Origin of the sequence: Rhodococcus sp. AB351 (genome assembly GCF_049538275.1) — a bacterium.
In the GTDB taxonomy this organism is placed as follows: domain Bacteria; phylum Actinomycetota; class Actinomycetes; order Mycobacteriales; family Mycobacteriaceae; genus Rhodococcus.
In genome coordinates, this window is record NZ_JBMVFW010000013.1 from 1 (window position 1) to 89,125 (window position 89,125).

86 protein-coding genes are annotated in these 89,125 nt (G+C 67.7%); 40 read left to right on the plus strand and 46 right to left on the minus strand.

Features of this window, described 5'->3' with window-relative positions; genetic code table 11:
• Positions 1-415 (minus strand): cupin domain-containing protein (locus ACPCXD_RS19345; RefSeq protein ID WP_423660829.1); only part of this gene is annotated, 415 nt, incomplete at its 3' end.
• 967 nt (positions 416-1,382) lie between these two features.
• Complete coding sequence (locus ACPCXD_RS19350) at positions 1,383-2,276, minus strand: NADP-dependent oxidoreductase (protein ID WP_129976806.1); 894 nt, start codon at positions 2,274-2,276, stop codon at positions 1,383-1,385.
• Positions 2,277-2,465: 189 nt separating this feature from the next.
• Here ACPCXD_RS19350 and ACPCXD_RS19355 point away from each other — a divergent pair, with 189 nt between their 5' ends.
• The 3 genes from ACPCXD_RS19355 (at position 2,466) to ACPCXD_RS19365 (ending at position 4,073) form a co-directional block, all read left to right on the plus strand.
• On the plus strand, positions 2,466-2,879 hold the full coding sequence (locus tag ACPCXD_RS19355) for a winged helix-turn-helix transcriptional regulator (RefSeq protein WP_423660831.1): 414 nt from the start codon (positions 2,466-2,468) through the stop codon (positions 2,877-2,879).
• Between the two features lie 503 nt (positions 2,880-3,382).
• Positions 3,383-3,649: an ATP dependent DNA ligase gene (locus ACPCXD_RS19360; RefSeq protein ID WP_438287556.1), complete on the plus strand. Its 267-nt coding sequence runs from the start codon at positions 3,383-3,385 to the stop codon at positions 3,647-3,649.
• Positions 3,650-3,671: 22 nt separating this feature from the next.
• A complete protein-coding gene (locus ACPCXD_RS19365) occupies positions 3,672-4,073 on the plus strand; it encodes a TIGR03668 family PPOX class F420-dependent oxidoreductase (protein WP_064065421.1) in 402 nt (133 codons plus the stop codon).
• Between the two features lie 4 nt (positions 4,074-4,077).
• Here ACPCXD_RS19365 and ACPCXD_RS19370 read toward each other — a convergent pair whose 3' ends face one another.
• Positions 4,078-4,923, minus strand: coding sequence for an alpha/beta fold hydrolase (locus tag ACPCXD_RS19370; RefSeq protein WP_016934985.1), 846 nt, complete (start codon positions 4,921-4,923; stop codon positions 4,078-4,080).
• A 148-nt stretch (positions 4,924-5,071) separates the two neighbouring features.
• Here ACPCXD_RS19370 and ACPCXD_RS19375 point away from each other — a divergent pair, with 148 nt between their 5' ends.
• Positions 5,072-5,467 (plus strand): hypothetical protein, encoded by a 396-nt coding sequence (locus tag ACPCXD_RS19375; protein ID WP_242496717.1) that lies wholly within the window; start codon positions 5,072-5,074, stop codon positions 5,465-5,467.
• Positions 5,468-5,703: 236 nt separating this feature from the next.
• Here the strand turns inward: ACPCXD_RS19375 and ACPCXD_RS19380 are convergent, their stop codons facing one another.
• Positions 5,704-6,582, minus strand: coding sequence for a LysR family transcriptional regulator (locus ACPCXD_RS19380; protein ID WP_129976804.1), 879 nt, complete (start codon positions 6,580-6,582; stop codon positions 5,704-5,706).
• Between the two features lie 183 nt (positions 6,583-6,765).
• Here ACPCXD_RS19380 and ACPCXD_RS19385 point away from each other — a divergent pair, with 183 nt between their 5' ends.
• From ACPCXD_RS19385 to ACPCXD_RS19460, 16 genes are all read left to right on the plus strand, one after another.
• The gene (locus ACPCXD_RS19385; protein ID WP_423660909.1) at positions 6,766-8,085 is read left to right on the plus strand and encodes an MFS transporter; all 1,320 of its coding nucleotides are present in this window, start codon (positions 6,766-6,768) and stop codon (positions 8,083-8,085) included.
• 16 nt (positions 8,086-8,101) lie between these two features.
• Complete coding sequence (locus ACPCXD_RS19390) at positions 8,102-9,832, plus strand: acyl-CoA dehydrogenase family protein (protein ID WP_129976803.1); 1,731 nt, start codon at positions 8,102-8,104, stop codon at positions 9,830-9,832.
• Complete coding sequence (locus ACPCXD_RS19395; RefSeq protein ID WP_423660835.1) at positions 9,829-11,004, plus strand: CaiB/BaiF CoA transferase family protein; 1,176 nt, start codon at positions 9,829-9,831, stop codon at positions 11,002-11,004. The genes ACPCXD_RS19390 and ACPCXD_RS19395 overlap by 4 nt, the downstream gene beginning before the upstream one ends.
• Before the next feature lie 252 nt (positions 11,005-11,256).
• The gene (locus ACPCXD_RS19400) at positions 11,257-11,559 is read left to right on the plus strand and encodes an urease subunit gamma (RefSeq protein ID WP_016933273.1); all 303 of its coding nucleotides are present in this window, start codon (positions 11,257-11,259) and stop codon (positions 11,557-11,559) included.
• A 12-nt stretch (positions 11,560-11,571) separates the two neighbouring features.
• Positions 11,572-11,901, plus strand: a complete 330-nt coding sequence (ureB, locus tag ACPCXD_RS19405; protein WP_016933274.1) for an urease subunit beta — start codon at positions 11,572-11,574, stop codon at positions 11,899-11,901.
• Positions 11,902-11,905: 4 nt separating this feature from the next.
• Positions 11,906-13,606, plus strand: coding sequence for an urease subunit alpha (locus tag ACPCXD_RS19410; protein WP_423660838.1), 1,701 nt, complete (start codon positions 11,906-11,908; stop codon positions 13,604-13,606).
• Entirely contained in the window at positions 13,606-14,301 is a 696-nt protein-coding gene (locus ACPCXD_RS19415) for an urease accessory protein UreF (RefSeq protein WP_423660840.1), read from the plus strand. The genes ACPCXD_RS19410 and ACPCXD_RS19415 overlap by 1 nt, the downstream gene beginning before the upstream one ends.
• The gene (gene ureG / locus ACPCXD_RS19420; protein ID WP_016692259.1) at positions 14,294-15,046 is read left to right on the plus strand and encodes an urease accessory protein UreG; all 753 of its coding nucleotides are present in this window, start codon (positions 14,294-14,296) and stop codon (positions 15,044-15,046) included. Before ACPCXD_RS19415 ends, ureG begins: the two co-directional genes overlap by 8 nt.
• 2 nt (positions 15,047-15,048) lie before the next feature.
• Complete coding sequence (locus ACPCXD_RS19425) at positions 15,049-15,789, plus strand: urease accessory protein UreD (protein WP_423660842.1); 741 nt, start codon at positions 15,049-15,051, stop codon at positions 15,787-15,789.
• Positions 15,776-16,711, plus strand: coding sequence for an energy-coupling factor ABC transporter permease (locus tag ACPCXD_RS19430; protein ID WP_016692261.1), 936 nt, complete (start codon positions 15,776-15,778; stop codon positions 16,709-16,711). Before ACPCXD_RS19425 ends, ACPCXD_RS19430 begins: the two co-directional genes overlap by 14 nt.
• Positions 16,712-16,931: 220 nt before the next feature.
• Positions 16,932-17,687 carry a hypothetical protein gene (locus ACPCXD_RS19435; protein ID WP_016692262.1) on the plus strand — a complete coding sequence of 252 codons (756 nt, stop codon included), beginning with the start codon at positions 16,932-16,934 and terminating at the stop codon, positions 17,685-17,687.
• Positions 17,688-17,727: 40 nt separating this feature from the next.
• A complete protein-coding gene (grpE, locus tag ACPCXD_RS19440; protein WP_016692263.1) occupies positions 17,728-18,045 on the plus strand; it encodes a nucleotide exchange factor GrpE in 318 nt (105 codons plus the stop codon).
• A gap of 103 nt (positions 18,046-18,148) precedes the next feature.
• Complete coding sequence (locus ACPCXD_RS19445; protein WP_423660845.1) at positions 18,149-19,975, plus strand: Hsp70 family protein; 1,827 nt, start codon at positions 18,149-18,151, stop codon at positions 19,973-19,975.
• A 44-nt stretch (positions 19,976-20,019) separates the two neighbouring features.
• Positions 20,020-21,312: a DUF7373 family lipoprotein gene (locus tag ACPCXD_RS19450; protein WP_016692265.1), complete on the plus strand. Its 1,293-nt coding sequence runs from the start codon at positions 20,020-20,022 to the stop codon at positions 21,310-21,312.
• 104 nt (positions 21,313-21,416) lie between these two features.
• Positions 21,417-21,962, plus strand: coding sequence for an RNA polymerase sigma factor (locus ACPCXD_RS19455; protein ID WP_016692266.1), 546 nt, complete (start codon positions 21,417-21,419; stop codon positions 21,960-21,962).
• A gap of 89 nt (positions 21,963-22,051) precedes the next feature.
• Positions 22,052-22,414, plus strand: coding sequence for a hypothetical protein (locus ACPCXD_RS19460; protein WP_016692267.1), 363 nt, complete (start codon positions 22,052-22,054; stop codon positions 22,412-22,414).
• 13 nt (positions 22,415-22,427) lie between these two features.
• Here the strand turns inward: ACPCXD_RS19460 and ACPCXD_RS19465 are convergent, their stop codons facing one another.
• Together ACPCXD_RS19465 and ACPCXD_RS19470 are read right to left on the minus strand one after the other, a co-directional pair.
• Positions 22,428-23,870, minus strand: coding sequence for a GTPase (locus ACPCXD_RS19465; protein WP_016692268.1), 1,443 nt, complete (start codon positions 23,868-23,870; stop codon positions 22,428-22,430).
• Positions 23,867-25,639, minus strand: coding sequence for a dynamin family protein (locus tag ACPCXD_RS19470; protein ID WP_423660848.1), 1,773 nt, complete (start codon positions 25,637-25,639; stop codon positions 23,867-23,869). Before ACPCXD_RS19470 ends, ACPCXD_RS19465 begins: the two co-directional genes overlap by 4 nt.
• Positions 25,640-25,776: 137 nt before the next feature.
• On the opposite strand from ACPCXD_RS19470, the gene ACPCXD_RS19475 reads away from it, so the two are divergent.
• Together ACPCXD_RS19475 and ACPCXD_RS19480 are read left to right on the plus strand one after the other, a co-directional pair.
• Positions 25,777-26,481 (plus strand): DUF899 domain-containing protein, encoded by a 705-nt coding sequence (locus ACPCXD_RS19475; RefSeq protein ID WP_016692270.1) that lies wholly within the window; start codon positions 25,777-25,779, stop codon positions 26,479-26,481.
• A 12-nt stretch (positions 26,482-26,493) separates the two neighbouring features.
• Positions 26,494-27,342 carry an alpha/beta fold hydrolase gene (locus ACPCXD_RS19480; RefSeq protein WP_145692183.1) on the plus strand — a complete coding sequence of 283 codons (849 nt, stop codon included), beginning with the start codon at positions 26,494-26,496 and terminating at the stop codon, positions 27,340-27,342.
• Between the two features lie 15 nt (positions 27,343-27,357).
• Here ACPCXD_RS19480 and ACPCXD_RS19485 read toward each other — a convergent pair whose 3' ends face one another.
• The 4 genes from ACPCXD_RS19485 to ACPCXD_RS19500 all read right to left on the minus strand — a co-directional run bounded on the left by ACPCXD_RS19485 (position 27,358) and on the right by ACPCXD_RS19500 (position 31,321).
• Positions 27,358-27,909, minus strand: coding sequence for a dihydrofolate reductase family protein (locus tag ACPCXD_RS19485; protein ID WP_016692272.1), 552 nt, complete (start codon positions 27,907-27,909; stop codon positions 27,358-27,360).
• Between the two features lie 58 nt (positions 27,910-27,967).
• Positions 27,968-28,777 carry a glycoside hydrolase family 19 protein gene (locus ACPCXD_RS19490; RefSeq protein WP_229568135.1) on the minus strand — a complete coding sequence of 270 codons (810 nt, stop codon included), beginning with the start codon at positions 28,775-28,777 and terminating at the stop codon, positions 27,968-27,970.
• A 728-nt stretch (positions 28,778-29,505) separates the two neighbouring features.
• Positions 29,506-30,555 carry a ribosome small subunit-dependent GTPase A gene (rsgA, locus tag ACPCXD_RS19495; protein WP_253250099.1) on the minus strand — a complete coding sequence of 350 codons (1,050 nt, stop codon included), beginning with the start codon at positions 30,553-30,555 and terminating at the stop codon, positions 29,506-29,508.
• A gap of 100 nt (positions 30,556-30,655) precedes the next feature.
• The gene (locus ACPCXD_RS19500; RefSeq protein ID WP_088898592.1) at positions 30,656-31,321 is read right to left on the minus strand and encodes a class I SAM-dependent methyltransferase; all 666 of its coding nucleotides are present in this window, start codon (positions 31,319-31,321) and stop codon (positions 30,656-30,658) included.
• A gap of 129 nt (positions 31,322-31,450) precedes the next feature.
• On the opposite strand from ACPCXD_RS19500, the gene ACPCXD_RS19505 reads away from it, so the two are divergent.
• Positions 31,451-32,758 (plus strand): alpha-hydroxy-acid oxidizing protein, encoded by a 1,308-nt coding sequence (locus tag ACPCXD_RS19505; RefSeq protein WP_423660852.1) that lies wholly within the window; start codon positions 31,451-31,453, stop codon positions 32,756-32,758.
• 7 nt (positions 32,759-32,765) lie between these two features.
• Here ACPCXD_RS19505 and ACPCXD_RS19510 read toward each other — a convergent pair whose 3' ends face one another.
• The 8 genes from ACPCXD_RS19510 to ACPCXD_RS19545 form a co-directional block, all read right to left on the minus strand.
• Positions 32,766-33,629, minus strand: a complete 864-nt coding sequence (locus ACPCXD_RS19510; protein ID WP_423660854.1) for an oxygenase MpaB family protein — start codon at positions 33,627-33,629, stop codon at positions 32,766-32,768.
• A 112-nt stretch (positions 33,630-33,741) separates the two neighbouring features.
• Entirely contained in the window at positions 33,742-35,157 is a 1,416-nt protein-coding gene (locus ACPCXD_RS19515; RefSeq protein WP_423660855.1) for a phytoene desaturase family protein, read from the minus strand.
• Entirely contained in the window at positions 35,154-36,971 is a 1,818-nt protein-coding gene (locus tag ACPCXD_RS19520; protein ID WP_423660857.1) for a DUF3556 domain-containing protein, read from the minus strand. The genes ACPCXD_RS19515 and ACPCXD_RS19520 overlap by 4 nt, the downstream gene beginning before the upstream one ends.
• Positions 36,972-37,043: 72 nt before the next feature.
• Entirely contained in the window at positions 37,044-38,507 is a 1,464-nt protein-coding gene (locus ACPCXD_RS19525) for a class I adenylate-forming enzyme family protein (protein WP_423660859.1), read from the minus strand.
• Positions 38,508-38,638: 131 nt separating this feature from the next.
• A complete protein-coding gene (locus ACPCXD_RS19530) occupies positions 38,639-39,952 on the minus strand; it encodes a PucR family transcriptional regulator (RefSeq protein WP_423660861.1) in 1,314 nt (437 codons plus the stop codon).
• Positions 39,953-40,001: 49 nt separating this feature from the next.
• Positions 40,002-41,261: a hypothetical protein gene (locus tag ACPCXD_RS19535; protein ID WP_423660863.1), complete on the minus strand. Its 1,260-nt coding sequence runs from the start codon at positions 41,259-41,261 to the stop codon at positions 40,002-40,004.
• A 92-nt stretch (positions 41,262-41,353) separates the two neighbouring features.
• On the minus strand, positions 41,354-42,190 hold the full coding sequence (locus ACPCXD_RS19540; RefSeq protein WP_016696333.1) for a hypothetical protein: 837 nt from the start codon (positions 42,188-42,190) through the stop codon (positions 41,354-41,356).
• A complete protein-coding gene (locus ACPCXD_RS19545; RefSeq protein ID WP_016696334.1) occupies positions 42,187-43,026 on the minus strand; it encodes a MerR family transcriptional regulator in 840 nt (279 codons plus the stop codon). The genes ACPCXD_RS19540 and ACPCXD_RS19545 overlap by 4 nt, the downstream gene beginning before the upstream one ends.
• Positions 43,027-43,166: 140 nt before the next feature.
• Here ACPCXD_RS19545 and ACPCXD_RS19550 point away from each other — a divergent pair, with 140 nt between their 5' ends.
• Positions 43,167-44,147 (plus strand): pirin family protein, encoded by a 981-nt coding sequence (locus ACPCXD_RS19550; RefSeq protein WP_016696335.1) that lies wholly within the window; start codon positions 43,167-43,169, stop codon positions 44,145-44,147.
• A 55-nt stretch (positions 44,148-44,202) separates the two neighbouring features.
• Here the strand turns inward: ACPCXD_RS19550 and ACPCXD_RS19555 are convergent, their stop codons facing one another.
• The 4 genes from ACPCXD_RS19555 to ACPCXD_RS19570 form a co-directional block, all read right to left on the minus strand.
• A complete protein-coding gene (locus tag ACPCXD_RS19555; protein WP_016696336.1) occupies positions 44,203-44,961 on the minus strand; it encodes a 2-phosphosulfolactate phosphatase in 759 nt (252 codons plus the stop codon).
• A 40-nt stretch (positions 44,962-45,001) separates the two neighbouring features.
• A complete protein-coding gene (locus ACPCXD_RS19560) occupies positions 45,002-45,616 on the minus strand; it encodes a maltokinase N-terminal cap-like domain-containing protein (RefSeq protein WP_088898599.1) in 615 nt (204 codons plus the stop codon).
• Positions 45,617-45,719: 103 nt separating this feature from the next.
• Positions 45,720-46,124, minus strand: a complete 405-nt coding sequence (locus ACPCXD_RS19565; RefSeq protein WP_016696338.1) for a DUF1304 domain-containing protein — start codon at positions 46,122-46,124, stop codon at positions 45,720-45,722.
• Entirely contained in the window at positions 46,121-46,579 is a 459-nt protein-coding gene (locus tag ACPCXD_RS19570; protein WP_026061929.1) for a cupin domain-containing protein, read from the minus strand. Before ACPCXD_RS19570 ends, ACPCXD_RS19565 begins: the two co-directional genes overlap by 4 nt.
• Positions 46,580-46,667: 88 nt before the next feature.
• Between ACPCXD_RS19570 and ACPCXD_RS19575 the strand changes: the two genes are divergently transcribed.
• Positions 46,668-47,732 carry a helix-turn-helix transcriptional regulator gene (locus tag ACPCXD_RS19575; RefSeq protein WP_016696340.1) on the plus strand — a complete coding sequence of 355 codons (1,065 nt, stop codon included), beginning with the start codon at positions 46,668-46,670 and terminating at the stop codon, positions 47,730-47,732.
• Here ACPCXD_RS19575 and ACPCXD_RS19580 read toward each other — a convergent pair.
• From ACPCXD_RS19580 to ACPCXD_RS19645, 14 genes are all read right to left on the minus strand, one after another.
• Positions 47,729-48,772, minus strand: coding sequence for an ABC transporter ATP-binding protein (locus ACPCXD_RS19580; protein ID WP_423660868.1), 1,044 nt, complete (start codon positions 48,770-48,772; stop codon positions 47,729-47,731). The two genes, ACPCXD_RS19575 and ACPCXD_RS19580, sit on opposite strands and share 4 nt — an antisense overlap.
• A gap of 65 nt (positions 48,773-48,837) precedes the next feature.
• On the minus strand, positions 48,838-49,557 hold the full coding sequence (locus ACPCXD_RS19585; protein WP_016696342.1) for an oxygenase MpaB family protein: 720 nt from the start codon (positions 49,555-49,557) through the stop codon (positions 48,838-48,840).
• A 7-nt stretch (positions 49,558-49,564) separates the two neighbouring features.
• Positions 49,565-50,470: an oxygenase MpaB family protein gene (locus tag ACPCXD_RS19590; protein WP_016696343.1), complete on the minus strand. Its 906-nt coding sequence runs from the start codon at positions 50,468-50,470 to the stop codon at positions 49,565-49,567.
• A gap of 23 nt (positions 50,471-50,493) precedes the next feature.
• On the minus strand, positions 50,494-51,048 hold the full coding sequence (locus ACPCXD_RS19595) for an Rv1363c family protein (protein WP_016696344.1): 555 nt from the start codon (positions 51,046-51,048) through the stop codon (positions 50,494-50,496).
• The gene (locus ACPCXD_RS19600; protein WP_423660870.1) at positions 51,035-52,252 is read right to left on the minus strand and encodes an MlaD family protein; all 1,218 of its coding nucleotides are present in this window, start codon (positions 52,250-52,252) and stop codon (positions 51,035-51,037) included. Before ACPCXD_RS19600 ends, ACPCXD_RS19595 begins: the two co-directional genes overlap by 14 nt.
• Positions 52,249-53,307 (minus strand): MlaD family protein, encoded by a 1,059-nt coding sequence (locus tag ACPCXD_RS19605; protein WP_423660872.1) that lies wholly within the window; start codon positions 53,305-53,307, stop codon positions 52,249-52,251. Before ACPCXD_RS19605 ends, ACPCXD_RS19600 begins: the two co-directional genes overlap by 4 nt.
• Before the next feature lie 32 nt (positions 53,308-53,339).
• Complete coding sequence (locus tag ACPCXD_RS19610; RefSeq protein WP_423660874.1) at positions 53,340-54,506, minus strand: MCE family protein; 1,167 nt, start codon at positions 54,504-54,506, stop codon at positions 53,340-53,342.
• Positions 54,497-55,549: an MCE family protein gene (locus tag ACPCXD_RS19615; RefSeq protein ID WP_423660876.1), complete on the minus strand. Its 1,053-nt coding sequence runs from the start codon at positions 55,547-55,549 to the stop codon at positions 54,497-54,499. The genes ACPCXD_RS19610 and ACPCXD_RS19615 overlap by 10 nt, the downstream gene beginning before the upstream one ends.
• Entirely contained in the window at positions 55,546-55,770 is a 225-nt protein-coding gene (locus tag ACPCXD_RS19620; RefSeq protein ID WP_145691663.1) for a hypothetical protein, read from the minus strand. The genes ACPCXD_RS19615 and ACPCXD_RS19620 overlap by 4 nt, the downstream gene beginning before the upstream one ends.
• Positions 55,767-56,840, minus strand: coding sequence for an MlaD family protein (locus ACPCXD_RS19625; protein ID WP_423660878.1), 1,074 nt, complete (start codon positions 56,838-56,840; stop codon positions 55,767-55,769). The genes ACPCXD_RS19620 and ACPCXD_RS19625 overlap by 4 nt, the downstream gene beginning before the upstream one ends.
• Complete coding sequence (locus tag ACPCXD_RS19630; protein ID WP_026061931.1) at positions 56,837-58,111, minus strand: MlaD family protein; 1,275 nt, start codon at positions 58,109-58,111, stop codon at positions 56,837-56,839. Before ACPCXD_RS19630 ends, ACPCXD_RS19625 begins: the two co-directional genes overlap by 4 nt.
• Positions 58,112-58,114: 3 nt before the next feature.
• Positions 58,115-58,969 (minus strand): MlaE family ABC transporter permease, encoded by an 855-nt coding sequence (locus tag ACPCXD_RS19635; RefSeq protein WP_016696352.1) that lies wholly within the window; start codon positions 58,967-58,969, stop codon positions 58,115-58,117.
• A complete protein-coding gene (locus tag ACPCXD_RS19640; RefSeq protein ID WP_016696353.1) occupies positions 58,966-59,778 on the minus strand; it encodes an MlaE family ABC transporter permease in 813 nt (270 codons plus the stop codon). Before ACPCXD_RS19640 ends, ACPCXD_RS19635 begins: the two co-directional genes overlap by 4 nt.
• Before the next feature lie 169 nt (positions 59,779-59,947).
• Complete coding sequence (locus ACPCXD_RS19645; RefSeq protein WP_016696354.1) at positions 59,948-60,172, minus strand: hypothetical protein; 225 nt, start codon at positions 60,170-60,172, stop codon at positions 59,948-59,950.
• 324 nt (positions 60,173-60,496) lie between these two features.
• On the opposite strand from ACPCXD_RS19645, the gene ACPCXD_RS19650 reads away from it, so the two are divergent.
• From ACPCXD_RS19650 to ACPCXD_RS19660, 3 genes are all read left to right on the plus strand, one after another.
• On the plus strand, positions 60,497-61,780 hold the full coding sequence (locus ACPCXD_RS19650; protein ID WP_172414979.1) for a TetR/AcrR family transcriptional regulator: 1,284 nt from the start codon (positions 60,497-60,499) through the stop codon (positions 61,778-61,780).
• A gap of 213 nt (positions 61,781-61,993) precedes the next feature.
• Positions 61,994-62,983 (plus strand): NAD(P)H-dependent flavin oxidoreductase, encoded by a 990-nt coding sequence (locus tag ACPCXD_RS19655; RefSeq protein ID WP_423660881.1) that lies wholly within the window; start codon positions 61,994-61,996, stop codon positions 62,981-62,983.
• 19 nt (positions 62,984-63,002) lie between these two features.
• Positions 63,003-63,587: a PadR family transcriptional regulator gene (locus tag ACPCXD_RS19660; RefSeq protein ID WP_423660883.1), complete on the plus strand. Its 585-nt coding sequence runs from the start codon at positions 63,003-63,005 to the stop codon at positions 63,585-63,587.
• A 124-nt stretch (positions 63,588-63,711) separates the two neighbouring features.
• Here the strand turns inward: ACPCXD_RS19660 and ACPCXD_RS19665 are convergent, their stop codons facing one another.
• On the minus strand, positions 63,712-65,970 hold the full coding sequence (locus tag ACPCXD_RS19665; RefSeq protein ID WP_423660885.1) for an NADP-dependent isocitrate dehydrogenase: 2,259 nt from the start codon (positions 65,968-65,970) through the stop codon (positions 63,712-63,714).
• A 562-nt stretch (positions 65,971-66,532) separates the two neighbouring features.
• Entirely contained in the window at positions 66,533-66,982 is a 450-nt protein-coding gene (locus tag ACPCXD_RS19670) for a cupin domain-containing protein (RefSeq protein WP_026061701.1), read from the minus strand.
• A 148-nt stretch (positions 66,983-67,130) separates the two neighbouring features.
• Here ACPCXD_RS19670 and ACPCXD_RS19675 point away from each other — a divergent pair, with 148 nt between their 5' ends.
• Positions 67,131-67,931, plus strand: coding sequence for a HugZ family pyridoxamine 5'-phosphate oxidase (locus ACPCXD_RS19675; RefSeq protein ID WP_016694803.1), 801 nt, complete (start codon positions 67,131-67,133; stop codon positions 67,929-67,931).
• Positions 67,932-67,937: 6 nt separating this feature from the next.
• On the opposite strand, the gene ACPCXD_RS19680 is transcribed toward ACPCXD_RS19675, so the two are convergent.
• A complete protein-coding gene (locus tag ACPCXD_RS19680) occupies positions 67,938-68,843 on the minus strand; it encodes a macrolide 2'-phosphotransferase (protein WP_423660887.1) in 906 nt (301 codons plus the stop codon).
• 152 nt (positions 68,844-68,995) lie between these two features.
• On the opposite strand from ACPCXD_RS19680, the gene ACPCXD_RS19685 reads away from it, so the two are divergent.
• A complete protein-coding gene (locus tag ACPCXD_RS19685) occupies positions 68,996-69,766 on the plus strand; it encodes an 8-oxoguanine DNA glycosylase OGG fold protein (protein WP_423660889.1) in 771 nt (256 codons plus the stop codon).
• 64 nt (positions 69,767-69,830) lie between these two features.
• On the plus strand, positions 69,831-71,237 hold the full coding sequence (locus tag ACPCXD_RS19690) for a cytochrome P450 (protein WP_423660891.1): 1,407 nt from the start codon (positions 69,831-69,833) through the stop codon (positions 71,235-71,237).
• Here ACPCXD_RS19690 and ACPCXD_RS19695 read toward each other — a convergent pair.
• Complete coding sequence (locus ACPCXD_RS19695; protein ID WP_095092022.1) at positions 71,211-71,564, minus strand: DUF6191 domain-containing protein; 354 nt, start codon at positions 71,562-71,564, stop codon at positions 71,211-71,213. The two genes, ACPCXD_RS19690 and ACPCXD_RS19695, sit on opposite strands and share 27 nt — an antisense overlap.
• A 180-nt stretch (positions 71,565-71,744) precedes the next feature.
• Here ACPCXD_RS19695 and gvpJ point away from each other — a divergent pair, with 180 nt between their 5' ends.
• Genes gvpJ through ACPCXD_RS19710 form a run of 3 tightly spaced genes read left to right on the plus strand, consistent with a single transcriptional unit; the run spans position 71,745 to position 73,043 of the window.
• Positions 71,745-72,161 carry a gas vesicle protein GvpJ gene (gene gvpJ, locus ACPCXD_RS19700; RefSeq protein WP_088898610.1) on the plus strand — a complete coding sequence of 139 codons (417 nt, stop codon included), beginning with the start codon at positions 71,745-71,747 and terminating at the stop codon, positions 72,159-72,161.
• 22 nt (positions 72,162-72,183) lie between these two features.
• The gene (locus tag ACPCXD_RS19705; protein ID WP_172414980.1) at positions 72,184-72,807 is read left to right on the plus strand and encodes a maleylpyruvate isomerase N-terminal domain-containing protein; all 624 of its coding nucleotides are present in this window, start codon (positions 72,184-72,186) and stop codon (positions 72,805-72,807) included.
• A 32-nt stretch (positions 72,808-72,839) separates the two neighbouring features.
• The gene (locus ACPCXD_RS19710; protein WP_016694796.1) at positions 72,840-73,043 is read left to right on the plus strand and encodes a zinc-ribbon domain-containing protein; all 204 of its coding nucleotides are present in this window, start codon (positions 72,840-72,842) and stop codon (positions 73,041-73,043) included.
• A 6-nt stretch (positions 73,044-73,049) separates the two neighbouring features.
• Here ACPCXD_RS19710 and ACPCXD_RS19715 read toward each other — a convergent pair whose 3' ends face one another.
• Positions 73,050-73,856: a crotonase/enoyl-CoA hydratase family protein gene (locus ACPCXD_RS19715; RefSeq protein WP_088898611.1), complete on the minus strand. Its 807-nt coding sequence runs from the start codon at positions 73,854-73,856 to the stop codon at positions 73,050-73,052.
• Positions 73,857-74,072: 216 nt separating this feature from the next.
• On the opposite strand from ACPCXD_RS19715, the gene ACPCXD_RS19720 reads away from it, so the two are divergent.
• Positions 74,073-75,542, plus strand: coding sequence for a DUF7159 family protein (locus ACPCXD_RS19720; RefSeq protein ID WP_423660895.1), 1,470 nt, complete (start codon positions 74,073-74,075; stop codon positions 75,540-75,542).
• A gap of 4 nt (positions 75,543-75,546) precedes the next feature.
• Here ACPCXD_RS19720 and ACPCXD_RS19725 read toward each other — a convergent pair whose 3' ends face one another.
• Entirely contained in the window at positions 75,547-76,158 is a 612-nt protein-coding gene (locus tag ACPCXD_RS19725; protein ID WP_261379886.1) for a hypothetical protein, read from the minus strand.
• A 166-nt stretch (positions 76,159-76,324) separates the two neighbouring features.
• Here ACPCXD_RS19725 and ACPCXD_RS19730 point away from each other — a divergent pair, with 166 nt between their 5' ends.
• Positions 76,325-78,985 (plus strand): helix-turn-helix transcriptional regulator, encoded by a 2,661-nt coding sequence (locus ACPCXD_RS19730; RefSeq protein ID WP_423660897.1) that lies wholly within the window; start codon positions 76,325-76,327, stop codon positions 78,983-78,985.
• Between the two features lie 13 nt (positions 78,986-78,998).
• Here the strand turns inward: ACPCXD_RS19730 and ACPCXD_RS19735 are convergent, their stop codons facing one another.
• Positions 78,999-79,547: a DinB family protein gene (locus tag ACPCXD_RS19735; protein WP_172414981.1), complete on the minus strand. Its 549-nt coding sequence runs from the start codon at positions 79,545-79,547 to the stop codon at positions 78,999-79,001.
• A gap of 100 nt (positions 79,548-79,647) precedes the next feature.
• Here ACPCXD_RS19735 and ACPCXD_RS19740 point away from each other — a divergent pair, with 100 nt between their 5' ends.
• Together ACPCXD_RS19740 and ACPCXD_RS19745 are read left to right on the plus strand one after the other, a co-directional pair.
• On the plus strand, positions 79,648-80,610 hold the full coding sequence (locus ACPCXD_RS19740; RefSeq protein ID WP_088898615.1) for a helix-turn-helix transcriptional regulator: 963 nt from the start codon (positions 79,648-79,650) through the stop codon (positions 80,608-80,610).
• An 81-nt stretch (positions 80,611-80,691) separates the two neighbouring features.
• Positions 80,692-81,768 (plus strand): alkene reductase, encoded by a 1,077-nt coding sequence (locus tag ACPCXD_RS19745; RefSeq protein ID WP_423660900.1) that lies wholly within the window; start codon positions 80,692-80,694, stop codon positions 81,766-81,768.
• A 9-nt stretch (positions 81,769-81,777) separates the two neighbouring features.
• On the opposite strand, the gene mqo is transcribed toward ACPCXD_RS19745, so the two are convergent.
• Positions 81,778-83,283, minus strand: coding sequence for a malate dehydrogenase (quinone) (gene mqo / locus ACPCXD_RS19750; RefSeq protein WP_423660902.1), 1,506 nt, complete (start codon positions 83,281-83,283; stop codon positions 81,778-81,780).
• Between the two features lie 99 nt (positions 83,284-83,382).
• Here mqo and ACPCXD_RS19755 point away from each other — a divergent pair, with 99 nt between their 5' ends.
• The gene (locus ACPCXD_RS19755) at positions 83,383-84,288 is read left to right on the plus strand and encodes a LysR substrate-binding domain-containing protein (RefSeq protein WP_423660904.1); all 906 of its coding nucleotides are present in this window, start codon (positions 83,383-83,385) and stop codon (positions 84,286-84,288) included.
• Positions 84,289-84,621: 333 nt separating this feature from the next.
• Positions 84,622-86,100, plus strand: coding sequence for an aldehyde dehydrogenase family protein (locus tag ACPCXD_RS19760; protein ID WP_088898618.1), 1,479 nt, complete (start codon positions 84,622-84,624; stop codon positions 86,098-86,100).
• 170 nt (positions 86,101-86,270) lie between these two features.
• Here the strand turns inward: ACPCXD_RS19760 and ACPCXD_RS19765 are convergent, their stop codons facing one another.
• Positions 86,271-87,716, minus strand: coding sequence for an NAD-dependent succinate-semialdehyde dehydrogenase (locus ACPCXD_RS19765; protein WP_423660906.1), 1,446 nt, complete (start codon positions 87,714-87,716; stop codon positions 86,271-86,273).
• On the minus strand, positions 87,713-89,098 hold the full coding sequence (gene gabT, locus ACPCXD_RS19770) for a 4-aminobutyrate--2-oxoglutarate transaminase (protein ID WP_088898620.1): 1,386 nt from the start codon (positions 89,096-89,098) through the stop codon (positions 87,713-87,715). Before gabT ends, ACPCXD_RS19765 begins: the two co-directional genes overlap by 4 nt.
• Positions 89,099-89,125 lie beyond the last annotated feature (27 nt).

Sequence of the window (89,125 nt, forward strand, 5' to 3'; positions counted from 1 at the left end):
CGGCACCATACTCGAGCAATGAGGTATTGACGACCTTGCCGGGCCGTTGATGCAAGTCGGGATGCACTGCGTAGAAGTTGGCATCCAGGGTGTTGACCAGTGGAATGTCGAGCCCGTCCTGCCAAATGACGGGGGTGCGCTCTGAGTCGTTACCGTGTTCGTGCCAAGTACCGCTGGGTGTGATGGCGAAGTCTCGTGGCCCCACCTTGAGTCGGTCACCGTCCACGATTGTCCAGGCGCCCTCGCCTTCGATGACGAAGCGCAGCGCAGCGGCTGCGTGACGGTGCGCCGTCATCGACTCGCCCGGGTTCATGATCTGGAGTCCGGTGTAGAGGAGCCCGACAGCAGCACTGAGTTCTTTACGCCCGTCATTGACGAGCATCACCACCCGACGCCCCGCATCGTCACCGGACACCAGCGACGCGGACTCCAACACAGCCGGACGCAGGTCTCGGTATCTCCACAGCATCGGCACCGACCTCGGGTGCGGGTACCACGGCTCAATGTCGTTCGCCACCGTCCACAACGCCCCCCGCACCCATTGCCTCGAGTTGGCTGTAGAACTTTCTCAACTCGTCGGTGTCCTGCACACGGGACCGTCCGATGATGTCTTCCCTCATAGCAACTGCTCCTCTCGGCTTTTGCGACCCCTGGTCGCCGAAACTTCAGCGACCACTACCGCACCCTACCCATTATTTGATCAAATGTGGAGACGAAACCTTGAGTGGCTTGCGCGGCTGCCTCGTGGACATCGGTCCATAACATGTTTACAACCTGCATGTTTCACAGTTGCAGGCCATAGATCCAACTTCGATGAAAGTCGATTTGATCAAATTGTTCCGACGTAGCGGCCATGGCTGACCGGTCCGCGATGCACTGGCCAGCGCCTCCCGGCGTGCAGCTACCAGCCGAACCCGACATCGTCGCGCTCGCACCAAGCACTCGTCGTCGGGTCGCCCACCCTTGCGCTCCTCCGCGAGTGAGACTTCGACGCACCGGCGACACCGGCATGGTCGACGCTGCCGGCATCCGCCTATCCCAATAGTTCACACAACCCACCGCTGTCGAGATGCAGCGAATATTGGCGGGACACACCATCGCGCTTTGGCCAGAAGCTGGGTGTGTCGGAGATGCCCGTCAATAGCGGTGCAGCCCCGAAAGACGCTTCTCCCCTACCTGTCTCGGCGAGACGAGCAGTTGCGACAAATCGATCGACCAGCTGTACGTCAACCTGTTCGCAGGCGTCGACTGTGGAATGCAGGAAAAACCGAAATCCGCGCACTGGCGATTCTGAGGCTCGGCGGCGACGGTAATCGGACCGTCGCGGTCGAGTTTCCGCGATGGCCATCGACAGGAACAGGCCCGTTCGGCGCGAGTGATCGTCAGGGGATCAGGACGATCCGTCCGCGCAGGCCACCTTCGGCCAGCTTTACGTGGGCCGCTGCTGCCCGCTCAAGCGGGTAGGTCCCTGAGACGCGGGCCACGAGCACCCCTCGGTCCGCAAGTCGGGAGAGTTCGGCGAGCTGGACACCGTCGGCCCGCACGTCCAGAACTTCGACTCGGACACCGCGCTCCGCCTCGGGTTCCCGCCCCGGCCACAGACCGAGGTAGGAGCCGCCGTCGCGGACCGTGACGATCGCCCCATGCCCCAAACCAGCAGCGTCGAGCACCCCGTCGAAACCGGCCGCTTCCAGGGTCGCCCCGCGGGTAAGGACACGGTCGGCTCCACGGGAAAGCAGGAACGGCTCGTCGCCGGCGGAGGCGAACGCGGTGACCTTCAGTCCGTGCCGGTGTGCCAGCTCCACCGCGTGCCCACCAACCGCGCCGGCCGCGCCCGTGACGAGCAGGTGCTGCCCGGCCCGCAACGCCATCATGTCCAGCGCCTGCGCGGCGGACAGCGAGTTGAGGGGCAGCACCGCGGCATGCACGTCGTCCAGAGAGGTCGGGGCGGGGGCGACGGCTTCCGCGTCGAGCACGACGTAGTCGGCGTGGGTGCCCAGCGGCTCGCGGTGCCCCGCGGCCAGGCCGATGACGCGGTCCCCGACCTTCCGGTCGACCCCCGTACCGAGGGCCTCGATCGTGCCGGCGACATCCCAGCCCAGACCGATCCGTTCCCCTCCGCCGAACACCCCCGCGCGCATGGCAGCGTCCACAGGATTCAGCGCAGCCGCACCGACCTTGATTCGCACCTGGCCGGGGCCGGGTGCAGGCATCGAAACCTCGGTGATTTCGACCGCCTCGGGTCCACCGAAGCGGGAAACGGTTGCGGCGCGCATGAACATGGTCTTCCTTCCCTGTTCCCGCGGCGACGATATCCACCGTGCGGGCTCTGTCAGACGTCGGGCCGCGGGTACCACGGACCTGACCTGGCTTCTTACCAATGGTGTGTGACCCCATGATGGGGCAGTATCGAAGTCGATACAAAAGGCACACGCGTGTGCGGAACCGGAAGGATCACGTTCGTCATGGAACCCGAACCGAGCACCGGGCGGACCGCGGCCCTCCCCGGGCCGTGCTCCCGCTGGCCGGCGGAGCAAGGGGAGACCATCCGGCAGATCATCGATCGAGCGGGCAACAAGTGGGCGGTGCTCGTTGTCGGTTCGCTGCACGCTGGGCCCCTTCGATACACCGACTTGCTGCGCTCGATTCCCGGTGTCTCCCAGCGCATGCTCACGTACACCCTGCGCCAGTTGCGGCGTGACGGGCTCGTCACCAGAACCGCCTATCCGGAGGTGCCTCCGAGGGTGGAGTACGCGCTGACCGATCTGGGTGAGACCCTGCTCATCGCGATCACGACCCTGATCGACTGGGCTGGCACCCATCATGACGAGATCCAGGAGAACCGTGCCCGATTCGATGAGACAGAGGCCGCCGTCTGACTCTGGGCAGGCTGTTCTTCTCGAGCAACAATGAACCGTCGATTCCGTTGTCGAGTTACTCGCAGGCGTCACACTCTATGCGAAGGCCGCTAAGCAGCTACTGCTGCGCGACACCAGTAAGCACGCTGCTTGCCGCGCCCATATGCCAACCACCCAACCCACCCCTTCAATAGGAAGCCTTCACTGCTTTCGAATGCGAATCAGCGGGGAGATACGAAGTGGACCAACGCAATGGGAGTCAAGCGATCTCGGCCGTGGCCGACATCTGTGCCCTTCGTGGTCGGCTTTCATCCGCACCACCTGACTGAATCGGTTCGCATTCAACGCACCGCGGATCCTGCTGCCCCGGTATGCACTCCCGGCATCTGCGGCTGCAAATCCCACCTCATGCGTAGCTTTTCGACAAGTTCTCATATTTCGGCCTACCAGTACCCGGATCCGGCAAGGTTGCCGGCGGCATCGGTTCGCTACTCCTCGGAGCGCACGACGACGAGGAACGGTTGGTGTTCATCGGCCGGGTCGGGACGGGATTCACCACCGCGACCCGCCGCGAGCTGCGATCGCAGTTGCGTCCGCTGGAGCGGCCCACCACCCCACTGGCGGTCGCTCCGCCGGCACGGGAGACCCACGGCGCCCACTGGGTGGAGCCCATCCTCGTCGGAGAGGTCGAGTACCGGGAGTACGCGGGCGGAAGCCTCCGGCATCCGAGCTGGCGAGGACTACGCACCGACAAGACGGTGCCGGAGGTCGATCTCCCGGGCCGACACTGACCGTCCGGTTACCGTGAGGCGCATGGACGTCCGTCGCAGTGTCGCCGATGCCCGAGTGGCCCGCCTCGCCACCGCCGACGGGTCCGGCGAGCCACACCTCGTCCCCATCGTGTTCGCCCTCGACGGCGACGTGATCCACACCTGTGTCGACGACAAGCCGAAATCCACCCGGCGCCTGCGTCGACTCGCCGACATCGCCGAGAACCCACGGGTGTGCGTGCTCGTCGACCACTACAGCGACGACTGGTCGCAGCTGTGGTGGGTCCGCATCGACGGCATCGCCACGGTCCACGACGCCGACACTGCCGAGGGAACTGCGGGCATCGACGCGCTCGTCCGCAAATACCCGCAGTACCAGGCGAAACGACCACCGGGACCGGCCATCACCATCGACAGGCTGCGCTGGCGATCCTGGTCGGCGTGAGCAACTACCGGTCCAACGTGAGCATCGCCTCGGCGATCTCGTCGACCACCGCAACAGGGACCGCGGTGCCGGCATCGTCCAGGACGAGCAACCGCGCTCTCGGGATCTCGCGTGCGATGGCTTCTCCGTTGCCGACGGGGAAGAACGGATCCCGGCGGCCGTGCACGACGAGGGTCGGGACGTCGATCTGGCGCAAGCGTTCCCGCCAGCGGGGCGTGCAATCGAGTCTGGCGAAGACCATTCCGAGCTGATTCGCGGACTGGACCGACGGCTCGTCGTTCGGTGTGCGGTCCCAGATGCGCTCGGCAACCACGCACGCGGCGTCGGGATCGTCCCCGAGGACCGCGGCGCGAGCGGCCGCGAATTCCGCCACGGCCGTGCGATCGGCCCAGTCGGGCATCGGGAGCGCGAACATGCGCTTCATCGTCGCCGCGCCGTGATCGGGAAGGTCGGGATCGCACGGGCCCGGTGCGACCGGACGCGTCCCGACCAGAGTCAGTGCCCGGAACGCGGCTGGATGGTCGAGCGCAGCGACCTGGGCCACCATCCCGCCGACACCGATGCCCGCGAGATGCGCCGGCCTGCCATCGAGCGCGTCGACGAGGGCTGCCGCATCGTCGGCGAGGTCGCGCAGGGTGTAGCCGGGCGCGTCCGGGTCCTTCGTCGTCGACTCCCCGCAATCCCGCAGGTCGTACCGCACGACACGACGCCCACCCGCGGCGAGCCGTGTGCACAGTTCGTCGGGCCATGAGAGCATCGTCGTGCCGCCGACGAGCAGGACGAGTGGTGCGTCATCGTCGCCGAAGAACTCGACGCCGAGGTCGACCCCGTTGGCGCTGATGGTGGTCATGGCTCACTCGAGCTTCCGGTGTGCAAGGTCGAGTCCTCGTAACGGGTGCCGTCGAGCCGTGGTCGATGTCCCATGTTCTCGTCTCCTTCTCGATCGGGTTCGGTCTTCTCCGAATCTGCGTGAACGAAGTCCGCGACAGTGGCCACGAGTGGTGGCGTTGAAAGGACAGACCGGAGCAACTCCCCGATCTCATCGGTCCGGCCGTCCAGATCCCCTTGCCGACGAGGACCTGGTCGAGACGCAGTGGGTCGCACTGCGCCTCGCCGAACGCTCCGACGGTTCGCCAGCGCTTCCCGCACTGCTCCACGACACCACCTACGTACCGGACACTGCGGAGGTCGTCGATTCCCTGATCGCTCGGAGCCTGATCCGCGACGACCGGCTCAGCGAATCCGGACGAGAAACCGTGGCAAGGATCGAACATCGCATCGAGGAGCTGACGTCCGGTATCTGGGAGGCCGTCCATCCGGCCGACCGTGTCGCCGCCGAACGTGCGCTGAACACTGTGCTCGACCGTGCCCGAGCGGTCCTTGTGAGTCGGTAGTTGTCAGCGCATCAGTCCTGTCGATTGCCGCGAGCGAGGCACCTTCTCGACGAGTTTGCAGGACGGCCCGTCGACGTCGAGAGCCACGATCGAGATCGTCCTGGGTGTGCTGTTGTCGGTCGTCGGTGTCCGGCAATGGTTCACCTCCTCCGTTCGAGCGTCGGACCCTTCGAGGGTGTCTTCCACCTTGACACGCCCGACTTACCCGGAGGGCACATACCGGGGTGCGACAGCGGTCAGTTCACGTGTGCGCGCAGCACATCCACCACCCGGCGGACCGCCGGCGCCGGGTTGTCACGACGCCACGCGAGCGCGATCGGCAGCACCGGACTGTTCCGCAGCGGGACGTACCGAACGCCCGTCACAGTGATGTCGGTGGTCGACGCGACGACGACCGCAACCCCCACCCCGGCACCCACGAGGGCCAGCAGGCTGTAGGGGTCCGGTGCCTCCCGGGCGATCACGGGGGTGAATCCGGCGGAGTGGCACACCGTGAAGGTCATCTCCCGCACGCTCGACCCGTGGGCGGCGGGATAGACGACGAACCGCTCGCCGGTCAGATCGGCGGCGTCGAGTTCCTCCCGGGTCGCCAATCGATGATCCGCCGGCAGCGCAACCATGAGCGATTCCTGCCGCACCGTCTCGGTGGCGACGTCCCGGGGCACCGGGAGGCCGACGATCCCCATGTCGAGCAGTCCCTGCGAGACGAGATCGAGCACTTCCCCCGTATAGGTCTGCGGACGCAGATCCAGCTCGATCCCGGGACAACGCTCCTCGAGGCGCCGGGCCAGCTGTGAGATCACCGTGTAACCGCTTGCGCCGCCGAATCCGACGCTCACCACGCCGGTGACACCCGAGGCCGTCGACCGCACGACCGTCCGGGCGATCTCGATCTGGGCGGCGATGACGCGCGCGGGACCGAGCAGCGATTCACCGGCGGCGGTGAGCTGCACCGAACGGGTGGTGCGGGCGAACAGCTCGGCGCCGAGGTCGCGTTCGAGGGCGCGGATCGTCTGGCTGAGCGGCGACTGGGCGATGTGCAGTCGCTCCGCCGCGCGTCCGAAGTGCAACTCCTCGGCCACCGCCAGGAAGGCCTGCAGCTGCCGAAGTTCCATGCCGACCTCGACTTTATAAGTTGATCTACACAATCGTGCTCGATTAGGTCTTGGACTTTACACGGTTGCGCCGGTGATAGTGATCCACGACTCATTCATCCGCGGATCGACTCCGCTCGACGCCCTCGGAAGTGCAGCGTGAATACTCCTCCAGAGCACACCGCGACCCCGCCGCCACGCCCGATGCACGACACCCGGGCCGCACGCCGCGCCGGTGTGACCGCCTTCGTCGGCACCACCATCGAATGGTTCGACTTCTACATCTACGGCACGGCCTCGGCTCTCGTCCTCGGGGCACTGTTCTTCCCCGACGCCTCGCCCGCGGTCGGCACACTCGCCGCCTTCGCGACCTTCGCCGTCGGTTTCATCGCCCGGCCTCTCGGCGGGATCGTCTTCGGCCACTTCGGCGACCGCTTCGGACGGAAGAACGCGGTCATCATCACCCTCGCGCTCATGGGCGCCGGCACCGTCGGCGTGGGCCTGCTGCCCACCTACGACCAGATCGGAATCTGGGCGCCTATCCTCCTCGTCGCCCTGCGAGTGCTGCAAGGCATCGCGATGGGCGGCGAATGGGGCGGAGCAGTCCTCATCGCCACCGAGTTCGCCCCACCCGGCAAGAAGGTTCTCTACGGTGCCTTCGCCCAGCAGGGTTCGCCGGTGGGCAATCTCCTTGCCACTCTTTCCTTCCTCGGACTCACCGCGATGTCCGATGCCACCTTCGAAGACTGGGGCTGGCGCATTCCGTTCCTCGCATCCGCCGCGCTGGTGATCGTCGCCCTCTACATCCGCGTACGGATCCAGGAAACGCCGGAGATGCGCGTGGCCGCCGCTGCACAGGAACGCACGAAACTACCGTTGGTCGAAGTCCTGCGTTCACACCCGGCGGCGCTGCTCCTCGGTGTCGGTGCCGTGGTGGCGGGCGTGGCGATCACCTACGTCAAGACGACCTTCGCCCTCGCCTGGGCCACCACCGACCTCGGGTTCACCCGATCGGACTTCCTGCTCGTGATCACCCTCGCACTGGTCGCGCAGGTGCTCGTCCAACCCTTCGGTGCGGTTCTCGCCACCAGGATCGACGCGCGACGCGCCGTGCTGTGGATGCTCGGACCCGAGCTCATCGTCCTGCCGCTGATGTTCGTGCTGATCCGCACGGGCTCGCTCACCTGGGCGATCATCGGCATGGTGCTCGCCACCGCGCCGCACGCGATGTACTACTCGGCGCTGGCCGGCATCCTCGCGCAGGTCTTCCCCACCCACGTGCGCTACACCGGCATCTCGTTGTCGTATCAGATCTCGACGGCGATCTTCGCCGGCACCGCCCCGATGGCGAGCCAGTTCCTCCTCAACCGCGCCGGCTCGATCTGGCCGGTCGTCGGACTCGGGATCGGATACGTGCTGATCTCCCTGATCTGCATGACCGCGCTGCTCAAACGCTCACCGACCAGCACCGAGCCCGACGAACCACGCCCCGCCCCCGCCCGGACGACGGCCGACGCCTCCTGACACCGAACGGACGAAAATGAACTACGCCCACACCGACCCGGCTCTGGATGCGGTACTCGACCGCTGGATCTCCGACGCCCACCGGCCGCTCACCGACCGTCTCCTCGCGCGCCTGGGTGCCGATGCCGCCGACCGTCTCGACGCGCTCGCGGCCACGGCGAACGCCCATCCGCCGGTGCTGCACCGGTACGACCCCGACGGCGAGCGCATCGACCGCATCGAGTACCACCCCGCCTATCTCGAACTGTGCCGCGCCGCCTACAGCGAATACGGTCTCTCGGCACTGTCGCACCGCCCGATCCACGGTTGGACGGACACGCCCCCGCATCTCGTCAAGTACCTCGCGTCATATCTGTTCGTGCAGGCCGAGTTCGGCCTCGCCTGCCCGGTGTCGATGACCGATGCCGCCGCGCGCACCCTGCGGATGTTCGGCGACCCCGAGGTGTTCGGCCCGTGGATCGACGGCCTGACCTCCACCGATCCGGCCACCGCTCTGACGGGGGCGATGTTCATGACCGAGACCCAGGCGGGCACCGATATCGCGAAAACCGAGACCCGCGCCGAATTCGACGGCAACGCATGGCGCTTGACCGGACGCAAGTGGTTCGCCTCCAACCCGGACGCCGATGTCGTGATCACCCTCGCCCGGTTCCCCGGCGGCGACGAGAACTCGACCCGCGGCGTCGGAATGTTCATGCTGCCCGAGCGGCTTCCCGACGGGAGCCGGAACTCGTACACGATCGACCGTCTCAAGGACAAGCTCGGCACGCGATCGATGCCCAGCGGCGAGGTCACCCTGCACGGGGCGTACGCGCTGCAGGTCGGCGACCTCGACCGTGGATTCCGGCAGATGACGGAAATGCTGAACACCTCCCGCCTGTCGAACGCGATGCGCTCGAGCGCCCTGATCCGGCGCGCCGTGCGCGACGCCGTCGCTCACACGAGGGATCGGGTGGTCTTCGGGAAGTCCCTGTTCGACCAGCCGCTCATGCGCGCCACCCTGCTGCCGCTGCTGCTCGACGCCGAGGCCGCTCTCGCGCTCGTCGCCTACAGCGGTGCGACCCTCGATCGCGCCGACCACGGTGACGCGCAGGCCCGCAGTGTCGTCCGGATCCTCACGCCCGTCGCCAAGCACTACATCTGCAAGCGCGCCCGCACCGTCACCGGTGAGGCGATGGAGATCCGGGGTGGCAGCGGCTACATCGAGGACCGGGTGTTCGCCCGCCTCGTGCGCGACTCACACCTCGGATCGATCTGGGAGGGTTCGAGCAATGTCATCGCGCTCGACGTGCTGCGGTCGATGCGCAAGAACGGCGCGCACCGGGTCCTGGCCGACGCGCAGCGCACACTGCTCCACGCGGCGCATCCGGAGTGCGCCCCGGTCGTCGCAGCACTGCGGGAACGCTGGGATGCGCTCGAGGCGCGCGGCGAAGACCTGCTCGCCGGCGACGACACGCACGCGCAAACCCGCTGCGCGACCTACACCGACGATCTCGCACGGACGGTGATGGCGACCCTGCTCGTGGACCTGGCGTCGCACCGCATCGCGCGCGGTCTCGGCCACCGGTCGTTGCTCGTCGCCCATGCCTACCTCGACGGCCTGGCCGGTGAACCGAATGCCGTCGCTCTCGACCACCTCGCCGTGATCGCCGACGGCACGGACGTCGACCCGTCCGTCGCGGCCGCCGCGGCGCCGAGCACCGCCGCCGATGCGGCACCGACTGCACTGACAGGAGCCCGCTCATGAGCACGCATCCCACCGGCCCGGCCCCGCTCGCCGGCATCAAGGTCCTCGACCTGTCGAAAATCCTCGCCGGACCGTACGCGACCATGTCGTTCTCCGACCTCGGCGCCGATGTCACCAAGGTCGAGCACCCCCAGGGCGGCGACCCCACCCGGGTGTGGGGGCCACCCTTCGTCGGCGACGACGCCACCTACTACCTCGCGGTCAACCGCGGCAAGAAGTCGGTGACGATCGACCTCAAGTCGGAGGAGGGACAGCGGATCGTGCACCGGATGCTCGCCGACGCCGACGTCGTGGTCGAGAACTTCAAACCCGGCAGCGGCCTGCAGAAGATCTTCGACTACCGCGCTCTGTCCGAACAGCACCCGCACCTGATCGTCCTGCACATCTCGGCCTTCGGTGACGAGGGACCGCTGGCCGACCAGCCCGGCTACGACATGGTCGCTCAGGCCGCCGGCGGTCTGATGTCGCTGACCGGTGAACCCGGTGGCGCGCCGATGAAGGCCGGATACGCGATGGGCGATCTCGGTGCAGCACTGTTCGGGGTGATCGGGGTACTCGCCGCGCTGGTCGAACGCACTCGCACCGGTCGCGGCCAGTACGTCACCACGTCGCTGTTCGAATGCCAGCTGGCGATGCACGTCAACTGGGCCACGAACTATTTCGCCACGCGGGAGCGACCGCACGCTCTGGGCTCGGCGCACCCCAATCTCGCTCCCTACCAGACATATCCGGCGAGCGACGGATACTTCGTCGTCGCGGTGGGGAACGACGGGCTGTGGGAGAAGCTGTGCGTGGCGCTGGGCCGACCCGAGCTCGTGACCGATGCACGGTTCCTCCACAACCGTGATCGCATCGAGCATCGCGACGAACTCGACGAGGTCCTCACCGAGGCATTCGCCATCGGGACGGTCGAATATTGGTGCCGGGTCCTCGAGGAACATGGCGTGCCGGTATCCCCCATCCGGCATCTCGACGAGATCTACAGCGATCCGCACACCGCCGCGATCGGCATGGTCGGCACCGTCGACCATGCGTCCGGGCCTCTCGAACAGATCGCGTTCCCGGTCAATTTCGGGGGGGCACGACCGCCGCTGCGGTCGGCACCGCCGCTGCACGGAGAACACACCGACGAGATCCTCGCGGGATATCAGGAGGTCTCCGTTCCGTCCTAGCGACGAACGCCTCGAATATCGCTGACCTACGGCCGTTTCCGATCGATCGGGAACGGCCGTAGGTCTGTCCGGCCATGGACGGCGGTGGCGGCATCCCACTGCGGTGTTGCCGGGGTCACGCAGTGCGGCAGCACTTCTGAGGTCGATACGTCCGGATTTCTCCGCGATACGCGGGGGTAACGTCCGCGAAACAAGAGCCGCGCATGATCGGCATCGAGTGCACGACCGCCGACTCGCACGAAAGAACGACATATGCAGCTGACTCCCGCCGATACCGAGAAACTCCTTCTGGCCGTCGCCGGCATGGTGGCGCGCGACCGGCGGGACCGCGGCGTCCGACTGAACTACCCCGAAGCCGTTGCCCTGTTGTCCACCTGGGTGATCGAACGGGCACGCGAAGGCGCCGACGTCGCCGACCTCATGGTGAAGGGCCGCGAGGTCCTCGCCCGCGAAGAGGTCATGGACGGCGTCACCGAAATGCTGACCGACGTGCAGGTCGAGGCCACTTTCCCGGACGGACGCAAGCTCGTCACGATCCACCACCCGATTTCCTGAAAGGAGCCCGACATGGCATCCGGACCGACTTCGGGACCCGGAGCGATTCGCGTCGCCGAGGGCTCCCTCACCCTCAACGCGGACCGCTCCGACGACGAGCGCATCACCCTCGTCTTCCTCAACACCGGTGATCGTCCCATCCAGATCGGCTCACACCTCCACCTGCCGGACGCGAACGCGGCCCTCGAATTCGACCGTGAACGCGCGCAGGGCTTCCGCCTGGACATCCCGTCGGGGACGTCGCAGCGATTCGAACCCGGCAGCAGCCGCGAACTGGACGCCGTCGCCCTGCGCGGGCGACGCGTCGTACCCGGTATCCAGGTGCGGAAGCAGGAGGACTGAGAACGTGGAGATCACACGCGCCGAGTACGCGGCACTGTACGGACCGACGGTCGGCGACCGGGTACGCCTGGGCGACACCGACCTGTGGATCCAGATCGAGGAGGACCGCACCTTCGGCGGCGAGGAAGCCGTCTTCGGTGGCGGCAAGTCCATCCGCGAATCGATGGCCCAGGGCGTGACGACGCGGGCCGAAGGTGCTCCCGACACCGTCATCACGAACGTGATCGTGCTGGACTGGTGGGGCATCGTGCGCGCCGACGTCGGTATCCGCGACGGTCGCATCGTCGCCCTCGGCCGCGCCGGCAACCCGGACATCGCCGACGGCGTGCACCCGAAGTTGCAGATCGGCCCGTCCACCGACGTCATCTCCGGTGAAGGCCGCATCCTCACTGCCGGCGCGTTCGACTCGCACGTGCACCTGCTGTCGCCGTCGCAGATCGTCGAGGCACTCGCCACCGGCATCACCACGATCGCCGGCGGCGGAACCGGTCCGTCCGAAGGGTCGAAGGCCACCACCGTCACGCCGGGCCCGTGGCATCTGATGCAGATGCACCGCGCGCTCGACTCGCTGCCGGTGAATGTGCTGCTGCTCGGCAAGGGCAACACCGTCTCCACCGAAGGGCTGCGCGAACAGGCCCTCGCCGGTGCCGCCGGGTACAAGGTGCACGAGGACTGGGGCTCCACACCGGCCGCGATCGATGCGGCGTTACGCGCGGCCGACGAGCACGGACTGCAGGTCGCGCTGCATTCGGACTCACTGAACGAGGCGGGCTTCGTGGAGAGCACCTTGGCCGCGATCGGCGGCCGCTCGATCCACGCCTTCCACGTCGAAGGCGCCGGAGGTGGGCACGCCCCGGACATCCTGAGCATCGCCGGGTTGCCGCACATCATTCCCGGCTCGACGAACCCGACTCTGCCGCACACGGTGAACACCGTCGAGGAGCACCTCGACATGCTGATGGTCTGTCATCACCTCAACCCGGCCGTCCCGGAGGACCTCGCGTTCGCCGAATCCCGGATCCGGGCCACCACCATCGCGGCCGAGGACATCCTGCACGACATGGGTGCCCTGTCGATCACCTCGTCCGACGCCCAGGCGATGGGACGGATCGGTGAGGTGATCACCCGCACCTGGCAGGTCGCGCACGTGATGAGGAACCGCCGCGGGGCGCTCCACGGCGGCATGCCCGCCGACAACGAACGGGCCCGTCGCTACGTCGCGAAGTACACGATCAACCCCGCGATCGCGCACGGCATCGACCACGAACTCGGTTCTGTCGAGGATGGCAAGCTCGCCGACCTCGTGCTGTGGGACCCGAAGTTCTTCGGCATCCGGCCGTCGCTGGTCATCAAGGGCGGATCGATCGCCTGGGCCGCGCTCGGCGACCCCAACGCGTCGATCCCGACCCCGCAGCCGGTGCTTCAGCGTCCGGCGTTCGGCGATGCGCTGGCCCCCCACACGTCGGTGTCGTTCGTCTCCCCCACCGCCCTCGACGACGGCCTGGAGGAACGACTCGGGTTGCGCCGCAGGTTGTTGCCGCTGCGGCCGACCCGGCACATCGGCAAGGCCGACATGAAGCAGAACGACGCGTTGCCGCGCATCGAGATCCGCCCCGACACCTTCGACATCGACATCGACGGCGAGCGGGTCGTTCCGGCGCCGGCCACCGAACTGCCGCTCACGCAGCTGTATTCGATGTTCTGATGTTGCCCGACACTCTGTCCCCCACCACGGTGCTGCTCCTTCTCGCGGACGGGCGCGCGCCGGTCGGCGGGAACGTCAACTCGGGTGGGCTCGAACCCGCGCTCCAGGGTGGGATGTCACCGACCGAGGTGCGCCGCTTCCTCGTCGCACGGTTGCGCACCTCGGCGGCAGTCGAGGCCGGCGTCGCCGTGGTCACCCGACACGCGGTCGACTCCGATGCCGGAGCCGCACTGTCGCTCCGGATCGACGAGATCGAGGACCACTGGGCGTCGCGCACTCCGGGCCCGGCCCAGCGCGACGCGTCCCGGTTGCTGGCCCGCGGTTATCTGCGACTGGCCCGGAACCTGTGGCCCTCCACCGTTCTCGACGACCTCGACGCCCGGACCCCGCGACCGTCGCGGGGACTGGTGGTCGGGGCCATCGCGGCGCTCGCGCGCATCCCGGCGATCGACACCGCGCGACTGGTGCTGTACGAGGAGGCGCAGGCGATCGTCGCGGCCTTCCTCAAACTGCACCCCTCCGACCCGGCCATCGGTTCGCGATGGGCGCTCGAGGCCTGCGCTCATCTCGAACCGCTCATCGCCGAGCTGTCCGCCCTCACCGATCCGGCGGACATCCCGGCCACCGGTGGTCCCCAGACCGAACTGTGGGCCGAAGCCCACGCATCCGCTCCGGAAAGGCTGTTCCGTGCCTGAACACACCACCACCCGTTCGCTCCGTCTCGGCGTCGCCGGTCCCGTCGGCACGGGCAAGAGCTCGCTGATCGCGACCATATGCCGCACCCTCGCGTCCGAGCTGCAGCTCGGCGTGATCACCAACGACATCTACACCGACGAGGACGCCCGCTTCCTCCGCTCGGCCGGCGTGCTCGATCCCGAGCGCATCCGCGCGGTGGAGACCGGTGCGTGCCCGCACACCGCGATCCGCGACGACGTGACCATGAACCTGCTCGCCGTCGAAGATCTCGAACGCGACTTCGCGCCGCTCGACGTCGTCCTGGTGGAGAGCGGCGGTGACAACCTCACCGCGACCTTCTCCCCCGCGCTCGTCGACGCGCAGATCTTCGTGCTCGATGTCGCCGGTGGTGGCGACGTCGCCCGCAAGGGCGGTCCGGGCATCAGCCGCGCCGACCTGCTCGTGGTGAACAAGACCGATCTGTCCCCCTATGTGGGTGTCGACGTGCCGCAGATGGTCGCCGACGCCGAGAAGGCCCGCGAGGGCGGACCGGTGCTGGCGCTGTCCCGGACCGACGCCGCATCCGTGCAGGCGCTCGGTGACTGGGTGCGCGAGATGCTGGCGGCCCACCGCGCCGGGTCGCACACCCCTGTCGATCCCGGTCCGATGGCTCCGCACTTCCACGCCGACGAGGACGACGAGCACGATCACGGCCATGGGCACGGTCACGGTCACGATCACGCCGTCGCACACACGCACGACTGATCATGTCCCGCACCACGATCCGTATCGACCGCGCACCGGGCCGGGCACGCCTGGCCCTGCGGGCGGGCATGCTCGTCCCCCGCACGGTCGAGGTCGGTCCGGACCACGCGCGTGTCGCCCTCGTCGCCGCCGGCGCGCTGTTGCTCGGTGGTGACTCGGTGACCGTCGACGTCCACGTCGACGCCGGGTGCACGCTCGAACTGCAGGACATCGGTGGCACCGTCGCCTACGACGCCGACAAACGGCTGTCCCGGTGGGACGTGCGGATCACCGTCGCCGAGGGCGGCACTCTCGTCTGGGACACCTACCCGTTCGTGATCGCCACCGGCGCCCGCGTGCACCGCGACACCCGGATCGAACTCGCCTCCGACGCCGCCGCGAGCATGCGGGAGACCCTCGTCCTCGGACGCCACGGAGAAACCGGGGGCGCGATCCGCAGCCGTACCTCGGTCACTCTCGATCGTCGTCCCCTCTTCGTCGAGGAGTTGTACGCGCACGGCGCGTTCCCCGAGCCCGGGATCCTCGGTTCCGCCCGGGTGCACGACGTCATCGCGACCTACGGGCGACGTACCGAGGGCGACGGCGTCGTCCAACTCGAAGGGCCCGGGAGCCTGCTGCGGTTCCTCGGTGCCGCTACCCACTCCTCGCCGCTCGAGTCGACCTGGCGCTCCTGGCGCTCCTGGCGCTCCGCACACGTTCACCCGTCCACCCTCGAAGGGAGTCTCACCCATGCACGTCCCTGACCATTTCCTCCCCATGAGCGCCACCGCGCCCGCCGCGGCGATCGCCACCGGTGCGGTCGTCCTCGCCGCCACCGCCGGGCGGCCGCGCATCACGAGCCGGGACACCCTTCTCGCCGGAACGACCGCAGCGATGATCTTCGGCGCTCAGATGGTCAACTACCCCATTGCCGGCGGCATCAGCGGCCATCTCATCGGCGGCGCTCTCGCGACCGCGCTTCTCGGGCCCCGGCTTGCGCTTCTCGCGATGACCGCCGTCGTCGGTGTGCAGGCATTGCTGTTCGGGGACGGCGGGATCAACGCCCTCGGGGTGAACGTGCTGCTGATGGCGGTGCTGCCCGTCCTCGTCGCCGCCGGTGTCCGTACCGGCGCCGAGCGACTCGGCCTCGGGAAGCTGACGCGGACCACCGCCGCCGTCGGCGCCGGTCTGTCCGTGCCGGTGAGTGCCGCAGTTCTCGGCGTCGCGTACTCGGCGACCGCCGGAACCGGCGCCGCAGCAGCGTTCATCGGCGACCTGACCGCGGTCCACCTGGCCATCGGTCTCGGTGAAGCCCTCATCACCGCTGCCGTGCTGAGCGCCGTGATGGCGTTCGCGCCCGGCGTCGCCGCGTGGGACGCACGGCCTTCCGTCACTCCTGTTGCCGTCCGACGTGGTCTCGCCGCGATCGGCGGTCTGGGCGTGGTCAGCGCCTGTGCGCTGGCTCTCGGCGCGTCCGGTAGTCCGGACGGTCTCGAGCACATCGTCGGTGCCTATTCGCTGCCGGTCGGTGACGCCGCCTTCGCCGGTCTTCCCGGCCTCGCCGACTACGGCACGCTCAGTGGCACCGAATTCCTCGCGGCACTGGCCGGGCTCGCCGCCACCGCGGTGATCGGCGCCGCCCTCGCCGCGATGGGTCGTCACACGCCGGTCCGTCAGAGCGCGTAACGGTCCTCTCGAAGCCCCTTCGAGCGGTGCGGTCGCTGATGCGGCCGCACCGTTCGGCGTTTCGCGACCGATACGATCACCGACCGTTGCAGCTCCGTGACCTGGCGTTTTCACCGCCGATCAGGAATCTCGGAAATTTTTTCGATTCGGCGGGAACCTTTCCGCCTCCCGGTCTCTCTTACCTGTGTCAGTCACCGAGACACCGAAAGAGGCACCGACCATGGCTACCAACTCCTTCCCCGGCAGCAGCTCCTCGAACGCCGACCGCGCCGCATCGCAGTCCACCGCCAGCGACCGTGCGGACTCGTCGTACGGCTCGCAGTCCTCCTACGACGGCAACTCGTCCTACGGCTCCTCGTCGTCCGACCAGTCGGGATCGACGAGCTACGAGTCCTACGAGCGTTACGAGCGGTACGACAGCTCCGGCTCCTCGAGCTCGGACTCGTCCTACGGCTCGGCGAGCAATTCGGGTGCGTCGAGCTCCGCCGGATCGGCCTCCTCGGCTTCCGATCGCGCCGCCGCGGAGAACGCCGAGTCCACCTCGAGCGTGACCTCCGGTTCCGCCTCCACCGAGCCGGTCGTGCTCGACGAGTACACCCTCGGTGACGGCACCCGCGTCGCCGACGTCGACGTGGACGGCGACGGACAAGTCGACCTGTCGCTGGTGGACTACGACGGCGACGGCAGGACCGACGCGCAGATCAGCGACTCCGACGGCGACGGCAACGCCGACCTGATCGAGTTCGACCGCGACGGTGACGGTTACATCGACGCCGTCGCCGGTGACCTCGACGGTGACGGCCGCCTCGATCTGGCCGTCTTCGACGAGGACGGCGACGGCGAGGTCGATGTGGTGGTGGACCTGCACTCCGGTGCGGTGGACTACGACGGCGACGGCATCGCCGACGACTACGTCGACGTCTCGGCCTTCGACAACGGTTCGGAGTCGACCGACGCCGGTTCCGATCTGGTCTGAGACCCACTCCGACCGATCCGAGACGAAGGGCAAGCAGGTGATGTCACCGCAGATCCGTGAGCGGATCGACGAACTGATCGCGGCGGCGGATGTCGCGGCGGACGGGCCCGAGCGCGCCGCCGCGACCGCACGACTCGCCGATCTGGGAGTCGAACGTCTGGCCGTCGAGCCCGGGACACGGTTCGATCCGAGCCGTCACCGTGCAGTGGCGGTGACGCCGGCAGCGGCACCGGCGGAGGAGAACCTGGTCGCCGCGATGATCCGGCCCGGCTGGTGTCACGAGGGGCAGATCCTGCGCTATGTCGAGGTGCGGGTGCAGGTTCCGCCGGCGCAGTGCCCGGCTCCGGGGGCGTCGTGACACCCGCCACCGGGCGACGACCGTTCGCCGCTATAGAGTCCGCGGCGGTCATCGCACCGTCCATGCAGGTTTTGTGGGTTCGCATTCGAGAGGCACGATCGAGATGAGCTGGGTTCTGGCGGTCGATTTCGGCACGTCCAACACGTCGGCGGCACACCGGATCGGCCCGGACCGGGTCGAATCACTGCCGCTGACCCACACCTCCAACCTCATGCCGTCCTCGGTGTACGTCGACCACACCGGGGCGATCACCACCGGCGACGTCGCCATCAACCAGGCCGGCGTGGATCCGGCCGGCTTCGTCGCCTACCCCAAGACCCACGTGGCCGTCGGGTCGGTGATGGTCCGCGGCCAGGACGTTCCCGTCGCCCACACCATCGCCTCGGTCCTGCGCACCGTCTACAACCAGGCGCTACCCCGGCACAACAACCATCCGCCGGCGGAGGTCGTGCTCACCCACCCCGAGGCCTGGTCCCAGCGCGAACTCGACGTGCTGCGCCACGCCGCATCCCTGGCCGGACTCGGCGGCAGCGTCTCGCTGATCTCCGAACCCCGCGCCGCGGCGTTCTACTACTCGCGCCAGCACGACGCGAAGATCGTCAAGGGCTCGACGATCGCGGTGTTCGACTTCGGCGGCGGCACCCTCGACATCGCCGTGCTCACCGCGACGAGCGAGTGGACCTTCGAGGTCATCCGAGCCGGCGGCGACAACACCCTCGGCGGCAAGAACCTCGATGCCACCGTCGCCCGGTGGGTCGACGACCGCCTGCGTGACGACGATCCGGATCTGGCGGCGTGGTTGCGCACCCCGGACGGCCTCGATGCCCGCCGCACCCTCGACGATCAGATCCGCCGCGCCAAGGAACTGCTCTCCGAACATCCCTCCGCAACGATCCGGGTCACCGGCAACAGCGCGGATCTGACCTTCACCATCACCCGCGACGAGTTCGAGCAGCTCATCGAACCGCAGATCACCCGTGGCGTGCAGCTCGCCGCCCAGGTGCTGCGCGATGCCGGGGTGGACCGGTCGGGTCTGCAGGCGCTGTATCTGACCGGCGGCTCCTCCCGGATTCCGTACGTGCATCGGCGGCTGTCCGAACTCGGTTCCATCGCCACGCTCGACGACCCAAAGACCGTCGTGGCCAAGGGCGCGGCCGGGTTCGTCGCCGGCGGGCGCACCACCGAACCCGCCGCGGACCTCGACACCGAGGTGCTGCGACCGGACACTCCCCGCCCCGCAGCACCCCGACCCGGCGTTCCCCGTCCGGGTACCCCTGCGGTGCAACCGAACCCGGCACCGACGCGCGACGTGGAGCGGTCACGGCCGTCTCGGCCCCTGCTCATCGCCGGGGGCGCCGCGCTGGCGGTGCTCGTCGCCGCCGGGGTGGTCTTCGGCCTGACCCGTGGGGACGCGGACGACGGAGCGTCGGCCGGCGACGCTGCCGCCCCCGCTGTGGCCGAGGACAGGTCGGACACCGGCGCACCGCCTCCGGCGACGTCGGATTCGGTCTATCGCAGTGAGAGCACCGACGAGGTGGTCGAACTGCTGCCGACCAAGTTGCTCACCGGGTCGAGTTCGTGCGAGAAGTCCGGCTTCTCCTCGGAAGGTGCCATGCAGGTGCGGTGCCAGATCAGCCCCAACTCCAACCTCGGGAAGGCGCTGGGCATGGAACCCACCGACTACGAATCCGTGTCGGCGTACCGGGACGATCAGTACGCACGCTCGAACTTCATCCGGCTCCGTGACGCCAAGAACGACAACACCAGGATCGTCTCGGCGGACGGCACGCGTATCGCCGACTACGACCACCCACCGGGCGGCAACTCGTACTTCACCGTCATCGACAAGTCCACCGGACTCGTCGCGCAGTTCTCGACGACGACGGAGCGCGGCGAAGCACTGCTCGCCGAACTCGGTTGGAACGCCTGACCTGCCTTACCTCCCATACCTTCCTCTTCAGGAGTCCTCTTCTCATGCACATCCCTCGAACCGGCCGGCTCGCCCTGGCCCTGGCGGCCGTCACCGTCGTCACCGTGGCCGGCTGCTCCTCCGACAGCGACGCCACCGTCGTCGACGAGACCACCACGGCCGAACAGACCTCTGCCGGTGTGGATCTCGATTCGCTCGATACCGGTGACTACAACACCCAGCCGCGCGATTTCGTTGCGCTGGGCATGGCGGCCGAGGATTTCGGTCCGGCGGTGGAAGGCCAGCGACTCGCCGAGTTCGTCGTCCACCCGCACACCGTCGACCCGGCTCTCTCCGTCGGCGGATCGACCAACGGCGTGTTCCTCGGCGGCACGGGCAACATCTTCTCCGGCAGCGAGAACGAGATCCTGAAGGAATTCTCGATCATCAACGCCTTCACCAGCTTCCGGAGCACCGACGACGACAGCCGCGAGTTCGGTGTCAGCGTCTGGCGATTCCCCACCCCCGAGGACGCCGCCGGCGCCGCGCAGGCCCTGTACGAGTACAAGCTCGGGCCCGCGGACGGTCCGTTCGCCACCGGTCCGGAGACCCCGACGACGCTCCCGGAACTGCCCGAGACACTGGCCACCACCTACTCCTGGCCGGAACTGGCCACCACTTCCCTGAGCACGCTCACCACACGCGGCATGTTCGTCGTCTACACCTACAGCGGCGACGACAGCGGTGGGACCGAGTGGATCACCGATACCGCGACGCGCGGTGTGCAACAGCAGATCGAGCTGCTCGACCGGTTCCCGGCCACCCCCACCGACGAGATCGCCTCGCTGCCCATCGATCTGGACAAGGTGATGGCCCGGGCCGTGGGATTCGTCGACAGCGAGTACTCACGTAACTCCGACATGGCGGTCTACGGACCGGACGGCTGGTTGCACTACGACTCCGCTCCGGCCGACACCGAGGTGGTGTTCGAGCAGACCGGCACCGATCGTGTCGCGAAGGTCAACAGCGTCGTCTATCGCACCGCGGGCCCGGACGAGGCCGAGGTCCTGAAGGACGCGTTCGCTGCACACACGGCCGAGACGTATCCGGACCTGGTCGAGGACCCCTCGCTGACGCAAGGTCTTCCGAACACCACCTGCTGGTCGGGCGACGTCGCCGACGGCCGAGCCGCCGCGTGCCTGATGACCTACGGCCGCTACGTGGCCGAACTGTCCGGCTTCCGCTCGATCGGCAACGAGAATCCCGACTCCGACACGCTGCGCACCGTGCCGCAGCGCGTGGCCACTCAGTACGTCAAGTTCGTCCGCGCCGAGGAGATGGGCCTCGGCGAGAACTGACCTCCTCGCGGTCCGGTGACCGTCGGTGCACGACACCGATGGCGGTCACCGGACCGCTGCGCGACGCGGCCGGGTAGGTTACTCCGCGTACAGATGGGGGTGCCATGCACGAGACGGAGTTGATCGAACGGTGCCGGTCCGGCGACCGGGCCGCGTTCGCCGCACTGGTGGAACCGTCGCGCACCCAGGTGTGGGCGGTATGTGTGCAGATCACCGGCAACCGCCACGACGCCGAGGACGCCCTGCAGGACGCCCTGATCGCCGCCTGGCAGAACCTCGACAAGTTCCGGGGCACCTCCCGCTTCGGTTCCTGGCTCTACCGCATCGCGAGCAACGCCGCGCTGGCGATCGTGCGCAAGCGCCGCGAGATCCCCGACGACGAGATCGACCTCGGTCGGGCCTCCACGGTGCCGGGACCGGCCGATCGCGTCGTCGACACCGACGCGGTGCGTCACGCCCTCGCTCGACTCCCGGAACAGTTCCGCGTCGCGGTCGTGCTCCGCGAATACGCCCAGATGAGTTACGCCGAGATCGCCGAGCATCAGAACGTGCCGGTCGCGACGGTCAAGACCCGCATCAACCGGGGACGAGCACAACTCGTCGAACTGCTCGATCCCGCCCGCCTCGATCCCGCCGGTCTCGATCCCTGACCGGTAGATTGGGACGTGGCAGGAACATTCCGGGGCCCACACGACTCCAACCTGACGACGACGGACAACGGGGGAAGAAGGAAGAGCCCATGACAAGCGATGAGACCGATCCGCTGCCCTCACTGGGGGAGCTGCTCGGTATCGATGTGCTCGCCGACCTACCGGAACTGCCCGATCAGGTCTGGGAACGCGCGCTCGACATCGCCACCGACCCCGGCACTGCCGCGGTCGATACCTCGTTGGTCCCGGACGACGACGAGATCGTTCCGGAGACGGTCACCGTCGACTCTGTCGACCTCGATCCTGCCCTCGACCCCGATGCCGACCTCGACAGCGCAGGTGGAATCGACCCCGGCCTTGTCGACGACGACAACGACGAGGCTTCATCCGACGACGAGGCAGCCTCGTTCGGCTTCACCGACAACGTCGACGAACCCGATCTCGGCGCGTAACCCGCCGACCGGGTCAGTGTCCGCGGACGATCACCGTATAGGCGTGCGTCAGCGCTGTCAGCGCCGTGTCCTCCGCCGCAGACCGCGTCGACACGCTCTGGGCCTGCACCGCGACAAGCTTCTGTTGCGCCATCGCTCGGATCTGCTCGGGTGACGCCGTCGGCTCCAGCCCCAACGCCTCGGCGATCGTGCCGCCGCGCAGCACCTGGACCAGTTCGTCGACCGCCGGCGCGCTCGGGTCGGCCTGCAGCAGAGATCGCAACGCCCGCAACAACTCCACCGGCACCAGCGCCGGGTCCGTGCGCAGCGCCGAGACGATCTGCCGGATGGCGTCGCGCGCCGGATGCGAATAGACGAGGGCGTCGAGTTCGGCGAGGATCCGGCCGGCGCGGTGCAGCACCGCGAAGCGACGCAACGACTGTTCGAGCACCGCTCGCAGCGGATGGACGCCGGACACCCCGGACAACCACAGGTTGACCTGGTGCGCCCCACCCGTTGCCTGCGCGCGGGCGTGCACGAGCCCGTACTCCCCGATCAGCTCCAGCAGTCGCCACACCTGATCGCGTGGCACCGGCAGCGCGGCGGGATCGGCGTCGAGCAGATCGAACAGCTCCAACGGGGCCAGTGGGCCGAGCGCCGCGAGCGCGCGGGCGTCGGCGTCGGTGAACGCACCGGTGTGGGAGGTCTGCGCGAGCAACCCGGCGACCGGCACCACCGTGCCGACCTGTCCCGCCAACCGCCGCGCGAGCACGTTCGCGTGTTCGGCGGCGTGTCCGAGCGGATCGCGGTTGCCGAGCACCCCGCGGCCGAAACCGTCTGCGCGCGACAGCACTCCGAGTGTGTTCAGCGGAGTGAAGCCGAGGCGCTGCAGGAATTCGACCTCGTCGGTGCGCGGCATCGAGTCGAACAGGAACACCGCCGCGTCGGCGTCGACGGACGCCGAGCGGGTCTGCTCGAATCCGTCGATCAGGGCGCGCTCAGTGGCGGCGGCGTTGGTGACGGTCAGTGTCGCCAGACCGGGGGTGTCGACGAGGGTGATCGTGCTCAGCGCATGGGAGGGCAGGTAGCGGTGCACGTACGCGACCTGCTCCGGCGGGACGCCGAGGTCGACGGTGGTGCCGAGTGCCAGCGGCACGGGTCGACGGGTGCCATCGGTGGACACCACGTCGGCGCGGGAGGGCGCACCGTTCTCGTAGACGGTGACGACATTGGTGGCCTCGAGCGCCGCGGTCTCGGCGACCGGCGCCCCGATCAACGCGTTGACCAGGGTGGATTTGCCGGCCTTGAGCCGCCCGACGACGACGATGCGCGGGGGTGACCACAGGATCGCGCCGATACGGTTGGCGTGGGCGACGAGATCACCGCCGAGCGCGGCGAGTTGGTGCAGGGCCGCGTCGATGCGCTGGTGCACCGGATCGGGTGCCCCGGTCTGCGGTGGGATGTGCGGGGCGCTCATGCGGCACCTCCCCTCAGAGCCGTATCGATCGGGGTGATGCGGGCGCGGGTGATGCGCAGGTTCTTCTCCAGTCGTTCGATGTTCGCGGTGCGGGTCGCGGCGTCCGCCTGCGCGGCGCGCTTGGCCTCGTCGATACGCTTCTGCAACTCGGTGATCCGGTCCTGGAGGTGTTTGCGGCGACGCAGCACGATCTCCGGCCGGGTGGTGGCCATCGCGGCCTCGAGCATGCGGGTCGTGACGGTCCGCACGGTCGCGAGGGTCTCGCGCAGCCAGGTCAGCAGGTTCGTCTTGCCGGTGCGCATCGCCTTGAACCCGAGATTGATCGCCACCCAGGCGACGCCGGCGATGGCACCGGCCCCGATCACCGCGCCGAGCATGGTGGTGCCGATCATGCCCATCGTCAGCACGCTCGGATCCAGCAGCCCTTGGCGTTTCGAGCCCACCTCCCCGGTCACCAATGGATCGGTCTGCAGCGCCTCGAGGGTGATCTCGCGGATGTGCTCCCACTGCTGCGGGTCGTGGAAGAGGTCGGTGACGATCTTCTCGAGGTCGTCGAGGAAGACCTGCGCGGTGGTGGCCATCGCGTCGAGCAGGTCCGCCTGGATCTGGGCGGTGAACACCTGCGGGGAGCGCCGCAGCACCTGCATCGACGACTTGTTGATGCGTGTCGTCCAGTCCTCGCGCACGCGGGCGATCTCCTCGTCGAGGCGGGTGATCGCCCGTTGCCGCGCGAGGGTGAGGTCGCGCTGCAGGTGCTGTTCCCATTGCTGCGCCTCGTCCTTGAGCCCCTTCAGCCGTTCCATCTCGGCGGTCAGGTCCGGGATCGCGGATTCGCCGTCGCGCACCACGGAGAGTTCGTCGCTGATTCCGGTTTCGATGCGGCGCAACCCGTCGAGGGCGACGCGCAGCGCGTCGGCTTCGGGACGGTGCCGTGCGGCGGCGACCCGCTCGTCGAGCATCCCCCACAGTCCGGGGAGACCGGAGCAGGCGAGGCTGCGCTCGCGCACCGGGGAGCGTGGTAGGGCGGTCGCGGCCAGGGCACGCACGCTCGAGACGGCGACGACGGGGATGTCGCGGCCGACGTGTTCCGCGACGGCGCGGCGGTTCTCCGCGACGATCTGTTCCCAGCGGGTGAGGTTCTTGTCGGTCTTGGTGACCACGACCAGCACGTTCTCCACTCCGGCAGCGCTCTCGCGCAGGAACCGCATCTCCGGTTCGGTCAGCGGGGTCGACGCATCGCATACCAGCACGAGCACGGCGGCCCGATCGGCGGAGTGAGCGGCCATCGCCGCGTGCCGGGGGTCGAGGCCGCCGATGCCGGGAGTGTCGACGACCGACGCGTTCGTGAGCTTTTCCGAGGTGATGGGCACGACCGCCGCGACCGGCAGCGCCTCGACGGTCGGGTCCTGGACGTAGCGGCCGCCGGTGGTGATCCACTCCCCCAGCTCGGCGCCGTCGATGCGCCGGCGCCCGTCGGGGAACACCAATTCGGCCGTGCCCTCCGGGAAATCGTCGGTGGCGGTGACGAAACGGGTTGCGACGGCGGTCGAGTACTCGACGTCGTCGAGAGCGGCACCGTCGCGGCCGATGAGAGCACTGACCAGCAGACTCTTGCCGCGCTTGATCTCCCCCACCACCACGATCGACGTCGGCCGGCCGGTGTCGGCCAGTTTGCGTTCGGCACGGTCGGCGACCTCGTCGTGCTTGTAGGCGCGCAGCACCTTGCACGCGCCGTCGATCAGGTCGGCCACAGACGGATCAGGAGACACGCGACGACACTACATACCGGTCGGTACGGGGCCGTGCTCCACTCCGGCGTTCGGACTCGTGGCCGCGTCCACGATGATTTCCGGCACCTGCCCCGGTCAACATTCGTGAACGGATCCGTCCGACTCCGGGAGACGTCATGACCCAGCAGACCACCCGCGCCCTTCCTCCGATCGTCGACGAACAGACATGGCGGTCGGCGCTCGACGACCTACGGCGACGGGAGAAGGCCGCCACTCGCGAACTCGACGCCATCGCAGCGCAGCGCCGCCGGCTGCCGATGATCGAACTGCCCGACTACACGCTGATCGGCGCCGACGGCCCGATCCGGCTCGTCGATGTGTTCCAAGGCCGCTTGCAGCTCATCACCTATCACCACATGTGGTCCGACGGTGCCGAATGGCAGTGCGGCGGATGCACGAGTCTCACGACGCAGTGGACCCGACTCGGCATCCTCGACAACTACGACGCCCGCATGGTCATCGTCACCAACGGGCCGATCGACGAAGCCCTCGCCTACAAGGCGAAGGTGGGCAACACGATGGAGTGGTACTCGTCGTCGGAGAGTTCGTTCGGCGCCGACGTCGACGCACCTCCCGGTGGAGGGTTCGCGGTCAACGTGTTCCTGCGCGACGGCGACAAGGTCTACCGCACCTGGCACACCACGGGCCGGGGCACCGAACAGCTCAGCTACACCTTCGCGCTGATCGACCTTCTTCCGTGGGGCCGTCAGGAGGAATGGCAGGACTCGCCCGAGGGCTGGCCGCAGTCACCGACCTATTCGGGGTGGCTCGACTCCCCCGACGTGGCGCGGCTCTACGGTCCCGGCACCGGCGCGCAGTGAAGGCCGGGTGACATGGCGGACTCGACACCCTCGCGCAGCGGACATCTACCCATCAACGGCCTGAGTCTGTACTGCGAGGTGCACGGCGAACTCGGCGGGTCCGCTCCGCTGCCCCTGCTGCTGATTCCCGGCGCGTTCATGAGCACCGAGTCGATGCCGTCCTGGGTGACCGCCTTCGCCGAACGGCGCCCGGTGATCCTCTTCGATCAGCAGGGGCACGGTCGCACCCCGGACACCGATCGTCCGATGTCGTACGAGCAGTTCGGCGACGATGCGGCGGAGTTGCTGCGGGCTCTGAACGTCGAGCGTGCGGACGTGATGGGTTATTCGCAGGGCGGCGGGGTGGCGTTGCAGGTGGCGCTCCGGCATCCGGACCTCGTCGGAAAGCTCGTCACGTTGTCGGCCACCTACCGACAGGACGGTTGGTACGCGTCGGTGCTCGAGGGCGTCGGACATCTCGATGCCGAGGTGTTCGCCGGTTCCTCGGTCGAGAAGTCGTTCACGGAGCACACGCCCGATCCCGCGGCGTTCGCTGTCTACGTCGACAAGATGAAGGTCCTCAACATCGAGGACCAGCAGATCACGGACGAACAGATGCGGTCGATCACTGCGAACGCGATGGTGATCGTCGGCGACGCGGACGGCGTGAAACCGGAACACGCGGTGACGATGTTCCGCTTGCTCGGTGGCGGCGACGAGGAAGCAGCGGCGACGGGGATGCTGCAGAAGGTTCCCCGGGCACGCCTGGTGATCCTCCCGGCGATGTCACACCTCGGCATCTCCGGAGAGGCCAACGTGCTGGCGCCGATGGTGACGGCGTTCCTCGACGACGTCCCGCCGGTGACGCCCGAGCTCTTCTGATCCGGCCGGCGGTCCTCAGTCGGCGAGATAGCGCAGCATCACGGCGGTCGTGAACTGTCGTGTCTCGACCAGGCGCAGATCCACGCGCTTCTCCAGGGGCGGGAACATCGGTGTGCCTCCACCGAGCAGGACGGGTGAGACGAACACCTGGTACTCGTCGATGAGACCGTGCGGGATCAACGACGCGGCGAGATTTGCCCCACCGACCTCCATGACGCCGTCGCCCTCGGTCTTGAGCCTACGCACCTCCTCCACCGCGTCGTCGCTGACGAGGCGACTGTTCCAGTGGACCTCGGTGAGGGTGCGGGAGAAGACGACCTTGGGCGTGGTCGTCCACAACTCGGCGAAGTCGCGTTCGATGGGCGAGGCGTCCTCGGGCAGGTGCGGCCAGTACTCGGCCATCAGCTCGTACATCCGCCGGCCGTGCAGCGAGAGCTCGAGCTGACGGAACCGGTCGTTGTGGAACTGGTGCAGTTCGTCGTCGGGGTCGGTCCAGTCGATGTTGCCGTCGCGGTCGTTGATGTAACCGTCGAGGGACACGCCGAAGTCGTAGATCAGTTTTCTCATGATCCGATAGACCGTCGGCGGGCCCCGAACTCATCGGCCCGGTGCGAACGTGTCGCGCCTACGGCTGGAGCAGCACGTCCAGGCCACGCTTGAAGTCGTCGATGCGGCGACCGAGAGCGTGGTGACCGCCGTTGACGAGCTCGGACACCCGGACGATCCCCGCGGTGTCCGCGACCTCGTTGAGGTTGCGCGACGTCCAGTACCAGGCAGCGGTGGTGAAGGCGTTCTCCGGCGCAGCGAGCAGCTCGGGGTGCGCGACGAAGTCGACGCCGATGTGCTCGCTGACCTTCTCGTAGTTGTGGCGACCCGTGATCTGGATCGCGCCGCGACCCTTGTAGCGCTCACCGTCGCCGGGATGGGTGTTGCCGAGATCGGCACGACCCTCGTAGGCGCGACCGGACGCGTACTCCTCGAAGGTGCGGAAGGAGTCCGATTCGACGGCCAGCTGGGCGATGAACGCCGCTTGACGGACCGGATTGTCGATGCCGCTGCGTGCCATCGCCTCGTTCAACGGCGCGATGAACTGCTCGACCTTCTCCGCCGGGATACCCGGCACGATGCGGGTCAGTTCCTCGGGTGTGACGGCGGGCGGTGCGGGAGTCGTCTCGGCGACGAGTTCGACCACCTCGGTCGCCTCTGCGGAGTCGGCCTCCTCTTCCTCGTCGTCCGTCACGGTCCAGCCGTCGGCGGCCAGGGCGTCGAAGTCGAGCGCCCGGAGCAGGTCGCGGGGCTCTTGGAAACGGGTCTGCGTGGGGGTGGTGGGTGCGGTGTCGGCGTGGGCGGCGGAGGTACCGACGCCGAGCGCGGCGGTGAGGACGGCCGCCGCGGCGACCGCGGCACGGAAACGGCGCAATGATGAAACGGACAAGGGTCGTGCTCCAAGATTCGCCGAAGCTGGGTTCGGCCTTCGAACGGGGCCGCGGGCATCACCGGCGGGATCGTTACCACCGCACGGAGGGCCAACACGCGACCATCAGGTCACAACCAGGTAACGTCGCAGGTCGAGAGGTTTTCAAGCGATCGTGGCCGACGCCATCTGAACCAGAGAAAGTGATGCGCGCCATACCCGAAAGTCGATCATTGCGGCGCTCGCATTCGGCCGGCCCAGCGAGAACCCGCCGCCACGGCACCCGGCCGATCCCGTCCCTCGTCCACCGAGGATCGCTGCGATCTCACCGAATTAGTTGTGCAGCAACACCTTCGATGACACGACGGCACGCGCCGAAGGTTTGTCCCACAGATGATCGAATCGAGGCCGCGATGGGTCGCCCCCTCGAGAACAGACCGGTTCGGTTCGACCCAGGAGAAGTACACCCCCGAGCTGGGTCGTAATCATTTCGTGTCCGACGACACACCTCGATAACGCGCAGCTGCACGCCCACCAAGACCGTCCGCGTTCACACTGCGACGGACCCGAGCAGGAAGTACCGACCGGTATGTTCGCGCAGGTCGAAGGCCCCGACCATTCGATCGGGGCCTTCTATGATCAGCGCGCCGAAACGGGGTCGACGCGGCGTGTTGCAGTAGCGAGGCCCGGTTCATCGCGCGAACTACGCGGAGGAGTACCGACCGCCCTGTATGCCGCGCCGAAAATCCTCAGCGGTCGCGGTAGTACGCCCGGATCGCGCGGCTCATCACCTTGATCTCCCGGGTCCGCTCGTGCCGCAATCGGGCATCGGACCGCGCCGCGATCCATTCGTTCTCACGCCGCAGTTTGCGATGACTCTCCACTCGCCGGGCATCGAGGTCCCCGCGGTCGACGGCGGCACGAACCGCGCATCCCGGTTCGGTCTCGTGCGCACAGTCCGCGAAGCGGCAGTACCGCGCAAGCTCGTCGATCTCGGGAAAGGCGGAAGCGATGCCGGCACCGGCGTCCCACATCCCGACGCCCCGTAACCCCGGAGTGTCGATGAGGGTCACGCCCCCACCCAGAGGGACCATCTCCCGATCGGTCGTGGTGTGCCGGCCCTTGCCGTCCGCCTGCCGAACCGGTGCCGTCGCCTGGATGTCGCGACCGCACAGCGCGTTGACCAGTGTCGACTTCCCGGCGCCGGACGCTCCGACGAACACGACGGTGCCGTGGAGCAGCGTGCGCAGTTCGCTCAATCCGGATCGGTCCGGTGCGCAGACCTCGACCACGCTCGCTCCGGGTGCGAGCACGGCGACCTGCTCGAATACCGCTTCGGTCGCGAGGTCGACCTTCGTCAGGGCGACCACCGGTTGCGCGCCGCTGTCCCAGGCCAGCGCCAGCAGACGTTCCATGCGACCGAGATCGAGGGTGTCGGCCGCGACCGTGACCACGACGGTGTCGACGTTGGCGGCGAGAACCTGCTCTTCCGAACGTCCCGATGCGTCAGCACGACGGATCGCGCCGGTACGCCGCAGCACCGCACAGACGGTGCCGATCGTGTCGCCTTCGGTGGGCGGTTCGCGCACGATCACCCAGTCGCCGGTACAGACATGGTGGCCTGCCGTCCGCACCCGCAGCGGACCGGCGGAGGTCACGGCGTCACCGTGACCGCGACCGACCCGCACGATCCGGCCGGGAGTTCCCTGGATGTCGTTGTCCGCGAACCGTTCCGCGATCTGTTCGGACCAGCCGTACTCGACCAGCGGATCGGTTCCGGGTGAGACATCGGGGTGCACGGTGACTCCTGGATCATGACGAGGCGCGGGTGGTCCGCTCCGACAGATCCGATGGTGAACTTCGCACCCCGGCAATGCAATCGAATTTCCGCGTGCACCCTCAACCGCGGTGGGCCGACAGCAACCAGGCCGGGAGCATCGAGCGGCCCTTGTCGTCCCGCTGCCACGCGGCAGCATCCTCGTCGCCGAGAAACGCGTGGATGAATGCCGGCCGCACGTCGTCGACGGTCCAGAACTCGGCGACCGCGTCGCGCAACTCGTCGTCCGTCACCGGATTCGGTCCCTGACCCTCTTCCGGAAAGGCGTCCTTCGAGAAGGCGAGGACGAAGAAGGACGCGCTCGGAGCAGCGGCACGGGTGACGGCGCTCAGGTAGGCGCGGCGCCGGTCCACGGGCAGCGAATGGAACAGGGTGCTGTCGACGATCGTCGCGAACCGGCCGTCGAACCCCGTGAACGACGTGATATCGGCGACCTGGAAGGTCGCGGTAGTCAGGCCCCGCTCCGCCGCCGCGGCCCGAGCGGCTTCGATGGCGGTCGGCGACAGGTCGAGACCGACCACCGTGTACCCCTGTGCCGCGAGATGGAGGGAGGTCTCGGCATGTCCGCAGCCCGCGTCGAGCACGTCGCTGCGGAATCCGCCCTCGTCGATCAATCGGGCGATCTCGGGCTGGGGTTCGCCGATGTTCCACGGTACGGGGCCCGAAAACCCTTCGGCGACGCCCCGGTAGATGTCGTCCCACGGTGCAACCTGGCCGTCCTCGGTCATGGATCCGACGGTACGCCCGCCGCCGGATCCACCGCACCGATTCCGAATTCGACACCGGTAACCGGTTCACTCGACCGGGTTCGTGAGGAAGGATCGACAAGCGCCACCGCTCGAGAGGGGAACTCACTCGTGACCGAAACTGCCGCATCTGCACCCGCTGGCCCCGGCCGGGAACGCCAGGGGGTCGTGTACCGCAACGGAGCGCTGGGCCGGCGTCCGGCCGTTCCGACGTCCTTCGGCGACCTCGAACGCGCCGCGCGGCGTGCGAGTTCGAAGCGGGCCTGGGCATATGTCGCGGGCGGCGCCGGCGAGGGACGCACGATGCGCAACAATCGGCGCGCGTTCGACCGATGGGCGATCGTCCCGCGCATGGCCCACGGTGTCACCGAACGCGACCTGCGTACGACCGTGGCGGGCACGTCGCTCTCCTCGCCGCTGTTGCTGGCCCCGATCGGGGCGGGAGCGTTGATGGCCGCCGACAGCGACCTGGCGATCGCGCGGGCGGCCGCCGCGACCGGCGTGCCGTACATCTTCTCCAATCAGGGCTGCAATTCCATGGAGGACTGTGCCGGCGCGATGGGCTCTGCGTCCCGCTGGTTCCAGCTGTACTGGAGTTCCGACGAGGATCTCGTCGACAGCCTGCTGCGACGCGCCGAAGCAGCCGGCGCCGAGGCCGTCGTCGTCACCCTCGACACGACGATGCTGGGATGGCGTCCGCAGGACCTGAATCTCGGGTCGCTGCCGTTCGCACGCGGCGAGGGCATCGCCCAGTACACCTCGGATCCCCGCTTCCTCGACATCGTCCGGCAGCGGATCGACGCCGCCCGCGAGACGGTGAGGGAGCGACCCGACGTCACGCTCGGCGCGATCCGCACGCTGCTGTCGATGACCCGCAACCATCCGGGCCGATTCCTCGACAACCTCCGCTCCCCCGTGCCGCGCGCCGCCGCGGAGACCTTCCTCGACATCTATTCCAATCCGGGACTGAGCTGGAAGCATCTGGCCACGTTGCGGGAGCGGACCCGACTTCCCATCGTGCTCAAGGGAATTCTGCACCCCGACGATGCGCGTCGCGCGGTGGACCTCGGCGTCGATGCCCTCGTCGTGTCGAACCACGGTGGACGCCAGGTCGACGGATCGATCGCCTCGCTCGATGCCCTGCTCGACATCCGTGCCGCGATCGGCCGGGAGCCGACCGTGCTGCTGGACAGCGGGATCCGAAGCGGTGCCGACGTCTTCGTCGCGCTCGCGCTCGGCGCGGACGCCGTGCTGCTCGGCCGGCCCTCCATGTACGGATTGGCGATCGCAGGTCGACAGGGTGTCGAGGAGGTGATCCGCAACGTGATCGCCGAGTTCGACCTCACCATGGCGTTGACCGGCGTCCGATCGATCGCCGACATCGACGAACGGTTCGTCCGGCCGAATCCCTCCTTCTGAGACAGGGTCAGGCCTTGCGCGCACGCACCTTGCGGTAGGGAGTCTCGTCGATGCGCGTGGTGATCTCGGCGACCATCTTGTCGTACGACTCGTTCTTACGAGCGATGCCGATGAGCCGCTTGGTGGTGCGTGCCGCGGCGCGCAGGTTCATCGGGCGCCCCTCGATTCCGTACATCAGGCGCGCCCACTCCGGCAGCAGCGACAGCATGCCGTCCTGCACGACGACGAAGGTGAACACCTTCACCGGATTGCCCCACAGGTTCGGCTTGCGGAGCGCGTGCGTCACCTCGGCGGCCGCGAGCGATAGCGACAACCAGTGGCGCTGCTCGTCGACGTACGCCTCGAGGTCGGCCCGGGTAGCGGGCAGGCGGGCCGGGTCCGCGCCGACGAGTTCTGCGGCGATGTGCTGTTCGACGACGAACTTGTCCTGCTCGGCCGGGGTCAGGTCGAGACCGAAGGCTTCCGCACCGCGCAGCAGCGCGAACGCGAGGGCGTTGTGGGTCCAGTCGATCCATGCGGGCTCGTCGGCACGCAGCGTGGTGCCGGTGTGCGGGTCGTCCCAGACGGCGTGCGCGTGCATGCGGCGCACCGAGGCTGCGGCGGCGTCGGCGTGGGCCTTGTCGCCGAACATGACAGTGTCGAGATAGCGGCCGGTGCGCTCGTCCCGCCCCTTCGGATCGACGTACGCGGCCGACGCGTGCTCGAACAGCCGCATCATCCCGGGGTTGAGTGCCTGCAGCAGCAGACCCGCCATGCCGGCGACGCGAGAGGACGGATCGGCGTACACCTTCCACGAGACGGAACCGGGGCCGAAGTAACCGTCGTCTTCACGCGGCGCGTTCCGGGCAGGGTAGGGGGTGGTTGCGGTCACGGGGGCTCCTTCAGCACCGGGGGAAGTGCATATCGGGAGAATGTTATTTCCGTATGCGAAGTTTCGCGCGCCACGCAGGCCCTTCACCGCACATTCACCCCGGAAAATCACCTCAGGTCTGCAGGTACGCCAACGCCGACCGGGCGGCGTGATACCCGCACATGCCGTGCGCCCCGGCACCCGGCGGGGTCGCCGCCGAGCACAGGTACACGCCGGGAACGCCGGTCGCGTACGGGTCCAGCGCCGGGCGGGGCCGGAGCACGAGCTGCACCGCACTGTTGGCTCCGGTGACGATGTCGCCGCCCACGTAGTTCGCGTTGTGGACGGACATCTCGGTCGTCGTCCGCACGTGCACGGCACGGATCGTGTCGCGGAAGCCCGGGGCGAACCGCTCGATTTGGGCGGTGATCGGCTCGGTCGCGTCGCCGGTGTACCCGTGCGGGACGTGCGCGTAGGCGTAGAGCGGGTTCAGGTTCCCGGCGGAGCGCGACGGGTCGGCGAGGAACTGCTGGCCGACCAGGACGTAGGGCCGATCGGGCATGATCCCCCGGTTCACCTGGCGTTCGGCTGCCGCCGTCTCGGCGTACGAACCGCAGACGTGGACGGTGCCGGCGCGGCGGGACGGTTCGTGCTGCCAGGGCACGGTGCCCTCGACGGCGTACTCGACCTTGAACGCGCCGGGCCCGTGCTTGTACCGACGGTAGGCGCGGGCGGTGCGGCGGGGCAGCCTGTCGCCCACGATCCGCACGGCGTCGGCGGGTACGGTGTCGAGGAGCACCAGATCGGGGTTGCCGAGTTCGTCGAGGGACTCCACGCGCACCCCGGTTTCGACGGTGCCGCCGTTCTTCTCGATCAGTGACGCCATCGCTGCGGCGATCGCGCGCGATCCGCCCTGCGCGACCGGCCACCCGTAGGCGTGCGCCGCTGTGCCCAGCGCGACGCCGATGGCCGAGGACATCGGCGAGCCGAAGGGCCGCAGGGCGTGGGCCGCCACCCCACCGAACAGGGCGCGCGCCTCGGGTGTGGACCAGGCGCGTGCGAGCACGTCGGCGGGCATCGCGGCGAACATCCCGAATCCGGCGAGCAGCACCGGATGGACGGGTACGTGCAGCATCGGGCGCAGGAAATCCTCGGTGATGCCGCCGAATCGTTCGGTCAGCGCGCCGAAGATCCGGCGCCACCTGGCCCCGTCGGTCCCGAGTTCCGTGGCGGTGTCGTCCACGGATCGGTAGGCCGCGCCACCACGTCCGCCATCGAGCGGGTGGGTGTACTGCACCTCGGGCCACGACCAGATCAGACCGTGTTCCGCGAGGTCGTACTGCCGGCTGAAGGGTGTGTCCACGGCCAGCGGGTGGAAGCCGCTGCATTCGTCGTGGAGCAGGCCCGGCAGGGTCAGTTCGCTGCTGCGCGTGCCGCCACCGATCGTCTCGGCTGCCTCGAGCACTCGTACCCGTACGCCCTCGGAGGAGAGCACGACGGCGGCAGCGAGCCCGTTGGGCCCGCTGCCGACTATCACCGCGTCGGTCATGCTCCAACCTTGACACGATCGGGTCGGACCTGCGGGTGGAGGTAGGCCGTCCCGGCCGGTTCGTAGCCGGCCATCCGCCAAGTGACGGTGTGCGGGATCGGGCCGTCGGGCAGCCACGGCTGCGCCGACACCGCGTCCTCGATGTGATAGTGACCACGCTCGACGACACCGAGCGCCGCGTCGATCACCTTGTATTCCAGCGTCTTCCGATGGATCGGCTGGGATTCGATCCACACGATGACGCATTCTCCCGGTTCGAACCGGCACCGCTCCTGCACCGCGCTGATGGTCTGCTCGTTGTGGAGGTGACCGTCGCCGAACTGCCAGCCCACCAGGGTGGTGCAGGTGAACTCACCTTCGCGGATGCGGTAGTTCTCGAGCTTGTCGAGGTGCCGCATCATCAGCGACATCAGGCCGCGACCCTGGCTGTGCATGGTGCGCCATGCGACCGCCTTCTGCATGAAGATCTCGGCGACCTCCTTGCCGAACGCCCCACTCAGCTGGTCGATCTGATTGTCGTTGAACTTGGTGAGGTTCTCGTTGAGCTTGTTCTCCGCCTCGTCGCCGCGGAAGGCCCACAGGGCCGACGCCCAGTTGCCGGCGTACTGCCGCATCGACGGCAGGAAGGAGACCAGGTCGGGGCGCAGGTTGCCGAGGATCGGGAACAACAGGAAAGCGACGAGGATCGGCGCGAGGATCCAGACGGAGCTCACGTCGCCCACCCCGTAACCGGCGCCGGCGGGGAATCCACCGAAGAGCCAGACGGCGGCGAACATGTAGAAGACGTTCCACTCGAGCGGGACCGCCAGCGGGAAGGTCGAGGTGATGAAGATGTGGAACATGACCATGCCGATGATGGCGAGCCAGGTGATCGTCGTGTTCGTCGAGAACAGCAGCACCAGCGGGACGACGAGTTCGACGACGGTGCCGCAGACATGGGCGAGGAACCAGCTGACCTTCGACGGACGCAGATCCTGCGGGAAGTTGCGGTAGAGCGAGCGCTTGAACCGCTTCGAAGTGATCCACGGGGTGTTGCTGAGCATCGGCGGGATCACGTTGGTGAAGTGGTGACCGAACTTGGAGACACCTGCGCCGAACCACACAGTGACCAGCGCGATCTTGGCGGCCAGGATCATGTCGACGTGGTTGCTGAAGATGCCGAAGAAGAACATGACGGCGACGTACTGTTCCGAGCGTGCGGCCAGGAAGACCACGCGGTCGCGCAGACCCATGACGACGATGAGGCCGACATAGGTCAGCAGCGCCCACTGCGGGAGCAACCCGACCTCGCTTCCCGGCAGGGCAGCGGTCGTGACGCCGGGTCCGAGCAGCAGGAACAGCAGAGTGGCCAGGAGCGCGAAGTAGATCGCGACGTCGACGACGGTGCGATGGTCACCGCGGGTGAACGGCACCACCTTCGGCCAGGGTGGGAGCCGCAGGGTGCCGCGGCGGGTCCAGTAACGCCAGCCACCGGTGAACGGCTTGAACTTGAACGCCAGCGGTCCGGAGGACGACGCGTAACCGGTGATCTCGAACAGAATGGTCCACACCATCAGCTTCTGGTAGACGATGGGCTCGCCCCACCAGCCGGCGAGGTCGGCGAAACCCATTCCGGGAGTGGTGAGTCCGACGACCGCCACCCCACCGAGAACGTAGAAGATCAGCTTGTACACGTAGAGCATGTGCATCTGTTTGGGGCTGCCGAAACCGTATTCGGCCCAGTGGGTCGCCAGCACCCGCATGCGCTCCATGAAGGGCATGTCGTCGTAGGTGGCCGGATCGACCGGTGGCATGTCTGCCGTCTTGAATCCCATTGTGACTCCTGAAGGTGGGCAGGGCTCATCACCGCGAGGGGCACTCGCGTCGAGGTAGGACGAGGGATGGGGTCAGGCGTGTTGCAATGTGCGCCTGAGCGAGGGTTTGTCGATCTTGCCGACGGGGTTCTTCGGTAGCGCGTCGAGGATGTCGATCCGCTCGGGCACCTTCGCGCGCATCAGGTGCCGCCGGCAGTGCTCGAGGAGGTCCTCGGCGGTCGTCGCCGCATCCGGGTACAGCACCACGTAGGCGACGGGAACCTCACCGAGGACCGGGTCGGGCCGCCCGACGACCGCGGCTTCGAGGACGTCGTCGACCGAGGTCAGGACGGTTTCGATCTCCTTGGGATAGATGTTCTCGCCTCCGCGGATGATCATGTCCTTGACGCGGTCGACGATGCGCAGATAACCGTCCTCGTCCAGGATCCCGATGTCCCCGGTGTGCAACCAACCGTCGCGGACGGTCTCGGCGGTCGCATCGGGGCGATCGAGGTAGCCACGCATGACCGTCGGTCCCGCGATGACCACCTCCCCTGTCTCGCCGGGTGCCAGCAGTTCACCGTCCGGGGACATGATCCCGATCCGCTGTCCGGGCAGTGCCGGTCCGACCGTTCCGAGTTTGCGGACGCCGTCGACGGGATTGCAGGCGGACGCGCAGGTCGCCTCGGTGAGTCCGTATCCCTCGACCATGACGAACCCGAAACGGTCGTGGCACCGCTGCAGCAGTTCTTTCGACACCGGAGCCGCGCCGCACACCACGAACCGCAGCGACGAGGTGTCCGGGCGCACGGTGTCGGGCAGCGCAGCGAGCATCGCGTAGATCGCGGGCACAGCGGAAAAGTATGTGGGGCGGAGCTTTTCCACGTGGTCGAAGAATCGGCTCGCGGAGAACGATCCGATGACACTGAGCTGTCCGTGCGAGCGCCAGACCGCCAGTGCACTCACCATGATCGCGTTGACGTGGAACAGCGGCAGGACGAGCATGCAGTGGTCGTCGGCGGTGAGACGGAAATGCTGCGCCATCGTCGACGACATGGCCTCGGCGTTGTCGTGATCGAGCATCACGCCCTTCGGCCGGCCGGTGGATCCGCTGGTGTAGATGACCAGGCTCAATTCGTCGCCGCGCAGGGCCACGGGTTCGGGGCCGTCGCCCCCGTCGGCGAGATCGTTCACCGCGATGCTCGGCCGGCCCCTGTCGGGTGCGTCGGTCGAAGTCTTGACCACGAGAACAGCGCCGGAGTCCGAGATCTGATAGGACGCTTCCGATTCCGTGAACTCCGGATTGACGGGTGTCGCGGCAGCACCGAGACGCCACGCCGCGAGCATCGCGACGAGCAGTTCGACGCGGTTCGGCAGCATGATCGCGACGATGTCTCCCGCGCCGACGCCGTGTCGCGCGAACTGCGCTGCGACAGCGCGGGTTCGGTCGTCGAGCTGGGCGTAGGTGAGTTCGAACCTGTCGTCCCGGACCGCCGTGCGAGAGCGATCCTCGGTGGGGACGTTCCAGGGGAGAAAGGGAAAGCGGGAGACGGGCATCTACAGCTCCTCGGTCCGACGAGCACGTATCGGTTGTGATGCACGACACTATGCGGTCGGACCGAACCAGGACACGTCCCCGCAAAACCAACTTCCACGCTGCCGTTGTCGATTCTGCACAAAAAATCGGCTCAGCGACCGGACGAGCGCTTCTCCTTGGGCAGCAGAACGGGTCGTCCGAGCACATGACAGACGTGCAGAGCCAGCTCGAGATCCAATCGGTTCTCGGAGATCGGCCGTCCCCGTTCGTCCTCCGCCTTCTGCAGCCGGTACTTCACGGTGTTCCGGTGGAGGACCAGTTCCTCGGAGGTCTGCACATAGCTTCCCCCGGTCCGCAGGAACACTCGCGTCGTGTCCCGCAACCGCTCCGCGGTCGGGCTGTCGATCGCGAGCCGGCCCAGCGTATCGGCGACGAAACGCCTGGTCGTCGCGACATCGCGCGCCAGCACCGCCGTCGCGGACATGCCGTCCTCGCCGTAGTACACCGCTCGGCTGTGCCGAACGGTCGCGGTGCTCGCGACGATCCGCACCGCCTCGGCCTGCTCGTGGCTGCGCCGGAATCCCGCGACCCCGACGCCCGGCTTCCCGAACGCCACGCGCAACCCGGGGACAGCCTGCACAGCCGTCCGAAGGCGTGACACGTCGACGACCGTGCCACCCGCCGTCGTCGTCCACAACCAGGCCGTGCGCCGATCCACCGGTACGAACAGGGGCGCGCCTCCCCCACCGGCCGCGACGGTGAGAGTCTCTGCCGCCGTCGCGAGCGTGGGCGTCTGGTCTGCGCCCTGGGCCGGGCCTTCGATCCACGCGATCGCACCGAGGTGGGTTCCGTCGAGCCGGTAACCGGTCTTCGTCGCGAACTCCTCGGTATCGAATGCACCGCCGCTCAACACCTGCTCCACCAGCGCCGACGTCACGTTCTCGGACTGCTGGACCAGCACCCGCTGCTCTTCTTCGTGTGCGTCGAGCACGACGCGCGTCATCCAGTCCACGTACTTGTGCATCCACCCGGCGAAATGATGGAGCAGTTCGAGTTTCAGGTCGGGTGCACAATCGAGCTGCTGGATCTCCGCGAACATCTGGTTGAACAGGTCGTCGGAGCCTATGTGGTAGGCCCGGCGCAGCGCCGCCGCGGGAACGCCGTGCCGCGCGAGCCTCACCGCATACTCCGTGGCGGCGGTGATCGGCTGGATGCGATCGAGCGGAATGTCGTTGCTGATCATGTGCAGGATGGTGGCGACATTGCCCTCCACACTCGCCCGCAGCATGTCGGTCAGTTCGGACTCGCCGAGATCTTCGACGGCCGATTCGATCGCCGCGTCCATGCTCGCGACGATCTCGTCGGACCGCCGCTGCATCCGCTCGCCGACCACCACGACGAGTTCCTGCACGTCGGCGGCCCGCGCGTCCTTCGACGGAGTGCCGCGTCGGGCGTCATCGTTCATTGCACTCGTCTATCAGAAAACTCTCGTGCGTAGTGTGCGTCCCGGAGAGTCAGCCTGCAGCTTCGTCCCGGCATGCCGCATAGCCTCCGGCGACGAAGGTCGTCGCGGAGCAGTACACGGCCTCGGGATAGTACGGACCCATCACCGTCGCGGGATCGGCACCGGTCGCCTGCGAGGCCTGGATCGACTGCGGGTAGAAGGCCGACGACGGCAGCATGTACCGCAGGAACAACACCTTCTTCGGCACCGTGGTATCGCCCCACGGCAGCACGGTCACGGTCGGATCGGCGACCGAGGGGAGGTCGATGGGTGCAGCGACCGCATACGTGTAGTAGCCCGATGCATCGAGCGAGGTCTCGAAGTCGCCGGCACACGCCACCACCGGATACGGCGAGACCAGATCGTTCTGGCACATCGACCAGTACCGCACCTGCTGATCGGGATCCGTGACCGGCACCCCCGCCCGTGTGTCGGGGAACAGCGGCGCCTTACCCCGCACCACGACGATCCGCCCCGGCTGGTAGGTCAGCGCCGTTCCGAGATACTTGTTGTCGCCGTTGGGGAGCAGGCCCGACGAACTCGCCGGGTTCACGAACACCGTCTCGGGTGTGCCACCGGGGAACGCACCGCTCGCCGCACCGGCGATGACCTGGTCGAAACCTGCCTGCGCGAACTGTGCGACGGGTCCGGTGTAGGAGTTCGGGTCGAACGGTTGCTCGCACGGCTGCCTGAGCATCGTCGCCCCACCGAGGCGCATGGTCACCTCGGGCAACGGCACGCCGCCGCTGACAGATGTGGCGTCGTCGGGCACATACACGCGGATGATCAGGAAGCCCACCGGGGTGCTCTGCCCCTCTGGAACCCCGCGGATCTCGTTGCGCGCGTGGTCCGCCGGACCGGGTACCACGGTGGCACGCCACTTCTGCTGTGACGGAGGAAGATTCCGCGCCGTCGCATCCGCGAACGGGTTCCCGCTGCCCGGATCCGGCACGATCATGTCGTCACGCAGCGTGTCGACGGTGTCGAAGTTCGTGCCGTAGGTGTTGAGCGAGAAGTACCGCGCGGCCGGATAGGTGCCGGACACCTCGATCGAGTCGCCCGGGCCCAGCGCATAGGGCAGCACCCAGTAGGTGGCGTTGACGTCGGGGAACGCCACGTTGAGCACCGTCTCGTTCGACATGAACCGCCACGCGCACAAGGCCGGTTCGGCGCCGGCGGCCGGGGGCACGGTGACCGTGATGCTCGCGCACAAGAGCGCGATCGCGGCGACGAGGCGAGCGCGGAGGGCTCGGGATGAATTGCGGGACACGGGGACTCCGTTCGTCGCATACACGATAAACGCAGGTCACCACCTGTGGAACGGATTCGGTGGACGAAATCGTCGATTTCACCCTCGTCGCGTCAGGCGAGGAGGGCGGCGTCGAGCACTCGGCGCGCCGCTGTGGGATCGTCGACGTGGATCGCGAACCGGCTCACGAGTGCCGGACGGCGGCGGTGTTCGAAGAAGGCCGGCAGCAGGGCCTCGACGGGTTCCGCGAGGATGAGGTCGAGGTTGGTGCCGTCGGGTCCGGGCAGGAACAGCACCTCGCCGTCCACGCCCGTCTCCGTCGGCTGGAAGCGATGGCGCGGGACGCATTGCTGCAGGTTGTCCGCGTCGATATGGGCCACGACCTGATGTCCGGAGCGCAGAACCAGGCCGTCCCGCGTCAGAAGATGCGGGTTGACGACACGATCCGCGAGCCACCCCACGAGGGGAAGAAGCGAGTACACCGACACGATCAGCAACGTCCAGCGCAGCCATTCCCAGGGCACGAGTATGTGGACCACCGCGATCTCGATGCCCGAGGCCACGAGCCACGCGATCGGCACGCTCATCGTGCCGCGGGTGTAGCCGATCGTCGTCACCTCAGGTCCGGCGCCGACGCGACGCCGTCGTATCAGGAACCACAGTGCGCGGTAGCTTCTCAACTCTGCGCGGATCAGGGTCGCGGGCACGCGGCCGACGAGTTCGTCGAGCACCCCTGCCCACGGTGTTCCGGATCGGCGCAGGACTCGGACGCGCAATGCGCCGACGATCAGCACCAGGATCCCGACAGGTAGCTCGAATCCGAGCCAGAACTTCAGCGCGGTCGCCGGGGTGAGGACACCGAACGCGGCGAGGACGGCGTTCGTACAGGCCACCACCACGGTGAGGACGAGGGCGGTTCGGTGGGCGAGCCGGACGGTGCGCTCGGTCATGCCTGCACTCCGTCCTGTGGCGGTCCCGACTGTGCAGCGACGCGCCGGACGAACCCGATTGCAACGGCCTGCTGTGCCGGGTCCGGAAGGAACTCGGCAAGCACTTCGGTGTTCGATTCGAGAGCCGTTGCCGCCTCGGCCGCCCACGAACCGAGCACCTCCACCATGATCGGGATGTCGTCGAGCAGCGCGGTCATGCCCTCGATGACGGCGGTGATCTCGTCGGCCGCCGCGGTGGGATCCTGCCCGGCGAGCGCACCGAAGCGTCGGTAGACGGCGACCATGGCGTGCCGTTGTTCGGGGTCGTCGAGCAGGGTTCGCAGGGCGTCGAGATACTCCGGTGATGCCTGCCCGGTGAGGGCGAGCATCTCCCAGCTGTCGCGTTCGCGCACGAACAACGTCCGGGTGTGCGGGTCGTCCTCGCCGTCGATGAGTTCGTCGAACGCGTCGACGATCGGCGCGGGCAAGGGCGAGAGTCGGTCGCCGGCGCGGTGACGCTCGAGAATCGCGGCGAGTGCCTCACGTTTGACCTGCAGCGTCCGGATCTGAGTATCTGCCGCCTCGAGCAGCGACTCGAGATCTGCGGTGAGGTCGGACTCGGCGTCGTGGTCGTCGCTGTCGGTGACGTGGCCACCGAGGACGGTCGCCACCGAACCCAGTGGAACACCCGACTGGGCGAGCCAGCGGATACGCAGCAGGCGCACCAGGTCGGCCAGTTCGTAGTCCCGGTATCCGTTGGGTGTCCGTGGGGGTTCGGGCATGAGCCCGAGCCGGTGGTAATGCCGGACGGCGCGAACGGTGGTTCCTGCGGCCTGGGCCAAGTCGCTGATCCTCATGGTTTCAGCATCGACCCTGACGCTGCGTCAGGGTCAAGTCGTGGATGCGGCGCACCTCGGGTGGGAACAACCCGAGGAGGACGGCGGTTGAGTGCAGTAAGGTAGTTGACAAATCAACTACATGACCGAGAGGGGTTACCGTGCCCGCCGTAACCGTCGACAACATTCTCGCTCTTCCCCGCGTCGAAGAGCCCGCACCCGACGCGCTCTCGCGTCCTGTCCTGTCGGTGACCACCGCTCCGCACGGCTTCGAAGGCGAAGGCTTCCCCGTCCGCCGTGCGTTCGCGGGCATCGAGACGAAGTACCTCGATCCGTTCATCCACATGGATCAGATGGGCGAAGTGAACTACGCACCCGGCGAACCGAAAGGCACGCCCTGGCATCCGCACCGCGGCTTCGAGACCGTCACCTACATGATCGACGGCATCATGCAGCACCGCGACTCCCACGGAGGCGGCGGCACCATCGGCGGCGGTGACACCCAGTGGATGACCGCCGGCAGCGGCATCCTGCACATCGAAGCACCACCGGAACACCTCGTGGTCAGCGGTGGACTGTTCCACGGCGTGCAGTTGTGGGTGAACCTGCCCAAGGCCGAGAAGTTCGTCGCCCCGCGGTACCAGGACATCGGCGGCGGCGAGGTCGCCCTGCTGTCCTCGGCCGACGGCGGCGCGCTCATCCGGGTGATCGCCGGAGAGCTCGACGGGCACCGCGGCCCCGGTTCGACGCACACGCCGATCACCCTGCTGCACGCCACCGTGGCACCGGGAGCGAGCGTCACCCTGCCGTGGAACCCCGAATTCAACGCGCTGGCATACGTGCTCGCCGGCGATGGCGCGGTCGGACCGGAACACCGCCCGATCCGGACCGGACAGACCGCCGTCTTCGGCAGGGGCGAGAGCCTGACCATCTCTGCTGCCGCGACGCAGGATTCGCGCACCGACGCCCTCGAGGTGTTCGTGCTCGGCGGCAAGCCGATTCGTGAACGCGTCGTCATGGCCGGTCCGTTCGTCATGAACACCCGGGCCGAGATCATCGAGGCGATGGAGGACTTCCAGGCCGGGCGATTCGGTTCCATTCCCGCCGTGCGCGGCTCGGACGAGAAAGACCTGGACCGATAGTTGCGATTCGGGTGGTTTCGACCCCGGAAAGCGAGGTCGAAGCCACCCGAATCGTCTATCCACTGTGGTCCACGAAGCGATCGCCGACGAGCACGGGCACGGTCGCACTCCGATCGACCTCCGCCGCCACGGCGACATCGGATTCGTATCCCATGTCGATCAGCTCCCGACCGGATGCGCATGCTTCCAATGACGAGTTCACATTGCCTCGAACTGCATGCCAGGCGGCCACTGCCATCTCGGCCTCGGTCGACGCGGTCAGTTCCGGACGCCGAACCAACACGTCGGCAAGCACCGCGCCCGCACCCCACAGATCTTCGACGCACGGTCGCAGAGACCCGTCGGGCCACTTCTCGCCGGCGGCGATCACTGCCACGGTCGCACCCTCCGACAGTACTTCCGCGATCCATGCTGCCACCGCAGTGGCATTGCGCAGGCACGCTCCGACGACGACAGTCGACGACGTAGCCGGCAAGTATGCGATCGACGACCCGTTCGGCGAGGGCAGAACGAGGCGATGCAGGTTGTCGGCGTCGCGAACGGTGCGCGGAGACAGGCTCACCTCCCCCGCCTCCGCTCGGCTACGCCCGACCGCCAGGACGGCATCATGTCGCGCGGCGTACTCGGCGGCCGAATCGTCTCTCGCCCAGTACGGCAACACCTCGATTCCACGATCCGCGGCGACCGACAGCGTCGTGGTGAACGACAGCACGTCCACCACGACCGAGATGTCGGAGGCCCCGAGAGCAACCGCTCCGGACAGGCCCCACTCGAAGCGAACAGAAGCATGCGACTGCAGGTGCGCGGGCGTCACGGAGAGGTTGCCTTCGGCGGCATTCGTCGGACGAGGTCGATCATCGGATCGATGCGAGCACACCTCTGCCACCCTTCCAAGCGCCCATCAGGGTGCGGCCGGAAAGCGCTACGCCCGCCGGTAAGTGGTGCACAGCGATCGTGATACCCGCTGTGTCGATGCACGTCCGACCCTCGCCATCATCGGTTACATCGAGTCTCGTGATTGCGGGAACCTCGATGCCCTCGGCACCACTTCCCTGAACCCGAACAGTTCCGGCGACCTTCCTCGGCTCGTCCCCCTCGACGTGGACATACTGTTCGGCTTCGCTTCCGCCGGCACAGATCGTGACGAGCAATTGCCGGATGTAGACGGGATCGGTCGTCGCGTCGTAGACGAAGCGGTGTCCGAGCACCGAATGTTCCGTCTCCCCGACCGATCGACCTTCACGTAGCGGCGCCGAACGGTAGGTCCAGGGCACCTGATAGACGACACCGTCGGCGTCGCGCACGAGGTGGGTTTCGATACCGACCTCACCGGCCGGATCATTGAACCGAAAGGCACCGAGCCGGTCGACGCTGGACTCGCCACCCCGATAGAAGGACGTCCGCGGCAGCCAGTCCCGCAGCAATTCGACCTTGGTGGGAGACAACTCGGCGTCGTACAGGAGAGCCATGCGGTCGACACTAGCGGTGGCTCAGAGCGAACGAACGCCGACTTGGGTGGCTTCACCCCCGCTTTCCGGGGCTCGAACCACCCAGTCGTCGGTCGCGCCGCTTCTACGCGAATGCCAGTGCTACGAGCGCGATCAGCGACGGAACGCTCTGACACAGCGACCCCACCACCCCGGCTCCCCGCGGACGGCTCATCGCCATCCGATCCGAGGCGAACAATGCGATCCCGGCCAGGAACATGAATGTGCACGTGTAGACGACGAGCGTGCGGCCCGGCGTCTCGTGGCCGGTCCACCACAGGATCACCCCGGCGAGCGCTCCGGAGCCGAGGAAGAGGTTGTAGAAGCCGACGTTGAACGCCCACATCCGCACCGGCCGGACGTCCTCGGTCGGGATGCGGAACACGTCCCGGTGGATGCTCGGACGGCGGAAGAGGATCGTCTCCCACACGAAGGCCAGCAGGTGCACCGCGGCGGCGACGAGGGCCGCGAGTTGCGCAACGACGATCATGGCGAGACCTCCTCGGCGAATCGGATGCCGTAACGGGTGGCGATCTGCCCGAACCTGCTCATCAGCGCATCCTCGGGCAGGTACTGCTTCGCCAAGGCGTCGACATCGGTGAAGAAGCCGCTCATCCCGGTCCCGGAACAGACGAGGAGAAAGACCGCATCGTCGGTGAGGACCGAGAAGCTGTTCATCGTTCCCGCCTCGATGGTGAGCGTGTCACCGGCGGCGAGTTCGCAGCCCTCACCGTCGAGCAGGACGAGGATCCGGCCGCGCAGCAGGTGGAAGGTCTTGGGCCAAGGCTCGGAGTGCAGGGGCGGTGGGCTGCCGCAGGGGGCCTCGACCAGCATGAGCTCGTAGGCGTCGCCGGTGTGTTCACCGGACGACAGGACGGTGACGACGGCGTCCGGCATCGACAATCGCCTGCCGGTACCGGCCCGTTCGAGATGAATCGTGGACACATTTGCGACGCTAGGGACCGGGAAGCAGCCGAACCATCCCCTGAATCGGGGATGCTCCCGTTTCCCGGATCCGGCGCATACTGGGCTCATGCTCGAAGTGCGGGCGGAGCGGCTACGCCGCGAGATCCTGGAGTTCGCGGGCACCGGCGCCGGCGTCACCGCACTGCACCAGCGTGCCATCGAACTGGTCGATCGCACCGTACGCAGCGAGCTGACGTGCTGGGCGCTGTTCGATCCCCTGACCCTGGCGTTCGGTTCGATGACCAGTGGGCGCAACCGCATTCCCGGTGAGTACGAGCCACTACTCGCCGAATCGGAATGCGGTGGACACGATCCCGCGACGTTCGCAGACATCGCCCGCAGTGGACGAACGGTGGTGCGGGCCTCGGATCTACCGTCGACCGAACTCGCCCACAGCCTCCGGCACGTTGCGGTGTGGCGCCCACTCGGACTCGACCGTGAGGTGCGGGTCGTCTTCACGGTGGACGGGTTGTGTTGGGGATCGGCCGGTTTCGTCCGATCGGGACCGGACTTCACGGATCGGGAGCTGGAGTTCCTGACGATGGTCGCGCCGGCGGTGGCGGCCGCGACCCGGGCGGCCGCCGTCCACACCCTGCGCGCACGCCCCGGAGCCGATCCGGGACCGGCCGTGATCGTGACGGATCCAGCGGGTGAGCCGGTCGCATCGACGGTCGCGGCGCGGGCATGGGAGGAGCGGCTCGCCGGTCCCGTGCGATTGGCACTGCTGTTGCGGGCGGCAACGTTCGGAGCTCGGGCGAGTTCGACCGGAGTGTTCCGGGCGCGTATCCGCAACGAGGGTGGAGGCTGGATCGTCGTCCGTGCAGCGCCGTTGAGCACCGACGGCGACGAATCCCGCACGGCGGTCACCATCGAACCCGCGGCCGACAGCGAGCTCACAGACATGCTGTTCGCCGCGTACGCGCTGACCGCCCGCGAGTGCGAGGTGTGCACCGACGTGCTGAGCGGACTGTCGACGGCCGAGATCGCTCGGCACCGGGGCATCACGCCGAACACGGTGCACGACCACCTCAAATCCGTCTATGCGAAGACGGGAGCGGGTAGTCGCGCGGAACTCGTCGCTCGGTTGGCCGGCCGGCAGATGCCCCGGCCGTCGCTGTCGTCCCCTATCTAACGCAGCACCACCGGGATCAGTTCGGTGGGCGCGTCGGACCCCGTGAACGCCGTGGTTCGACGCTGAGAATCCATGTCCTCGAGGATGGCGCTCTGGGCGGCCGGGGGCAGAGTGTGCAGGATCGAACGCACCCGCTCCTGCCGACGCGCCACCGCCTGCCGCTCCGGCATCCCGGGCGTCGCCTGCATCTGCGGCACGATCCCCTCGACATCATCGACACCACCGGCATGATGACCCGCCTCGACGAGCGCCTGCTCGTGCGCCATCGTCGCCTCGTCCTTCTCCTCCGACATCCCGATCGGACCGATCATCGTGCCGTTGAGGAACTGCTTGACCACCGGCTCATCCGAGGTCAACAACACCTCACGCGGACCGAACATCACCAACTGCCGACGGAACAACATCCCGATGTTGTCCGGCACCGTACGCGCCAGATTGATGTTGTGCGACACGATCAGGATCGTCGCATCGATCTCCGCATTGATATCGATCAACGTCTGCGAAATGTAGGTGGTGCGCACCGGATCGAGACCCGAATCCGGCTCGTCGACCAGGATGATCTCCGGATCGAGCACCAACGCGCGGGCCAGGCCGGCGCGCTTGCGCATCCCCCCGGAGATCTCCCCGGGCAGCTTGTCCTCGGCGCCGAGCAGACCGACGAGCTCGAGCTTGCTCATCACGATCTGCCGGATCTCGGACTCGGTCTTCTTGGTGTGCTCGCGCAACGGGAAGGCGACATTGTCGTAGAGGTTCATCGACCCGAACAACGCCCCGTCCTGGAACAGCACCCCGAACAGCTTGCGGATCTCGTAGAGCTCCTTGCTCGAGCACTGCAGGATGTCGGTGCCGTCGACGACGATCGAGCCCTCCTCCGGGCGCAACAGACCGATCAACGACTTGAGGAACACCGACTTACCGGTACCCGACGGACCGAGCAGCGCACTGACCTCACCGGCCGGCAACGTCAACGTCACGTCCTGCCAGATACGTTGCGAGCCGAAGGACTTGGTCAGCCCCTCGACGGAAACCTCGACTCCCACACTTACCTCCTGATGGACCCGACGCGGTGCCGGGTGATGATCCGTTCTGTCGATCCGCGGTGCGGTTACCGCGTGATCGGTCCTCGACGCAGGCGCCGGTACGTCGCATACGCCGTGAGTGCGCGTCGATCGGCGGCGCCGACGTCGACCTCCCACAGCGTGCGCGCGGCCGGGTGCAGCAGCGCGCGGACGACCCGGGCCGGGATCCCGCGCTGCACCCAGTCGCGGGGCCGCAAGATCTGGTCGCGGTAGCGGTCGCCGCTGGGTGTGCGGGCCAGGACCGAGGCGCAGGTGTCGTCGAAATAGTCCGTGAACTCCGCCCAGTCCTGCGGCATCCGCCGATCGGAGATGCCGTAACGCCGGTACCACGCGCAACTGTCCAGGTAGAGCGCCTCCTTCTCCCCCACCTCGAGGCGACGGACGAAGACGTCGATCATCGTCACGAGCGTGTCGACGTAGGTCGCGTGCTGGAAGAAGAAGACATCCGGGTCGAGCGCGTGGTACCGGCGGCCGAGGTCGTCCGTTCCCTTCACGTCCTCGTGCGCGAACCGGACGATCGGGCGGATGTGCCGGTCGTCGTAGGCGGCACGGACGAGCACCGGCACCGTCCGGCGTTTGTGCAACCAGAGCCGGCGCGGCGTCCGCGAGTGGTCCATGCCCGCCGCGATCGCCGGATGCAGCATCTGCAGCGCCACCGCCCGCGGCAGGGCGAGCAGGAAACGCCGGTCGTGCAGGTAGCGCCGCAACAACCCGTCCGGGTCGATGTCGGTGTCTGGAACGGTCATGCGCCTGTCAGATCAGATTGCGACCGGACTTGACGCGGCGACGCAGATCGGCGACGAGCGCTTCGCTTCCGCCGTGCCGCAGGAAACGCGGGATGAACCGATTGACGAACGAGACGAACACGAACAAGTGCTCGTAGCGTCGGCGGTCGGCTTCGCTCCATTCCAGGTCGAGCGCTTCCCGGAAGATCGGGGGCAGGCTCCCGATGGTGAGGAAACGCAGGAGATTCCGGAACATCAGGCGCATCGGCCAGTTGATCATCTTCAGATCGACCAGGTCCATCAAGTACGCCTTGGTGGTCTCGTCGAAGACGACCCGCTCGCAGGCGATGTTCCAGTACCTGTCGAAATCGGCCCGCGTCGCGGGCCACATGTCCTCGGTGACCTGCAGGGTTGTGCCGAGGGTGGAACCGGTGCGGTAGAACTCCTCGAGCTGCTCGTCGTCGAGCTTGCCGTGCAGCAGCTGGTACATGTCCTCGATGCCGATGTACAGGCAGGCAGCGACCCACAGCTGCAGTTCGCGGTTGAACGCGTTGTACTTGACCGGGCTGTTCTCGTCGGATCGCACGAACCGGTGGGCACCGTTGACGGCCTCGCGGTAGGCCTTGCGGTCCTCGTCGTTGCCGAGGATCGCCACAGCCAGGTAGGTGGCGGTGGTGCGGGCCCGCTTCCACGGGTGCTTGACCAGCGAACCGGATTCGACCTTGCTCTCCATGACGCCGTACGCCACCTCGGGCCAGCCGAGCTGCATGATGACGTTCGCGGCGGCCCCGGCAAAGGACCAGAAGTCGACGGCGTCGGACACCTTGTGCTGCTTGCGACTCCACCGGTTGGGGCCGCTGGTGATGGCGATACGGGTCCGGCGCGAGCTCAGTACCGGTTCCCGGTCCAGGTCGTCGAGATAGGGAGTGGGCATCGCGTGTCTCCTCGTGGTGTGGGTCAGAGTGTTTCGACGTTGTCGACGAGCCAGCGGTCGTCGATGCGGACCAGGGAGAACACCATGCGGAAACGCGAGGTGCCCCCGTCGGGCGTCGAGACGTTCGTGGCGTTCTGGTCGGCGAAGACGAGCACCGTGGCGGTGTCGCCGTCGGCGTGCTCGGCGGCTGCGTGCAGCGCCTGCGCTTCGGCGCTCCCCTGTCCCTCGGTGACGAGTTCACGCAATGCGTCGACCATCGATCCGTAGCGTTCGGCGAAGGCCGGCGTGGACATCTCCGCGATCCGTTCGCGGTTGGCGTCGAGGTTCTGGTAGTCGAAGGTCGACATCACCACGGCGTACTCGCGCGCCAGTGCCACCGCCTCCTGTGCGGCCTGCTCGTCGGTGCGGTGATCGACGAGGACCACGACGAGTGCTGCCAGCATCACGAGCAGAGCGTTGATCGAGAGGACCAACGCGACCACCAGCCCGCGGGGCTTCGACGAGCGTCGTTCGACGGTCGTGGACTCTGGGACCGGAGCCTTGTCGAGGACTGCCGTACCGGTGTCATCGTGTGCCATGGGTGTTGCCTTCCAGCAGACTCTTCCAGAAGTAGAGCAGTTCGGTGCCGCTCGGGATGAGGACCGGATCGGCAACGACAGGCGGTCCGATCACCGTGCCCGGGATGGTGCCTCCGAGCCCGAGATCGTTCGGACGGGGTGCGTTGCGGGAACCGCGTTGCTCGAGGTCCTGGCCCGGCGGGCAGTAGTAGTCGAGGTTCGGTTCGATCGGGGACGTGTCGCCGAGCGCGCGACGGGGATTGTCGTAGTAGCAGGCCGGTCCCTGCGTAGCGATCAGGGCGAAGTCCGCGCGGTCGCCGTGCACGATCGATTCGAGTGCCGCCAGGCCGCGGGGAATCGCGTCCAGACCGGTGCGCAGCGCCGCGGACCGGTCGGAGATCACCGGACCGACCGCGCCGAGGTTGGCGAGCACCGCGGAGAACGACTCCTGGTTCGCGCCGATGGCCTCGTCGGCACGGCGCATCGCGTCGGGGCCGGTGGCCATCATCGAGGCGATGCGATCCTCGTTGGCCTGCAATGATTCGGCGACGGTCCGCGCCGACGCCATCCCGTCGACGAACTCGGTGGAGTTCTCGGCCATGGTGCCCGTCAATCCGGCTGCGCGATCGAGCAGTTCGGCGAGGGCGGGCGCGTCCTCGGCGAGCTGCGCGGAGATCCGGTCGGCGTCGGTGACGAGACGGGCCAGGTCGGGTCCGAGTCCTTCGAACGCGCTGCCGAGCTCCTGACCGACGGTCGAGATCACCGCGGGGTCGATGGTTTCGAGCAGATCGGCGGTGTGGGCGAGGGTTTCGGAGATCTGGGTGGGCTGCTCCTCGGCGGGCATCGTGATCTCGTCGCCGTCGGTGAGATAGGGGCCGTGGTCGACACGCGGGAAGATGTCGACGTTGAGCATGCCGGCCATGGTGCCCTGGGTGATCTTGGCGTAGGAGTCGACGGGGATACGGGTATCACCGTCGAGCGCGAAATCGAGGCGGGCACGCCGGGTCTCGGGGTCGAATCCGATACCGGTGACCATGCCCGCCTGGACACCGCGATAGGTCACGACGGTGCCCTCGCCGACACCGAGGGCGTTGTCGACCGTGGCGTGGATGTTGATGCGGTCGCCGACACCGGTGGGTCCGACGATGTAGTAGATGCCGTAGGGCACCACGGTCAGCGCGGTGATGACGAACAGGACCAGCTGGACGACGACGATCTTCTTCATCGCTCCCCTCCGAGCAGTTCTTCCAGCGAGGCCGGTGCGGACGCGTCGTCGAATCCGGTGAAGTCACCGGTGAAATACCCGCCGGTGAAGATCGTGTCGAGGCTTTCCGGGATCTCCAGGGCACCGTCGAACACCAGGTAGTCGCCGCGGACGGAACTGTCGAAGGCGGCCATGAAGGCGTTCATGTTGGCGAGGGCGGTGCCGATGCGGTCGTTGAACGACGCAAGCGTGGCGGTGATCGTGTCGGCGTCGCGCAACAGTCCGCCGGCCCCGTCGGGGGTCGCGGCGGTCAACTCGTTGACGTTCGCCGCCAGGCGCGTGGTGGCGTCGAGCAGGGAGGCCATACTCTCGCGTTGGGCCACCAGGACATCGACGGCGCCGGCGGTTTCGACGAGATAGCGGTCGAACATCTCCTCCTCCTCGACCATCCGTCGGGTGACGTCGGCGGCGAGCGTCATGGCCTGGTCGAAGGAGGTCTGTTCGTCGATCGCGCGGGTCATCATCTCGGTGGCGGTGTCGGCGAGGGCCTGGACGCTCCCGGATCGGCCGTTGAATGCGACGTTGAGTTCGCGCACGACGGTTTCGAGTTGGGTCAGTCCGCTGCCGCTGACGACATTGCCGAGCGCGGCGAGCATCGTCTCCACCCGGGGACCGAGGTCGACGTTCTGCTCCGATACGACGTCACCGTGGGCGAGCAGCGACGAACTCGGGTTCGGAGGCGGGACGAGTCGCAGGTACGGGCTGCCGAGCGCGGACGGGATCTCGACGGAGACGAGGACATCGAACGGCACCTCGAGGTCTTCCTCGAGCGAGACCCGCACGTCGGCGCCACCGGGTGCGGTGTCGAGTCCGGCGACGCGGCCGACGATCTGCTGGCCGTAGCGCACGTCGGCGCCGAGGACCAGGCCGTCCGCGGACGGCAGTTGCACGGTGACCTCGAAGTCGCCACCGCCGATGGAGCGTCCGACGGGAAGATCCTGGATGCCGTAGCCGCATCCGGACACCACCGTCGCGCAGGTGAGAGCGGCACCGACGAGGGCCAGGACCCGCGTCACGGAGTGACGAGGTGACGCTGCAGAAGCTGAGCTCACGGGTTACCTCCTGGTTGTCCACCGGTGACCGCGCTGACGATGCCGAGCGGATCCGAGGCGCTGATCGGGAAGGAGATCGGGTTGGTGAAGCCGGCTCCCGTGCACAGCGGGAGCGGATGTTCCGCGCACAGCGGGGCCGCGACCGCGAACTGCGTCAGCGCGGTGGAGATGTTCAGACGGATGCGGCCGCGACCGTCGGGGCCGATCGTGTCGGTCAGGTTCTCCATCATCAGCGGGACGAGGTCCATGAACTCGGCCAGACCCTGAGGGTTCTCGCCGAGGGTGTCGCCGATGACCTTCAGGTTGTCGGAGATCGCACCGAAGCTCTCCTGGTGCTGCGCGACGAAGGTGTCGACCTCGTCGAACACGACCTGCAGTTGCTGCAACGGCTCGGTGACGTCGAGATCGCTCTCCTCCCAGACCCCGGCGAGCGCGCTGAGATCGGTGACCATGCTGTCGAGACCCACCGACCGTTCGTCGAGGGCGCGCAGCAGTGCCGAAAGGTTCTCGACGAGCAGTGCGAAGTCCTCACTGGATGCCCCGACGACGCCCGTGGCGGCGGCGAGATCGGCGATGGCGTCGTGGAAGGCCGCGCCGCGATCCTCCCACACATCGGCTCCGCTGGTGAGGACGGCGCCGAGGTCGGCGTTGTCCGGTCCCATCGTCTCGATGATCGTGGACAGGCTGTCGAGCATGTTGTCGATGTCGATCGGCGAGTGGCTGCGGTTCTTCGGAATCACCCCGCCGTCGGCGAAGGTGGGACCGCCGTCGGCGAAGGTGGGACCGCCGTCGGCGAAGGTGGGACCGCCGTCGTAGGCGGGCCCCAGTTCGACGTAGCGTTCGCTGATGATCGCGGGGCTCATCACGTAGGCGGAGACGTCCTCGGGGAGGGTCACCTCGTCGGGGACGGTCATCGTCACTCTCACGGACGTTCCCTGCGGTTCGATGTCGGTGACGGTGCCGACCTCCACGCCGAGCACGGCGACGGTACTGCCCACGTAGATGCCGTTGACGTATTCGAAGTCGGCGTGGACGGTGTGACTGCGGTCGGTGCGGCCGAAGACGTACCACGCGGGCAACGCGATCAGAAGGAGTAGGACAAGGGTCGCCGCGACGATCTTCTTCCGTCGCGAGGTTCTCGTCGGTGTCGAGGTCACCGGCATTCTTGCATCACTCCGATCGCGCAGAGAAGATTGTCGGGAAGGACCGTGGCGGGGGTGACGACGTCCGCCCACGAGCCGTTGCCCGTGGCATCGGTGACGGTGCGCAGGGCTGGGGGCAGGCGGTCCATGAGCAGGCCGATCCGGTCGGCGTTGCGCTGGAGGGTCCCGGAGACCTCCACCAGGTTGGCGACGAGGCGGTCGGCGTCGCCGCGGTTGGCGGTGAGCGTCTCCGACATGGTCGCGATGACGACCCGCAGGTTCTCGACGAGCCGGGTGAGTGTGTCCTTGCGGACGACGAGGGTCTGCACGAGGGTGCGGGCGTCGACCGCGTTCTGCACCAGGATGTCCTGCTGGTCGACCGCCATCTCCGACAGTTTCCGGGCGGTGTCGAGGAGCTGGTCGAACTGTTCGCCGTGCCGGGAGAACGCGGTCGAGGCGGCGCTGATACCGGTGAGGGCACGTTCGAGCTCGTCGCTCTCCCGCGGCAGCACCTGCGACAGGGTGCTCATCATCTCGGTCATCGCGTCGAGGTCGAGGTCCTCGGCGACCGCGTCGGCGCCGGCTCCGATCTTGTCGAGCGAGTAGGGAACGGTGGTGCGGGCCAGCGGGATCCGGTTCGCTCCGTCGTCGACCCCGGCAGGACGGAGATCGAGATACCGCTTGCCGAGGACGGTTTCGAGCCGGACCGATGCGGTGGAGGTGTTGCCCACGGCGCGCTGCTTGTCGAGGCGGAAGTCGACGTCGACGTGGGTACCGGCGAGCCGGATGCCCTCCACGCGCCCGGCCGGCACGCCCGCGACGTAGACCGGATCGCCGGTGGCGAGTCCGGCGGCGTTGGCGAACTCGGCCGTGTACGGCTCGGTGCGCACCTGGTACCACACCCGCGGAAGTCCCACGGCCGCACCGAGTCCGACGACGAGGACGAAGATTCCGATGGTGCCGAGCACGAGCGGCATGTGGGTGGTGTTCTGCCGTCGGCCACCACCGAACAGGAACTCGAGGGCACCGACGAAGACGTCGATGAGCTTGACGAGGAACATCATCGGGTGAGTGCCCCTCCCCCGGCTGCCGAGGCTGCGTCGCCTCGGAGGACGTGGACGAGATCGTCGATGTAGGCGATGCCCACCGCGACGAGCGAGACACCGGCGACCGCCACCACGACGACGACCGTCCAGGCCGCGAACTGGGGCACCCGGCCGATGCGGCCACCGAGTGCGGTGACGAAACGCACGAGCAGATCGATGATTCGGGTGAGGGTCATCATGAGCACACCGGCGAATGGGTCGGGCCGAAGATGTTCACTTCCGCGTCGCCTGCTTTCAGGGTGAAATTGCAGAGATAGAGACTGATGAAGCTGCCGTACTGCCCCGTGTGGTTGATGTTGTCGGCGAAGGCGGGCAGGCCGGCGAGCATGCGCTCGAACTCGGGTGTCGACGCGATCCACTGGTCGGTGACGGCGCCGAACTGCTGCAGGCTGCGGGTGAAGGCGCCCTGCGAGTCGGCGATGGTGTCCGCCAGTGCGGACACGCTCTGCGCACCGGTGTCGAGGAAGGCGGCCAGTTGCTGCCCGTCCCCCACCACCGAGGCGCTGAGCGCGGCCAGCCCGTCGGTGAGGTCGCGCAGTTCGTCGTGCCGGTTGTCGAGCGAACCAAGGATGCGGTTCATGTTCGTCGTGACCTCGCCGAGGATGTGTTCGCGGTCGCCGAGCTGCGTCGACAGCACCGCCACCCGGTCGAGGAACCGGGCGACCGCGTCGTCTCGGCCGTTGAAGGTGTCGACCACGTTCCGGGCGAGGACATTCACCTCCTGCGGGGGCAACGACTCGAACAGGGGCCGGAAGCCGTTCATCAGGGCGGTGAGGTCGATGGGCGGGGTGGTCTGCGAAACGGGCACCACGCCTCCCGGTTCGAGCACCTCGGTGCCGTCGGATTCGGCGGGCACCCCCGCCTCGGTGCCGTCGGATCCGGCGGCGACCCCCGCCTCGGGCAGGGTGAGCGCCACATAACGGGCGCCGAGCATGTCGCCGTACCGGACGGACGCCTCGACGTCCTTCGGGAGGGTGCGTCCGCGTTCGACCTCCACGGTGACGCGGGCGAGCGCGCGACCGTCGTCGGTGTCGGCGACGTCGACCGCGTCGACCCGGCCCACCCGCACCCCGGACAGGGTCACGGGGTTGCCGGGGTTGAGCCCTTCGACATCGGTGAACTCGAGGACGTAGTTGTCGCTGGCACCCCGCACCGGCACGGCCAGCGCGTTGTAGACGAGGGTGCTGCAGACGACGCCGATGGTGCAGTAGCCGACCAGGGTCGAGACCTGGAGTCGTGTCAGTTTCACGGAATCCGTACCTCGCTTCCGCGGAAGAGGGGGGCGAGCAGCGCCGTCACCGCGGCGTGCGGTCCGGTCGGCTCCGCCGTGTCCTGTTCCGCCGGCGCCGCGGCGGGCTCGCCGCGCAATTGCTGTTCGAGAAGTTGCAGGGGGCCGGCCTCGGCGGCCGCGTTGATCACCGGCTTGGCGGCACTGTAGGAGCCGTTGCCGGGACTGTTGCAGTTCGCGCCGGTGAGGGACCCGTAACTGGGGCAGTCCGCAGCGGTGTAGGGCAGCGGGCCGGCGAAGGTCGGGACGGCGGTGATGTCGAACCGGCCGCTGCCGAAGACCCGGGCACCGGCGGCGCCGAAGGTCTCCGCGTTCGCGAGGGTGGCGTAGAGGCCGTCCGGATCGGCGCCGGTGGTCGCGAGGATCGTGCCGATCGAGTCGGTGACCGTGATCATCGTGTCCAGTCGGGGGCCGGTGAATCCGTCGACGGAGGCGGCGAGCAGAGTCGCCGCTCCCATCGTGTCGGCCAGGTCGCCGCGGTGTTCGACGATGGCCCGGGAGACCTCGGTCGCGGCGGAGAGCATGCCCACCATATCCGGGGTCGCGGTCTGGAGCGATTCCATGACCGTGACGAATTGCGGTGTCGCGTCGATGAACTCGTTCAGCGACGGAGTGAGCTGGTCGGTGGTCGCGGCGAGCCGGTCGATGGTGCGTCCGATGGTCTCACCGTTGCCGTCCAGGGCGCGCCCGAGCGCGTCGAGGGCCTTGGCCATCTCCTGCGGCTGCATCTGCTCGAGCACACTCGACATCCGGGTGAACACGTCGTACATCGCGACGGCCTCGGGGCCGGTGTCGACGGCGATCGAGTCGACGTCGGCGAGGGCGACCGCCTCGGTGCGCGCGGAACTGCCGCGCGCGGCATTCTCTTCGGCCGGATCGGTCACCAACTCGACGTAGATGTCGCCGAAGAAGGTGCGGGGCACCACGCGTGCCAGGACGTCGGACGGGATCGTGCGGGAGGCATCGATGTCGACGGCCAGTCGCACCCGCGATTCGGTGGCGCCGGCTTCGATCGAGGCGATCCGGCCGATGTCGACGCCGAGATACCGGACCGGTGCTCCGGCGTTGACCAGGCCGACTGCGGAGGGCACCTCGACGAAGACGTCCTCGGTCCGATCGAGCGCGCCGGTACCGCGCAGCACCATCACCGCCGCGACACCGAGGGCCACGGCGAAGGCCACAGCACCCCGGACCAGATAATTCAGTCGTTCGCGTGAACTGGGACGGTCCACGAATCACACCCCCATACCAGGAATTTCGGGAACCAGTCCCCACAGCGCGAAGGTCAGCAGCACGTCGAGCACACCGATGGACAGGATCGCCGTGCGCAGAGCCCGGCCCGCGGCGGCACCGACGCCTGCGGGACCACCCGAGGCGTAGTAGCCGTAGGCGCAGTGCACCAGGCTGACGACCATCGCGAAGACCATGGCCTTGATGCCCGAATACAGCAGGTCCTGCGGGGTGAGCACGAGGTGGAAGAAGTAGTCGTAGGTGCCGGCGGACGCGCCGTTGAACACCACCACGACCAGCCGGGTGGACAGGTAGCTGGCCAGCAGTCCGATCATGTAGATCGGGATGACACACACCATCGCGGCGATGGTGCGGGTGGCGGCCAGGAACGGGATCGACTTGATGGCCATCGAGTCGAGCGCGTCGATCTCGTCGGAGATGCGCATTGCCCCGATCTGGGCGGTGAAGCCGACGCCCACCTTCGCCGACAGGGCGATGGCGACGACGACCGGCGCCAGCTCGCGGGTGTTGGCCACCGCGGAGAGCATGCCCGACATCGTGGTCATCCCGACGAGTTCGAGGCCGCGCTGGGTCTCGACGCCGAGCATCATGGCCGCGGCGAGCGACATCGCGAAGACGATGCCGATCGTGCCACCACCGGAGAGCAGTGACTGGGTACCGAAGCTGACCTCGCTGATCTGCGCGATGACGTGCTTGCGGAATCGGGTGAGCGCGTACGGGATCGACGCAATGGTGCGGCAGTAGAAGGTGACGTGCATCCCGAGCGTCGCGAGATTGTCGCCGGTCTGCCGGATCGGCTGCGCCAGCCGGGTGGCCTGCAATCGGACATCGGTGCTCATCGGAACTCACCCACTGCCGGGACGATCACCGTGTACAGCGCCGACAGAGCGGTGTTGACGATGAAGACGAGCGCGAAGGCGATGACGACGGCTTCGTTCACCGCGTCGGCCACCCCGCGCGGGCCGCCCTTGGTGTGCAACCCCTTGAACGTGGCGACCAGCGCCGCGAGCAGGCCGAACACCGCGGACTTCACGAGGGCCATGACGAAATCGGCCGGTCGGCCGTACTCGGCGAAGGTCGCCATGAACGTGCCGGCCGGCAGATGCTGCACGTAGATGTGGTAGAGCCAGCATGCGGCGACACCACCGACCGTGACCATCGAGCACAGCGCCAACGAGACGATGACCGCTCCGACGAGCCGGGGGGCGACGAGGCGCTCGAGGATGTCGAGACCCATCACCTCCATCGCGTCGATCTCCTCGCGGATCTTGCGGGACCCGAGATCGGTGCAGATGGCGGAGCCGGCGACGCCGGCGAGCATGAGCGCGCAGACCAGGGCCGAGGCCTGGCCGACGATGATGAACGCGACGACGGCACCCGAGTAGCCGCCGGCTCCGATGCGGCCGGCGAGTTCGCCGACGGACACGGCGATGAACACCCCCACCGGGACCATGAGCAGCAGGGACGGCCCGGTACAGACCCTCCCAATGAAGAGTGTCTGAGTGACCGTCTCGTGCAACGAAAGTCGCCGTCTGAGCACCGCGGCCGCGAGGACCACGAGCGATTGGACGGCGAAGCCGATGAGATAGCCACCTTCCGTCGCGACGTCCCTGATGGGACCACGCGAGTTCGGCAACTCGTAGGTCATCTACCGGTTCCCTTCATCGAACCCCCCTGGATGTCGGCGCCGGAAACCGCCCGTCGGCGCCGAGTGGAACTGTCCGGCCGGTGGCGGAGCGCGTCACGGTCCGAGCGCGTGAAGTGTGCCACACCCGTCCTGTGCCGGACAAGAGCTAAGTGAACAACCATTCCGACGTTCATGTCATGCACACGTCGGAGAAGATGAGGACCGGCCAGCACACGATCGATCCGAGGAACGAGATCACCAGATCCGCCCCGTCCATGGCACCGAGATGTGAGGTGTGGGTGAGGGTCCAGATCACCCCGACCAGGCCGTACGGGATTGCGACGAGGATGACGAGTCCGATGAACTCGGCGACGGTCATCTCGTAGGACAGGATCCTGCGGGCGATGGCAAGCATGGCAGAGCCCTCCTCGATGGATGGAAGAACGAGCGGAGAACGACGGTCCCGGCCCGGGCCGGATCAGGATCGATCGAACCGGTCCGCCGGCACGACCGCCGGGGAGGTTATCAGGAACATCCGGAATTTGTGAACGGCCATTCCGAAGGTCTCCGAAGACCCGATCGACGTCGCGCGGACATCGTTTGGACGGCCCCGATGGCAACAAGGAACCGGCCGCTCGGATGGATCGATGCCCCGTCGGTGTGTACGCTGCTCGCAGAACGGGTCGAGATTTTCCCCGACGGAGCGACACCGATCCTCCGCGAACGACATCCAGAATCAGTGAGGCGAACACGCGTGGTCGGCAAGACGTCCCCCGACACCGGACGACGAACCCGCCCGAAGGATCGTCGTGCGCGAATCGCCGCCGCAGCTGCCGTCGCCTTCGCCGAGCGCGGCTACCACGGTGTGAGCGTCGAGGACATCGCGACGGAGGTCGGTGTCACGAAGTCCGCGCTCTACCGGCACTTTCCGGGCAAGTACGCCCTGTTCCTGAATTCGGCGCTCATGCTGATCGATTCGCTCGAGGGCGCCCTCGATTCCGTGCCCGACGACCCCGCGCGCGATCCACGGGAGACCCTCCGTGCCCAGATGTCCGCGATCATCGCGGTGACGATCGAGCAGCGTCGGTCGGCCGGGATCTACCGATGGGAGCGCAGATATCTCCGGAAGGAGGACCGCCCCGCCATCCGCGAACGCTCCTGGGCGGTCAATGCCCGCATCCGTCGCCCACTGCAGCAGATCCGGCCGGATCTGTCCGACGAGGACGCGTTCGTGCTCGTCGCGGCCATGCTCAGCACCATCGGCAGCATCACCGTGCACAATCTGACGCTGCCTCCGCGGTACATGGAACAACTACTGCTCGATGCGTGCACCGCGCTCGCCGAGACCCGCTTCTCCCCCGCTCCCGCCGCGCCCGAGCGAGTCGCCGCCGCGGATCGCCCGGGCCAGGACAACATGCGGGAAAACCTGCTGCGTTCGGCGGTCGGGCTGTTCCACCAACGGGGCTACAACGAGGTCGCGGTCGAGGACATCGCTGCCACGGTCGGCCTCCCCGCCTCCGGGATCTACCGTTATTTCGTGTCGAAGTCCGACATCCTCGCTGCGGCCTTCCACCGAGCGGCCGACCGGCTCGAGACAGCCGTGGCCGCCGGGACGGCCGCAGCGTCCGATCCGGAGGACGCGTTGCGATCGCTGGTCTCGATCTACGTCGACCTGTCGTTCTCCCAGCGGGAACTGATGTCGGTGTACTTCGCCGAGCTCGTCAACGTTCCGGACGCCTCGCGCGCCGATCTGCGGCTGCGTCAGCGCGCCAATGTGGAGCAGTGGTCGTCCTACCTGCAGGCGATCTGCGACGGTCTGTCCGCCGCGGATGCCCGCTTCCTCATGTACGCCGCGATCAACCTGGTGCCGGATCTCGGGGTCCTGCTGGGCACGTCCGCGGCACAGCAGCAAGCGGAGAACATCCACCGGTGCATGCTCGCGGTGCTGCTGAGCCGGTCCGGTCAGCGCCTCGGCCACGGCGAGGACGCCCCGTGCACGCCGACGATCGGGTCCGCGCACTGAGCGATCACGCTCAATACGCACTGAGTGGTGCCGCTCGTTGCACACTGCGCGAGATCACCCGCTGACGCCCGTAGTGCCACTGGGTGCACACAGCTGTGATCCCCGAAAACCCTCTGTTCCAAGCTAGGTGACGTCGACCCATTGTTTTTTGCACCTTGTTGCACATAGTCTGGCGGCAGAGGGACCCCTCCGGAGACGAAGAAGGAACACATCATGACGCTGCCACCGATCCTGTCCGGCCCGCTGAGCGTGCCCCTGGTCGCTTCCCCGATGTTCATCGCGTCAGGGCCGGAACTGGTGTCCGCCCAGTGCCAGGCCGGAGTCGTCGGGTCGTTCCCGGCACTCAACGCCCGTCCCCAGTCGATGCTCGTCGACTGGCTGCAGCAGATCACCGAGAGCAACGCCGACTACGCGGCGCGCCACCCCGAGGAGTACGTCGCGCCGTTCGCCGTCAACCAGATCGTGCACCGCTCCAACGAGCGACTCGAGCAGGACCTCGAGGTGATCGTCGAGCATCGGGTCCCCATTGTGATCACCTCGCTCGGTGCCCGCGAGGAGGTCAACGAGGCTGTTCACTCCTACGGCGGCATCGTCCTCCACGACGTGATCTCGAACGAGTTCGCGCACAAGGCGATCGACAAGGGCGCGGACGGCATCGTCGCCGTCGCCGCGGGCGCAGGCGGCCACGCCGGGACGCAGTCACCGTTCGCATTGATCCAAGAGATCCGCCGGTGGTTCGACGGCCCCCTGCTGCTGTCCGGATCCATCGCCCACGGCCGCTCGATCCTCGCTGCCCAGGCCGCCGGCGCCGACCTCGCCTACGCCGGCACGGCCTTCCTCGCCACCGAGGAGGCCCGCAGCGCCGACGACTACAAGAACATGATCGTCGACAGCACCGCCAAGGACATCGTCTACAGCAACCTGTTCACCGGCGTGCACGGCAACTACCTGCGGGGAAGCATCGTCGCCGCCGGACTCGACCCCGACGACCTCCCCGAATCCGATCCGTCCGCCATGAACTTCGGGTCCGGTGGCACCACCGACGCCAAGGCTTGGCGCGACATCTGGGGCGCCGGCCAGGGCCTCGGCGCGATCGAGTCCGTCGTCCCCGCCCGCGAGCTCGTCCAACGACTTCGCGACGAATACGAGCAGGCGTGGACGTCCCTCGAACGACGCCGAGTCGCCATGATCGACGCCGGATAGCGTGACCTAGGCTGACGCGGTGTCTCTCAGGTTCGCCATCCTCACCGCACTGGTCGAGCGCGACAGCACCGGACTGGAACTGGCGCGGCGCTTCGACCGGTCGATCGGGTACTTCTGGCCCGCGACCCACCAGCAGATCTACCGCGAACTGGACCGGATGCGGGCGGGCGACCTGATCCGCGAAGTCCCGACGGACGGAAAACCCGGTCGCGGTCAGCCCCGACGTTTCACCATCACACCCGATGGTCGCCGACTGCTGCGCGGCTGGATCTCCGAGATCGAGGATCCGGACGTAGTGCGCTCCGGTGTCTCCGTGCGCCTGCGCGCGGCCGCGGCGCTCGACGATCCCGACTCCGCGCGTCCCGCGCTGGAACATCAACGCGCATACCGCGCGGCGATGCTCGAGCAATATCGCGCCATCGAGCAACGCGACTTCGCCGAGGCTCGGGGCGACGCGCGGAGCACCCTGCAGCATCTCGTGCTCCGCCTCGGCATCCTCCTCGAAGAGACCTGGCTGACCTGGCTGGACGAGGCGCTCGACACGATCGACCGGCTCGACTCGACACCGGATTCCTCCGCCGACCGCAGCGGAACGGTCCCGTAGACCGGAACACGAGAACCGGGCCGAGACCTCCCTCTGCCCGTGCATTCTCGGGACTGCTCGACGACCCGCGCGGTCACACCGGTCGAGGAGCGGCGGCTTGTCTACACGGATGCAGGTCTACCTGTCACGGTGCGTTTCCGGCCTCAGGGTCGACTGCCGTCAGCGCGGTGGTCAAGGTCCGACTCGGCCGCATCACGGCCACCGTCTTGTCCCTGTCCGGCCGGTAGTAGCCGCCGATGTCGACCGGCGCGCCCTGCACTTCGTTCAGCTCCCGCACGATCGTGTCCTCGTCCCTGGCCAGCGCCTCGGCCAGCGGGGCGAACTGTTCTGCGAGTTCCGGGTCCTCGGTCTGCGCGGCAAGTTCCTGTGCCCAGTACATCGCGAGGTAGAACTGGCTGCCCCGGTTGTCGAGCTCGCCGGCCTTGCGCGACGGGCTCTTGTTCGTCTCCAGCAGCTTGCCGGTCGCTGCATCGAGCGCGTTCGCCACGATCTTGGCGCGCTCGTTGCCGGTCTTGATGCCGAGATCCTCCAGGCTCACGGCCAACGCCAGGAACTCACCGAGCGAATCCCAGCGCAGGTGGTTCTCCTCCACCAACTGCTTGACGTGCTTGGGCGCCGACCCGCCGGCACCCGTCTCGTAGAGGCCACCGCCCGCCATCAGCGGCACGATCGACAGCATCTTGGCGCTCGTCCCGAGTTCGAGGATGGGGAACAGGTCGGTGAGGTAGTCGCGCAGGATGTTGCCGGTCGCGGCGATGGTGTCCATCCCGCGGATCAGCCGCTCCAGCGTGTACCGCATCGAGCGCACCTGCGACATGATGTGGATGTCGAGGCCCTCGGTGTCATGATCCTGCAGGTACAGTTCGACCTTCTTGATCAACTCGTTCTCGTGGGGGCGGTACGGGTCGAGCCAGAACAGGACCGGCATACCGGAGTTGCGTGCCCGGGTGACCGCGAGCTTGACCCAGTCGCGGATCGGCGCGTCCTTGACGGTGCACATGCGCCAGATGTCACCCGCCTCGACGTGCTGGGTGAGCAGCACCTCACCGGTCTCGACATCGACGAAGTTGGCCTCGCCCTCCTCCGGAACTTCGAAGGTCTTGTCGTGCGAGCCGTACTCCTCGGCCTTCTGCGCCATGAGACCGACGTTGGGAACGGTACCCATGGTCGTCGGGTCGAACGCGCCGTTGGTCTTACAGAAGTTGATGATCTCCTGGTAGATGCGCGCGAAAGTGGACTCCGGCATGACCGCCTTGACGTCCTTGGGTCGTCCGTCGGCGCCGTACATCTTGCCGCCCGAGCGAATCATTGCGGGCATCGAGGCATCCACGATGACATCGCTGGGGGAATGGAAGTTGGAGATGCCGCGGGCGGAATCGACCATGGCCAATTCGGGACGGTGCTCATGGCAGTTGTGCAGGTCCTGCTTGATTTCGTCGCGCTGCGTGCTGGGGAGCGGCTCGATCTTGTCGTACAGGTCGCCGAGACCGTTGTTGACGTTGACGCCCAGTTCGTCGAACAGCTTCTGATGCTTGGCGAAGGCGTCCTTGTAGAAGGTCTTCACCGCATGGCCGAAGACGATGGGGTGCGAGACCTTCATCATCGTCGCCTTGACGTGGAGGGAGAACATCACGCCCGTCTTGCGCGCATCCTCCATCTGCTCCTCGTAGAACTCGAGCAACGCCTTCTTGCTCATGAACATGCTGTCCATGATGTCGCCCTCACCGAGCTCCACCTCGGGCTTGAGGACGATCGTCTCGCCACCCTCGGTCACCAGCTCCATCCGGACCTTGCGCGCCCGGTCCAGCGTCATCGACTTCTCGCCGTGGTAGAAGTCGCCGTGCCGCATGTGCGCGACGTGGCTGCGCGAGGCCATCGACCACTCGCCCATGCTGTGCGGGTGCTTACGGGCGTACTCCTTCACCGCCCGGGGTGCGCGCCGATCGGAGTTGCCCTCACGCAGGACAGGGTTGACCGCACTGCCGAGAATCTTGCCGTAGCGCTCCCGGATGGCACGCTCTTCGTCCGTCTTCGGGGCGTCCGGGAAATCCGGGACCTGGTAGCCCTTGCTCTGCAGTTCCTTGATGGCAGCCAGGAGCTGCGGTACGGACGCACTGATGTTGGGCAGTTTGATGATGTTGGTCTCGGGCAGTTGCGTCAGACGACCCAGCTCGGCCAGGTTGTCCGGGACGCGCTGCTCTTCCGTGAGGTGCTCGGGGAACTCGGCCAGGATCCGCGCAGGCACCGAGATGTCGCTGGTCTCGACCTCGATGCCCGCGGCCCCAGCGAAGGTACGCACGATCGGCAGGAAGGCGTAGGTCGCAAGCAACGGCGCCTCGTCGGTCAACGTATAGATAATGGTCGACTGCTTGTCGGCGCTCATTCTTGTCTCGACTCCCTACGTCGGTTCGGTCCGCCTCACGAAATGCTCCGCGTGCGGGATTGCATCGGGTATCAGGCTACGTGCGAGAACTCGAGAACGATATTTACTCGCCGGTAACTCGAACTCCGCCGACAGGCTTCGACGGCCCGACGGGCGCCCGACCGTCGACCCCATGTCTGCTCGCGACCGACAACGCCGCAGTCCGGCGCGCCACCGATTCGATGGCCCCTCGACCTGTCGTGACGCGGGTGCGATCAGCGCACAGCATCGCCGTCAGGAAAGAAGTCTTCGCAAGCAGTGGGAAGACTGCTGTCACAAGCGATCCCGATGTCGAACCGGAATTCGATCCCTCGGCCGTCCGATCGCGGTCGAACGCCGACGCCTGCAGATGCTGTCGTCAGGGACGATCGTTCCGTCGAGATTCGTCGATCGTCGCTCTGCGGGGAGACGACCGCGGACCCTAGAGGGAGCCGCACGCCTGCGTCCCGATGAAAAACTTCACATTTCTCGCCGACGACTCGACTCGAGCTGTTACCGGCAGGAGCCCGCCACTGCTCCGACATCAATCGCAGGCGGGCGCCGGAACATCCTCGAACAGCGGCGACCCGATCGGCACGAGGTACACCACGTCGAGGATCACCGGCTCCGCGCCGAGATTCCGGCCCACGTGCAGGTGGTCCCGACCCGAGGGTTCGTTGATGAAATCACCGGTCTCGAACACGACAGGCTCGCAGTCTCCTTCGGGATGCGTCAACGTGCCGGCCCGCACGATGCCGAGCACGGGACCATCGTGATAGTGCCAACCGGTGCTACCGCCCGGTTCGATGGTGATCTCCCGGGCCACGGCGTGCACACCGTCCGGTACGAACGGCAGCAGTCGCGGTGGCACCTCGATGTCCACCCGAGTGACTCCTGAGATGCCCTCGCTCGGGGTGGCGTGCGCCCACCCGGGCACCGCCATCGTTGCTGCACATGCCGTCGCCGCGAGTACACCCTGCACGGAGCGCTTCATGCGCACGGACGCTACCGCCTACACGACACTGCTGCAGGACAACTCGTGCACTCGATGAACCCGTCCTCTGCTTGCCGCTCCGCCGCGGCCCATCATGCCCATCCATGACGGCTCGCTCGGAAGCCGGCGTGTCGGTAGCGTCTCGTGAATGACGAACTCGGATCACGGAGACCCCGGCGACGCTCCCACCGTGCCGCCGCCGTTGGCGGAGATCGTCAACGCGACCCGACCCACTGCCGCCGAGGAAGCGCGGACGGTCGCGGCGTCGACGAACACCGGCACTCTCGCGACCCTCACGAAGGAAGGAGACCCTTGGGCCTCCTTCGTGACGTACGGACTGGTCGGCGGCTCACCGGTGTTGTGCGTGTCGCACATGGCAGAGCACGGCCGCAATCTTGCGCGCGACCCACGCGCGAGCATCGCGATCGTCGCGCCCGACCCGCAGTCCGACCCGCTCGCCGGCACCCGCATCACTCTCGCCGGGTACGTCGAGCGTCCCGAAGGTGAGGAACTGGCCGCCGCGCGCGAAGCACACCTGGCAGCTGTCCCTGCGGCCCGCGTGTACATCGATTTCAGCGACTTCACGCTCTGGGTTCTTCGGGTTCAGCGCGTGCGCTGGGTCGGTGGGTACGGACGGATGGATTCGGCCACCGCCGAGGACTATGCCGAAGCGTTGCCGGATCCTGTGACCCCGTCGGCGGCTCGTGCGATCGCGCATCTCAACGACGATCACGCCGACGCGCTGCTGGCGATGGCCCGGAAGCTCGGCGGGTTCCCGGATGCGACAGCGGCAACCTGTGTCGGAGCCGACCGATACGGCCTCGACCTCGATGTCACCACGCCGCGTGGGCGAGCCATGACGCGCGCCGGCTATCTGTCGCCGCTCGACTCCGCCGACGAATTGCGCGCAGCAACAGTCGCTCTGGCTCGCGCGGCGCAATCACCGTAAGCATGGTCAGTGCTGTGGATCGAGCATCGCTGCTGCCGTGGCAAGGTCGGATTCCTTCTCGGTGATCAGCGCGAACAATGCGTACCCGACGGGGGCCGCGTTCCAGAGGTGCTCGACCTGGGCAGCCAGACCGTCGTGGACACGTCCACCCGCGTCGATATAGGCAGCGAGGGTGACCCGGAGCATCTCCTCCCCCGCTGCCCCGTACTGGATCACGAAGTCCCGCGCGGGATCGTCCACGCGAGCCGTCGTCCAGTCCAGAACACCGGTGACGACACCGTCCTCGTCGAGCAGGACATGCGCGGGATAGATCTCACCGTGTGTCATGACCGTGCGGTCGGGCCAGCAACTGTCGTCGTCGAGCCACGCCTCCCACCCCTCGGCGAGGGCGGGTGCGACGGTGAACGCGTCGCGTACCCGCGCGATGTCGTCCCGCCAGGCCTGGCGTGCCCGGTCGGGCGTGCGCACTTCGACACCGGCCACACCTGCTCGTTCCACGTCGATCGAGTGCAGGCGTGCGAGAAGACGTCCCAGCCGCTCCGCATAGCGGGCGTCGGCAGGGTCCATGTGCCAGACGGGTTCACCGGCGTCGTTCAGGGTCAGTCCCGGGGCGCCCGGCAGAGCGCGGTAGGCAATGAGGTCGGGCCTGTGGATCTCCCAGCGTGGCACCGCAATGCCTTCCTCGGCGAGGACGGGCCCGACCAGATCGAGGATGCGCAATTCGTCGGCCGTCTTCGCCGAGACGTCGGGCCGGCGCGGGATGCGCAGGACCCACCGTCGGCCGGTGTCGTCGGAGGCGAGGACGACACGGTAGTCGAGTCCCGCCTCGTTCACCGTCACGTCGTCGGCCGACAGGTGCAGGTCGTGCCGAGCGGCGAGCGAGAGGGCGTCGGTGACGTCGAAGGAGCTCATGCGGTTCACGCTCTCATCGCCACATCGTTCCGGTCCACCGATTTCCTCGGACGGTCGTGGCGGCTCACGTGCCGTTACAGGCGGAGAACAGGTCGGCCCCACGCGCGTGTCCTGCCCCGGAATCGCCGGTCACTCGTGGCAATGTCCACAGAATGCATCCGTACGACCAGGGGTTCGAGCCTCCGCAAGCATGCTCCGAGTGGTGTCGGGCGCGCTCGTTCGACCTGCAGGTGCTCGACGAGGGCGTCACCGTCGACCTGAAATGGTGGAACAGCCATCTCGAACGTGCCGGGCACGAGATCCGCCTCCGGGGACGGAATCTCGACGGACGGATCATCGACGACGGTGACGCGATCGTCCAACGCAACGACCTCCGATCGGACAGTGAACTGTTCGAAGCCGACCACGCCGGTCTGGGACTGTTGTTCCTGTGCGCGGCCTGGCGCAGCGCGCATCCGCGACGACGCGGCGCCCGACGTTTTCCGGACGTCCGCGACGCACACGCTCCGAAGGACCGGGACCGGTTCACCAAGATCAAGGGAGTCCTCGACTACTGCGCGAAGACCAAGTCGCTGCCCGACACCGCGCGGCAGACCTGGTCCGGATGGCCGGACACTCCCGGCGTCGGCGTACCGCTCCTGGCGACCTATCTGTGGGCGGTCGAGGTGCGGACCGAGGCGGGCCCGGCACAACTTCTCGATCAGCACGCGGTGTCGACACTCATCCACGAAGGGTGGCTCGAGGATCCGTCGGTCGCCGACTTCACGCTGCGGCGCTATCATCGGTACGTCGAACTCCTCAACATGTGGGCGTCGTTGATTGCCACGCGTCCGGAGATGGTCGAGATGTGGCTCGTCGACCGTTGGCACGCCCGTATCTGTGAAGCCCGGGACGGGTCGCACGCGACTCCGCGATTGTTCTGATCGACCCGGGCGTCGCGATGAGGCCGCCCGAATCGTCCCGTCGGGGCTGATGCACACTCGCAGGATGGGGTCACCGACTACGACGAGCATCACCAGGACGACCGGCGCACAGCCGATTCCACAGCCGCGATGGAGACTTCCGCTGGTGGGTGATCTGCTCAGTATCGATGTGGCCAAACCGGTTCAGCGTGAGATGCAGATGGCTCAGGAACTAGGTGGAATCTTCGAACGCAAGATCCTCCGGCACCGATTGATCGTGGTCTCCGGCGCCGAGCTGGTGCGCGAGGTCAACGACGAGGAGAAGTGGGCGAAGTTCCTCGGCAAGCCGCTGCGCAAGCTTCGTGTCATCGCCGGCGACGGGCTGTTCACCGCGTTCAACTCCGAACCGAACTGGAGCAAGGCCCACAACATCCTCGGCCCGGGATTCGGCCAGGCCGCGATGCGCGGCTATCACGACTCGATGCTCACGGTCGTCGACCGGCTGGTCGACAGCTGGGACGCCGCCGCGGCCGGCGGCGAGTATGTGGACGTGCCGAAGAGCATGACGTCGCTCACCTTCGACGTCATCGGCCGGTGCGGCTTCAGCTACGACTTCGACTCGTTCGGCCGCACCGAACCGGATCCGTTCATCGCGGCGATGAGCCGGGCGCTCGAGTACATCAACCGCTCGTCGAACGACATCCCGATCCTGCGCGCCCTGTTCGGCCGCAGCGCCCGTGAGCAGCACGAACGCGACATCGCGCTGATGCAGGAGACGGTCGATCGCATCGTAGAGGAGCGGATGCGCTCCGGTGAGCAGCACGGCGATCTGCTGGACCTGATGATGCACACCGCCGATCCCGACACCGGTGAGCAGCTCGATCGCGAATCGATCCGCAATCAGGTGCTGACCTTCCTGGTCGCGGGCAACGAGACCACCGCGGCCACTCTGGGGTTCGCGGTCCACTTCCTGAGCCGACATCCCGAGGTGGTGGCGAAGGCGCGGGCCGAGATCGCCCAGGTCGTCGGTACCGACGGCCGGATCGGGTATGAGCAGGTCGCCAAGCTGCGGTATGTGCGGCGAGTGGTGGACGAGACGCTGCGATTGTGGCCGGCCGCCCCGGGCTATTTCCGCAAGGTGCGCGGTGAGACCACCCTCGGGGGTCGTGTCCTGCCGGAAGGTTCGTGGGTGTTCGTGCTGCTGCCGCAGCTGCACCGCGACCCGCTGTGGGGCGACGACCCCGAGCGGTTCGACCCGGACCGGTTCGAACCCGAGGCCGTGCGCAAACGGCCGGCGCACATCTTCAAACCGTGGGGCACCGGCATCCGCGCGTGCATCGGTCGGCAGTTCGCGCTGCACGAAGCGGTGCTCACGCTCGCATCGCTGATCCGGCGGTACGACTTCGCTCCGGAACCCGGCTACGAACTCGACGTCCACGAGGCAATCACGTTGAAGCCTCGTGGCCTACGCGTGAGGCTCTCCCGCCTCTGAATCGTCGCGTCGCTCCTCGCGCACGGCGGACGGTGGCCGGGTCGTCGACAGACGCACCCGGCCACTGTCGAGATCGACCCATTCGTCGTCCCCGACGGCGATGTCGATCCGGCCGTTCTTCTTGCTCGCGATCTCCTCGATCGTGTGTCTCCGACCGGGCGAGAAGAGTTCGTCCATCACCCCGAGGACGCTGCCTCCGGCGTCACCTCCCCGACCGTTCCGGCGCTTGCGCCAGTACACCCACCCTCGCCGTTCGGCCCACAGTCCTACCCGGTCGATCACGACGAAGACGGCGATCACGGTCACCGCGACCAGCAGAGCTCCCACCGGCAGTCCCTTCTCCTGCAACCATGATGCCTTCGCGGTCCTGGTCGCGCCGCCGGGAAGGCGTCATGATGGAGAAGTGACGCCCGCGTCGCCCGGAGACTTCGTCCTCCTCGCCCGGATCCACTCGTGTGATCCGGAATCGCTGTGCGCCAATTCCGTTCACGCACGAGGAGCAGCACCATGACATCGATCGAACCCGCAGGCGGCGGGGGCGGCGGAACGATGGCCCGACCGAATTCGTCCGGGTTGGCGGACGTCATCGACACCATCCTGGACAAGGGTCTCGTCATCGACGCGTTCGTACGCGTCTCTCTCGTCGGCATCGAGATCGTGACCATCGACGCCCGCATCGTGGTCGCAAGCGTCGATACCTACCTGCGGTTCGCCCAGGCCGTCGACAGACTCGAGATCTCCCAGACCCAGCCGAAAGGTGTGCCCGAGATCGTCGGCGACGTCAGCGGCAAGGCCGTGGAGAGCGCCGCCAAGTACAAGACCCACAGCGCCCTCGACTCCGCGGCCGAGAAGGTGCTCGGGTTCTTCGACGACGTGGCGGAGAAGCGACAGGAAGCTCCGCGACGCAAGAGGAAGCAGCGATGAATATCCGAACTGGGGAGGTGTTGTGGCGGACTTCGAACAGGACCGAGCGCTGATGATCCGGCTGTGGCGCATGTGGGGTTCTCGCGCCGCCGAACTGTCCGACGAGCAGTGGACGACCGAAACTCGGCTACCGGGATGGACGGTCCGGGACGTCTACGTGCACATCACGCCGGACGTGATGATCGAGATGCTCGCCGCGCCGTCGGCAGACGGTGAGGCGAAGGTGACCAGCGCCGCGGAGATGCTCCGGATGCTCAACACCGATCCGGCCGAGGCCGAAACGAGGCACGAGCGGATGGCCGAGACGGTGCGCCGACTGGCAGCCGATGTCGAGCGCACGGCAGTCGCGACCCGCTTCGAATCCGACTTCCCCGCCGCCTTCGACCGGATCACCGGATTGAGCCGTGCGTCCGTGATCGCACACCCGTTCCTGGAGTCGGTCGCGCTCGGCGCGTTCCTCGACATGGCGATCCTGGAGACCACCATCCACTGGCTCGACGTGATCGACGCGGTCGGCGGACCACGGCCCGAGTCGATGGCCCTCGAACGGACACGGGACGTCCTTGCCGCGGTGCCCGATCCGCTCACCTTCGTCGAGGCGGCGTCGGGTCGCGCCGATCCGATGATCCTTCCCGTCATGCACTGAAGGACCACGCGTCGTCGCTCTATGCTCGGACGATGTTCCTTCTCTTCGGCTTCGGCACCAAGCGACAGAACCTCGGTCCGGGGCAGAACCGGACGTGTCCGCGCTGCCACAACACCACGCAGTGGCTCCGGATCCGGGAGTCCAAGCAGTTCACGCTGTTCTTCGTGCCGGTCGCGCGGTGGGGCCGCCGACAGTTGGAGCAGTGCGGGATCTGCGGGACCGCCGTGGAGATCTGAGTCCGGTCAGTCGGGATCGGCGAAGGCAGGAGCACGCTCGGTCATCCCCGCCGTGACCGCCTCGATCTGATTGGGCGACCCCATCAGCTCGACCTGCAGCGTGCTCTCGAGCATCAGCGCGGACTCCGGATCGGAGCCGGTCCACGTCTCCTCGTACAGGCGCTTGGCCGCCTGCACGGCGTGCGGCGACTTGCCGGCGATCTCGTGGGCCAGTTCCTGCGCCGCGGCGAGCGGGTCGTTCGAGACATGAGTGACGAGACCGAGTGCGTCGGCCTCGGTGCCGGTGAGGATGCGCCCCGTGAAGGTGAGTTCCTTCGCCACATCGAGGCCCACGAGTCGCGGCAGGCTCTGGGTGATCCCCATGTCGGGGACGAGGCCCCACTTGACCTCCATGATCGACAGCCGCGCGTCGGGCGTCGCGAACCGGATGTCGGCGCCGAGCGCGATCTGCAGGCCGCCGCCGAAGCAGTTGCCGGTGATCGCGGCGATCACCGGGGCCGGGACGCGGGACCAACCGTAGGCCACGCGTTGGGCGTGGTTGGCGATGTGCCCGTCCGCGCGGGCGAGCAGATCCCGCGGGCCACTGCCGTCACGGTTACCGAGACCGGTGATGTCGAGGCCGGAGCAGAAGCTCTTGCCGGCGCCGTGGAGCACGACGGCGCGTACCGTGCGGTCGGTCGCGAGCTGCTCGGTGGCATCGACGATCGCATCGAACATCGCCGGGTCGAGCGCGTTGTGCTTCTCGGCGCGGTCCAAGGTCACGGTTGCGACACCGAACTCGTCGATCTCGATCCGCACTCTCTGCTCGCTCATCCGCCGAACCTCCTCGAGAACTGGTGGGGATCGGGACGTCCGGAGAATCCTGCCCGCGATCGCGAAGCCGACTGTACAGCAAGGATTTCGCCGCCGACGGTGAACATGCGAGAGGCCGCGACGAACGTCCTCGGCTGCCGTTCGGAGACGCGCCGCCATCCGGGCACCGCCCGCCTCCGGCGTGCAGACCGTGACCGAACCGTTATAGTCGGCGGCATGACTACAGTTCTCGGTGTCTCGGTCGGTGCCAGCGCGGTGCGCTTTGCGCGACGTGACACCGGGAGCCTCGACAGCCCCGTCTTCGGATCCCGCTCGATGCCCGCCCTGCTCGACCGGCCGGCCGAGCTGGCCGCGGAGTCCATCGAGACGATGCTCGCCGAGACCGACGAGATCGAGCAGGTGCGCGCCATCGGCGTCGCCTACCAGAACGAGACGCAGGCCGATTTCGTCCAGGGCGCGATGAGCCGCCTGGACATCGACAACTTCCGGCTCGTCCCGGAAGTGACCGCGGCGCTCGAAATGCTGGAAACCACAGGAGAGCTCGGCGATCACGAGACGCTCGTGTTCTACGACCTCGGCAGCTCGGGCCTCACCGTCACGGTTGTCGACCGGGGTACCCGCATCGCGTTGAGCACGGCACGCTCGGAGGGGATCAGCGGCGACCTCGTCGACCGCCTGATCTACGACCACCACGTCGACCTGCAGCGTTTCGCCGAGCCGGCCGACATGGCGGCACAGCGGGCCCTCACCGCCCGGTGCCGCGACGCGAAGGAGCAGCTGTCCTCGAAGGATGCGGTGTGCATGCCCGGCGAGGGTGGTCTGCTGCTGCTCTCGCAGGACAGCTTCGATTCGCTCATCGACGGACCTGTGAAGGCCTCGGCCCGCCTCGCCCTCGACGTGATCCGCCGTTCGGGACGCACTCCCGACGCCGCGGTGCTCATCGGGGGCGGAGCGAACATTCCGCTGGTCACCGCCGTGATGGAATCGTGGCTCGATATTCCGGTGATCGTGCCCCCGCAGCCCGAACTGGTGGCGGCGGAAGGCGCGGCGCTCCTCGCCCGCCCGGACACCGCGAAGGTCGCCGAGACGGCGGAGTTCGCGGCGCCGCTCGAGCTCACCGAGACGGCACAGTTCGCTCCGCAGCCGGTCGCGCCGGACGCGCCGACCGAGAGCTTCGCTGCCGCCGACATTCGGCAGGAGACCGAGACGCCCGCGCAGCCGCGGAACCGTCGACGCCTCCTGCTCGCCGGTGGTGCCGTCGTCGTCGCAGCGGCGATCGGCCTCGGTATCGACCTGCTCCAGAGTTCCGGTCGCGATCCGCAGCCGACCGCCACACAGCAGGAGATGCAGGAGCCACCGGCGCAACCGGCAGCGGAGCCCCGGTCCACGACCACCACGGACGCTTCGACCGTGCCGGAAACCGTCCCGGCGGTGTCGGACGAGCAGTCGACGGTCACCGATCGCAGCGAGACCCGCACCACCTCCCGGCCACCGACGACGGCGGAGACCTCCACGCAGATCCCCACCACCGGGGCACAGGACGACGCGGCGGCCGACACCTCGGTGCCGTCACTCGAACCGGAGCCGGCCCCGATGGTCCCCGGCCTCCCCCAGTTCGAGCTGCCGACGCTGCCGCCGCCCCCGCAGATCCAGCTCCCGCAGCTGCCCCGCATCCCCGGGCTCTGATCGGTCAGCCGCAGACCGCCGGGGTGCGACGCGAACTCGTCGGTTCCGGATGAGGCAGCAGTCGCTGCCACCACCGGGTCACCCGCGGACTCGCAATCGGTCGCGCGACACGGAACCGGTTCGTCCCGGGTCCGGTGCGCATCGGCGGCGCCGCCGTCACGGCCTGTTCTCTCGACGCCGAGTGCACGCGTTCGTCGTGGCACCAATCGACCACCACCGACCGCGCTCCGCTGCGGATGATCAGCGACCGCACGGGTCCGTCCACGAAGACCTCCCGATCGACGTGATGGGGGCCGGGGCGCCCGGGCTCCGGGGCGGTGGCGACGCCCAACAGGATCTCGGGTTCGGTGGACGGCCGGCTCGCCTCGACCAGCAGACGCTCCTCGTCGACCTCGCGGACGGTGACGTCGCTGTGTCCCGAGACGTCGCCCACCAGCAACGCCACGTAGTCGGTCTCGCTCTCCGAATCGCGAATGGCCAGCAATCGGGCCTTTCGGGAGCCGCAGCGCAGTGACTCGTCGAGCTCCGGTGTCACCGTGCGCGCGTCCGCTGCAGCGCTCAGGTCGATCCGTCTCGACGTCCAGCTGAAGAACGGCTCCGACGATGTCGTGGTCATCACCAGCTCCTTCGGCCGTTTTCCGTTCGCTTGCTCCGACGACTCCATCGTGGTCGCCGAGAGTGGGGACGTCGCGCGTAGTGGAGTACTCGATCTGCGGTCGCCCGCGGGAGGTGAAATCTCCAACCCGGAGATATCCGCACTTCGCGGATCTACGATCGTGTGCATGGATCAGCGCTGGCCACTGATTCAGCGGCGGGGGGAACTGGAAATCATTGTCGCGGCCCTGACGGACCACGACCGAGGCGGTGTGGTCCTCACCGGAGATCCCGGAGTCGGGAAGACCACCCTGGCCCGTATGGCCACCGACTCGCTGTCCGCCCCGGTGCGCTGGATCGCGGGAACGGAATCCGCTCGGAGCATCCCTCTGGGTGCCTTCGCGCACCTCATCGAAGCTCCCCCTGCCAGCGACCCCGTCGCCTTCCTCGCCGCTGCACGACAGGCCCTGCTGGGCGAACACGGCTCCGATCGCGCACGGCTCGTCCTCGGGGTCGACGACGCCCACCTGCTCGATCCACTCTCGGCCACCTTCCTCCATCAGCTCGCCCTCGATCACGCGGTCCACACGGTCGCTACGGTCCGCAACGGCGAAGTCGTGCCCGACGCCGTCACCTCCCTGTGGAAGGACGGCCATCTCATCCGCCTGGAGCTGTCACCGTTCACCCGGCAGCAGTGCATCGATCTCATCGAGACCGTGCTCGGTGGACCCCTGGAGGAGTTGAGCGCCGACCTGATCTGGAAGGCTTCGGGTGGGAACGCGCTGTTCGTCCACCACCTCGTGGTCGGGACCCGTGAGGCCGGCACGCTCCGCCGGGTGGGGAACGTGTGGCAGCTCCGGGGCGGCACCGCCGTCACCTCCGAGCTCGCCTCACTCCTCGAACATCGCATCGACCACCTCACGCCCGAGGTGTTGCAGGCCCTGCAGCTGTTGGCGTTCTGCGAACCGCTCGACCTCGAGATCCTCTGCGGTCTCGCCGGTGACGACGCGGTCGAGGAAGCCGAACGACGTGGATTGATCGACGTCGTCGACGACAACCGCAACTATCGCGTCCGCTACACCCATCCCCTCTTCGGTGAGGTCGTGCGCCGCCGCGTGGGCCGGGTCGCGGGTCGCAGGATCCGGGGGCAGCTTGTCGAGGCGCTGGGTTCACGCGTCCAGCGAGGCCCGGCCGACCGGATCCGTCTGGCCGAGCTCTCCTTGGACAGCAGCCGGTCCGTCGACCCCGAACTGCTCGAGACCGCGGCTCACGATGCGATCGCCCTGGGCGACGCACCGCTCGCCGAACGTCTCGCACGCGCGGCGTTCGATGCCACGGGGACGTTCTCGGCCGCCGATCTCCTCGCCCGCGCACTGGTGTGGCTGGGTGGAATCAGTGAGGCGGAGTCCGTGCTCGCCTCGTTCGATCCCCGCACCCTCGACGAGAGCGAGCTCGTGCGATGGGGCGCGACCCGCATCTCCAATCTGTTCTGGGGGATGGGTAACGCCGCCGAGGCCCAGCAGGTGCTCGCGACCCTCCGCGAATTGGTGACGCGGCCCCACCTGGGGTCGGTGGTCGACGCGATCGACTGCGGATGCGCGGTGTACGAAGGGCGTCCCCGCGATGCACTCACCCTCGCCCATCGCGTCCTCGCCACCGAAACCGCGCTCCCCTGGGCCGTCGAGTGGGCGTTCTTCGGCGGCGGACTGGCCCTCGCGGTGATGGGACGTGGTCACGAGGTCCCAGCCATGGCGGCGCGCTGCGCAGCAGTCGCCGATCAGGTCGACGGCCTGCTGCGTTATCCCGCCGGACTGGGCGAGGTCCTCGCACTGCTCCTCACCGGGAGCCTCGACGAGGCCGAGCGTCGGGCCGAGACCTATCGGGAGAGCGCGATGCGTGGTCCCGCCGACGCCCACGGGACCGTCACGTCGATAGGCCAGTATCTCGCGTGGGGGCTGGCGAACATCCTGCTCGGCGTCGTCGACACCGCGCGCGGGCGGTTCGTGCACGCCGTGCACCGCCTCGAACAGGCCGTCGCCGCGCTCCAGGTGGACGACCGGGCTGCCACCGTCTCCTGGAACGTGCCGGCGTACCTCGCCCTCACACACGGCTACGCCGTACTCGGGCGTGTCAACGACGCGGATGCCGCTCTGGCCCAGGCGACCTCGCGCAGCGGCCTGCACGTCGCCGTCTTCGAGCCGCAACTCCGGATCGCAGAGGCATGGCTCGCCGCGGCGCGCGGCGAGACCACGAACGCGATCACCTCGGCCCGAGAGGCGGCGCAGATCGCGGCACGGCACGATCAGTTCGCCGTCGAGGCGATCGCCCTGCACACCGCCACCCGGTTCGGGGATCGCACCACCGCGGAACGACTCTCGGCACTGACCGAGCAGTGCGACGGACGTCTCGTCGCCGCCATGGCGGCCCACGCCACCGCTTCCGCGGAGGCGGACGGCCGGGGACTGACCGCGGCCGCGGAGACCTTCGAGGCGCTCGGGGCCCTCGCCGACGCCGCCGATGCCCACGCCCTGGCCGCCCTCGCCTACCGCGACCACGGCGACACCCGACGATCCGTCGAAGCCGCCGCCGCGGCCGCGGCACTGGCCGCGCGATGCGATCACGCCTCGTCGCCGGCGCTGGACGAGGCGGCTCGCCCGCTCCCCCTGACCAGCCGGGAACGGGAGGTCGCCGCGATGGTCACCGCCGGGCTGTCCAACCGGCAGATCGCCGACCGGCTCGTGGTGTCGGTCCGCACCGTCGAGGGGCACATCTACCGGGCGTGCACCAAACTCGACGTCTCCGACCGCACGGAGCTCGCCGAGTTGATGCGCGACACCGGCCGGCGCTAGCGCGACCTCCGGTTCACCCCATCGACTTCGATCCGTCGAGGGATTCGCGGATGATGTCGGCGTGGCCGGCGTGCTGCGTCGTCTCGGCGACGATGTGCAGCAGCGCGCGACGCACCGACCAGGCGTCCTCGGTGTTCCACGGTGCCTTGGGAAGTTCGTGGACGACGTCCAGCGACGGCAGCGTGCGTACCAGCTCGTCGGTCCGGGCGGCGACCTCGTCGTAGGCGCGCAGCGCTCCTTCGAGGGTCTCACCGGGCTGCAGCTGGAAGACCTTGTCGTGTTCGGCGAAATCCTCTTCGGTCCACTCGGTGAAATCCTTCTCCATGTAGTCGGCTCCGACCACGAGGAAATCCGCCCATCCCCGCTCGACCTCGGTGACGTGCTTGATGAGTCCGCCGATCGTCAAGGCACTCACCGTCGTTCGTTGCGACGCCTGTTCGGTGGTGAGATCGCGGGCCGTGAACCGCAGGAAGTGCCGCGCGTGGGCGAGGCCCGACAGCAGATCGCGGCGTTCCTGGTCGAGGGTCGGGGTGGCGTTCCGGGTGGTGGTGGTCTCGGTCATCGGGTGCTCCTCGTCGTCGTGATCCGGCAAGAACTACGCTACGAGCCATTGGTGCCAGTTCCTGTCACTTATAGGTCCGCAGGTGCGGAAGAATGAGGTCATGTCCGACACGAGCTCCCGCACCCTGCGGCTTCTGTCGCTGTTGCAGACCCACCGCTACTGGCTCGGCGCCGAACTCGCCGACCGGATGGGCGTCTCGCTGCGCACCCTCCGCCGCGACATCGAACGGCTCCGCAATCTCGGATATCCGGTGCGGTCCGATCGTGGGGTCGGTGGCGGGTACCAGCTCGCGCCGGGCGCGTCGTTGCCACCACTGGCTCTCGACGACGACGAAGCGGTCGCGCTCGCGGTCGGCCTACTCACCGCGGCCCAGACCTCGATCACCGGGATCGCCGAGATCTCCGTGCGCGCGCTGGCCAAGGTCATCCAGGTGATGCCACCGCGGCTGCGACGCCAGGTGGAGGCGCTCGATGCGGCGACGGTCTCCGCCGACACCCCCTGGGCGACCCGCGCGACCGATTCACAGCAACTCGTCACCGTCGCGCGCGCGTGCCGCGACGACGAACGCATCGTCTTCGAGTACACCGCGGCCGACGGCACCACGACGAGCCGGCGCGTCGAACCCCGGCAGCTCGTCTCCCTCGGGCGACGCTGGTATCTCGTCGGCTACGACCTCGACCGTGGTGACTGGCGCAGCTTCCGGCTCGACCGCATGGCCGAGACCACCGCCACCGGGATGCGATTCCGGCAGCGCGAGCTGCCCGGCGGCAATGCCGCGGCCTTCGTCGAACGCGGCATCCGCAGCCGCTCCCAGGTGAAGGTCAGCGCCGAACTCGAGGCGCCGGAGCACGAGGTGCGGCGCCGGATCGGTCAGTGGGCCGAGGTGATCGCGATCGACTCCGAACGGTGCCGGATCGAGGTGGACGCCGACAGCATGGACTGGGCGGTCTTCGCCGTGGGCATGTCCGGAGGACGGCTGCTCGGTGCGTCGCCACCGGAGTTCGTCGAGCACCTGGAGAACTGGTCGAATCGGCTGGTCACCGCCGTCGAACACTCGGAGTGACCATCCACCCGGCGCTATGACCCATCCCACAATCGGCCGGGCACCGGAATGCCGTCGGGGGTGGGGGTGGTTGCGCCACCCATGGATCTGTTCACACCTGTCGCCCTCGGAGACCTCGAACTCGCGAACCGCATCGTCATGGCCCCGCTGACCCGCCTGCGTGGTGGTTCGGCCGGTGTACCCGGAGATCTGATCGTCGAGCACTACCGTCAGCGGGCGAGCGCCGGACTCATCATCGCCGAGGGAACCTATGTGAACTTCGAATCGCAGGCCTTCGTCGGTCAGCCCGGCATCGTCACCGACGAGCAGGTCGCCGGCTGGCGTCGCGTCGCGGATGCCGTGCACGAGCGCGACGGACGCATCGTGCTGCAGTTGATGCACGGCGGCCGCGTCACGCATCCCGACGTCAACGGTGGCCGGCGTGTCGTCGGGCCGAGCGCGATCGCGGTCGACGGCCAGGTGCACACCGAGCAGGGTAAGCAGCCCTACCCCGTGCCCCACGCGCTGACCATCGACGAGATCCCCTCCGTCGTCGACGACTTCGTCGCCTCGGCCCGCCGCGCAATCGATGCCGGACTCGACGGCGTCGAGGTCCACAGCGCCAACGGCTACCTGCTGCACGAATTCCTCTCCCCCGCATCGAACGTGCGGGACGACCAGTACGGCGGTTCGGTGGAGAACCGGATCCGCCTCGTTGTCGAGGTCGTGAAGGCCGTGTCGGAGGCGGTCGGCGCCGGACGTGTCGGGCTGCGGATCTCCCCCGAACACAACATCCAGGACGCCGTCGAGACCGATCGCGACGATGTGCGTGCCGTCTACGGCGCTCTGGTCGACGCCCTGCAGCCCCTGGGCCTGGCGTATCTGTCGGTCCTGCACAAGGAGCCGACCGGCGATCTGGTCCAGGAACTCCGGAAGCGTTTCGGCGGCAAGGTGATCGCCAACAGCGGCTTCGGCTCGCCGACCACCCGCAACGAGGCCGTGCAGCTGATCGACGATTCGCACGCCGACGCCGTGGCCGTCGGCCGCGCGCTGATCGCCAATCCCGACCTGGCCGAGCGCTGGCGGGACGGGCAGCCGGAGAACGCACCGCGTCCGGAGCTGTTCTACGCGTCCGGAGCCGAGGGCTACACCGACTACCCGTTCCTGCAGACCGCCTGAGCGTAAATCCTACGAGGCGCTCGGATCCTCGCGCGCCGAACCGTTTCTCGCCGCTGCTGTAGCGCGGGCGAGGCCCGGTTCGGCGCGCGAGGTCGTTTCGGTCTCCCGATACAGGTCGGGCATCATCCGTTCGAGCACCGGTCGCCACCGCGCCACGTCATCCGGGAAACACGTGCTCAGCAGCTCGACCATCGCCGATGGAGCGATCGAGGCGCCGGGCGACGCCCCGAGCAACCCGGCGATGCTGCCGTCCGCGCTCGCCACGACCTCGGTGCCGAAGGTCAGGACGCCGACCCTGCGACGATCGGGTTTGACGAGCTGGGCTCGTTGCCCCGCGTCGATCAACTCCCAGTCGGACTGCTGTGCCTCGGGACAGAATCGCTGCAGCTGCCGGAATTTCCGCGCGCGGGACGCGAGCAGTTGGCCGACGAGATAGCGCACCAGCGACAGATTCTGCAGGCCCACCGCCACCAACGGGGCGATGTTGTGTGGGCGCAGGGTGGTGAACAGATCGGTGAGCCGGCCGTGTTTGAGCAACCTGGTGCTGAACGTGGCGTACGGGCCGAACATCAACCACTCGCGTCCGTCGACGACCCGCTTGTCGAGATGCGGCACGGACATCGGTGGTGCGCCCACGTCGGCCTGGCTGTAGACCTTCGCCGCATGCTGGGACACCACGTCGGGATTACCGGTGCGGAGGAACTGCGCGCCGATGGGAAAGACGGCAAAACCTCGCACCTCCGGGATCCGGGCCTTCTGCAAGAGCTTCAGGGCGTACCCGCCGGCGCCGACGAACACGAACCGGGATCGGACCGAAAACCGTCCCGTCGTCGTGCGTCCCGAGACCGTCCACCTCCCGTCGGTGGTGCGGCGCAGTCGTGTGACCTCGTGCCCGGTACGAAGCTCGACGCCACGACGACGCGCGTCCGACAGCAGTCGGTGGGTCAGGGCACCGAAGTCGACGTCGGTGCCTGCCTCGTAGCGCGTGGCGGCGACCGGTTCGGACCCCGAGCGACCTGCCATCACCAGCGGTGCCCATCGGGCGATCGTGTCGGGGTTCTCGCTGTACTCCATTGCGGAGAACAGCGGCGAGCGTTGCAGGGTGGCACGCCGCCGACGTAGATAGTCCACATCGCGTTCGCCGAAGACGACGTTCATGTGCGGTGTCGCGTTCACGAACGTCGTCTCGTCCGGCTCGTCGAGGGACTCCCAGAACTGCCGTGAGATCCGGAACTGTCGGCCGATCTCCTCGGCCCGGGTCGAATCCTCAGGATCGGGCATGTAGTTCAGTTCGCAGAGGCCCGCGTGGCCGGTGCCGGCGTTGTTCCACGGGGCGCTGCTCTCGGCCGCGACCTCGTCGAGTCGTTCCAGGACGAGGATCGACCGATCGGGTTCGAGCCGTGTCAGCAGTGCACCCAGTGTTGCCGACATGATGCCGCCGCCGATCAGGACGGCGTCGCACTCGTGGTCGTCGTGCTGTGGTCCGTCGGCAGAGTGCTTCCGATTCACCATCATTCACCTGCTTTCGCCGTTGTCGATCTTCAGCGTGCCTCTTCCCGATTCATCCGTCCAATGAGATTTCGCAGGTATTACCATGCAGATGTGGATTGGTATATGACGTCCGAGACCGCAATGGTCGCCCCACTGCTCGTCGCCTTCGACGCCGCGGCGCGCGAAGGCCACATCACGCGCGCGGCGGATCTGCTCGACGTTCCCCAGTCCTCGGTCAGTCGCCGCATCCGGGCACTCGAGAAAGCAGTGGGTGTGGCGTTGTTCCAGCAATCCGGACGAGGGGTCGTGTTGACGTCGGCCGGGCGGGAGTTGCACGAACGCACCCGGCATCTGGTCCGGGAGCTCGACGGTGCGATCGCCACGGTGCGTGAGCACGCCGATCCCGATCACGGCGTCGTCCGCTTCGGGTTCCCGCTCACCCTCGGGCCGGTGAGCATCCCGTCGCTGCTGGCCGAGTTCCACCATCTCGCCCCCGGCGTCCGGTTGCACCTGGTCCAGGCGCACGGCGAAGCGCTCGCCGACATGGTTCGGGACGGCCGGCTCGATCTCGCCGTCATCATTCCTCCGCCGGAGGATCTACCGGTCACCGTGCTCGCCCAGCAGCGACTGTTGCTCCACCTCCCGGGCACCCATCGATTCGCCGGACGCGCCCGCCTCGACCTGCGCGATCTCGCGGGCGATCACTTCATCGCCAGCCCACCCGACTATCACATCCGTAGAGAACTCGAATCTGTCTGCGCTGTAGCGGGATTCGAACCGTACATCGCGTTCGAGATCAGCGAGTTCGAAACGATCCGGGCACTGGTCGCCCAGGGCCTCGGGGTTGCACTGTTGCCTCGCTCGGAAACTCCGGTCCCCGGAATCGTCACCGTGCCGGTCGCCGGCATCGCGAATCGCACCATCGGATTGACGACGGGGACGAGGACGCCTTCACCGGCGGTCACGCGACTGCACGCTCACATCGCCGGACACGCCGACAGATTCGACGATCGCCGGCTCGATTCGTAGGCATCGTCCATCGAACGCAAGACGTGGCGCACAGCCGCGAGAGCCGTGCGCCATTTCCTGCGTCGCCGGTCCCGACCAGGCGCAAGCTCCGGGTTCGAATGGTCGCCGGCGGGGTACGCCACACAGATGCGATCGTCTGCAACGAGTGTTATCCGACGCCGCTGTCGGCAGTTCTCGGATACGAGGACATCGTGCGGACTCCGGCATCCAGACCGGCAGGTGGAGCCTATTTGTTCGAACAGATCAACACCACATTCGACGATTCGGTAAACGCATCGACCTTCGAGCCCGTCGTCGCTTTTCCCTGACCTACCTACCGTCGAGGAGTTCTCCATGACAACAACAGATCTCGGTTCCACCGCCACGTTCGCCGGGCAGCCGGTCGCCTCCCAGTTCATCGATGGGCAGTGGCGCGAGGGACGCTCCGACCGCGTCCTGACCGACACCAACCCGTTCGACGACAGCGTGGTCGCCACGATCCGCCTCGCCTCCGCCGAGGACGTCGACGCCGCCTACACCTCCGCCCGGGCAGCACAGGCCGAGTGGGCCGCGACCGGTCCCGCCGACCGCGCCGCGGTCCTGCGTCGCGCCGCGCAGATCCTCGAACAACGCCGAGCCGAGATCATCGACTGGCTGGTCGCCGAATCCGGCTCGACGCGGATCAAGGCCGATACCGAGGTCTCCCTGGCCATCGGCATCACTCAGGAGGCGGCGTCGTTCCCGTCCCGGGTCCACGGATCGATCTTCGATTCGAACACCCCGAACCGTGAGATGCGGGTGTACCGCAAGCCCATCGGAGTGGTCGGGGTGATCAGCCCGTGGAATTTCCCGCTGCACCTGTCGCAGCGATCGGTGGCACCGGCATTGGCGTTGGGCAATGCCGTGGTGATCAAGCCGGCCTCGGACACTCCGGTGACCGGCGGCCTGTTGATCGCCCGGATCTTCGAGGAAGCAGGCCTACCGGCGGGAGTGTTGTCGGTGGTGATCGGCTCCGGTTCGGAGATCGGCGACGCTTTCGTCGAGCATCCCGTCCCGCGGTTGATCTCCTTCACCGGCTCGACACCGGTCGGCAAGCAGGTCGGTGCGGTCGCCACCGGCGGTGAGCACCTCAAGAAGGTGGCACTCGAATTGGGCGGCAACGCACCCCTGGTGGTCCTCGACGACGCCGACCTCGACGCGGCCGTCGAGGCAGCGGTGACCGGGTCGTTCCTGCATTCCGGACAGATCTGCATGGCCGTGAACCGCATCATCGTGCAGGCGCCGGTGTACGACGATTTCGTCGAACGGTTCACCCGAGCCGCGCAGGCCGTGCCCTACGGCGATCCCTCCGCAGACGGCACTTTGGTCGGGCCGGTCGTCAACGATTCGCAGTTGAAGGGCCTCGAGGAAAAGATCGAGCAGGCCCGGCACGCCGGAGCACGCGTTGCACTCGGCGGGAAGATCGACGGCCGGGTCGTGCCTCCGCACGTGTTCGTCGACGTCACACCCGACATGGAGATCGCCCGCGAGGAGATCTTCGGCCCGATGGTCGCGGTCCTGCGCGCCGACGACGAAGCACACGCCCTCGAACTGGCCAACGACCACGAATTCGGTCTGTCCAGCGCAGTCTTCACGCAGAACATCGACCGCGGACTGCAATTCGCGCATCGGGTCGAGGCAGGCATGACGTTCATCAACGAGATGACCGTTCAGGACGAGGCACACGTGGCATTCGGTGGCGAACGCAACTCCGGTCTCGGACGATTCAACGGCGAGTGGGCGATCGAGGAGTTCACCACCGATCACACCATCGGCGTGACTCGGCTGGTGTAGGCACGCAACAGCGCCTCCGCTACGCCGACGGATTCGACGACCGTCGCGGCCGTACGTAGCCCGACCGCACGCAGTCGGCATCCACGGCTGTGTCACAGCTACCGACCGGCTCCGATACGACACGCTGCCGTCTGCACCCTGCGCAGACTCGGGGTGCAGACGGCAGACGCTCACAGGGCGATGTACTTGGTGTCGAGATACTCCTCGATACCTTCGGCGGCGCCCTCCCGGCCGAAGCCCGATTCCTTCACACCGCCGAACGGTGCGGCAACGTCGGAGATGACACCCCGGTTCACGCCGACCATCCCGGTCTTCAGCGCCGACGCGACGCGCATCGCCCGATCGAGGTCGCAGGTGTAGAAGTAGGCGGCCAGACCGTATTCGGTGTCATTCGCGGCGGCGATCGCCTCGTCCTCGGTGTCGAAGATCGTGACCGCCGCGACCGGACCGAAGATCTCCTCCTTCAACAGCCGGACGTCGGCCGGCACCCGGTCGAGCACGGTCGGTGGGTAGAAGCTGCCCGTCCCGTCGGGGATCCGCCCGCCGGTGCGGACGCGGGCTCCTCGCTCGACCGCGTCGCGGACGAGTTCGTCGACCGTGGCGCGCTGCCGGTCGGTGATCAGCGGCCCCAGGTCGGTGCCCTCGTCGAGGCCGTGGCCGGTCTGCAGTGCGGCTATGCGTGCGGTGAGCTTGTCGGTGAACTCCTCGGCCACCGCCCGCGCGACGTGGAATCGGTTGGCTGCGGTGCAGGCCTCTCCCCCGTTGCGCATCTTCGCCGCCATCGCCCCGTCGACGGCCGCGTCGATATCGGCGTCGTCGAAGACCAGGAACGGGGCGTTGCCGCCGAGTTCCATCGAGGTGCGCAGCAGCCGGTCGGCGGACTGCCGGACCAGGTGCTTGCCGACCCCCGTCGAACCGGTGAAGGTGATCTTGTGCATCCGCGAATCGGTGATCAACGGCTCGGTCAGCGCCGCAGCATCGGAGGTCGGCAGGATGGACAGCACGCCGGCCGGCAGACCGGCGTCGGCGAAGACCTGGCCGAGCAACAGCATCGTCAGCGGGGTTTCCGCCGCGGGCTTGACGATGATCGGGCAGCCCGCCGCAAGGGCGGGACCGATCTTGCGGGTGGCCATGGCCAGCGGGAAGTTCCACGGGGTGATGGCCAGCACGGGACCGACCGCTTCCTTGGTGACGAGGATGCGTCCGTTGCCGGCCGGGGCGGTGGCGGTTCGACCACCGATCCGCACGGCCTCCTCGGCGAACCAGCGCAGGAACTCGGCCCCGTAGTTCACCTCGCCGCGCGCCTCGGCCAGGGTCTTGCCCATTTCGAGGGTGATCACGCGGGCGAAGTCGTCGGCGCGGGCCTGCACGAGTTCGAATGCGGTGCGCAGGATCTCACCACGCGTGCGCGGTGCGGTGGCCGCCCACTCGGCCTGTGCCGCACTCGCGAGCTCGAGAGCCTGCAGGCCGTCGGCCGGCGAGGCGTCGGCGACCTCGGCGAGCACCGCACCGGTGGCCGGATCGGTCACCGGGAACGTCGCGCCGGTCGAGGCATCGGCGAGCTTGCCACCGAGCCAGAGCCGGGTCGGAACATCGGCGGGAAGGGTGTGGTTCATCGGATTGCTCCTGCAAGGGACGTGGCGCCGGCGACCTCGCGGACGGCGGCGGTGAGGACGTCGAGACCGTCTTCGAGCAGTTCGTCGGAGATCACCAGCGGCGGCAGCAGGCGGATGACGTTGCCGTAGGTGCCGCAGGTCAGGATGATGACGCCCTGCTCGAGTGCCTTGGCGGCGATGGCCTTGGTCGCCTCGGGGTCGGGTTCACGGGTGCCGGGCTGCACGAATTCGACGGCCAGCATCGCGCCGCGGCCGCGGACCTCACCGATGATGTCGATGTCGGCCGCCAGCGCACGCAGCCGGTCGGTGGCGATCTGCTCGATACGGCGGGCCCGGCCGCACAGGTCCAGCTCGGCCATACGGTCCAGGGTCGCCAGCGCAGCGGCACAGGCCACCGGGTTGCCGCCGTAGGTGCCGCCGAGGCCGCCGCCGTGCACGGCGTCGATGAGATCGGCGCGACCGGTCACCGCTGCCAGCGGCATACCACCGGCGATGCCCTTGGCCAGGGTCATCAGGTCGGGGACGATGTTCTCGTCGTTGCTGGCGAACCAGTCGCCGGTGCGCGCGAAGCCGGTCTGCACCTCGTCGGCGACGAACACGATGCCGTTGGCCTTCGCCCAGTCCACGAGGGCGGGCAGGAAACCCTTGGCGGGCACGATGAATCCGCCCTCGCCCTGAATCGGCTCGATGACGATCGCGGCGACGTTGTGCGCCCCGATCTGCTTGTCGATCTGCGAGATGGCGCGGCGGGCGGCCTGCTCACCGCTGACCTCGGTGCCGTCGTGGTTCAGGCCCTCGCGGAACGGATAGGACGCCGCGACCCGGTAGATGTCGGGCGCGAACGGTCCGAAGCCCTCCTTGTAGGGCTGGTTCTTCGCGGTCAGTGCCATGGTCAGGTTGGTGCGGCCGTGGTAGGCGTGGTCGAACACCACCACGGCGCTGCGACCGGTCGCGACCCGCGCGATCTTCACGGCGTTCTCCACCGCCTCGGCGCCGCTGTTGAACAGCACCGTGCGCTTCGGATGATCACCCGGGGTGAGCTCGGCGAGCTTCTCGGCGACGGCGATGTAACCCTCGTAAGGGGTGACCATGAAGCAGGTGTGCGTGAAGTGCGCGACCTGCTCGCTCACCGCGGCCACCACGGCGGGATCCGAACCCCCGACGCTGGTGACGGCGATACCGGAACCGAGGTCGATCAGCGAGTTGCCGTCGACGTCGACGACGACACCGCCGTCGACGTCGGCGGCGTAGACGGGCACGGACGAGGCGACGCCCGCGCCGACAGCATTGTGGCGGCGTTCGGTCAGAGCGACCGAGCGCGGGCCGGGCAACTCGGTGACGAGGCGACGCTGCTGGGGAAGTCGGTACTCCATCTCGGACATGAGGGTCCTTAAGTTCGTAGGTGCAGG

Excerpts from the sequence above, each read along its gene's own strand:
- ACPCXD_RS19350 (WP_129976806.1), bottom strand. The coding sequence starts at position 2,276 with ATGCGCGCCGCAACCGTTTCCCGCTTCGGTGGACCCGAGGCGGTCGAA.
- ACPCXD_RS19355 (WP_423660831.1), top strand. The coding sequence starts at position 2,466 with ATGGAACCCGAACCGAGCACCGGGCGGACCGCGGCCCTCCCCGGGCCG.
- ACPCXD_RS19365 (WP_064065421.1), top strand. The coding sequence starts at position 3,672 with ATGGACGTCCGTCGCAGTGTCGCCGATGCCCGAGTGGCCCGCCTCGCC.
- ACPCXD_RS19370 (WP_016934985.1), bottom strand. The coding sequence starts at position 4,923 with ATGACCACCATCAGCGCCAACGGGGTCGACCTCGGCGTCGAGTTCTTC.
- ACPCXD_RS19380 (WP_129976804.1), bottom strand. The coding sequence starts at position 6,582 with ATGGAACTTCGGCAGCTGCAGGCCTTCCTGGCGGTGGCCGAGGAGTTG.
- ACPCXD_RS19385 (WP_423660909.1), top strand. The coding sequence starts at position 6,766 with ATGCACGACACCCGGGCCGCACGCCGCGCCGGTGTGACCGCCTTCGTC.
- ACPCXD_RS19390 (WP_129976803.1), top strand. The coding sequence starts at position 8,102 with ATGAACTACGCCCACACCGACCCGGCTCTGGATGCGGTACTCGACCGC.
- ACPCXD_RS19395 (WP_423660835.1), top strand. The coding sequence starts at position 9,829 with ATGAGCACGCATCCCACCGGCCCGGCCCCGCTCGCCGGCATCAAGGTC.
- ACPCXD_RS19400 (WP_016933273.1), top strand. The coding sequence starts at position 11,257 with ATGCAGCTGACTCCCGCCGATACCGAGAAACTCCTTCTGGCCGTCGCC.
- ureB (WP_016933274.1), top strand. The coding sequence starts at position 11,572 with ATGGCATCCGGACCGACTTCGGGACCCGGAGCGATTCGCGTCGCCGAG.
- ACPCXD_RS19415 (WP_423660840.1), top strand. The coding sequence starts at position 13,606 with ATGTTGCCCGACACTCTGTCCCCCACCACGGTGCTGCTCCTTCTCGCG.
- ACPCXD_RS19425 (WP_423660842.1), top strand. The coding sequence starts at position 15,049 with ATGTCCCGCACCACGATCCGTATCGACCGCGCACCGGGCCGGGCACGC.
- ACPCXD_RS19430 (WP_016692261.1), top strand. The coding sequence starts at position 15,776 with ATGCACGTCCCTGACCATTTCCTCCCCATGAGCGCCACCGCGCCCGCC.
- ACPCXD_RS19435 (WP_016692262.1), top strand. The coding sequence starts at position 16,932 with ATGGCTACCAACTCCTTCCCCGGCAGCAGCTCCTCGAACGCCGACCGC.
- grpE (WP_016692263.1), top strand. The coding sequence starts at position 17,728 with ATGTCACCGCAGATCCGTGAGCGGATCGACGAACTGATCGCGGCGGCG.
- ACPCXD_RS19445 (WP_423660845.1), top strand. The coding sequence starts at position 18,149 with ATGAGCTGGGTTCTGGCGGTCGATTTCGGCACGTCCAACACGTCGGCG.
- ACPCXD_RS19450 (WP_016692265.1), top strand. The coding sequence starts at position 20,020 with ATGCACATCCCTCGAACCGGCCGGCTCGCCCTGGCCCTGGCGGCCGTC.
- ACPCXD_RS19455 (WP_016692266.1), top strand. The coding sequence starts at position 21,417 with ATGCACGAGACGGAGTTGATCGAACGGTGCCGGTCCGGCGACCGGGCC.
- ACPCXD_RS19460 (WP_016692267.1), top strand. The coding sequence starts at position 22,052 with ATGACAAGCGATGAGACCGATCCGCTGCCCTCACTGGGGGAGCTGCTC.
- ACPCXD_RS19465 (WP_016692268.1), bottom strand. The coding sequence starts at position 23,870 with ATGAGCGCCCCGCACATCCCACCGCAGACCGGGGCACCCGATCCGGTG.
- ACPCXD_RS19475 (WP_016692270.1), top strand. The coding sequence starts at position 25,777 with ATGACCCAGCAGACCACCCGCGCCCTTCCTCCGATCGTCGACGAACAG.
- ACPCXD_RS19480 (WP_145692183.1), top strand. The coding sequence starts at position 26,494 with ATGGCGGACTCGACACCCTCGCGCAGCGGACATCTACCCATCAACGGC.
- ACPCXD_RS19485 (WP_016692272.1), bottom strand. The coding sequence starts at position 27,909 with ATGAGAAAACTGATCTACGACTTCGGCGTGTCCCTCGACGGTTACATC.
- ACPCXD_RS19500 (WP_088898592.1), bottom strand. The coding sequence starts at position 31,321 with ATGACCGAGGACGGCCAGGTTGCACCGTGGGACGACATCTACCGGGGC.
- ACPCXD_RS19515 (WP_423660855.1), bottom strand. The coding sequence starts at position 35,157 with ATGACCGACGCGGTGATAGTCGGCAGCGGGCCCAACGGGCTCGCTGCC.
- ACPCXD_RS19520 (WP_423660857.1), bottom strand. The coding sequence starts at position 36,971 with ATGGGATTCAAGACGGCAGACATGCCACCGGTCGATCCGGCCACCTAC.
- ACPCXD_RS19525 (WP_423660859.1), bottom strand. The coding sequence starts at position 38,507 with ATGCCCGTCTCCCGCTTTCCCTTTCTCCCCTGGAACGTCCCCACCGAG.
- ACPCXD_RS19530 (WP_423660861.1), bottom strand. The coding sequence starts at position 39,952 with ATGAACGATGACGCCCGACGCGGCACTCCGTCGAAGGACGCGCGGGCC.
- ACPCXD_RS19540 (WP_016696333.1), bottom strand. The coding sequence starts at position 42,190 with ATGACCGAGCGCACCGTCCGGCTCGCCCACCGAACCGCCCTCGTCCTC.
- ACPCXD_RS19545 (WP_016696334.1), bottom strand. The coding sequence starts at position 43,026 with ATGAGGATCAGCGACTTGGCCCAGGCCGCAGGAACCACCGTTCGCGCC.
- ACPCXD_RS19560 (WP_088898599.1), bottom strand. The coding sequence starts at position 45,616 with ATGGCTCTCCTGTACGACGCCGAGTTGTCTCCCACCAAGGTCGAATTG.
- ACPCXD_RS19565 (WP_016696338.1), bottom strand. The coding sequence starts at position 46,124 with ATGATCGTCGTTGCGCAACTCGCGGCCCTCGTCGCCGCCGCGGTGCAC.
- ACPCXD_RS19575 (WP_016696340.1), top strand. The coding sequence starts at position 46,668 with ATGCTCGAAGTGCGGGCGGAGCGGCTACGCCGCGAGATCCTGGAGTTC.
- ACPCXD_RS19585 (WP_016696342.1), bottom strand. The coding sequence starts at position 49,557 with ATGACCGTTCCAGACACCGACATCGACCCGGACGGGTTGTTGCGGCGC.
- ACPCXD_RS19590 (WP_016696343.1), bottom strand. The coding sequence starts at position 50,470 with ATGCCCACTCCCTATCTCGACGACCTGGACCGGGAACCGGTACTGAGC.
- ACPCXD_RS19595 (WP_016696344.1), bottom strand. The coding sequence starts at position 51,048 with ATGGCACACGATGACACCGGTACGGCAGTCCTCGACAAGGCTCCGGTC.
- ACPCXD_RS19600 (WP_423660870.1), bottom strand. The coding sequence starts at position 52,252 with ATGAAGAAGATCGTCGTCGTCCAGCTGGTCCTGTTCGTCATCACCGCG.
- ACPCXD_RS19610 (WP_423660874.1), bottom strand. The coding sequence starts at position 54,506 with ATGCCGGTGACCTCGACACCGACGAGAACCTCGCGACGGAAGAAGATC.
- ACPCXD_RS19615 (WP_423660876.1), bottom strand. The coding sequence starts at position 55,549 with ATGATGTTCCTCGTCAAGCTCATCGACGTCTTCGTCGGTGCCCTCGAG.
- ACPCXD_RS19620 (WP_145691663.1), bottom strand. The coding sequence starts at position 55,770 with ATGATGACCCTCACCCGAATCATCGATCTGCTCGTGCGTTTCGTCACC.
- ACPCXD_RS19635 (WP_016696352.1), bottom strand. The coding sequence starts at position 58,969 with ATGAGCACCGATGTCCGATTGCAGGCCACCCGGCTGGCGCAGCCGATC.
- ACPCXD_RS19640 (WP_016696353.1), bottom strand. The coding sequence starts at position 59,778 with ATGACCTACGAGTTGCCGAACTCGCGTGGTCCCATCAGGGACGTCGCG.
- ACPCXD_RS19645 (WP_016696354.1), bottom strand. The coding sequence starts at position 60,172 with ATGCTTGCCATCGCCCGCAGGATCCTGTCCTACGAGATGACCGTCGCC.
- ACPCXD_RS19655 (WP_423660881.1), top strand. The coding sequence starts at position 61,994 with ATGACGCTGCCACCGATCCTGTCCGGCCCGCTGAGCGTGCCCCTGGTC.
- ACPCXD_RS19665 (WP_423660885.1), bottom strand. The coding sequence starts at position 65,970 with ATGAGCGCCGACAAGCAGTCGACCATTATCTATACGTTGACCGACGAG.
- ACPCXD_RS19670 (WP_026061701.1), bottom strand. The coding sequence starts at position 66,982 with ATGAAGCGCTCCGTGCAGGGTGTACTCGCGGCGACGGCATGTGCAGCA.
- ACPCXD_RS19675 (WP_016694803.1), top strand. The coding sequence starts at position 67,131 with ATGACGAACTCGGATCACGGAGACCCCGGCGACGCTCCCACCGTGCCG.
- ACPCXD_RS19680 (WP_423660887.1), bottom strand. The coding sequence starts at position 68,843 with ATGAGCTCCTTCGACGTCACCGACGCCCTCTCGCTCGCCGCTCGGCAC.
- ACPCXD_RS19685 (WP_423660889.1), top strand. The coding sequence starts at position 68,996 with ATGCATCCGTACGACCAGGGGTTCGAGCCTCCGCAAGCATGCTCCGAG.
- ACPCXD_RS19690 (WP_423660891.1), top strand. The coding sequence starts at position 69,831 with ATGGGGTCACCGACTACGACGAGCATCACCAGGACGACCGGCGCACAG.
- gvpJ (WP_088898610.1), top strand. The coding sequence starts at position 71,745 with ATGACATCGATCGAACCCGCAGGCGGCGGGGGCGGCGGAACGATGGCC.
- ACPCXD_RS19710 (WP_016694796.1), top strand. The coding sequence starts at position 72,840 with ATGTTCCTTCTCTTCGGCTTCGGCACCAAGCGACAGAACCTCGGTCCG.
- ACPCXD_RS19715 (WP_088898611.1), bottom strand. The coding sequence starts at position 73,856 with ATGAGCGAGCAGAGAGTGCGGATCGAGATCGACGAGTTCGGTGTCGCA.
- ACPCXD_RS19720 (WP_423660895.1), top strand. The coding sequence starts at position 74,073 with ATGACTACAGTTCTCGGTGTCTCGGTCGGTGCCAGCGCGGTGCGCTTT.
- ACPCXD_RS19725 (WP_261379886.1), bottom strand. The coding sequence starts at position 76,158 with ATGACCACGACATCGTCGGAGCCGTTCTTCAGCTGGACGTCGAGACGG.
- ACPCXD_RS19730 (WP_423660897.1), top strand. The coding sequence starts at position 76,325 with ATGGATCAGCGCTGGCCACTGATTCAGCGGCGGGGGGAACTGGAAATC.
- ACPCXD_RS19735 (WP_172414981.1), bottom strand. The coding sequence starts at position 79,547 with ATGACCGAGACCACCACCACCCGGAACGCCACCCCGACCCTCGACCAG.
- ACPCXD_RS19740 (WP_088898615.1), top strand. The coding sequence starts at position 79,648 with ATGTCCGACACGAGCTCCCGCACCCTGCGGCTTCTGTCGCTGTTGCAG.
- ACPCXD_RS19745 (WP_423660900.1), top strand. The coding sequence starts at position 80,692 with ATGGATCTGTTCACACCTGTCGCCCTCGGAGACCTCGAACTCGCGAAC.
- mqo (WP_423660902.1), bottom strand. The coding sequence starts at position 83,283 with ATGATGGTGAATCGGAAGCACTCTGCCGACGGACCACAGCACGACGAC.
- ACPCXD_RS19755 (WP_423660904.1), top strand. The coding sequence starts at position 83,383 with ATGACGTCCGAGACCGCAATGGTCGCCCCACTGCTCGTCGCCTTCGAC.
- ACPCXD_RS19760 (WP_088898618.1), top strand. The coding sequence starts at position 84,622 with ATGACAACAACAGATCTCGGTTCCACCGCCACGTTCGCCGGGCAGCCG.
- ACPCXD_RS19765 (WP_423660906.1), bottom strand. The coding sequence starts at position 87,716 with ATGAACCACACCCTTCCCGCCGATGTTCCGACCCGGCTCTGGCTCGGT.
- gabT (WP_088898620.1), bottom strand. The coding sequence starts at position 89,098 with ATGTCCGAGATGGAGTACCGACTTCCCCAGCAGCGTCGCCTCGTCACC.